We start from the raw sequence: 114,515 nt of genomic DNA on the forward strand, positions 1-114,515 counted from the left end.
TTCCTTCAGACCCCACCGTTGGCCAGTGGCGCCCTTGCCAGTCGGATTGTCTTCCCCTCAGTCGGGGTGACGCCATCTTCTTTCAGATGGCCGGGTTTGCCGGCTTCGCCGGGCAAACAAAAAAGGCGGCCTGGGCCGCCTTAGTAAATATTTTATCAGCAACCAGAAGTATTAGATGATACGGTAGCTGCTGATGATGAAGTTGCCGCTTTATAGACTACTTCACACGCAACACCATCACGTGCGGATGGTCTGATGGTAAGTTCATTTCCTGCAGCATCTGCACCACCTATAGCAGTGAAAGCTTGAGTGCTCACTGAACCGGACGCTGCAACATCAAGATCCTGCAGCATTTCGACAATACCGTTGGTATTAGCAGTAGGAAAACCATAAATAAATTTAACAGTATCCCCATCGATAGTTACGTCTTGTACAGTATTACCTTGATCTTTACCTTCCAGAATGGCTTTAGTGTTACCCAATGTCATAGCAGACTGAATAGAACTCTTCAGGCCATTAATATTTGCTGCATAGGCATCATCCTGCAGGTTGATAAACCTTGGTGCGGCCACAGCACCCAGAATGCCCAGAATTACAATAACAATTACCAGTTCGATCAGGGTAAAACCCGCTGCTCTTTTCATTTTCTTTCCTTGCCTTTTTATGTTGCCAGCCTGTTGTTAAAAGTTGAGTGGTTTACTCAACAAATTCAATGAACTACCGGGTCAAATCTTACCGTCCAAAATAGCTTCAATCCAGCCCTTTTTGTATAAAAATCGGTCATGGTTGCAAAAATTTTGCGTCAGCCGCCTTTTACCACATTTACCATGTCCCACATGGGGGTGAAAATGCCCAGGGCCAGGATCAGCACCATCACCGAAATGGCGACAATCAGGATGGGCTCTATCCGGGCGGTCAGGTTGGCGATGTCGTAGTCCACCTCCTCTTCATAAAACTTGCCCGCCTCCATCACCATTTCGTCGACGCGGCCGGTTTCCTCTCCCACCCGGAACATCTGCAGGATAAGGGGGGTGAACACCCGGCTGTTGGCGGCCACCGCCGACAGGCTGCTGCCCGAAGACAACCCCTCGGCCATGCCGAGGATGGCGCGGGTCAGAAAGGCGTTGTCGGTGGCGCTGCCGGCCAGGGCCAGCACCCGGGTAATGGGCACGCCGGCAGCCAGCATCATGGCAAAACTGCGGCAAAAACGCGCCAGCAGAATGCGTTTTATCAAGGGACCGACAATGGGGATGGACAACTGCAGCCGGTGCCAGCGGTAGCGGCCCGCCTCTGTGGTCACATAGCGCCACAGCACGACCACCAGCCCCCCCAGTACCAGCAGCAGGTGGCCGATGTAGTTGACGAAAAAATGGGAGGTGCCCAGCAAAAAGCGGGTGGTCCAGGGCAGCTCCGTGCCCATGCGGGCGAAAATGCCGCTGAAGGCGGGGATCACATAGAGGTTGAGCACCGTCATGGCGGCGATCATCGCCAGGCTGACGAACAGCGGGTAGCGGATGGCGGCCTTGACCCGGCGCTTGGTATCCAGCTCCAGCTGGTGGTAGTGGGCCAGTTGCAAAAAGGCCTGCTCCAGCTGGCCGGTGCTCTCGCCCACTTCCACCAGGGAGACGAACAGGGAGTTGAAAATATGGGGATGGGCGGCCATGGCGTTGGCCAGGGTCTGGCCCTGGTTCAGGCCCTGGCACACCTCGTCCAGGGCCTCCCTGAGCACCTTGTTGTCGGTGGTGTCGCGCAGCCCTTCGACGATGCGCAAAATGGGAATGCCGGCCCGGGTCAGGGAGGCGAACTGGCGGCTCAGGATCAGCAGCACCTCGGGCTTGAGGCCGCCCTTGAAAAACTGGCGCAGTTGCAGCCAGCCCTTGGTGCCGGCGCGGGCTTCCTTCAGCTCGATGGGGATCAGGCCGGCGTTGCTCAGGCTCTCCCCCGCCGCCTGGGCGGAGGCGGCTTCCAGCCGGCCCTCGTTGAGCTGGCCCTGACGGGTGCGGGCCTTGTAGTGGTAAAAGGGCATCAGTCAACCCACTCCGCCAGGCGCAGCACTTCGGTGGCGGCAATCTCCCCTTGCAGCGCCAGTTGCAGCGCCGACTGGGCCAGGGTGGTAAAACCGGGCAAGGCCGCCACCTGGCGGTTGAAGCCTTCGATGTCGTGCTCGCGCAGGGCGTCGGCCATGTCGTGGCTGATCTCCAGCCATTCATACACCCCCAGCCGGCCCTTGTGGCCCGAGTGGTTGCAGCTGGCGCAACCCGGGGCATGGTAAAACCGGCCGGTCAGCACCTCGGGGCTGAGGTGGTGTAAAAACTGCAGTTCGTTTTCCTCCAGCCGGTGCGCCACCTTGCAGTGTTCGCACAGTTTGCGCACCAGCCGCTGGGCCAGCACCGCCTTGAGGGTGCTGGCCACCAGGTAGCCGGGCACCCCCATGTCCATTAATCGTACTGCGGAGCTGGGGGCGTCGTTGGTGTGCAGGGTAGAGAGCACCAGGTGGCCGGTCAGGGCGCCGCGCATGGCGATTTCGGCGGTTTCCTGGTCGCGCATTTCGCCAATCAGCAGCACATCCGGATCCTGGCGCAGGCTGGTGCGCAGGATGCGGGCAAAGGTGAGGCCGATTTTGGCGTTGACCTGCACCTGGTTCACCCGGGACAGGCGGTATTCCACCGGATCCTCGGCGGTGATGATTTTGCGATCCGGGGTGTTCAGCTCCGACAGGGCACCGTACAGGGTGGTGGTTTTGCCGCTGCCGGTGGGCCCGGTCACCAGAATGATGCCGTTGGGGCTGGCCAGGCGGCGGCGAAAGGCGGCCAGCAGGGCCGGCGGCATGCCCGACTGGGCCAGGCTGCGTATGCCCTCGGACTGATCCAGCAGCCGCAGCACCACGGCCTCGCCGTGCTGCACCGGCATGGTGGCCATGCGCACGTCCACCGGACTGTTTTTTATCCTGAGTTCAAAGCGCCCGTCCTGGGGCAGGCGGCGCTCGGCGATGTCCAGCCCCGCCATCAGCTTGAGCCGCGACACCAGGGCCGGCGCTATGCCCACCTCCTTGAGTTCGGTTTCCTGCAACAGGCCGTCCACCCGCATGCGCAGGCGGATCAGGGTTTTGTCGGGCTCGATATGGATATCGGACGCCCCCACCTGCAGAGCATCCTCAAACAGGGAGTTGAGCAGGCGCGCCACGGTGGCGTCGCTGTCGTCCAGCCCCGAGGCCTCTACCGCCGGCCGGCTGGGGGCGTGCTCCACATGCAGCTGTTCGGCCAGGTTGGCGATGTCGTCGGTGCGCCGGTAGAGCTGGTCGTACAGGTCCAGCAACTGGCTGTGGGGCGCCACCGCCAGGTCGATTTCCCGGGGTGAAAGCAGGTTGGTGATGGCATCCTGGGTGTCGAGGTCGGCGGGATCCGACAACACCACCCGGGCCCGGCTGTCGTCCCCTTCAATCACCAGCGCCCGGTAGCGGCGGGCGTACACCTCGGACAGCAGCTTGACCGCGTTGCGGTCGATATTGACCTTGTTCAGATCCAGCAGCGGCAGGTCGAGCTGGCGCGCCACAAAGCCGAGCAGCGCCATTTCGTCGAGCACGCCCATCTGCACCAGCAGGGTGCCGAGCCGCCCCCCTTCCCGCTGCTGTTGCTGCAGCACGGCGGCCAGCTGGCCGTCGGTGATAACGCCGTGTTCAATCAGCAGTTCGCCCAGGCGTTTAGTCAGTTTGCGCTGTGCCATATTGCTCCAGTTGCTGCTCTACAAAACGTAAGGAAGCGTTGCCCAGATCGGCGCTGGCCAGGGCCTCGCGAAAGGCCGGCGCAAAGTCGAGCCCCAGTTCGCGCTGGCACAGCCCCAGCCCCAGCCACCAGGCACCGGTGCCGGCGGTGTCCAGCAGCCGTTGATAGAGCGGCATGGCCAGGACGCAGTTGCCACTGCGGCGGGCCATTTCCGCCTTCAGGCTGTAGTAGTCGAGGTGGCGGGCCAGCAGCGGGCTCACTTCGTCGAGCACCCGCAGGGCGGCGGCATGGCGCGACTGGCTGGCCAGCAAGCGGGCCAGGGCCAGGCGCATGTCCGCATGCTCGGGCGCCAGGGCCAGGCCCTGTTGCAGCAGGGCGCGGGCATCGTCCAGCGCCCCCCGGCCAAACTGCATGGCGGCCAGCCGCAGCCGGGTATCGTGGGCGTCCGGGTACTCGGCCAGCGCCTGGCCCAGCCGGTACTCGGCCCGGGCCCAGTCGCCGGCGGCCAGGGCGGCGTCCGCCTGCCGGCCCGCCTCCGCCAGCCAGTCGGCCCGGCTCAGGGTCACTTCGGTAATGCTGAGTTCCCCTTCCGGCGCCGGCAGTTCCACCATCAAATCGGCCCAGTCTTCACTGCTCCACTCTTCGGTTTCAGGCCACCGTTCGGCCTTGGCCACATCAGATTCAACCTGCGCGGAGGCCAGGGAGGGTAATAAGGCAAACAACAGGCCGAGCAACCGGGCATGACAGACCATGTCAGTGAGCCCCTCGGCCCGCATTAGCGGCATCGGGCACAAATACCGGTTCTGGCATTGGCGGATACCATTTTTCCAGCAGGTCCCGCGAACGCTGCAGCTCGTTTTGCCAGGTATTTTCAGTCACCACTACGGGACGCAGCATAATCACAAGTTCACTTTTTCTGGTACCTGTTTGCTGATTTTTAAACAACTGACCAATCACAGGAATATCTCCCAACAGTGGAACTCTGGACTCACTGTTAAATTGTTTTTCCTGCATCAAGCCACCAATGATAATCAACTCTCCGGAACGCGCCTCTACTATGGTATCCGACTCCCTGATGGTACTACTTGCCAATGGCAGCGCTACCGCCTGATTTTCACCAAACTGGATGACCTTGGTTACATCCGATACTTCCGTCACCGAAGGATGAATATGCAACAATACCTTGTTGTCATCCGCAATTTGCGGCGTGACATCGAGGGAGATCCCCGAGAAAAAGGGCGTCAGTTCGATATCTGGCGTAGTTTCACTGGTCGCACTGTTGGTGGTGGTGGTAAGCGAAAAGTCGGTAACAAAGTATTCGTCCGTACCCACCTTGATCACCGCCTTCTGGTTATTGCTGGTGGTAACGCGGGGATTGGACAGTGTGTTGACTTCACCCTGAGTCCTCAGCAGTTTAATGACAGAAGTAAAGTCGCCATTACTGAATGTAAACACATTGTCTGCAAAATTCAGCAGCGTTCCACCTGTGGCTACAAGTGAAGCTACGGGATTAAGAAAAGCCGTATCATTTATTGTAGTTACAGAGTTATTCTGAAATCCGGCATTCCTGGTAACCCCAGCGGTTCCACTTATTGTACCAATGGGTAAGCTCCCATCGGATGAACTTGTAACAGTGCCAGAGCCGCTCCCAGAGATATTCAACCCACTGGTTTGGGTATTATTTACTTGTGTCTGAAACGGCCCTCTGGAAAGATTTTGCCACTCTATCCCTTGTTCATAACCGTCGTTAAGCTCCACCTCGATAATGCGCGCCTCCAGGATCACCTGGCGCTTGAGCTGGCGCTCGGCCCGGGCCAGAAAATCCTCCACCAGCGCCAGCTCGTCGGGGGCGGCGCGCACCGTGACCAGCCCGGCCTGGGGATTGGTAACCACGACCCGCCCCTGCTCGCCGCCCACAAGGCGCCCGAGGGCGCTTTCCAGATCGGACCAGAAGTCGTTGGTCGACTCGGTGTTGATGCGGGTGGAACTGCCGTCGCCGCTGCCGTTGTCGCCGCCGGCGGACAGGCTGCTGCCGCTGATGGCGGTCTGGGACTGGCCGGCGCGGGACAGCATCAGGTAGTTGACGTTGAAGGTGCGGGTGCGCACCCCGTTGGGGAACACCTGGTATACCCCGCTGCGGCGCTCTATACCGTAGCCGTACAAGCCGGAAATGGCTTCCAGTATCTCCGGCAGGGTGGCCTGGCGCAGGTTGAGGGTAATGGTGCCGCTGACCTCGGGATGCACCGCTATGCTGACCCCGTGCTGGTTACCCAGGGCGGCGAAAAAGCTCCTCGCCTCGGCCTCGCTGGCGGTAACGTCGAAGCGGCGCAAGCCGTCCCGGGTCGCGGGCAAGGCCGGGGCCCGGCGGGCCCCCAGCAATTCCTGCTCCACCGCCGCCGGCACCGCGTCCGGACGGGCCTGGAGCGCCTCGTCGAGCGCCGCCTTGGGCAAACTGCCGTCCGGCGCATTAACACACCCGGCCAGGGAAGCGCCAAGCAGCGCCACGGTAAAAGGTCGTTTGGTGAATCTCATTGGCTACCCGAATGATCTGAAAGAGGAAACAGGGCCAGTTCCAGGGTTTCGCCCGGCCCCTGCAATACGATGCGCTGGCGTTCGATACGCGCCAGGGTAAAGGGACCTATAGCATCGCCCTGAAAATACAGCCGGCCGTCGACGATGGCGCTGGGCCGGCCGCCGCTGAAAATGGCCTGCAGCCTCGGCTGGCCGCCCAGGGCCACTACGGCGGGCGCGGTGTCGGCCAGGGGGGCCGGCGTCAGCGGCCGGGTCGGATCCTGCACTGCGGAAACGGTGCTGAGCAGGGCGAAAAGCAGGGTGTTAACCACGCAACAGCTCCCTGTGTTGGCTGATGGTAAAGAAATCGAGGCGAATGTCGCCGTCGGGATGGCGGTCCAGCTCAAAGCTCAGGCTCTGCCAGAAAATGCGTCCGCTCAGCCGCTCCAGCCGCTGGACATAGTCAAGCAGGTCGAGGTAACTGCCGCGCAGTTGCAGGCTCAGGCCATGCCGGTAGAGAGTGGCCCCCTCGCCGGTGTCCACCGGCTGGGGCGGCTGGTTGGCCAGTCCCACCAGGGTCAGCCCCTCGCCCTGCTCCAGCACCGACAGCAGCAAAGCGGCCATTTGCTCGGGTCCGACCAGGGTGCGCATACGCTGTTCGACGTTTTCGTTGAGCCGGCTGAGCTGGCGGTTGAGCCGTTCGATCTGCTGGCGGGCATCGTTGGCGTTGAGTTCCTGGATGCGCCGGTTGAGCTGGTCGCTCAGCTCGCCCTGCTCGCCCAGTTCGCGCTGCAGCCGCTGCTGCTCGGCCTGCAGCCCGCGGCCGCCGGCCTGCAGGGTTTGTTCGAACAACAGCAGGCCCAGCCAGGCCAGCAGGGCCCAGACGGCGGCGACCAGCAGCCAGCGCTCGCGCCGGGGGCGCGCCATAAAAGCCTGTTGGAGGCGGGTAACACGGCCGTTCATGGCGCGGCTCCTTCGCTGTTGAGGGTAAAGCGCAGCAAGCCCGGCTCCCGGCGCTGGATGTCGAGCCGATCGAAACTGCGCCGGGCCAGACTTTCCCGTTGTTCAAAACCGAGGATCCAGGCGGGCACCGCCGCCGCGTCGCCGGCCTCGCCGTTCAGCACCATGGCCTGGCCCCGCAGTTGCAGGCCGGTAAGGGAAACCCGGGGCCAGGGGATGCGCGCCAGATCCTCCAGGGTGGCAGCATACGACACCAGGTTATCCTGGCTCAGCACCCCGAGCAGTTGGCGGCGGGCGCGGATGTCCTGCTCCAGCCGCTGGCGCTGGCCGTCGTCCTGGCTGCGGTTGAGCAGCGCCAGGCTTTGCTGCAGTTGCTCCACCCCGCTGCGGGCCAGGGCCAGTTGTTGCGCCAGCTGGCGGTTTTGCTCCGCCAGCCGGTAATTGGACAGTCCCTGCCAGGCAAAGGCCAGGCCCCACAGCAGCAACACCACCACCGCGCCCAGCAGCAGATGGCGGGGGGTGGGATGATCACGCCTCGGGCGCAGCGCGGCCTGGTAAAATTCGATGCGGGTCTTCATGCCTGCTCTTCCCGCAGTATGCCGAGCGCCGGCAGGCTGACCGGAGGCAACCGGGCATGGGTCAGGGATTCGGGCTTGAGGTCGAACACCTGGCCAATGGCGGCCTGGATGGCCGGTGTTACCCGCTCGGGCAGGGCCAGATACCAGCGCCCGGGGGCATTGAGCTTGAGCTGGCCCACGGCGTAGTCGATGCTGCGCTGCAGTTCGAGCAGCAGGTTGTCGAACACGAACTGATCCACCGCCGCCTGCTCATCATCGAGCGCCTGAAAGCCGCGGATGGTACGGGAAAAATGCCATTGCCGCTGGTGGATAAAGGTCATCACCAGCTCCTGGCCCGGCACCTTGTGCAGTATCAGGCCGCGCACCTCGGGCTCCAGCAGGTTGGCCATGGCCAGTTCGTCCACCCCTATGGTGGCCACCTCGCCCAGGACGCCCGCCGCCCGTACCAGTTCGGCCAGCGGCTCGCGCCGGCTGTAATAGACAGCAATACGCGCCTGCCCCTGGGGATTGGGCGGCAGGTCGATATAGTCGAACAACAGGCTGTCGACGGGTTCGTCGACCAACTCGCGCATCAGCCAGGGCAATGCCTGGGCCAGCTCGTCGTCGGGCATGGCGGGCTTTTCGAGCTGGGTCTGCTGATACCATTGCCGGCTCAGAGCCAGGCGCAGTGCCCGCCCCTGCCAGCCCTGTTCGGTCACTAGTGCCTGCAACGCCGCCGGGGCGCTTTCTCCCCGCCCCAGGGGACGTTGCACCACCTGCTGGTCCTCGGCGTCCGCCACGCCGTAAAGGGCGTTCTGGGTCAGGTAGATACCCACCGAAGAGGTTGCCCGGGCGGGCTTGAACCAGTTGAACTTCAAGGCCATGGTCACCGCGTGAAAATAGGAAAAATCCAGTATAAACAGTTAAAAGCCGTTAATGAACAGGCGCTTGTGCCTCGATGAACGAAAAAAGGGACGCGTGCGCGTCCCTTGGTGACAATCTTGATCCAGATCAATGGTCGTGGGCGGCACCGGCGCCTTTGGGGAAGCGGATGCTCTCCACCAGATCCTGCACCTCTTTCGGGGTTTCGGTGGTCAGCTTGGCCACCACCAGCGATACCGCCAGGTTGACCAGCATGCCCAGGGTACCAATGCCCTCGGGGGAGATGCCGAACCACCAGTTGTCCGGGGTGCTGGCCGCCGGGTTGATGAACTTGAAGTAGATGATGTAGGCGGCGGTAAAGGCGATACCGGTCACCATGCCGGCAATGGCGCCTTCCTTGTTCATCTTCTTGTAGAAGATGCCGAGCACGATGGCCGGGAAGAAGGAGGCCGCCGCCAGGCCGAAGGCAAAGGCCACCACCTGGGCCACAAAGCCGGGCGGGTTGATGCCGAGGTAGCCGGCGCCTATTACCGCCACCGCCGCCGCCAGCCGCGCCGCCAGCAGTTCCTGCTTCTCGGTCATGTCGGGCTTGAAGCCCTTCTTGAGCAGGTCGTGGGCGATGGAGGTGGAGATCACCAGCAGCAGGCCGGCCGCGGTAGACAGCGCCGCCGCCAGGCCGCCGGCGGCCAGCAGGGCCACCACCCAGTTGGGCAACTGGCCGATTTCGGGGCTGGCCAGCACGATGATGTCCGGGCTGATGGTCATTTCGTTGCGCTCGTCGCCGGAGTAGAACAGGCGGCCGTCGCCGTTTTTGTCATCCCAGGCCACCAGGCCGGTTTTCTCCCAGTTGCCGACCCAGCTCGGGGCCTGCGCCGCGACCACGCCCTGACCGTCGGTGCCGTTCAGGCCTTCAATCATGTTGGCGCGGGCAAAGGCGGCCACGGCCGGGGCTGTGGTGTAGAGGAAGGAGATGAACAGCAGCGCCCAGCCGGCGGAGATGCGGGCATCGCGCACCTTGGGCACGGTGAAGAAGCGGATGATGACGTGGGGCAGACCGGCGGTACCCACCATCAGGGCGGCGGTGATAAAGAACACATCAACGCCGGACTTGGTGCCCGAGGTGTATTCGGTAAAGCCGAGTTCACGGGACAGGCCGTCCAGTTTTTCCAGCAGATATACGCCGTCCGAGGTCTGGCCGATAAAGCCGAGCTGGGGCAGCGGAGTGCCGGCCACCAGCAGCGACACAAACACGGCCGGCACCAGGAAGGCGAAGATCAGCACGCAGTACTGGGCCACCTGGGTGTAGGTGATGCCCTTCATGCCGCCCATCACGGCGTAGAAGAACACGATGGCCATGCCGATGATGACGCCGAGGTTGATGTCCACCTCGAGGAAGCGGGAGAACACCACGCCCACGCCGCGCATCTGCCCGGCCACATAGGTGAAGGACACGAAGATGGCGCAGAACACCGCCACCATGCGGGCGGTCTGGGAATAATAACGATCCCCGATAAAGTCCGGCACCGTGAACTTGCCGAACTTGCGCAGGTAGGGCGCCAGGCACAGGGCCAGCAGCACATAACCGCCGGTCCAGCCCATCAGGTAGACGCCGCCGTCGTAACCGGCGAAGGAGATAATGCCGGCCATGGAGATGAAGGAGGCCGCCGACATCCAGTCCGCGGCCGTGGCCATGCCGTTGGCCACCGGGTGCACGCCGCCGCCGGCCACGTAGAATTCACCGGTGGTGCCGGCCCGGGCCCAGATGGCGATGCCGATATAGAGGGCGAAACTCAGCCCCACCAGAATAAATGTCCAGGTTTGGATATCCATGTCCTACCCCTTACTCTTCGTCAACGTTGTATTTTTTGTCGAGCACGTTCATTCGCCATACGTAGACGAAGATCAGCACCACGAACACATAAATGGAGCCCTGCTGGGAGAACCAGAAACCCAGTTTGGCGCCGCCGATGGTGAAGGCATTGAGCACATCCACCAGTATGATGCCGAACAGGTAGGACACCGCGAACCAGATGGCCAGCAAGATGGCCATCAACCGCAGGTTTTCGCTCCAGTACGCTTTTGCTTTTTCCTGATTTTCGAACGCCATTCTCTTTCTCCTTGAATAGCCGAATACGGTTCGAAAATAACAGTAGCGCGTTAACGGGGCGTTGAAACTTAGACTTTGGTATTAACCAATAATTAACAAAACAGAAACATTACTCGACAAGGACGATGGTGCCTCTCCCTGGCACCGAGGAGCCGCTGAACGGAGCACCGCCGCGGCCGCTAGCGATCGGCCAGGCGGCCCCGTTATTCAGAGCAGGACCAGGGTCAGATAGACCACCAGCGGAATGGTCAGCACCGACAGGGCATTGCCGAGCAGCACTATGCTGGCCATTTTGTCGGGCTGGCATCCATATTGTTCGCACAACAGGTAGTTGAGCACCGCCGGCGGCAACATCACCGACAGCGCCAGCAGCCGCAGCCAGTCGTTGCCGAGCGGCAGCCACCAGGCCACCAGGGCAAAGCTCAGCGCCCCCGCCAGCAAATAGGCCAGATTGACCCGCAGGGCCAGGCCCAGGTTGCCCATTTCCCCTTCCGCCAGGCGCACGCCCAGGGCGAACAGCATCAGCGGCACCGCTATCTGGCCCAGCAGGTCGGCGCTGGTATAGACAAACTCCGGCAGCAAAGCCCGGTGCTCCGCCAGCAGCAGCCCCGCCAGGGCCGCCCACACATTGGGATTTTGCAGCCACCGCCAGCGGCCCGCCTCCCTCGACAGGATAAAGAGCCCGAGCGAAAAGTGGATCAGGTTGGACAGCACGAACAACAGAATGATGGCGCCCAGTTGATCGGCGCCATAGGCCAGCATCATCAAGGGAATGCCGATGTTGCCGGTGTTGCGGAACATGCCCGCCAGCACCAGAGTACGCCGCTCCAGCCCGTGAAACCGGAACAGGCACAGCAACAGGCCGGGCAGCAGTATGCACAACACACCGGCCAGCAGCAGCAGCCCGCTGTCGGCCAGCGCGAGCGGATTCTGGATCAGGGCCGAAAACACCAGGGCCGGGCAGAACAGAGCCACGTTGGCCTGGTTGACAAAGCCCATGTCCGCCTGGCGCTGACGCCGGCCAAAAACCCAGCCGGCGGCCACCACGGCGAACACCGGCACCACGATATTGAGCAGGGTCAGCAACATAAAAAAGGAGCCAAAAGACGGCATAGTGCGTCTTTTGGCTCCCTGTGTCCAGATGAAGGGGAAACCGCCCGGCGGCTTGCCGCTGGGCGGCAGATGGCAGGCGGGCTGCCCGCGCTCCGGTATCAGCCGTAGCGGCTGAAGGCCAGGCCGTCGTGGTCTATCTCCGGCGCCTTGCCGCTGATCAGGTCGGCAATCAGCTTGCCCGAGCCCGGGCCCATGGTCCAGCCCAGGGTGCCGTGGCCGGTGTTGAGCCACAGGTTCTTGAAGCGGGTGCCGCCGATGATGGGGGTGCCGTCCGGGGTCATGGGCCGGAAACCGGTCCAGAACTCGGCCTGGTCAATCTTGCCGCCTTCCGGGAACAGGCTCTTCACCGAATGGGCGATGGTCTCGCGCCGGGCATTGGGCAGGTCGCCGTTGAAGTCGGCCAGCTCGGCGGTACCGGCGGCACGGATGCGGTTGTCGAAACGGGTAATGGCCACCTTGAAGGTTTCGTCCATCACGGTGGACTGGGGCGCGTCCTCGTCCTTGTTGACCTCTATGGTCAGGGAGTAACCCTTGACCGGGTAGATGGGCAGGCGCAGGCCGAGCGGGTTGAGCAGGAAGGGAGAATAGCTGCCCATGCACACCAGCACCTGATCGGCGTTTTCCAGGCCGGTGGCGGTCTGCACGCCGCTGATCCGATCACCGTCGCGCACCAGTGCCTTGATCTCGGTGTTGAACTTGAACACCACGCCCTTTTCCTGGCATTTCTTCACCAGCGCCTTGGTGAACAGGTTGCAGTCGCCGGTCTGATCGTCCGGGAAGTGCAGGCCGCCCACCAGTTTGTCCTTGACCCGGGCCAGGGCCGGTTCGCGGGCGATACAGTCGTCCACGCTGAGCATGGCATGGTTGACGTTGAATTCCTGCAGCACCTTGATGTCCTTGGCGGCATCGTCCACCTGCTTCTGGGTGCGGAACACCTGCAGCAGGCCCTGCTTGCGGCTTTCAAACGGCAGGCCCAGCTCGTCCTGCAGGGCGTTGATGCACTGGCGGCTGTACTCGGATACCCGCACCATGCGCGACTTGTTGATGCCGTAGGATTTTTCATTGCAATTGGCCAGCATCGACAGCATAAACTTCCACTGAGCCGGATTCAGGCTGGGACGGACCTTGAGGGGAGCATGGGCCTGGAACATCCACTTGACGGCCTTCATGGGAATACCGGGGCCGGCCCAGGGGGAAGACATGCCGAAAGACAGCTGGCCGGCGTTGGCGAAGCTGGTTTCCTCGGCCGCATCGGGCTGGCGGTCGATGACCACCACCTCATGGCCCTGCTGGGCCAGGTACCAGGCACTGGTTACACCGACAACACCACTACCCAACACTAAAACTTTCATAACACTCCCCTATCAAGATGCTTGGACGGCGACAATATCATCTAAAAAAGAAATAAAATCCAGAGCAATAAACAAGGAGAAAAGCGCCGGGGCCGGACGCCGCCAAGGCGCCGGAGGGCGGGGATATATGTTCAACTACAGCAGTTTTTCACAAAAGATGAAAACTCCAATTAATATAAAAATATAAGAACATTAATCTTAACATTTACTTCGTGTGACCAACATCACAAAGCCGGAAAATCGGCCTGCTCCAGCAGCCGGCGCAAGGCGCTCAGCTCCTCCCCGGGCAACGGCTGGCCATGATCGGGCCAGGCACAGGCCGCCCGGGCCCGGGCGGCAAAGACCCCGGCGCCCAGCCGGTCGGCTTCCCGCGCCAGTTGGCGCAGCAGCCGGCCGGCCTCGGCCCAGTCCGCTTCCGCCTCGGCCGCCTGCAACAACCACAATTGTTCGCCGGCCTGCTCGGTAAATTCGGCCGTCAGCCCGCCGGCCGGTGCCGCCACCGCTTCCGCATCCGGCAGGGCCTCGTCGCCGCAGGCCTGCACCAGGGCCTGGTAGAGTTCGCGCCGGCTGACCGGCTTGGTGACATAGCCGTTCATGCCCGAGCCCAGGCTGGTTTCCCGGTCGCCGCGCATGGCGCTGGCGGTCAGGGCAATAATGGGCACCTCGTGGTGGACCCGGAGCTTGCGGATCTGGCGGGTCGCCTCCAGTCCGTCCAGAATTGGCATCTGCAGATCCATCAGGACCGCATCGAAACGGCGCCGGGTCACCTGCTCCACCGCCTGGCGACCGTTGTCGGCCAGGCTGACCACGGCCCCCACCTGGTTGAGGAATTCGACAATCAGCTGCTGGTTGACCCTGTTGTCTTCCGCCAGCAGGATCCGCCGCCCCGCCAGCGCGCGCTTGAAGCGGGCCTCCTGCGGATCCTCCACCGCCAGGGCCGGCTCGGGTCCGGCCGGCTCGCCCAGCAGGCGCTGCAGGCAGGCGCACAGGCGGCCCCAGGTGACCGGCTTGGACAGGTAATGGCGGATGCCCAGGGCCTGCATCTGGGCCGCCGGCCGGTCCCGGCCGAAGGCGCTGGCCACCACTATCTCCACCTGCTCCAGGTGCGGCTGCTGGCGCAGGTAGCGGGCCAGCTCCAGGCCGTTTTCCCGCCCTATACAGCAGTCGATAAAGGCCAGGCGCAGTTCGCCGCCCCAGCGCTGCACCAACTCCCGGGCGCCGGCCAAATCCCGGGCCGTCAGCACCACCAGCCCCGCCTGCTGCAGCATCCGCTCCATCACCTCCAGCGCCAGGGCGTTGTCGTCCACCAGCAGCACCTTTTCGCCCCGCCCCGGCGGCGGTATCGCCTCGCTGGCCGCCGGGGCCGGACGCAGCGGCAGCTCGACCCTGAAAGTCGAGCCTCGCCCCGGTTCGCTGGCCACCGAAATACGGCCATCCATCAGCTCCACCAGGTGATGGCAGATGCTGAGTCCCAGGCCACTGCCGCCGTATTTGCGGGTGGTGCTGGCATCCACCTGGGTAAAGGACTGGAACAGCCGGTCGAGCTGCTCGGGCATAATGCCGATGCCGGTATCCCTGACCTCGAAACACAGGCGGGGCTCGGGCCCGGGCACCACCCTCACCGTCAGCACCACCTCCCCCCGTTCGGTAAACTTGAGGGCGTTGCCGACCAGGTTGACCAGGATCTGTCCCAGGCGCAGGGGATCGCCGCGCAGCCAGTCGGGCACCTCGTCGCCCTTGTCGATGATCACCTCCAGCTGTTTTTGCTCCGACATGTCGGCAAACAACCCCGACAACCGCTCCAGCTGTTCATCGAGGCAGAAGGGAATGTCTTCCAGCTCCAGCTTGCCCGCCTCCACCCTGGTCAGGTCGAGGATGTCGTTGATCAGCAGCAGCAGGTTGTCGGAAGACAACCGGATCTTGCCCAGGTATTCGGCCTGGCGGCTGTCGAGCGGAGTTTGCTGCAACAGGGAGGCAAAGCCGATGATGGCGTTCATGGGGGTACGGATTTCATGGCTCATGTTGGCCAGAAAATCGCTTTTGGCCTGGGCCAGGGCGCGGGCGGCCCGGTTGGCCTGGCGCAGGCGGCGGTTGCTGCGATAGAGCAGGCCGCCACCGGCGCACAGCACCACCAGTACCAGGCTCGCCGCCAGTGCCAGCAGGCGGTTGCGGCTGTGCTCGGTTTGCCGGCGCCATTCGGCAACCCAGTGATAGAAGTCGGCGATGTCGCTTGCGGCGAACCGGTGGCGCAGGCGGATCAGCCGGTCCAGGCTGTCCAGGTAGATGCCGTGCACCAAAAACAGCTCGGCCTGCTGCGGATACCGGTCGGCCAGGGCCGCCGCCTGGCGCTCCAGCTCGCGCACGAACAGGCGGTTGCCAGCATAGAAATAAAGCCGGCTGTGCTGGAGCAGGGGCTGAAAGTCCCGCCGCGGCTGGCCGGACAGGCCGCGCACCGCCTTGCTGAACACCGCCAGGCCGTGGCGGGCATGGATGTCCGCCTCCTGCAGGGTGCGCAGGCTGTCCAGGTAATCGGCCAGGCGGGCATCCACCTCGCCGCCGGTCAGGGCCGCCGGCCCCGGCCGCTGCAGGAAGTCCCTAAACCGCGACAGCATCAGGCTGAGCCGGCGCACCTCCTCGTCCAGCAGCAAGCCGTCCTCGGCGTCCAGCGTCATCACCCCGTGGTGGATATGGTGCAGTTCGTCGGCAATGGGATCGGCGTAGTACAGCAGTTCCCGGCTATCCTGATACTGGCGGTACAGTCCCCGGCCATGCGCCGCCAGCCACCACAGCAAGCCCAGCGCCAGCGCCAGCCAGAGCAGGCCGCGACGGCAAAATAAGGATTTTACAGAAGCGATCATCTGTTGTTTCCACACTGGGGTGATATACTAACAACCCTATACAAAACAATAACATAACGAGAAATAAACATGTCTGATGAAGTTCCGCAGCAAGTCGTTAATATCAAGGCCAAGTGGGGGATACTGCTCGCCAATATCGCCCTGTTCGTGATCCTGCTCACCAGTCTGCCGTTCGAGCCCAGCGTCAACAAAGGGCTCAGCCTGCTCATCTTTATTGCCGTGCTGTGGCTGACCGAGGCCATCCATATTACCATCACCGCCCTGCTGGTGCCGCTGCTCGCCACCCTGCTCGGCATTCTCAACACCAACACCGCCCTGGCCAGCTTTTCCAACTCCATCATCTTCCTCTTCCTCGGCGGCTTCGCCCTGGCGGCGGCGATGCACAGCCAGGGGCTGGATCGGCTGATCGCCAGCCGTATCCTGCAACTGGCCCGGGGCCGGCTGGCCGCCGCCGTGCTGCTGCTGTTCGCCACCGCCGCCTTCCTGTCCATGTGGATCAGCAACACCGCTACCGCCGCCATGATGCTGCCCCTGGCGCTCGGCCTGCTGTCCTGCCTGGATGCCCAAAAGCACCGCAACACCTTTGTGTTCGTGCTGCTGGGCGTGGCCTACAGCGCCAGCATCGGCGGCATCGCCACCCTGGTGGGCAGCCCGCCCAACGCCATTGCCGCCGCCGAGGTGGGCCTGAGCTTCAGCGAATGGATGGCACTCGGCCTGCCGGTCACCCTGATGCTGCTGCCGGTCGCCATCGTTGTGCTCTATCTGCTGTTCCGCCCTCAGCTCAACGAGCGCATCACCCTGGAGCAGGAAACCATCAGCTGGACCGGCAAGCGCAAGCTCACCCTGGCCATCTTCCTGCTCACCGTCTGTCTGTGGATTTTCTCCACCCCGGTGTCCACCGCCCTGGGCGGCCTGGCGGCCTTCGATACCCTGGTGGCACTGCTGGCCATTATTCTGATCGGCGTCAGCCGGGTGGCCGAATGGAAGGACATTGAAAAGCACACCGACTGGGGTGTACTGCTGCTGTTCGGCGGCGGTCTGACCCTGAGCCACATACTGCGCGAAACCGGCACCAGCCTGTTCCTGGCCAACCACCTGGCGGACATGCTAGGCAATGCCAACCCCTTCATCATCCTGCTGGCGATCACCGCCTTTGTGGTGTTCCTGACCGAGCTGGCCTCCAACACCGCCAGCGCCGCCCTGCTGATCCCGGTGTTCGTGGCGGTGGCGGAAGGGCTGGGACTGACGCCGGTCATGGTGGCGTCGGTGATCGCGGTGTCCGCCTCCTGCGCCTTCATGCTGCCGGTGGCCACGCCGCCCAATGCCATCGTGTTCGGCTCCGGCCTTATCCGCCAGGGCGACATGATGAAGGCGGGCTTCTTCCTCAACCTGGCCTGTATCGGTTTGCTGGCGGTCTACTTTTTCCTGCTCGGCTGAGTCCGGAATGCAAAAAAGCCGCTTGCTGAAGCGGCTTTTTTATTGGGCGCATCCTTGCCGGATCGGGCTTACTGCTGCCAGAACGGCTTGCTGGCTTCCTGGTAGCGATCGGCTTCGTTCAGGCCGATATCCTTGAGCAGGTAAGCGGGCAATTCGGACAGCTCGCGGCGGGTGCGGCTGCGCTGCAGCCACAGGGCCAGAGTGGCACGCAGGCCGGCATGACGTTGGGCCGGGCGGGCCAGGGATTGGGAAGACCGGATGGAATGGTTGACTGTGCTCATGATGCGCCTCCTGAATGATGTCGCGCACAGCATAGTGAGCCCCGGGGACCGTCTCAACTCACTTTTCTTTACCCGTAAAATAAATAAAACTAATGGCAAATCACTGACAAACCAGTCGCAAATATCTTATTCATCATTATCTAACAAGTGCGTTACCAGGGCCGGGCCGGGCATAGAACAAGAACACACAGGCCTGACGCTGACTATGCCCGCCGGGTGACTGATTATGCAAAAGCCTGCTTTCACACCGCCATCCCGCCAGGGGCCAGCCCTCTTGTGCCGCATAAATCCCGTTCGGCCCGGCTCACGGCCGGAACAGGTGTCCGCCGGCGATGTGTATCACTGTGCAAAAAACACGGATGCACTGCCGGGCCGCGAAAGCGACAGAAAACAACACCCCATTAACAATGATTTTTAAAAAATTCCTGAGAAATTCCCGGAATTCCCGTGGAAACCCGCATTCAGGAGGCAGCTCGCCAGGCAGGCCCAGTGATTTTACCCCGGCCGCTCCCTGCTCTGCGCCCTGCTTGACTATCCTGAACACACAAGGTCCATTCGAGGAGCCGTGTTATGAAACGAGAACAATGGGGTTCCCGCACCGGATTTATCCTGGCGGCGGTCGGCTCGGCGGTGGGCCTGGGCAACATCTGGCGTTTCCCCTACATGGCCTACGAAAACGGCGGCGGGGCCTTTTTCATCCCCTACCTGTTCGCCATGCTCACCGCCGGCATTCCCTTTATGATCCTGGAGTTCACTCTGGGCCACAGGTACCGCTCGGGCGCCCCCCGCACCCTGGCCACCCTCAATGCCCGCTTCGAGTGGCTGGGCTGGTTCCAGGTGATGATCTCGGCCATCATCGCCTTTTACTATGTGGTGGTGATTGCCTGGGCCATTTCCTACACGGGTTTCGCCGTTACCCAGTCCTGGGGCGAGGACAGCAACGGCTTTTTCTTCGGCGAGTTTCTGGGGCTGACCGGCGACCAGTCCCCTTCCCGCCTGGGCGGGCTGCAGTGGCACCTGCTGCTGCCCCTGGCACTGGCCTGGGCCGCCAGCTACTTCGCCACCTACCGGGGCGTGAAGGGCGGCATTGAAAAAATCAACAAGGTGCTGATGCCGCTGCTGTTCCTGATGGTGCTGCTGCTGATCGCCCGCATTGTTTTCCTGCCCGGGGCGCTGGACGGCATCAACTGGATGTTCGCTCCCGACTTCAGCAAAATCCGCGATCTCAAGGTGTGGTCCGCCGCCTATGGCCAGATTTTCTTCACCCTGAGCGTGGGCTTCGCCATCATGCTGTCCTACGCCAGCTACCTGCCGGAAAAATCCGACATCAACAACAACGCCTTTATGACGGTACTGATGAACTGCGGCTTTTCCATGCTGGCGGGCATCATGATCTTCGGCGCCCTGGGCTACATGGCCGCCGCCCAGGACAAGGCCCTCACCGAGGTGGTGAGCTCCGGCGTGGGCCTGGCCTTTGTCACCCTGCCCACCGCCATCAACCTGCTGCCCGCCCCGGGCATCATGGGGCCGCTGTTTTTCCTGGCACTGGTGTTCGCCGGGGTCAGCTCCCATATTTCCATCGCCGAGGCGGTGACCACGGGGCTGATGGACAAGACCGGCTGGAGCCGGCCGAAAACCGCGACCCTGTTCTGCGCGGCCGGCTTTCTGGCCAGCCTGCTGTTCATCACCCAGGGCGGCCTGCTGTTGCTGGATCTGGTGGACTACTTTATCAACAACATCGCCCTGCTCGGTGCCTGCCTGCTGGAACTGCTGCTGGTGGGCTGGCTGTGCCGGCTGGAGGACTACCGCCAGTACGCCAACCGCCTCTCCGAGTTCAGCGTGGGCGGCTGGTGGCGGCTGTGCATCAAATTCGTCTCGGTGGGTATGCTGGTGGTGATCCTGTTCAACAACATCGCCGGCGCCTTCCGGGAAAACTACGGCGGCTATTCGGATCGGGAAGTGCTGTTCCTCGGCTGGGGCATGATAGCCCTGATGCTGGTGGTGGCGGTGCTGATCAATGCCGGCAGCAAAACGGAGAAGACCCCATGACAACAGGCGCCATCATCATGATGCTGATTGGCCTCGGCATTACCTGGGGCGGCGCGGCCCTGTGCATCCGCCGGGCCATGCGCGGACGCTGAAGCCTACTTCTCCCGGGCCGGCTGGATAAACCGCCGGGAAGGGTCGATCAGCACATCCCTGCCCATGAACTCTCGCCCCAGCAGCACGGGATAGAGCATGCGGGTGCGATCCTTGAGGGTGAATTCCACTTCCTTGATCATGCCGCCCAGCTGCACCGGCAACAGTACCACGGGCCGGCGATCCAGCTGCTTGCTGTTGGCCTGGCGAATTCTCACATAGCGGCTGAGAGGAGCCTCGAGCCGCACCTGGTGATGTTGGTGGCTGAAGCTGAAGCGCACATGGCGCCGCCCGTCCCGCTCGAACTCCTCGATCTCGGTCGCGCTCATGGACGAGGTTTTGGCGCCGGAGTCGATACGGGCCTTGACGTTGTCGCCAAGTGCCGGCAGCCACAGCCATTCGACCCGGCCCAGCAGCCATTGGTCGGCGATTTTGACACCGTCCTCGCTCTTGGCCTGAGCAAATCCGGTCGGGGTTAACATACTCATCATCAGTACCAGTAAACAGATCCGTTTCATCGGCACACTCCTCGGGGCGGCAACGCCAGGGGCGCTATCTTACCCATGGCGGGCATGGGCGCAATGGGCCGGGGAGCAAAATAATCCCAATTATACCCTGATATCGGCGCCGGCTCAGGGTATGCTTTGCGGTTTTATCCTGGCTGGACGACATCTATGGACTGGGATCCCGACTTTACCCATCTCAACCCCATCCTCGGCCAACTGGCGGGGCTGATCGCCCTCGACCTGCCGGCCTGGCCGGACCCCGCCGAGCTGAGCCGCCGGCTGGCACCCTCGGGCCTGCGCTTTATCGACGATACCCGCTTCGCCGCCCTCGGCTGCTATTACGAAGAGGCCGTGGCCCGGGGCGAAGTGCCCACCCGGACGGCCAACTGGCACGATATGTTCGGCGCCGTGATCTGGCATCTGTTCCCCCACACCAAGTCGCTGCTCAACCGGCTGCACATGGCGGACATCGCCCGCCAGGGCGCCCGGCAACGGACCCCGAGGCGGGACAGGATCACCCATTTCGACGAATGCGGCCTGGTGCTGGCCGTACCCGACGCCGCCGAGGCGGAGGCCCTGCTGCACGCGCACGACTGGCACGCGCTTTTTATCGGCCAGCGGGCCCGCTGGGGCCGGGACTGGCAACCCTTTATCTTCGGCCATGCCCTGTACGAGCAGGCCCTGGCGCCCTTCATCGGCCTGACCGCCAAGACGGTGGTGCTGGAAATGCCGGCGGACTTTTTCGCCCTGCCCCGCGCCGGACGTTATCGGGCGCTGGACCGGCAACTGGCGAGCGAGCTCGATGCCCGCGCCCTGTTCGACCGGCCCCGCCCGCTGCGGCCCTTGCCGCTGCTCGGCATACCCGGCTGGTGGCCGGACAACGAGGATCCCGGCTTTTACCACAACCGGGATTATTTCCGCCCCCGGCGGGAAGGATGATTTACCCGCCGTTTTTACTTACACTTGGCGCCCTGCCGACCGAGAGGATGATGTGATGTCCGGGCACGATCCCGTTTATGATCTGAAATTCAAACCCCGCTACCTGCACCCCCGCTACTGGCCCACCTGGCTTGCCATCGCGCTGCTGTGGCTACTGGCCTGGCTGCCGGTACGCCCGCGCGACGCCCTGGCCGGCGCCTTTGCCCCGCTGCTGGTCCGGCTGGCCAAAAAACAGTGTTATATCGCTCGCACCAATCTCAGGCTGTGCTTTCCCGAGCTGGACCAGGATGCGGTCGAACGGATGCTGCTGGCGTCGGTACGGGCCGGGCTGATGGGCTTTTTCGGGTACGGCGAATGGACCGCCCGCAGCAAGGCCTATCTGCAAAACCGTTTCCGGATACAGGGCCGGGAACACCTGGACGCCTGCCTGGCGGCGGGCGACAAGATCATCTTCATGATCCCCCATACCTGGGCCATCGACGCCGGCGGCCTATATCTCAACTCCCTCGGCCTGCCCATGTGCACCATGATGCACAGCGCCAAGAACGAGGTGTTCGACTGGTTCATCAACCGCCAGCGCGCCCGCTTTGGCGGCATCGTCTACGAGCGGGACGCGGGCATCAAGTCGGTGATCAAGACCATCAGGGACGGCAAGCACTTTTTCTACCTGCCGGACCAGGATCACGGCCGCGACGCCAGCCTGTTCGTGCCCTTTTTCGGCGAACTCAAGGCCACCCTGCCGGCCCTGCCCAAACTGGTCAAGCTCACCGGCGCCCGGGTGTTGCCGGTCCTGAGCGTGTACAACACGGCACAACACTGTTACGAACTCATCGTGCGCCCGCCCATGGCCCCCTATCCCACCGGCGATCTGACCGCCGACACCCGGGCCATGAATGCGGAAATAGAAGCCCTGCTGACCGACTGGCCGGAGCAATACATGTGGTTCCTGAAGTATTTCCAGACCCAGGTGGACAGCCGGGAAGGACGCTACGAGGCGGGCATTCGCCGCATCAGGGGGCGGGGATGAACGGCTGGCTTGACTATCTCGGCCTGGTTGCCCTCGGCCTGGTGATCCTCTGGGCCGTGGCCCGTCTTGACGACAGGCTGGCGGCGCGGGAGAAAAAGCCGCCCGCGGGCGGCTGACTCCCCGGGATCAGCCCGGAAACAGCAGGAACTTGGCGCCCACCAGCAGCAGGAATACCGCGAAGGCGCGCTTGAGCGCCACCGCCGACAGCCGGTGTGCCAGGATGGCGCCGAAGCGGGCAAAGGGCATGCTGGCCAGGCTGATGCCGATCAGCGCCGGCAGGTAGACATAGCCCCAGGCTTCGGCGGGCAATCCCTGGTGCTGCAGGCCGTGCACCACATAGCTGAGCGCCCCCACCAGGGCGATGGGAAAGCCGCACACCGCCGACACCGCCACCGCCCGCTGCATGGGCACGGCGCACCAGCTCAGGAAAGGCACCGTCAGCGAGCCGCCCCCGATACCGAAAATGCCCGAGGCCCAGCCGATCACCCCGCCCACCGCCGCCTGCACCGGCTTGCCCGGCAGCCGGCCGCTGCCGCTCGGCATCAGGTTGAACATCATCTGTGCCGCCATCAGCCAGGCGAACAGGCCGATCACCCGCTGCAGTTGCAGGCCCGACATTTTGTCGGCGGTATAGCCGCCAAGCCAGGCCCCCACCACTATGCCCGCCGACAGCATGGCCGCCAGCCGCCAGTCGATGGCCTTGCGGCCATGATGGGTATGAATGGCACTGAGGGAGGTGAACATGATGGTGGCCAGCGAGGTGCCCACCGCCATGTGGGCCACCAGATCGCCCCCTATGCCCTGCAATTTGAAGCTGAAAATCAGCACCGGCACGATAATCAGGCCGCCGCCAACCCCGAACAGGCCGGCAAGGGTGCCGGCAAAGGCGCCAAGCACCAGGTACATCAACCAGGTCATATCCCGTCTCTGAAAATGGCAAAGGCCATAAGCTACCCAAGGCGGCGGCAAAAGCCAACCGCCTTGTGGCGGCGGCTCAGAGCAGCTCTATCTCCAGCAGCACCACTTCCTGGTCGCTGTCGTTGATCACATTGTGCTCATTGCCCTCGGGACGAAAGTAGGTTTGCCCGGGTTGCAGCTCGAAGTGATGCTCCCCTTCCGGGGTTTGCAGGCGCAGCCGGCCGCCGGTCATCTGCACAATGACGTAGTCGTGGGGGTGGCGGTGCCAGCGGGTTTCGCTGTGAGGCGGGAAACGCAGCTCGGTGACCCGAACCCGGGACTCTTCGAGCTGGATCCGGCCGGTTACCTGCTGCAGTTCGGTGTTGCACATGTCATCGTTCCGGCTATGGGTGAAGACGCAGTATAGGAAACCCCGCCACGAAAAACTGCGGCCCGAGCCGCAGTTTCAATCGAAACCGGATTTAGCTTACAGCCGATCCCGGCCCAGGCTGATGACCACCCGGCGGTTGCTGTCGCGCCCTTCCGGGGTGCCATTGTCGGCGATGGGCCGGCGCTCGCCGTGGCCGTACAGGGAAATGCTCTCCGCCGGCAGGCCCAGTTCCATAAAGCGGGCCTTGATCGCCTCGGCCCGGCGCTCCGACAGCTGTTTGTTGTGGTACTCGGTACCGAAACTGTCGGTGTAGGTGTTGATCACCACCTCGTCGATGTCGGGCGCGGCGCGCACATATTCGGCGATCATCGCCAACCGCTGGCGCGAATGGGGGGTCAGCTCGTCGGCATTGTTGACGTAGTTGAGCACGCTGAAGGCAATGTCTTCAAAACCGTAGGGCAGCAGGTTGTGCTGGCAGTCGAGGAAGGCGGCGTAGCGGGCGCGGAAGTTGACCGACGACAAGCCCACGCCGGTGGTCTGATCCCGGCGATACCAGTCGTCGAAATAAAAGGTGGGCCAGCGCCCCTGGCTCAGCTCGTCGAGCATCACCCAGGCCGACTGCTGCTCCACCAGGGCGTCGAACTGCTGATAAAAGGTCACCCGGCTCAGGTCGCGCGCCGCCCGGCCCGGCTGCCAGTGGGGCGACTCGCTTTTGAGCGACGCCGACTGGGTGCGCGGCTGGCCGCGCAGGGACTGGAGTTCGAACACCAGGTTGATGTTCTTGCCGGCGCGGCTGACGAAGGCCCCGGTGCCGAACCCGGGAATAGGGTGCTCCAGCCGGCATTCGACCGCCGAGTCGGCGGTGATCCGCCAAAGGGATTGTTCGATATCCGCGATATAGGTCCGGGGCAGGGCCCAGCTTGCCGAGCTCAGCACCACCCCCGCTACCACAGTAATCATGCGCACGCCAGCTGCCTCCTGTTGACCGTTAGGCTGGTTATCGGCGCGCGCGCGCCGAGCTTTAGCGCTTTATCACGCCACCCCGAAGGCCTGGCCGTGGGCGCGGATATCGCGCACCAGGGCCGCCTTTTCCTCCGGCGACAGCCAGCAGGCCTCGACGCTGTTGAGCGCCATCTGCAGCAGCTCGCCGTCACTGGCACCCAGGCCATCCTGCAAGGCCTGGTAGTTGGCGTTCATGTAGCCGCCGAAATAGGCCGGATCGTCGGAGTTGACGGTCACGCATAGGCCCTCGGCCAGCAGCGTCAGCATGGGGTGATCGGCCATGTCCTGCACCACCCTGAGCCGAAGGTTGGACAGGGGACAAACGGTAAGGGGGATCCGCTCCCGCGCCAGCCGGCGCATCAGCGCCGGATCCTGGGTCGCCGCCACGCCATGATCGATACGCTCCACCCGGAGCAGGTCGAGGGCATCGCTGATGTAGCTGGCCGGCCCTTCCTCCCCCGCGTGGGCCACCAGCCGGTAACCCTGCTCCCGGGCCAGGGCGTACACCCGGCTGAACTTGGCCGGGGGATTGCCCCGCTCCGAGGAGTCCAGGCCGATGCCGGCCAGCAGGTGGCGGAAGGGCTCGGCCTGGCGCAGGGTGTCGAAGGCCGCCTCTTCCGACAAATGACGCAGGAAGGACATGATAAGCCGGCTGGACAGGCCCCATTGCCGCTGCGCCTGCTCCAGCGCCCGGTGGATGCCGCCCACCACCACTGCCAGGGGAATGCCCCTGTCGGTGTGAGCCTGGGGGTCGAAAAAGATTTCGGTGTGGCGCACCCGCTCCCGGTGCACCCGCTCCAGGTAGGCCCAGGTCATGTCGAAATAGTCCTGCTCGGTGCGCAGTACCTGCATGCCGAGGTAGTAAAGATCGAGAAAGGACTGCAGATCGCGAAAATCGTAGGCGGCCCTCAGGGCGCTTTCATCGGCGTAATCCAGGGTGATACCATTGCGCCTGGCCAGGGCAAACACCATTTCCGGCTCCAGGGTGCCTTCGATGTGAAGATGCAGTTCCACCTTGGGCAATTGTTCGATAAATGCGGACATGACCATACTCCTTTGCTGCCGGACCAGTTGATATAGTGTAAAGATAACAAAAATTTAACCACAGCCCGGTTAAAAACATAACCCCCAGGTCAAATTTTTTAACCGTCCGCTCGACACAGGGATCCGATCTTGATGACCGCCTTGCTAACACGCCTGCTCGGCTGGCTGGCCGTGCTGCTGATACTGCTGCCGCTGCTGCTGACCCTGCTGTACCGCTATGTGCCGGTGCCGCTCACGCCGTTGATGGTGATCCGCCTGTTCGAGGGAGAAAGCCTGCACAAGGACTGGCAGCCCGGCCCGCGCATTTCGGCCCAGCTCAAGATGGCGGTGATCGCCGCCGAGGACAACAAGTTCTGCCGCCACCGGGGCTTCGACTGGCAGGCCTTCGCCGACGTGCTCGACGAATTCCGCAGCGAGGGCCGGCTGCGCGGCGGCAGCACCATTACCATGCAGACCGCCAAAAACCTCTATCTCTGGCCGGGGCGCAGCTACACCCGCAAGGCGCTGGAAGCCCTCTATACCCCCATGCTGGAACTGATCCTGCCCAAGGAGCGCATCCTTACCCTGTACCTCAATATCGCCGAATTCGGCCCCGGCATCTACGGCGCCGAGGCGGCGGCCCAGGCATATTTCAATACCTCTGCCGCCGGCCTCAACCGCCAGCAGGCCAGCCTGCTGGCGGCGGTGCTGCCCAACCCGCGCCAGTACAATGCCGCCCGCCCCTCGGCCTATGTGGAACGGCGCGCCGGGGTGATCCGCCAGCGCATCAACCAGCTCGGCCCCTGGCTCGGCTGTATCCGCCCATGACAAAACCCCTCCCCCCTGTCATGAATCTGTCATATGCTGCGCTGACAGTGGGAACCAACGCCGGCACAGGCCAGGCGACAAGGAGAGCCAATGCATAAAAACAACATTATCTGCGACATCGACGGGGTCATACTGCACAACAACGATCTGATCCCCGGTGCCGACCTCTTTATCCGGCGGGTACTGGAGCAGCAAATGAATCTGTTGTTCCTTACCAACTACCCGGCCCAGACCCCGAAGGATTTACAGAACCGTTTCTATTCCGCCGGCATCGAGGTGCCGGAGAGCTGCTTTTACACCTCGGCCATGGCCACCGCCGACTTCCTCAAGCGCCAGAGCGGCGAAAAGGCCTATGTGATCGGCGAAGGGGCCCTGATCCACGAGCTGTACAAGGCCGGCTTTACCATCACCGACATCGATCCGGATTTCGTGGTGGTGGGCGAGACCCGCAACTACAACTGGAGCATGATCCAGATGGCGGCCAAGTTCGTGGCCGGCGGCGCCCGCTTTATCGCCACCAACCCGGATACCCATGGCCCGCACATGCACCCGGCCTGCGGCGCCCTGTGCGCCCCCATCGAGCGGATGACCGGCAAAAAGCCCTTTTATGTGGGCAAACCCAGCGCCTGGATAGTGCGCGCCGCCCTCAACCACATGGACGCCCATTCCGAAAACACCCTGATCGTGGGTGACAACCTGCGCACCGACATCCTCGCCGGCTTTCAGGCCGGGCTGGAAACCATACTGGTCCTGACCGGCGTCAGCCAGGTGGCGGACATCGACAAGATGCCCTTCCGCCCCCAGCACGTGTTCGCCTCCGCCGTCGATATCGACCTGTTCTGAGCCGGCGGTTACACTGGGCAAAGCCATCGGGACCGCCGCTCAGGGCGGTCCCCCGGAACCGGAAACCACGCCGCCATGCTTGAACATACCCTGGTACAACTGCTGCTGTTGCTCGGGCTCACCGTCTTTGTGGTGCTGCTGTTCCAGCGCCTGCGCATTCCTCCCAGCCTCGGCTACCTGCTGGTGGGGGTGCTGCTCGGCGCCCATACCGCCGGCCCCGTGCTGGAAGAAAATTACATCAAGCTTATTGCCGAATTCGGTATCGTCTTTCTGCTGTTCACCATCGGCCTGAGCTTTTCCCTGTCCCAAATCTATGCCCTGCGCCACCTGATCCTCGGCCTGGGCACCGCCCAGGTCGCGCTGACCACGGCGGTGGTCGCCCTGTTGTTGTGGGGGCTGGGGCTGGACGGCATTACCGCCTTTGTCATTGGCGCCGTCTTCGCCCAGTCCTCCACCACCCTCATCAGCAAGCAGCTCGGCGAGCAGGGCGAGGATCAGACCCGCCACGGCAAGCTCGGCACCACGCTGTCGGTGTTCCAGGACATCACGGCGGTGCCCTTCGTCATCATCATCCCCGTGCTCGGCGTGGCCGGCGCCCAGCAGGTGGCGGGCGCGCTCGGCATTGCCCTGGTCAAGGCCCTGGCCGCCTTTGCCCTCGTCTTCCTGGTGGGCCGCTACCTGCTGCGCCGCTTTTTCCACCTGGTATCGGAGCAGCGCTCCGCCGAACTGTTTACCCTGACCGTGCTGTTCGTGTCGCTGATCGCGGCCTGGACCACCATGAGCCTGGGCCTGTCGATGGCGTTCGGCGCCTTCCTAGCCGGCATGATGCTGGGAGAAACCGAGTTCCGCCATCAGGTAGAGTCCACCATCCGGCCCTTTCGCGACGTGCTGCTGGGGCTGTTTTTCGTCAGTATCGGCATGCTGGTCAACCCCGCCCTGCTGCCGGATATCTGGCTGCAGGCGCTGCTCGGCGCCGCCGCCCTGCTGCTGATCAAGCTGGTGCTGGTGACCCTGATCGTGCGCTGGGCGCGGGTCGACCTGCCCACCGCCTTTCGCACCGGCATGGTGCTGGCGGTGGGCGGCGAGTTTGGTTTTGCCCTGCTCGCCATCGCCCTGGAGGCCAGGGTCATCGCCCCCCTGCCGGCCCAGGTCGCCCTGACGGCGGTGCTGTTTTCGATGATACTGGCGCCCTTTCTGATCCGCTTCAACCAGCCCCTGGCCAGCCGGCTGTTCAGCCACCCGGCAGCGCAAAACCTGCCCGAGCCGGGCCAGGAGCTGCCCGGGGGCAACCGGCTGGACCGTCACGTCATCATCTGCGGTTTCGGCCGCATCGGCCAGATAGTGGGTCATTTCCTGGAAAACGAGCATATCCCCTACCTGGCGCTCGACCTCGATTCCCGCCGGGTCAGGGACGCCCGCCTGTCGGGCGAGCCGGTCTTTTTTGCCGACTCGGCGGATCCGGCGGTTCTGGACGCCGCCGGCGCCGAGCGGGCCCGGCTGTTGCTGATCAGCCACGACGATCTCAGCGCCGCCCTCAAGACCCTGTCCTTCGTGCGCCGCTACCACCCCGAGCTGCCGGTGATGGTACGCACCCGCGACGAAACCCACGTGGAGGAGCTGCGCGCCGCCGGCGCCACCGAGGTGATCCCGGAAACCCTGGAAGCAGGCATGATGATGGCCTCCCACGCCATGCTTTCGCTGCGGGTACCGCTGCACAAGGTGGCCGGCTATATCCAGCAGCAGCGCACCAGCCGCTACCAGATGATGAAGCAGCTGTTCCCGGGCTCCTCCGGGGTGCTGGAAGAAAACGCCGATGTGCACGCCGACCGGCTGCAGCCGGTCCGGCTGCCGGCCCACAGCCCGGTGCTCGGCCAACGGCTGGCACAGCTGGAGCTGGCCGGCCAGGGCGTGATGGCCACCGCCCTGGTACGGGACGGCCGCCGCCAGCTGTCCCCGGGCCCGGACACCGAACTGCGCGAGGGCGATGTGCTGGTGCTGTTCGGCAGTCCGGACGAACTGGAGCCGGTCAGGGCCCGCCTGGCGGGAGACGGCGCCGATTGAGGGCGGGCGCCGATTGCCGCCCGCGCATTGACATTGGGGGGATGGAACACCACTATATCGTCTTCTTTACGCCCGCCCGACAACAACAGTAAGCGCATCATGGATCCCGTTTTCATTGCCATTGCCTTCGGCTGCGGCCTCGCCGTTCACCTGGTCAGGCTGCCGCCGCTCATCGGCTTTCTCGCCGCCGGTTTCGTGCTCAATGCCATGGGCTACCAGCCCAACCCCACCCTGGACACCCTGGCCAACCTGGGCGTCACCCTGCTGTTGTTCAGCATCGGCCTCAAGCTCGACCTCAAGACCCTGTTGCGCCGGGAAGTCTGGGGCACCGCCTCGGGACATGTCGTGCTGTCGACCCTGCTGTTTACCGGGGTGCTGCTGGCGGTGAAGGGCCTGGGCTTTGCCCTGGCCCAGGAGCTGGCATGGCAGCAGGCGGTGCTGATGGCCTTTGCCCTCAGTTTTTCCAGCACGGTGTTCGCGGTCAAGGTGCTGGAAGAGCGCAGCGACATGAACACCTTTTACGGCCGGGTCGCCATCGGCGTACTGGTCATGCAGGACTTGTTCGCGGTGGCCTTCCTTTCCGCCTCCGCCGGCAAGCTGCCCAGCCCCTGGGCGCTTGGCCTGCTGGTGCTGCTGCCGCTGTTGCGTCCGCTGTTTTATCGTATCCTGGAGCGGGCCGGCCACGGCGAGCTGCAGACCCTGTTCGCCGTGTTTCTGGCGCTGGTGGTGGGCTACGGCGGCTTCCAGCTGGTCGGACTCAAGGGCGACCTGGGCGCGCTGATTATCGGCATGATGCTGGCCCCCCATTACAGCGCCCCGGCCCTGGCCAAGTCCTTCTTCAACATGAAGGAGCTGTTCCTGGTCGCCTTTTTCCTCAATATCGGCCTCAACGGCATGCCGACCCTAGACAGCCTCTGGGTGTCGGTTGTCCTGCTGCTGGCGCTGCCCCTGAAAAGCCTGCTCTACTACCTGCTGTACAAACACTGCTATCTGCGCCCGCGCACCTCGCTGCTGGCCACCTTCAGTCTCAGCAACTATTCCGAGTTCGGCCTGATAGTGGCCGCGCTGGCGGCCCAGCAGGGCCTGCTCAGCAACGACTGGGTCATCGTCGCATCGCTGGCCCTGGCCCTCTCCTTCGTCGCCTCGGCCCCCCTCAACGCCAACAACGAAAACCTCTATCGCCGGATGATGCATAGGCTCAGGCCACGGGATGCCGCCCGGCTGCACCCGGACGACATGCCCATCCAGCTCGGGGATGCCCGGGTGTTGATCATCGGCATGGGCCGCATCGGCCAGGGTGCCTATATGGAACTGGAAAAACACCGGGGAGCCGGCAAGCTGCTCGGCATCGATTCGGACGAGAAAAAGGTCTCCCTGCTGCGGGAGCTGGACATCAATGCCATCAAGGGCGATGCATCAGACTCGGATTTCTGGGACAAGGCCAATATCGGCAGCCAGCTGGAATATATTTTCCTCGCCATGCCCAATCACGCCGGTAACCTGTATGCCCTGGAGCAAATCCGCCACACCGACTTCCGGGGACGGGTAGCCGCCATCATCCGTTATCCGGAAGAAGGCGCCCAACTGCGCGAGATGGGCGCCGACGACATTTTCAATATCTACGAGGAGGCGGGCAGCGGCTTTGCCCGCCATGTCATCGAAACCGCCGGGTGAGTGTACCGGGATTAGGGATTAGGGATTAGGGATTAGGGATTCTGTACCGAAAACGTTGACCACTAACAGGGCCAAGCCCATCCTGCCGGTCCCCAGTCCCCAGTCCCCAGTCCCCGCGGTTCAGTGTCCGCCCTCGTCCTTGCCGTAGGGATAGCGCACATGGCCAAAGCGGATCACCAGAATCGCCAGGGCCAGCACCAGGGCGGCGCCGGCCACGGTGATCAGCCGCCAGTTGTCCATGCCCTTCATGTCGAGGATCAGGTAACGGGCCAGGGCGACAATGGCGATATAGAGCGGAATGCGAATGGGCAGCTTGCCCGAACGCAGATAGATGGCCACCATGGCCAGCACTTCCAGGTAGATGAACATCAGCAGCAGATCCGCCAGGGTCACCGTCCTGTTCTGCCACATGGTGTTCACCTCTATGCCCACCGCCACCACGGTGGCGATAGCCACGATGATAAGGCCGACATGCTGCAGGGCGTCCAGTACCCGGCTGCCCAGCATTCTGTTGTCACTCATTGCGCTCCGCTCCTTTTTTGATGCACGTTTTTGATGCCGTGGGAGGCGCCTGCCGTCCCCTTCGGTGTTATGCAAACTCCGGGCCGGTATCCGCCCTTGTCCGCGGCCGGCCGGGCTCCTATAATACCCGCTGCCCTTCGGTTAGAGCTTATAAAAAATTATACTTTTATGAAGTTTTTGAATAAAGCGATGACGCCACCCTAGCCTTCAGGCCCTGCTTTTTGCCGCCTCCCGCGGTGTCCCTGCTCGTTCCATGCGAGCGCTTTGTCTTGCCCGAAAACTTGAATCCCGTACCGCTGCGACCGCCCTTGGCGCCGGCCTGGTATGGACTGCATTTACCCACAACCTTGGAACAACAACAATGTTACCCAGTATCAAGCAAACCTGGTTCTCGAACATAAGGGGAGATGTGCTCGCCGGCATCGTGGTCGCCCTGGCCCTGATCCCGGAGGCCGTGGCCTTCTCCATTATCGCCGGGGTCGACCCCAAGGTCGGCCTCTATGCCTCTTTCTGTATCTGTGTGGTCACCGCCTTTATCGGCGGCCGCCCGGGCATGATCTCCGCCGCCACCGGCGCCATGGCCCTGCTGATGGTCACCCTGGTGCGCGACCACGGCCTCGAATACCTGCTGGCCGCCACCCTGCTGTGCGGGGTGCTGCAGATAGTGGCCGGCTACCTGAAGCTGGGCGAACTGATGCGCTTCGTGTCCCGCTCCGTGGTCACCGGCTTCGTCAACGCCCTGGCTATCCTGATCTTCCTGGCCCAATTGCCGGAGCTGACCAACGTGACCTGGCACGTTTACGCCATGACCGCCGCCGGCCTCGGCATCATCTATCTGCTGCCGCTGGTGCCGGTGGTGGGCAAGCTGCTGCCCTCGCCCCTGGTATGTATCGTGGTACTGACCATAGTGGCCATGGTTTACGGCATCGATATCCGCACCGTGGGCGACATGGGCGAGCTGCCGGACAGCCTGCCGGTGTTCCTGTGGCCGGAGGTGCCGCTCAACTTCGAAACCCTGGCCATCATCTTCCCCTACTCCCTGTCGCTGGCGGTAGTGGGCCTGCTGGAGTCGATGATGACCGCCACCATAGTGGATGACCTCACCGACACCAAGAGCGACAAGAACCGCGAATGCAAGGGCCAGGGCGTGGCCAATATCGCCACCGGCCTGCTGGGCGGCATGGCCGGCTGCGCCATGATCGGCCAGTCCATCATCAATATCCAGTCCGGTGGCCGTACCCGGCTGTCCACCCTGGTGGCCGGTGTGGTGCTCCTGGTAATGGTGGTCTTCCTCGGCCCCTGGGTATCACAGATCCCCATGGCCGCCCTGGTGGCGGTGATGATCATGGTGTCCATCGGTACCTTCAGCTGGGGCTCCATCACCAACCTTAAAACCCATCCCAAGAGTACCAGCCTGGTGATGATCGCCACCGTGGTGGTGGTGGTCTTTACCCACAACCTGGCTTACGGCGTGCTGGTGGGCGTGCTGCTCAGCGCCCTGTTTTTCGCCAACAAGGTGGGCCAGATCCTCTATGTGGGCTCGGAAAAAATCGACGACAACAGCCGCGAATACAAGGTGGTGGGCCAGGTGTTCTTTACCTCCGCCGAGCAGTTTATCGCTTCTTTCGATTTCAAGGAGGTGATAGGCCATGTGCGTATCGATCTCAGCCGCGCCCATTTCTGGGACATCACCGCCATCAGCGCCCTGGACAAGGTGGTGATCAAGTTTCGCCGGGAAGGCACCGAAGTGGAAATGATCGGCCTGAATGAGGCCAGCGCCACACTTGTGGACCGTTTCGCTGTTCACAACGATCCGAAAGCAGTAGAAAAGCTGATGGGCCACTAAGAGAGGAATGACCATGACCACCAATGTACTCGCCTGTATCGACGGCTCCAGCCATGCCACCACAGTGTGCGACTGGGCCTGCTGGGCCAGCCTGCGCCTGGCGGCTCCGCTGAGCTTTATCCATGTGCTGGATCGGGAAAACCAGCAACCCAAGGGCAACCTGAGCGGCAGCATTGGCCTCGGCAGCCAGGAGCAGTTGCTGGAAGAGCTGGCGGCGCTGGACGAAAAACGGGGAAAACTGGCCAAGGAGCAGGGCCGTATCATGCTCGACGCGGCCCGCGCCCGCGCCATTGAAGACGGGGTGAGCGAGCCCGCCACCCTGCAGCGCCACGGCGCCCTGGTGGACACCCTGGTGGAGCTCGAGCCCGACACCCGGCTGCTGGTGATTGGCCGCCAGGGCGAAGCCTCGGCCTATGCCCACCTGGGCAGCCATGTGGAACAGGTGATCCGTGCCCTGCACCGCCCCATTCTGGTGACCCTGGGCGAATTCGGGGCCCCACAAAAGATCATGCTGGCCTTTGACGGCAGCGCCACCACCCGCAAGGGCGTGGAAATGCTGGCCCAGAGCCCGCTGTTCAGCGCCCTTGAACTGCACCTGGTGCTGGCCGGCGCCGACACCGACGACAACCGGGCCCAGCTGGAATGGGCGCGGCACCGGCTGGAGCAGGCCGGGATCACCGCCGTGACCGCCATTGTGCCCGGCGAAGTGGACCAGGCCCTGTCCCGATACCAGCAGGACAACGGCATGGATCTGATGGTGATGGGTGCCTATGGCCACTCCCGCGTCCGCCAGTGGCTGGTGGGCAGCACCACCACCGCCATGATCCGCGCGACCCGCGTGCCGCTGCTGGTGCTGCGCTGAGCTCCCGCCCGGCCTGAGCCGGGCGGACTCATTATTCGGGCGCGCACTCGGTCCGGTTACGTCCCGCCGCCTTGGCCCGGTAGAGCGCCTCATCCGAGCGCTTGAGCGCCTGGCGGATCCCGCCGGCGTCGCCCGCCCACCGGGCCAGCCCCAGGGAAATGGTCATCCGGCCCACCACCGGTACCGGCTGCCCGGCCACCTGGCGGCGCAGCCGCTCGGCCACCTCTAACGCCGGCGCCAGTTCGGTATCCGGCAGCAACAGCAAAAATTCCTCGCCGCCACTGCGGCACAGCAGATCCCCCTTCCTCGCCTGGCTTTTCATCAACTGCGCCAACAATCCAATCGCCTGATCGCCCACATCGTGGCCAAAACGGTCGTTGACCTGCTTGAAATGGTCGATGTCGAGGGTGATCAGCGCCACCGGTCGGCCGGCGAGCTGCAGGCTTTCCAGCGCCTGCTCCAGGCCACGCCGGTTGAGCAGGCCGGTGGGGGCGTCCGTGTGGCTGTCGGTATGCAACTGGCTTATCCTGTCGTTCATCAGTCCGGCTCCCTTGAGGATGGCGCGCTTGAGCCGGGATGCCTCGAAATACCAGGAGCGGATGGCGGAAATCCGCCCGAGCGCGCCGGGTTGATCCATCACCCGGGCGCTTTGGGCCAACTGCCACAGGGGCCGGGAAATAAACAGGGCCGACAGCCAGATGGCCGACAGGGTCAGCAGCCCCAGCGGCAGGATGCGCATAAACACCTCCAGCATCAGGCCGTCCAGCCCGGCCAGGGTATCGGCCCGGGGCCGTTGGGCCACCACGCCCCAGCCCGCCCGGGTAACCGGAGCAAACCCCGCCAGCATGTCCACGCCCTTGCTGTTGCGCAGGGTCTCGGCGCCCAGGCGCCCGTCCAGCACCGCCTCGATCACGGGATTGCCGGTGATGTTCTCCCCCACCCGTTCGGCCTCGGGATGGTAGATAAGGGTGCCGTTGCGATCCACGACATAGAGGTGGGAGCCGTCCTGGTGGAAATGGCGCTCGAGTACATTGGCCAGGATATTGCGCTCGCGCAGGTAGATACTGCCGGATATGTAGCCCAGGTAGTTGCCGTCGGCGGTAAACACGGGGTGGGAAATGGCCAGGATATAGTTGCCGGAGGGGGACACGAAGGGATCCGTGACCAGTGGCCGCTTGGCGTTGAGCGACTGCAGGGCGTTGGGCGACGACAGCCGCAGTCCCTTCACCCCCAGGGTGTCCGGCGAAGCGGCGAGGATAACGGCGTTGGCGCCCACCACCACCACAGAATTGAAGCTGTCGGTCTGCTGGTGCAGCCGGCGGGCTTCCGCCATCAGGGCCTGCTCGTCGTCCATCTTGTCCCTGAGCAGGTCCGCACTGTAGGCCAGCTGATCCTGGGCCGCCTTGAGCACAATATCGGTGGTCTCCGCCAGCTTGGCGGCATAGGCCCGGTTGGCCGCCAGGCTGTCGCGGATCAGCAGGGCCCTTTGTACCTCGTAGCTGGCGTAAAAGCCGTTGGCCAGGGTGACCAGCACACTGATCACGGCAAGGAACAGGATCAGGCGGCGCAAATCCAGTTTCAGCAGGCAGGAAAAATTCATCGGAAAGCCAGGACCCTGTGGCAGCGACGGCCGACCGTCGGCCATGATGGGCTGACTCTAATGGAATCGGCAACCGAAAGCAAAACACCGGGCCGCCCGGACGGTCTCGCTTTTGCGCAAACTGTGCTACAGTGCCACACGAATCGGAGCCCCCGCGATTCTTTGTTTAAAATCAGTAACCTGTCAGGATGAATAAAGATGAGCAGCAATGTATTGGCCGGCATCGACGGCTCCGAACACACAGCGGCGGTCTGCGACTATGCCGCCTGGGCCGCCGACCGGCTGTCCGCTTCCCTGGTACTGTTGCACGTGCTGCACCGGCCCGAGCCGATAGTGCTGGTCAACCTCAGTGCCGCCACCAGCCTGGATGCCCAGGAACAGGTGATCGACGAACTGGCCGCCCTCGATGAAAAACGCCTGGAGCTGGTGCGCGAACGCAGCCGCCTGATCCTGGGGCAGGCCACCGCCCGGATCGAGGCCGCCGGCTATCCGGCCCCCCGCGCCGTTCAGCGCGAAGGCCGCCTGGTGCAGGCCCTGGCCCGTTATGACGATTACGCCGAACTGCTGGTGCTGGGTCGTCAGGGCAGCGGCCACGCCGGTTGCGACCACCGGCTGGGCAGCCATGTGGAACAGGTGATCCGCACTACGGAGCGGCCCCTGCTGCTGACCCTGGGCTCGTTCCAGCCGCCCCGGCGGCTGATGCTGGCCTTCGACGGCAGCGCCACCAGCGAGAAGGGCGTGGCCTGGCTGGCCGGCTCGCCGCTGTTCGCCGGGCTGGAATGCCATCTGGTGATGGTGGGCGAGGACGAGCCCGGCCGCCGGGCATCCCTGGCCCGGGCCGCCCGCACCCTGACCGACGCCGGCCGCTCGTGCACCACGGCGCTGCTGCAGGGCAAGGTGGAATCCTGCCTGCTCGACTACCAGCGCCAGCAGGACATCGACCTGATGCTGATGGGCGCTTACAGCCAGTCGCGCCTGCGGGAATGGCTGCTCGGCAGTACCACCCACCATATGCTGGCCCAGACCGGCGTGCCACTGCTGATCCTGCGCTAACTCGGCGCCAGGCCGGGCACAGGGCCCGGCCTGCATGGCCTGACGAGCGGGGCCGGCTGCCCCGCCCGGCGTTTAGACCACGCCCTGGCTGCGCAGGTAATCCTCGTAGCTGCCGCTGAAGTCGCGGATGCCGTTCTCATTCAGCTCCAGGATGCGGGTGGCCAGGGAGGAAACGAACTCCCGGTCATGGGACACGAACACCAGGGTGCCCTGGTACAGTTCCAGCGCCATGTTGAGCGACTCGATGGATTCCATGTCCAGGTGGTTGGTGGGCTCGTCCATCACCAGGATATTGGGCTTTTGCATCATCAGCTTGCCGAACAGCATGCGGCCCTGCTCGCCCCCGGACAACACCCCCACCTTCTTCTTGATGTCGTCCTGGCTGAACAGCAGCCGGCCGAGCACGGAGCGAACCGTCTGCTCGTCGTCCCCTTCCTGCTGCCACTGGCTCATCCATTCGAACACGGTAAGATCGGTGTCGAAATCCACCGCGTGATCCTGGGCATAGTAGCCGATACGCGCATTTTCGGACCACTTCACCAGACCCTGATCGGGCTCCAGCTCACCCACCAGGGTCTTGACCAGGGTGGATTTGCCGATACCGTTGGTACCGAGAATGGCGATGCGTTCGCCCACTTCCACCAGCATGTTCAGGCCCTTGAACAGGGGAGAGTCACCATAGCCCTTGGCCAGGCCTTCCACCTCCAGCACGTTGCGATACAGCTTTTTCTCCTGCTCGAAACGGATAAAGGGGTTTTGCCGGCTGGACGCCTTGACCTCTTCCAGCTTGATTTTTTCAATCTGCTTGGCGCGGGAGGTAGCCTGGCGTGCCTTGGACGCATTGGCGCTGAAGCGGGCCACGAAGGATTGCAGCTCGGCAATTTGCGCCTTTTTCTTGGCGTTGTCCGACAGCAGCCGCTCCCGGGCCTGGGTGGCCGCCAGCATGTAGTCGTCGTAATTGCCCGGATACACCCTCAGCTCACCGTAATCCAGATCCGCCATATGGGTGCAGACGCTGTTCAGGAAGTGGCGATCGTGGGAAATGATGATCATGGTGCTGTCGCGCTGGTTGAGCACCTCTTCCAGCCAGCGGATGGTGTTGATGTCCAGGTTGTTGGTGGGCTCGTCGAGCAGCAGGATATCGGGATTGGAAAACAGCGCCTGGGCCAGCAGCACCCGCAGTTTCCAACCCGGGGCCACCTCGCTCATGGGGCCGTTGTGCTGCTCCAGGGGAATGCCCACGCCCAGCAGCAGTTCGCCGGCCCGGGCCTCGGCGGTGTAGCCGTCGAATTCCGCTACCCGGCCTTCCAGCTCGGCGGCGCGCATGTAATCCTCGTCGCTGGCCTCCAGGTTGGCGTAAATGGCGTCGCGCTCATGAATGGCGGCCCACAGCTCGCTGTGGCCCATCATCACCACATCCAGCACCCGCACCTCTTCGTAGGCGAATTGATCCTGGCGCAGCTTGCCGATGCGCTCGTTCACATCCAGGCTCACGTTGCCGGCGCTGGGCTCCAGGTCACCGCCCAGGATCTTCATGAAGGTGGACTTGCCGCAGCCGTTGGCGCCGATCAGGCCATAACGGTTGCCGTCACCGAACTTGACGGAAATGTTCTCGAACAACGGCTTGGCGCCGAACTGCATGGTGATGTTGTTGGTGGAAATCAAGAAGCGGACTCACTGTTAACGGAATGGAGAAAGGCGCAGGGCCAGGGGCCGCCAAGGATACCGGCGGCCGGCACAAAGTTCAAAAGGATTAATGGTTGGCCAGCACCGGCATCGACAGCAGCGCCGGCGACGGGCTGAGCGCCACGCACCAGAACGGCAGGCCCCGGGCGGTCCAGTGCTCGGCGGCGTCGTTCATGATGTCGAGCAGGGTCAGCCAGCCCGGATGCTCCCGGCAGGCGAAACGCTCGGCCTGGAGCAGGCCGATCACCAGGCCCCGCTCGCCGAGGGACGGCTCGGTCAAGGCGTCGCTCAGGGCATCCCAGTTGTGGCCAAACCAAGCGGGCAGCTCCAGCGCCCGGGCCAGCTCCGCCAGGCAGCCGGCCTTGGAGGAGGCCATCCCCAGATCTGCCAGGTAAAAGGCCAGCCCCAGCCGCTCCGCCGCCAGCTCCAGCGCCAGTTGGGAGCCGGGCGGAACACAACAGGCACGGGCCGGGCCGGTTTTCAGCAACAAGGTCAGTTCGGCGTCATTCATGGCTTCGCTCCAGTTCCACAAAGCTTTGGTAATGATCCTGGGTATAGTAGAACACCTCGGGCGGATCGCCGCCGGTCACCACCCGCCGCGGCCCCCGGTGGCTCAGGCCCGGCGTGTCCACCGTGTATTCCCGGTAGTAACCCCGGGGCCGGGACGGCAGCAACCCTTCCCGGTTGTAAAAGGTGGTGCCGTCCTGGTGATAGGGAAAGGGACCCCCCTGGTCGATCAGGCGCAGGGTTTCGGCAAGCTGGGGATTGTAGCCGGCATCCTGGCCGCCCGGCCACAGGCCCTGAAGCAGCAGCGCCAGTCCCAGCAGCAGGGCACCGCCGAGCAGGCGCAGGTTAAAACTGCGCCGCCGCCCGCGCCGGGGCATGCTAGTCATCCTGCCCCTCCAGCACCTCGGGGTTGGCGATATTCACCGGACGCCCCTCGGCATAGGCCAGGAGGTTGTCGAAAGCCGCCCCGAAATACAGCTCATAGCCGCCCTGCTCCACATACCCCAGGTGAGGCGAGCACAGCACATTGGGCAGGGCCAGCAGTTGTCGCAGTTGTTCGCCGCCGGGCTCCTGCTCGTAGACGTCGACAGCCGCAAAACCGGGCCGGCCGGCCTTCAGCGCCGCCACCAGGGCGCCCGGCTCGACCAGCTCGGCCCGGCTGGTGTTGACCAGCAGGGCATCCGGCTTCATCCGCGCCAGATCGGCCGCCGTCACCCGGTGGCGGGTCGCCTCGTTCAGCCGCAGGTGCAGGCTCAGCACATCGCTGCTCGCAAAAAAACCCGCCTGATCGGGCGCCGCCATCAGGCCATCGGCCATCGCCTGCCGCCGGGACGCTTCGCTGCCCCACACCTGCACCTGCATGTCGAAGGCCTGGCCAAAACGGGCCACACGCTGGCCTATCTTGCCATAACCCCAGATGCCCAGGGTGCGCCCGGCCAGGGCCCGGCCCAGTCCGAGGTCGCCGTTTTGCTGCCAGTGGCCGGCCTTGAGTGCATCGCAGTAGGGCAACAGCTGCCGGCTGGCGGCCATGACCAGGGCCCAGGTCAGCTCCGCCGGCGCCACCGGCGAGCCTACCCCTTCCGCCAGCGCCACCCCGGCCCGGGTACAGTCGGCCAGCCGGATATGGTTGCTGATTTTGCCGGTCTGGCTGATCAGACGCAGCCGCGGCAGGGCGGCCAGCAGCTCGGGGCCGATGTCGGTGCGCTCGCGGATCAGCACCAGGGCGTCGAAGGGAGCCAGCCGCTCCGCCAGGCGCCGGGGCTCCTGGCAGGTGTCGGTAAACACGGTGACATCGTGGCCGGCCAGGCGGGAGAAACAGGCCAGCCGGCGCACTTGATCCTGATAATCATCGAGTATGGCTATTTTCATGGTGCTTCCTTGTGAATGGGCATAAGCCTGATTTTTTTATATCATGGGGTTCTATTCATTCAGTGCACCCCATGGAGAGACCGGTGACCACCGACCCCCTCACACCCGGCCTGCTGGCCGACATCGACTCCCTCGCCCGGGACACCGGCGAGGCCATCATGGCCATTTACCGCCGGGATTTTTCGGTCACGACCAAGGCCGACCAGTCGCCCCTGACCGAGGCCGATGCCGCCGCCCACCGGCTTATCGCCACCCGGCTGGCCGAGCTCACGCCGGAGCTGCCGCTGCTGTCGGAAGAGGATACCGGGCACTTTGGCGGTGCCGATGCCCAGGGACGCTACTGGCTGGTGGACCCCCTCGACGGCACCAAGGAATTCATTAAACGCAACGGTGAATTCACCGTCAATATTGCCCTGATCGAGCGGGGCCGGCCGGTGCTTGGGGTAGTTTACGCCCCGGCGCTGGAAACCGGCTATGTGGCGGCGCGCGGCCAGGGTGCCTGCAAGGTGCTGGCCGACGGCAGCCGCCATCCGATCCGGGTTGCCCGCCACAACGCCGGCACGCCCTGGCGGGTGGTCGGCAGCCGCTCCCACGGCGGCGAGGAACTGCCGCGCCTGCTGGCCCGGCTGGGCGAGCACGAGCTGGTGCCCATGGGCAGTTCCCTCAAGCTGTGCCTGATCGCCGAAGGCCGCGCCGATCTCTACCCCCGGCTTGGCCCCACCTCGTTGTGGGACACCGCCGCCGCCCAGTGCGTGGTGGAACAGGCCGGCGGCCAGGTACTGCGGCTGGACGGTACCCCCCTCGGTTACGACGACACCGGCCACTGGCTCAACCCCTTCTTCCTGGCGGTGGGCCACAGCGACCAGGACTGGCCGGCCCTGTTCGCCGGCTGAGCCGCTACCGGGAAACCAGCACGTCGCAGGGCGGCGCGCTCAAAAAACTCATGGCCACGCTGCCCACCAGCAGCCGGCTGATCCCCTGGCGGCCATGGGTGCCCATCACCAGCAGTTGAGGTTGCAACCGTTCCACCGCCTGCAGCAGGCAGTCACGCACCTCGCCCGCCATGATTTCGGTATGGATGCGGTTTTGGGCGTCGTCGGCCAGGAAATGGGACATTTCCTCTTTGACTTCCCGTTCGATGCGCGCCTTCTGGTGCGCCATCAGGCTGTCGGTATGCAGCGAATCGTGGCGCAAAAAACCGAGCAGGGGCGGCTCGAACACGTGCACCAGGCTCACCTGGGCCTGGGGTGCCAGCCACAGGCCGGCCTGCAGGGCATGGTGGGAGCTGCGGGAAAAATCGGTGGCCGCCAGCAGGCTGCGGTATGGCTCGCCGCCATCCCGGCCGACCATCAGCAACGGCACTTCGCAGTGGCGCAGCAACCGCTCGGCGGTGGTGCCCACAAACAGATCCTGCATGGGATCGATATGATGGCGCCCCACCACAATCAGATCGGCCTTGAGTTCCAGGGCCTTGCGCGCCAGTACGCGATCGGGCTTGCCCAGCAGCACATGCTGCTCGCTGTCGGGCTTGAGCGCACCGGGCAGGCCGTCGAACAGGCCCTGCAGCGCCTGGGTGGCGCCCTGTTGCAGCCGGTGGCGCATGGAAATCTCGACCATGGGTTCGTAGAGGGCAACCGCTTCGTCAATCACGTGGACCAGGTGCAGGGCAGCCTTGAGGCCCACGGCCAGTTCGGCCGCCCGCTTGACCACGGCGGCGGAATCGGGGCCCAAATCGATGGCGGCAAGCAGCGTTTTCATCTCGGTATTCCTTGGCAGACAGGGGCTGGGCGAGGCCGGCGGCGTCACCCGGACATTCTTGAAGCATTCCCGCTTTTACCGGGAAAATCAAATATAACCGTATCCTTTTCAGGTCCTTGGCAACAGTGGCAGGCATTTGATTTTCCAGCCCACCGGCTTTGGTTTACACTATCGCCCCTTCAGGCTTCACTTTTTCGGAAAATCGCGTGTTAACAGCAGAAATCGCCATGCGCTGGCTGATGGCCGGCCATATAGACCACTACATTTGTGAAAACTGTCATGGCATTCACCTCTCGGAGCTGCAGGAGCTGGAGGGGGTGCTGGAAAGCCGGCTGTTCGTCGAGCATGAAGACGCCATCCTCACCACGGAAGTGGAAATCCGCCCCACCGCCTTGCTGATGCTGGTTGCCGACCTGGGCCGGCTGAACATGAACTACCCCAGCCTCAAGGTGTTTGTCGATATCGTCGACGACAACCTGCCCCGGCTGATTGTGGCCGACTACCTGCATACCCAGGCAGGGATGGAGCAACACCAGTTCCAGTGGATAGTGCAGCAGACCATGATGGCCACCCAGCAACTGGTGCAGGAGCTGGCAGAGCTTGGCTACCTGATGCAGGATGAACCCCAGAAATCCCCCTCGGCTGTTCATTAAGCCCCCAAACTGCACACGGAAAAGGCAGTCGCACCCGGGGCGGGGAAAAATCCTTGAACAAGCCCCGGCAAGCCGTTAGATTACGCACCGTTCCCGAGCGGAACCGGTGAAGGTAACACCGATATAAAAAAACACCGCAACAATTTGGTGAGGTGTCCGAGTGGCTGCCAAGAGGCAAAGCCTGGGCAAAAGCACACAGCGTGCTGCGTCAGCCCGAGGACCCCAATCCGAAAACGAAAAGCCGGTGAAGGTAACACCGATATAAAAAAATACCGCAACAAATACCGCAACAATTTGGTGAGGTGTCCGAGTGGCTGAAGGAGCACGCCTGGAAAGTGTGTATACGGCAACGTATCGAGGGTTCGAATCCCTCCCTCACCGCCAGATTGAAACCCCGAGCAGAAATGCCCGGGGTTTTTGCTTTGCGCCATTCCGGCTGTCCCGACAGCGCCGCTTTTCCTGACGTGCAGTTTTTCTTTCTGGCGGCCCGCCGGCAATGGGTGTACATAAGCGCTCCAACTGGAGGGTTTACCACTTGAATACCGAGCTGCAGCTTGAACAGACCTTTGACGAGGTGGTCGACGCCATCGCCGGCCCCGGCATCGGCATTTTTCCCCGCTTTCTCGACACCACCCGCGTGGCCGCCCTGCGCCGGGACTTCGCCGCCCTGACCCCCTGGCAACTGACCCCCGCAGGCATCGGCCGGGATCAGGCCCACCACACCAACGAACGCATCCGCACCGACAAAACCCGCTGGCTCGAGGGCGACAGCCCGGCCCAGCGCGACTACCTGGCACTGATGGCCGCCCTGCAACGGCAGATGAACCGACAGCTGTTTATGGGACTCAAGGACTATGAATGCCACTATGCCCGCTACGACGAGGGCGACTTCTACAAAAAGCACCTGGATGCCTTTCGCGGCCGCGGCAATCGCCGCGTCACCACCGTTGTCTACCTCAATGAGGACTGGCGGGACCACGATGGCGGCGAGCTGCTGGTCTATGCTGAAAAGGGCAAGGAAGTGCTGCACCGGGTGCGCCCCGAGGCCGGCACCCTGGTGTGCTTCCTGTCGGAGCAGTTTCCCCACGAGGTACTGCCCGCCCGTCGGGCACGGCTGAGCATTGCCGGCTGGTTTCGCATCGACGATCCCGTCGCGCCGGCCGTGCTGTTGTAGCGGGCCGGCCGTATCGGACAAGCAAAGCCAACAAAACTTCAAAAAATGCCAGAAAATTAGCCTGAATTTTAGTTTTTTATCAAAAATTCACCTTTATATTATCGATAATAAAGCAAAGGCGCTTTTTCTATGGATTATTCATATTTTGGCTTTGCACGCGGCGCCGACTCTGGCAACCTGAGTTCATTCATGCAGATCAACATGTTAAGGACAGCCCCATGTGCTCCATCTTCGGTATTCTTGAACTCAAATCCGATCCCGCCGCCCTGCGCAGCCGCGCCCTGGAATTATCCAAGCTGTTGCGCCACCGGGGCCCCGACTGGTCGGGTATTTACAGCAACGACAAGGCCATACTGGTGCACGAGCGGCTGGCCATCGTCGGCCTGGACAGCGGCGCCCAGCCGCTGCTGAACCCGGCCAGGACCCAGGCCCTGGCGGTGAACGGCGAGATCTACAACCACAAGGAGCTGGAAGCCACCCTCACCTGTGGTTTCGAGTTCCAGACCCAGTCCGACTGTGAAGTCATCCTCGGCCTCTACCAGGAAAAGGGCCCCGAATTCCTCGACGATCTGAGCGGCATCTTCGCCTTCGTGCTCTATGACCAGGAGAACGACGCCTATCTCATCGGCCGCGATCACATGGGCATCATCCCGCTCTACACCGGTTACGATGAAGCCGGCAACTTCTACGTGGCCTCCGAGATGAAGGCGCTGACCCCGGTGTGCAAGACCATCAGCGAGTTCCCCCCGGGCCACCTGCTGTACAGCAAGGAAGGCCAGCCGCGCCGCTACTACCGGCGCGACTGGGAAAGCTACGACGCGGTCAAGGACAACGTCTCCAGCGTGAGCGCACTGCGCGAGGCGCTGATGGCGGCGGTCAAGCGCCAGCTGATGTGCGACGTGCCCTACGGCGTGCTGCTGTCCGGCGGCCTGGATTCCTCCATCATCTCCGCCGTGGCCAAGCTGTACGCCGACCGCCGGGTCGAGGACGACGGCAACAGCGAGGCCTGGTGGCCGCGCCTGCACTCCTTCGCCGTGGGCCTGGAAGGCGCCCCGGATCTGCTGGCGGCCCGCAAGGTGGCGGACCACCTGGGCACGGTGCACCACGAGCTGCACTACACGGTGCAGGAAGGTCTGGACGCCCTCAAGGAGGTTATTTACCACCTGGAAACCTACGACGTCACCACGGTGCGCGCCTCCACCCCCATGTACCTGATGGCGCGGCGCATCAAGGCCATGGGCATCAAGATGGTGCTCTCCGGCGAAGGCTCCGACGAACTGTTCGGCGGCTACCTCTACTTCCACAAGGCGCCCGACGCCCGGGAGTTCCACGAGGAAACGGTGCGCAAGCTCCAGGCGCTGCACATGTTCGACTGCCTGCGCGCCAACAAGTCCATGGCCGCCTGGGGCGTCGAAGCCCGGGTGCCCTTCCTCGACAAGGAATTCATGGACGTGGCCATGCGCCTGAACCCGGCCGACAAGATGTGCGGCAACGGCAAGATGGAAAAACACATACTGCGCGAGGCCTTCAGCGACCTGCTGCCCCACGAGGTGGCCTGGCGCCAGAAGGAGCAGTTCTCCGACGGCGTGGGTTATTCCTGGATAGACAGCCTCAAGGCCATGGTGGAAGAGCAGGTCACCGATCAGATGATGGCCACGGCGGCGTTCCGCTTCCCGCTGAACACCCCGCTCACCAAGGAGGCCTACTACTACAGGTCCATCTTCGAGGGCCACTTCCCCCAGGACTCCGCCGCCAACTGCGTGCCCTGCGGTCCTTCCGTGGCCTGCTCCACCCCCAAGGCGCTGGAATGGGACGCGCAGTGGAAGAACATGGCCGACCCCTCCGGCCGCGCGGTCAAGGGCGTGCATACCCAGTCCTACTGATCATCAAGGCCCCCGCCCGGGGGCTTTCGACTTGCTGCCCCTCGCCCGCGGGTTTACACTGCCCGCCCGTTCCGCTTTGCCCCAAAATCCATGTCTTGCCATCCCGGCGGCACCCAGGTGCTGCGCCAACAGGGCTTTTTGCCTTTCCTTATTGCCCGCCTGGCGGCGGTGTTCGCCATGCAAATCCAGGCGGTGGTGGTGGCCTGGCAGGTGTACGACCTGACCCGGGATCCCCTGGCCCTGGCCTACGTGGGCCTGGCCCAGTTCATTCCCATGCTGCTGCTGTTGCTGCCGGCGGGCGATCTGGCCGACCGCCACTCCCGCAAGCACCTGCTCGCCGGCAGCTGGCTGGTGCAGGCCCTGTGCAGCGGCCTGCTGCTGATGCTGTCGCTTTCGTCCCAGCCGGACGTCCGCTACTACTACGCCGTGCTGGTGCTCTACGGCAGCGCCCGGGCCTTTACCGGCCCCACCCTGCAAAGCCTGCTGCCGCAAATCGTGCCCCGCGGCCAGCTGGCCCGGGCCATCGCCGTCAACGGCATGATCATGAAGCTCGCCGTTATCGCCGGCCCCCTGGTGGGCGGCCTGCTCTACGCCCTGGGCGGCAGCCTGGCCTACGGCGTTTGCCTGGGCGCCTTTTTGTTGGCCCTGGTACTGCTGGCCCCGGTGCAAACCCGCTACGCCAGCGGCGCCAAACCGCCGGAAGCCACCGCCTGGCACCGCTTCACCGCGGGTATCGGCTATATCCGCTCGCGCCCCGTCATCCTCGGCGCCATCTCGCTCGACCTGTTCGCGGTGCTGCTCGGCGGCGTGGTGGCGCTGTTGCCCATCTACGCCCAGGAGGTGCTGATGGTGGGGCCGGAGGGGCTGGGCGCCCTGCGCAGCGCCATCGCCCTCGGCGCCCTGCTGATGGGAGTGGCGCTCAGCACCTGGTCGCTCAACCGCCATGTGGGGCCGGCCATGTTTATCGCCGTGCTGGTGTTCGGGATGGCCAACCTGGTGTTCGCCTTCTCCACCCTGTTCTGGCTGTCCTTCGCCGCCCTGCTGGTGGCGGGTGCGGCGGACATGATCAGCGTCTATATCCGCTCCACCCTGATCCAGCTGGCCACCCCGGACGAGATGCGCGGCCGGGTCAGCGCCGTGAACATGCTGTTTATCGGCTCATCCAACGAGCTGGGGGAATTCCGCGCCGGCACCAGCGCCGCCTGGTTTGGCACCGTGCCCGCCGCCGTCATCGGCGGGGTGGCCACCCTGGCGGTGGCCGGCACCTGGATGTGGGGTTTCAGATCCCTGCTGCGGGTCGACCGCTTCGGCGATGTGGAGGTGTCCCAGGAGCCGATGGCGCGCCATCGGCACGCCTAGTCGATATACCATTCCCAGCGGATGGCGGAAACCCGTTCCCGCTCCAGGCGAAAGGTCACGTTTTCGGTGGTTTCGCCGGACTGGTAGCGCAGCAAACCGGGCCCTTCCCGGGCCGGACGGCCCAGCTCGGCCACCACCTCGTCCCGGCCGGCGCCAATGTTCATAAAGGCGGGCAGGGTCGGCTGGGCACCGGACACCTCCAGCCAGATGGGCATGCCATCGGGCCGGGAGGCCTGTTCCGACAGGTAGATACTGGCGGCCAGGCCCGGGCAGTACAGGGTTTCCACTTCGTCCACCAGCCCCGGCACATGGGCGTTTTCCACCGGTCGGTAGCTGAGCTCGGGCTCCGCGCAGGGGGTTCTCAGCACCTCCTCGGCAATGTCATTCAGCCGTCGCAGGGCCTGCTCCTGCTGATTGGCGCAGCCGGCCAGGGGCAACAGCCATATCCACCAGATATGAAGTTTCATGCGACACCTCCGGGCTCTCCCCAGAGCATAAGCCGCCTTCGCCGCTTTTCACAGGGTTTGACCCTTTTCACAGGCCTGGACGCAAAGGCTTCTGTACCTCGGGGGGGATATGGTAGTGTTGCCCCCTTCCCTGTCATCCAGGTGCCATGCGGACGTGATATTTCAAGACCCAGTGACCGCCGACCTGCCGGTCGAGCGGCTGATGCAAACCGGGCTGCTCAGTTGCAGCCCCGATACCCCGCTGCACGAGGCGGCCGAACGCATGACCTCCCGCCGCTGCAGTTCCATGCTGATCATGGCCGACGGCAAGGCCCTCGGCATCTGGACCGAGCGCGACAGCCTGCGCCTGGACTTCGGTGATCCCGCCGCCCTGCTGACCCCCATCGGCCGGGTAATGAGCAGCCCGGTCAGCCAGCTGCACCTGAGCACCCCCCTGTCGGAAGTGGCCGAGCGCTTTCGCGACAGCGGCCACCGCCATTTTCTGGTGGTGGACGACGAAAGCAGCCCCAGGGGCATCGTCTCCCAGACCGACATGGCCCTGAAACAGGGGCTCGAGCCCTATCTGGGCCTGCGCGAAGTGCACGAGGCCATGGACCCCGCGCCCCTGATGGTTGCGGGCGACCTGGCCCTGGCCGAGGTCGCCTCGGCCATGCACCGCCACAATCAGGACGCCGCCGTGGTGGCCTGTGCCGATGGCGGCCATGGCATCCTCACCGAGCGGGACATGGTGCGCTTTGTCGCCCGCCACCCGGGCAACACCCCGGTCGAGTCCCTCGCCAGCCGGCCGCTGCTCACGGTGCGCCGCAACGATACCCTGCAGCGCGCCCGGGACCTGCTGATCGATCACCGGGTGCGCCACCTGGCGGTGCTCGATGACGACGCCGTGGTCGGCCTGCTCGGCTTTCGCAATATCCTCGACGGGGTCGAGCATCGCCACCGGCAGGAGCTGCGCCAGGCGCTGGAACAGCGCGACCGGGCGCTCAGCCGTTCCCGGCTCAACCTGCAACTGGCCGAGCGGGTGATCGAGGCTTCCCTCGAAGGCATCATCATCACCGATGCCGAGGGCCGCATCGAGTTCGTCAACCCGGCCTTTTCCCACACCACCGGCTACAGCCCGGAAGAAGTGCTGGGGCGGACCCCGGCGGTGCTGTCTTCCGGCCGCCACGACGGCGCCTTTTACGCCAACATGTGGCAAACCCTGCGGGAAAAGGGCTACTGGCGCGGCGAGATCTGGAACCGGCGCAAAAGCGGCCAGCTCTACCTGGAGCTGCTCACTATCACCGCCATCCGCGACGGCGAGGGCAACATCGGCAACTATGCCGCCCTGTTCACCGACATTACCCATATCCGAGAAAACGAAGACCAGATCCGCCGGCTGGCCTACTACGATCCCCTCACCCGCCTGCCCAACCGCCGCCTGCTGGAGGACCGGCTGGAGCTGGCCATCCGCCACGCCCACCGGCAGCGGCGGCGGCTGGCGGTGCTGTTCATCGATCTGGATCACTTCAAGCAGGTCAACGACAGCCTGGGCCACGCCGCCGGCGACGAGCTGCTGCTGGAAGTGTCCCGCCGCCTCGGCGACCGGCTGCGGGAAGACGACACCCTGGCCCGGCTGGGGGGCGACGAGTTCATCGTGTTGCTGCCCGATCTGGAAGATGCCGACGAGGTGACCCGCATTGCCCGCCGCCTGCTCGACGCCATTGCCGAGCCTTTCCGCCTCGGCCCGCAGACCGTGCGGGTCGGCTGCAGCCTCGGCATCAGCCTCTACCCGGACGACGCCCTCAGCGCCGAGGATCTGATCCAGCATGCGGACGCCGCCATGTACCGGGCCAAGCAGGAGGGACGCAACGGTTTTCGGCTGTTCCGCCGGGACATGAACCAGCAGGAACATCGCTGGTTGCAGATGGAAACCGCGCTGCGGGAAGCCCTGGAAACCGGCGAGGGCCTGAGCCTGCACTACCAGCCCCAGGTCGATCCGACCAGCCGGCGCGTCCGCTCCGCCGAAGCCCTGGCACGCTGGCAGCATCCGGAGCTGGGCCCGGTGTCGCCGGCCGACTTTATCCCCCTGGCCGAACGGGCCGGCCTTATGGTGCCCCTGGGCCGGCGGCTGATGCGCCTGGCCGCCGGCCAGCTGCGCGGCTGGCTGGACCAGGGCCGCGAACCGGTGCCGGTGTCGGTCAACCTGTCGGCCCAGCAATTCTGGCAGCAGGATCTGCTGGCCGAGGTACGCGGCCTGCTCACCGACTACCGCCTGCCCGCCGGCCTGTTTGGCCTGGAGCTGACCGAAAGCCTGCTGCTCGACAAACAGCAGCAGGCGGCCCTGCTGTTGCAGGCGCTGCGGGATCTCGGCTGTCCGCTGGCCATTGACGACTTCGGCACCGGTTATTCCTCGCTCAGCTACCTGCACGCCCTGCCGGTGACCAGCCTGAAAATCGACAGATCCTTTGTCAGCCAGATTGGCGAATGCCGCAGCAGCAGCGCCGTGCTGGCGGCGGTGACCGGGCTGGCCCGGGAGCTGGATTTGCAGGTGGTGGCGGAAGGGGTGGAAACCCGCGCCCAGCTCAAGGCCCTCGGCCGCTATCACCTGACCCTGGTGCAGGGCTGGCTGACCGGCCGGCCGATGCCGGCGGCGGAGTTCGCCGAGCGCTGCCTGGCCCCGGCGGGCCGGGTACCGGCCTCCTGATCCTGCCTACAGTTCACCGTCCGCCTGCGACAGGCGCCGACCCGGCGGTGCTTTCGCCGGCCCCGTGCCGCCGCTATACTGCAGGCCCGTTTCCCCAAAAATCAAGAGGATAGCCGTATCATGTCCCGTCCGTCTCTTTACTCCCTCACCGCCCTGCTGCCGCTGCTGGCCGCCCCGGCCATGGCCCAGCAACAGTGGAGCGGCAGCGTTGGCGCCGCCGCCCTGCTGATGCCCGACTACCTGGGCAGCGACGACTACGACAGCCGGCTGCTGCCGGATGTGAACCTCAGGTACGGGGATCTGTTCTACCTCAACTGGCGCGAAGGCCTGGGCTGGAACCTGATCCAGCAGCCCAACTGGAGCCTGTCGCCCTATATCGGCTATCTGCCTGGGCGGGACAATACCGGCGATCTGCGCCGCTTCGACAAGGTCGACGAAAGCCTGAGCGCCGGCCTGCGCGCCAGCTACCGCCAGGGCCCCTGGCGCTATGTGCTGGAAGCGGAAACCCCCTTCAGCGGCGATGTGGACGGCTACCAGATAAGCTTTCGCGCCAGCTGGTATGAGAACATAGCGCCCGACTGGCGCGCCGGCTTCGGTCCCAGCCTGACCTACAGCAGCGCCGACTGGACCCGCAGCCTGTTTGGCGTGTCCGCCAGCGATGCAGCCCGCAGCGGCCTGGACCGCTACCGCCCCGACGACGGTTACTGGCGCCTGGGGCTGAGCGGCAGCGTCAATTACCGTTTTGCCCCGGACTGGTCGGTCACCGGCCTGGCGGGCGTGACCCGGCTGACCGGCGACGCCAGCGACAGCCCCATTGTTGCCGAGCTGGGCGATGCCACCCAGGCGATTGGCGGCGTGGTCCTCAGCTACCACTTCTGAGGCAGACCCATCCGACCAGCGGCGAATACCATCGTCGCCGGTGCCGACAAGGGCCTTGCCAGCCCCCTCGCCGCCATACTAAAGTCCTAACTCAACAATAAAAATCATCCAGCACCCGAGGATAAGGACACCCTTGAACCCGCCACGCCGTCCCGGTTTTGTCCGGCTGTTGACCCTGCTCGGCTGCTGGCTGTTCGCCGGCCCGGCCGAGTCCCAGCCGCTGCGCGTCGGCGTCTACCACAATCCCCCCAAGATCCTGGCCGGTGCCCAGGGCCGCCCCAGCGGCATGTTCGGCGATCTGCTCGTCGCCCTGGCCCGGGAAGAAGGCTGGCAGCTGGAGCCGGTGCCCTGCCAGTGGAGCCAGTGCCTGGCCATGCTGGAGCAGGGCGAGATCGATCTGATGCCGGATGTGGCCCTCACCGACGAGCGCGACCGGCGTTTCCTTTTCCACCAGACCCCGGCCCTGCTCAGCTGGTCCCAGCTCTACACCGCCCCCGGCCGACGGCTCGACAGCCTGCTCGAGCTCGACGGTCGCCGCCTGGCCGTGCTGCGGGACTCGGTGCAGCAACACTACCTGACCCAGTTGGCCGACAGTTTCGGACTCATTATCCACTGGCTGCCGGTAGAGACCCTGGAAGAGGCCTTTGCCCTGCTCGACATGGGCCGGGCCGACGTGGTCGCCGCCAACCACTTCATCGGCGATCTCAAGGCGCGGGAAGGCAGCCTCAACACCTCCCCCATTATGTTCCTGCCGAGCAAGCTCTACTTTGCCCTGGCACCGGGCCGGGATCCGGCCCTGGCCGCCGCCATCGACGGCCATCTGCAGGCCTGGAAGCAGGACGGCGACTCCGTCTATTACCGGGTGCTGGAGCAGTGGAGCGGCCTGCCCGACACCGCCCTGCCCCGGGGCCTGCGCTGGGCCATCCTGGCCCTGCTCGGCCTGCTGGCCCTGGCCCTGGCCTTTACCCTGCTGCTGCGGCGCAAAGTGGCCGAGCGCACCCTGGCGCTGCAGGCCAGCGAGCAGCGGCTCAACACCATCCTCGACAGTGTCGAGGCCTGCATCTACATCAAGGACGAACAACTGCGCTACCAGTACGCCAACCGCAAGGTGTGCGAACTGTTCGGGGTGGCGCGCGACCAGCTGATTGGCCGGGACGACAGCCTCTTTTTCGACACCGCCACCCGGGCCCGGCTGCGGGAAAACGATCTCCGGGTGCTGGAGCAGGGCGAACGGGTGGCACGGGAGGAACTCAACATGCTGGCCCGGGGCGAGCAGCGCAGCTTTATCTCGGTCAAGCTGCCCCTGCGCCGGCCCGACGGCCGGGTGTACGCCCTGTGCGGCATTTCCACCGACATTACCGAATATCGCCAGTTGCAGCAGGATCTGCACCAGCTGGCCTTTTTCGATCCCCTGACCGGGCTGGCCAACCGCCGCCTGCTGCTCGACCAGCTGCGCCGGGCCCTGGTCGCCAGCCGGGCCACCGGCTACCAGGGTGCGCTGTTGCTCATCGACCTCGACCACTTCAAGAACATCAACGACACCCAGGGCCACGACTGCGGCGACGAACTGCTGCGCCAGGTGGCGGGCCGGCTGCGGGCCGCGCTGTCGGACACCGACACCGCCGGGCGACTGGGCTCGGACGAATTCGTGCTGATCCGGGAAGATTTGAGCACCGATCCGGCGGACGCCCTGCTGCGGCTGCGCCGGGAAACCGGCGACCTGCTGGCGCGGCTGTCCGAGCCCTACCATATCGGCAGCCACAGCTACAACTGCGGCGCCAGCATCGGCATCGCCCTGTTTTCCGATGCCAACGGCGACATGGACGCCCTGCTCAAGGCCGCCGATCTGGCCATGTTCTCGGCCAAGGCGGACGGGCGCGGCACCCTGGGATTTTTCAACCAGCAGATGCAGCAAGAGGTCAACCGCCGCATCCTGCTCGAAACCGAACTGCGCGGTGCCGCGGATCGCCAGCAACTGGCCCTGTTCCTGCAGCCCCAGGTAGACGCCGCCGGCCGGATCACCGGCATGGAGGGACTGCTGCGCTGGCAGCATCCCGCACTTGGCCGGGTGTCGCCCGCCGACTTCATTCCCCTGGCCGAACACAGCGGCCTTATCGTGCCCATCGGCCACTGGGTGCTGCAACAGGCCTGTGACCTGCTCGCCGGCTGGGCCCACCACCCCGCCCTGGCCGGCCTGGGGTTGTCGGTCAATATCAGTGCGCGCCAGTTCCGCCACCCGGGGTTCGTCGAGGATCTCGGCCGGCTGCTGGCACAAAGCGGCGCCAATCCGGCCCGGCTGGAGCTCGAGATCACCGAAAGCCTGCTGATCGACGACATCGAGCAGACCATCAGCCGGATGGAGGCCCTGGGCCGGCTCGGCGTGCGCTTTTCCCTGGACGACTTCGGCACCGGCTACGCCTCCCTCGGCTACCTCAAGCGGTTGCCGCTCAGCCAGCTCAAGATTGACCAGTCCTTTGTGCGCGACCTGCTCACGGATCCCAACGACGAAGCCATCGTCCGCACCATCATCGCCCTGGGCCGCAGCCTGGACCTGCAGGTGATCGCCGAGGGGGTGGAAACCGCCGAGCAGGCCGAACGGCTGCGCACCCTGGGCTGCAACGCCTTTCAGGGGTATCACTTCGGCCGCCCCGAGCCCGCCGCCCACTGGCGGGCAAGGCTGACCGGCAAATCATAGCGCCGGCCTTTGCCGGTGTTTTTTGCGCGCCCGTGAATGCCCGCTCCCCCACGCGCGGTCTGATTGGCAAAATAAAATGGGGTCGGAGTCAATATTGCAAGTTGCGAAATTGACTCCGACCCCTTTTTCATTGCTGCAGGCTTTCGAGCAGGCCGCTCTGGCGCTCCACCCGGCGGGCGATGGCCTGCTCGAATACCCCGGGACGCGGCTCCAGCAGGGTGAACCAGTGCCGGGCGCGGGTGATGGCGGTGTAGAGCAGCTCCTTGGTGAGCACGGGATTGAGGCTTTCCGGCAGCATCAGGGCGGTGTGGGCGAACTCGGAGCCCTGGGACTTGTGCACCGTCATGGCGAACACCGTCTCCACCGCCCCCAGCCGGCTCGGCAGGATAAAGCGCAGGCCGCCGCTGCCGTCGTTGCGGGGAAAGGCCACCCGTAGCACCGGCCTGCCGTCCTGCTCCGGCAGGCGCAGGGCGATGCCGATGTCGCCGTTCATCAGGCCGAGGCCGTAGTCGTTACGGGTCACCAGCACCGGCCGCCCCTCGTACCAGCCCTGATCCGCCTCGAGCAGGCCCTGGCGGTGCAGCAGGGCGGCGATGCGCTGGTTGAGCCCCTCCACTCCCCAGGGTCCCCGGCGCACCGCGCACAACAGGCGGAACTGGTCGAAGGCGGCCAGCACCCCGGCCGCCCAGCCGGTCCAGGCCGGGTCGGCGAAGGGGGTCTCGGGCGCCGGCCGCGTGGCCTGCATCCGCTCGAGATAATGGCCGTAGCCCAGGGCCCGGCCCCGGCCCTGGCGCAGCAGCCGGTCGAGGGCCCTGTCCTGCTCGCCCCTGAGGCGCAGGCCGGCCACCTCGTCGCCGCCGCCGAGCACCGCCCGGGCGGCCCCGGCCCGCTGCTCGTTCACTGCCCGGGCCAACTGGCCGATGCCGGAGCCGCCGGCGAAGCGGCGGGAATGGCGCAGCATCAGGATGCGCTGGGCCAGGGGATGGCGACCCTCGGCACCGGGCACCAGCGCCGGGTGGGCCAGCCGCTCGCCGCTGACCCGCTCGAGCCAGCGCACCCGTTCGGGCTGGTAATGGCCCTGCTCCGCGTGGCGGCACAGATCGCCCAGCAGGGCCCCCGCCTCCACCGAGGCCAGCTGATCCTTGTCCCCCAGCAGCAGCAGCCGGGCATGGGCCGGCAGCGCCGACAACAGGCAGGCCATCATTTCGAGATCGATCATCGAGGCCTCGTCCACCACCAGCACATCCAGGGGCAGCGGATTGCCGGCGTGATGGCGGAAGTGGCGGCTGTCGGGCAGGCTGCCCAGCAGCCGGTGCAGGGTGCCGACCTCGGTGGGGATGCGGCGGCGCACCGCCTCGTCCACCGGCAGCGAGGCCACCTGGGCGCCGATCGACTCGGTCAGCCGGGCCGCCGCCTTGCCGGTGGGCGCCGCCAGGCGGATGCGCAGGGGCTGCTCCGCCGTGGCCTGCAGCAGGGCCAGCAGCCGCACCACGGTAGTGGTCTTGCCGGTGCCGGGACCGCCGGTGATCAGGGTGAAGCCGCTCGCCGCCGCCAGGGCGCAGGCCAGCTTCTGCCAGTCGGTCTGGCGCTCGCCGTCCAGCACCAGGGGCTCGGGAAAGAGCCGCGCCAGCCAGGCGGACAGATCCTGAGGCACCGGCCTGTCGTCGCGGATGCGCGCGGCAAGCGAGCGCGCCACCGCCTGCTCGTAGTTCCAGTAGCGACGCAGGTAGAGGCGTCCGCCGTGCAGCACCAGGGGCCGCTCGGCCTCGCCCTCGGGGCCAGCCACCAGGGGGCTGGCCGCCAGGGCCGAGCGCCAGTCGTCCAGGGTGAGGCCGGCGAGCAGGCGCGAGGGCAGCCAGGCGTCGGCCAGGCCTTCCTCCCCTTCCGGCGGCAGCGACAGGGCGAAGTCGGGCTCGGCCAGGGTGGCCGCCAGATCCAGGCAGACGTGGCCGTGGCCGAGCTGGTGGCTGGCGAGCGCCGCCGCCAGCAGCACCCTGGCCTCGGCGTGCGGGTCCAGCCCGGCGAAAAAGCCCGCCAGGGCCCGGTCCAGGGGCCGCAGCCAGCCCAGATCGAGCCAGCGCTCGAGCAGCGCCAGCAGTTCCCGCTGGCCGGCCAGGGGCGTGATGGTAGCCGTCATGACGCTGTCTCCTCGGGCTGTTGATGGCGGAACAGGGCGTCCAGGCCTTCGATCAGCGCCTTCGGCGGCCGGTCGAACCAGGCCGCGCCGGGGCGGCGCACGAACAGGTAGAGGGCCCCGCCCATGTGGCGGTCGTAGTCGTAATCGGGCAGGCGCAGCCGCAGCTGGCGGTGCAGGGCCAGCAGGTAGAGCAGGTACTGCAGATCGTAGCGGTGCCTGAGCACCTGGCCGGCCATGGCCTCCCGGGTGTAGTGTTCGTCCTCCGGGCCCAGCCAGTTGGACTTGTAGTCCACCAGGTAGTAGCGCCCCTCATGCTCGAACACCAGATCGACAAAGCCCTTGAGCATGCCGTTCAAGGTATCGGGGGCCAGTTCGGGCCGCTCCCGGCCCGGCAGCACCGCCTGTTGCGCCAGCCGGTCCAGGCGCTGCACCGGCACCCGGCTCACCTCCAGCCAGAACTCCATCTCGGGCTGGTAGTGGGCTAGGCCGGCCAGGGTCGGCCCGTCCTCGAACAGGGGCGTGTCCAGCAGGCCCAGCAGCCAGTCCGCCAGGGGATCCGTCCAGTCGGCGAGCCCGCGCAACTGGCAGCGCCGGGCGATCTGGTCCCGGAGCGCCCCGGGGTTATCGGCCAGCCGCTCCCTGAGCGCCAGCTCCAGCAAGCCGTGCAGGAAGGTGCCCGCCGCCGGGCCGCGGGCGAAGCGGTGCAGGCTGGGCCGCTCGCCGGGGCGCAGGGGCACGAAGGCCAGCTCCAGCTCGTCGTCGCCGGCCTTGCCCGCCTCGGGCCGCTCGGGCGAGGCGTCGTCGAAACGCCGGCCCGTCGCCTCCCGGGTGCGCAGGGCGCTGTAGGAGGCGATCCACCAGTGCTCGGCGGCCGGCCGGGCCGGCACCGCCCACACCGGGGGAGCCTCGTCGCCCGCGGCGTCGATCCAGCGTTCGTCGCCCGGCTCGGGCGCCGGGCACAGCCGGGTGTGGGCGCACGCCAAAGGGGCGAGCCAGTCGGCCAGGGGGCCGGCAAGCGGGCTGCCGCCGCCCAGCACCCGGCCCATGGCCGAGTCGTGCAGGCGAGAGCTCTTGCCGTTGCCGACCCCGATGTCGGCCAGCCCCAGCCAGCAGGCGTGGCGGGCCCGGGTGAGGGCCACGTACAGCAGGCGCAGATCCTCCCCCAGCCGCTCCCGCTCGGCCAGGGCCTTTTCCTCCTCGCTGGGGCTCAGCACCAGCCGCTTGCGCCGGCCGTCGTAAAGCTGCACCGGGCCGCCCTTGCCGCCGCTTTCCCGGAAGGAGCAGATAAAGGGCAGAAACACCAGGGGGTACTCCAGGCCCTTGGACTTGTGGATGGTCACCACCCGCACCAGATCCGCGTCGCTCTCGAGCCTAAGCACCTGCTCATCGGCGGCCTCGGCGCCCGCCTCCCGGGCCTCGGCCAGGTGGCGGATCAGCGCCTGCTCGCCGTCCAGGCCGGCGGCGGCCTGCTGCAGCAGCTCGGCCAGGTGCAGCAGGTTGGTCAGGCGGCGCTCGCCCTCGGCGCCCGCCATCAGCCGGGCCGGCAGGCCGAAGTCGTGCAGCAGCCGGTGCACCATGGGCAGCACCCCCTGGCGCTGCCAGCAGCGGCGGTAGTCCCTAAACTGCAGTACCCGCCGCTCCCAGTGGCGCTCGTCCTGGTTGAGCCGCTCAAGCTCGGCCAGGCCGAGCCCCAGGGTGGCGGTGGCCAGCGCCGCCCGCAGGCGGACGTCCTGCTCGGGCTCGGCGCAGGCGCGCAGCCAGAACAGCAGGTCCAGCGCCTCCGGGCTCTGGTAGACCGAGTCCTTGTCCGACAGGTAGACGCTCTTTACCCCGAGTTCCGCCAGCGCCCGGCGGATGGCCTGGGCCTCGCGGAAACCGCGCACCAGCACGGCGATGTCGCGGGAGCGCACCGGCGCGAACCCGTCCGCCCCGGCGAAGCCCGCCTGGCCCCGGCGACCCAGGTTCAGCAGCCGCACTATCTCGCCGGCGCAGCGCCCCGCCATCTGCGCCACATAGGCGCCGCCGGAAAAGGGCTTGCCGTCGGCGCCGTCGAGCTGCCACAGGGTCAGGGCAGGCTGGACCTCGCCGCCGCACTGCCAGCGCTCCTGCCGGCCCCGGGCCGCGACCGGCACGAAGGGCAGCGGGTTTTGCCCGCCCCGGCGGAACAGGAAGGCGCCCTCAGGATGCTGCTCGGCCCGTTCGAACAGCCGGTTGACCGCGTCCACCATGGCCTCGGAGGAGCGGAAGTTGGTGTCCAGGCTGTAGTGCCGGCCCTCGGTGGCGGCGCGCGCCGCCAGGTAGGTATGGATGTCGGCGCCGCGAAAGGCGTAGATGGCCTGCTTGGGATCGCCGATCATGAACAGGCCCCGGTCGGCGCCGTTGTCGGCCACCCGGTAGATGGCGTCGAAGATGCGGTACTGGAGCGGGTCCGTGTCCTGGAATTCGTCGATCAGCGCCACCGGAAACTGGCGGCGGATCACCTCGGCCAGGCGCGGGCCGTTCTCCCCCGCCAGGGCCTGATCCAGCCGGGTCAGCATGTCGTCGAAGCCCATCTCGGCCCGGCGGCGCTTTTCCGCCTCGAAGCGGCGGCGCACCCAGGCGGCGGCATGGCGCAGGGCCGGCTCGGCGGGACCGGGCAGGCCGGCCAGGGCCACCGCCAGCCCGGCCATGGCCGCCAGGCCCGGGTGGTCGGGCGGCGAGCCCTGCTTCCAGGCCTCGGCCAGGCCGTCCGGGGTGAGGCGGGTGAAGCCGGTGCCCAGCTCAAGGGCGGCCTCGCCCGAGCCGGCCCAGGCCCTGAGCTTGTCAAGCCAGGGCTTGTAGTAGCGGGCCTGCAGCTTGCGCCCGTCCACCGCCTTGTCGGCTACCGCCTTGTCCAGCAGCAACTCCAGCTCATCGGCCCAGACCGGCCAGGGCGCCTTGAGTTCGGCCAGCGCCCGCTCGCGTTCGCTTAAGGCGCCTTCCAGTAGGGCGCCCAGCTCGCCGCCGGCCTCATCCTGCTCCCCCAGCAGGGGGCGCAGCTGGCGCAGCAGCCGGTCCGGGGTCTGCCAGTTCGCCATCACCCAGTCGAGGGCGTCGCCGTCCAGGGGGTAGCACTGGCGGCGCCAGTAATCCCGCGCCACCTCGGCCAGCAGCTCGCCGTGATCCGTTTCCAGGGTCTGGGTAAAGGGGCTGCCGCTGTCGAAGGCGTGCTCGCGCAGCATGCGCTGGCACCAGCCGTGAATGGTGGACACCGCCGCCTCGTCCATCCACTGGGCGGCGATGTCGAGCCGGTGGGCGCAGGCGGTCCAGCGATCGGGTGCGAAGTCGGCCTTCAGGGTGTCGAGCAGGGCGTCGCCCTCGCGCTCGCCGCGGAACACCGCCGCCGCCTCCACCAGGCGGGCGCGGATGCGATCCTTGAGCTCCTTGGTGGCGGCGTCGGTGAAGGTCACCACCAGGATCTCCGGCGGCAGCAGCTCGCGGGCAAAGCCCAGCTCGCCGCCATGGCCCAGCACCAGCCGCAGGTACAGGGCCGAGATGGTAAAGGTCTTGCCGGTGCCGGCGCTGGCTTCGATCAGCCGGCTGCCGTGCAGCGGAAAGGTCAGCGCCAGGGGGCGCGGTGCCGTCATGATGAGGCCTCCTGCGGTTCCGGTTGCGGGCCATGCTCGAGCAATGGCCGGTAGAGCCGCTCGCACCAGGCGGCGAAATGGCCGTCGGTGGTGAGGGCGTCGAAGTCGGGATACTGGCGGGCCAGGGCGCCGCTCTCGGCGCGCTCGCCACCGGGGCCGAAGCCGTCGCCCTCGTAGGCCTTGCGGGCGGCCTGTGCGGCCTTGCCCTCGTCCTCCTGGCCGAGCCAGGCCATGGCAGTCTTGAGCGCCACCGGCAGGGGCGCCGTCATGCCCGCCTGCAGCGCCTCCAGCCAGCCTTGCACCAGCTGCCGCGCGGTGTCCCGCGCAAGGGGCGCGCCGTGCAGGGTGGCGTCCTCCCCCACCAGGTAGAGCCAGAGCTCGATGCCGCAGGCGCAGGCCACCGCCTGGGCGACAAAGGCGCGCAGGGTGCGATGCCATTTGGGCCCGCTCTTGCCGAGCAGCTCCCCGGGCTGCAGTTCGATCAGCGCCAGCCTGTCGCCCTGCCGGCGCAGGCCGCCGAGCCAGCCTTCCAGTTGCAGGCCGCCGTGCTCAAGGGCCAGCGGCAGGGGGGAGTTCAGCGGTTCGGGCCAGGCATGACACAAGGCCCGATGGCGGGCCAGCTGATCCGGCAGCGCCGCCTCCACCTCGGCGCGCAGCCGCTCGCCAAAGCCCGCCAGCGGCAGCCGGCCCTGCCCCTGCAGCCGGGCCGCGGCCCGGGCCAGGGCCGGCTGTGCCTCGTCGGCGCCGGCGGCGGCCTCAAGCAGCTCGCGCTTGATCACATAGCGCTCCAGGCCGTCCAGGGCGAAGGGCTCCTCGTCCAGCCGGACGGCGGCGATGTCATCCAGCACCACCTTGAGCCGGCGGGAAAAAAAGCTCGCCACCGGCTGGCGCAAAAACTGCTGCAACTGCTCCGGGGAGACCGGCTCCTCGGGTTGCCAGGGCGGCAGGGGGCCCTCGGCTTCGGGGGCCCTGTCCCGGGCGGCCCACTCCCGGGCGTAGCTGACCAGCCCCTCGCCACTGAAATAGCGCCGGCTGAAGGGCTGCAGCGGGTGCTCGGTGGTGATGGCGGAGAGCAGCTCGCCGCCGTCGGCCAGCCGCCACTGGCCCAGCAGATCCCTAAGCTGGCCCACCAGCACCGAGGGCGGGCGCTCGCCGTTGTCGCGGATGCTGCGCCCCACCCAGCTGATATAGAGCCGGTCCCGGGCCGAGAGCAGCGCCTCCAGCATCAGGTAGCGGTCGTCCTCCCGCCGGGAGCGGTCGCCGGGCCGGTAGTCCCCGGCCATCAGATCGAAGTCCAGCGGGGTGACGCTGCGCGGGTAGTCGCCGTCGTTCATGCCGAGCAGGCACACCTGGCGGAAGGGAATGGCGCGCATCGGCATCAGGGTGCAGAAGTTCACCGCCCCGGCCAGGAAGCGCTGGCTGAGCCGGCCCTGCTCCAGGGCCCCCAGCCAGGCCTCGCGCACCACGGTGAGCGGCAGCGGCTCGGCCAGCGCCACCTCGGCGCACAGCGCCTGCCACTGCTCCAGGGACTCGGTGAGCCCGTTCAGCAGCGCCTGCTCCTGCTCGCCCTCGGCCAGGAAGAAGCGCGCCAGCAGCCCCTGCAGCCGCGCCGTCCAGTCGTCGGCCGGCACGCTCTCGGCCAGTTGGTCGTGCAGGGCGTCGATGGCGTCGAGCAGGCCCGCCAAGGGGCCGATGACGGCCGCGTCCAGGCCGCCGATTTCGTCGTAGGGCTCGATCTCGGCCCAGGGCTCCCCCGCCCCCACGGCGTAGCCCAGCAGCATGCGGCGCAGGCCGAAGCGCCAGCTGTTCTGCTCCAGCGCCGGCAGGCCCAGGGCGGCCCGGCGGCGGGCGTCCAGCCCCCAGCGGATGCCCGCCCCCTCTATCCAGCGGTGCAGCACCGGCAGATCCGCCTCCTCGATGCCGAAGCGCCGGCGCAGGGCGGCCACGTCCAGCAGGTCCAGCACCTCGCTCACCGGCAGCCGGCTCTCGGGCAGGCACAGCAGGTGCTCCAGGGCGATCAGCAGCGGCTCCCGGCCCCGGCTGCCCTGATCCGCCAGGGTGAAGGGGATGAAGCGGTCATCGTCCCGGCCGTACTGGCCGAACACCGCCTGGATATGGGGCGCATACAGGTTGATGTCGGGCACCATGACGATGATGTCCCGCGGGCGCAGGGTCTCGTTCTCGGCAAAGCGCGCCAGCAGCTGGTCGTGCAGTATCTCCAGCTCCCGCTGGGCGCTGTGGGCGATGTGGAAGTGCACGCTCAGCTGGTGGCGTTCGAGCGGCGGCCAGTGGTCGCGGCTTTCCGCCGGCGGGCGCAGGTTGAGGATGTCGTCCTGCAACTGGCCCAGCAGGTGATCGCTGTCGCCCGGGCTGAACAGGTCGATGCGCTCGCCCAGGGCGTCGAAACGCGCCTGGTACTGGCCGGGATCGTCCAGGCTGTCGAGCAGGTTGATGTAGTCCCGCCCCTGCTTGCCCCAGGCCGCCAGCAGCGGATGGGCGTGCTGGTGCAGCTCGGCCTGGTCCAGGCCCGGGGCCAGGCCGCCCTTGCGGGCGTGGCGGCGGTACTGGTGGCGCAGCAAATCCTGGTCCGGCACTATGTCGCCCCAGTGGTGCTGGCAGGGGTTGTGCACGCACAGCAGCACCTGGCTGAAGCGGGCCATGGCGGCCAGGGCCTCCAGGGTCTGGGCCGGCAGCGAGGAGATGCCGAACACCACCACCCGGCGCGGCAGCCCGGCCGGACGGCGCCCGGCGGCGCGCAGCTCGGCCACGAAGCGCGGATGCACCCCGGCCCGGCTGCCGGCCAGTTCCCGCTCGCCCACGTCCGCGAGCAGCGCCCGCCACAGGGCCGGCTGCCAGCGCACCGCCGGATCCAGGGCCACCCGGCCCCGGCGCAGGCTGACTATCTCGTCCCGCCCCTCGGCCCAGGCGGCCAGCCAGTCGGCCCGGTAGACCTGGTACTGATCGAACAGGTCCGCCAGCCGCTCGGCCAGCTGGTAGCGCTTGCGGTCGTCGGCGTCGTCTTGCAAAAAGCGGTGCAGGGGCGCGAACTCGGCCTCGGCCAAGAGCCCCGGCAACAGCCGCATCAGCCGCCAGGTGAGCGGCGCCTTGTCCAGCGGCGACTGGCGGGGAATGCTGTCGCTGCCGAGCACGGCCCGGTAGCTCGTCCACAAAAAGCGCGCCGGCAGCTCCACCTGCACGGCGGCGGCGATGCCGCCGCTGCGGTGCTCGGCCAGGGCCAGCTTGAGCCACTGGGCGATGCCGTTGCTCTGCACCAGGATCACCTCGTTCTCGAGCGGCGCCAGCGGATGGCGCCGCATCCAGGTCACCGCCAGCTCGCGCAATGCCTCCAGCTGGTTGCCGTGCACCACCATCAGGCCGGGGGCGAGGTTGTCGTTGTTATGCATGTGAATTCCTTGTGTCCCTGCTCGGGCCCATGATAGTGCCGAATGGGGGCGACGATAAGGGTCGCCTGCCCTGTTGGCGAAAAAGCCGCCAGGCCCAAGGCTCAGCCCGCCGGACCGGCGCCGTCGCTCATGGCCTCCACCTTGGCAAAGGCCACCGGCAGCGCCAGCAGCGCCGCCTTGCCCCGGGCGGTGAGATCGGACACAAACTGGAATTGCTGGCGCGGATCCACCGGATAGGCCTTGATCCGGTAATGGGTGCCCCAGGGGTGCTCGTCGAGCACCACGCTGACCGGCCGGGCCAGCTTGAGATAGGGGCTGGACAGGGCCACGTCCTCCAGCAGCCGGCGCACCCGCTGGGCATCGTGCTCGGGCGCCAGGTAAAAGCTCACCACGCACATCAGGCTGGCGCCGCCGTTGTTGGCATTGTGGATAAGCCCGCTCCACAGCTTGAGGTGGGGGATCACCACCACGGTATCGTCGGGAGTGACGATGCTCACCGCCCGCAATCCGATGTGGCGCACCTCGCCGTAGCTGCCGTCCACCGTTATCCAGTCGCCGGGCCGGTAGGGCAGTTCGTAGGCCGCCACCACCCCTGCCAGCAGGCTGCTGACGTAATCCTTGAGGGCAAAGCCGATGGCCAGGCCCGCCGCCCCCAGGATGGCGATCATATTGCGCAGGGAGGGTTCGATCACCAGCGGCACCAGCCAGGCCAGGGCGGCGGCCATGATCAGGATGCGCAGGGTCGGGATCAGCGCCAGCACAAAGAGGCGCCGGCTGCTGTGCAGCCGTCCGGCAAGCCAGGGCAGCAGCCGCTGCACCAGCCAGGCCAGCAGGGCTGCGGCCAGGATAACCGCCGCCGCCTCGGCCAGCACCAGGGGAGTGATGGTCCGGAACAGGCCGACGAGGTTTTCCGTATCCATGCGTCCTCCTCAGTCCGAATCCAGGCACATGTCGCGCGCGGCCAGAAACTCCCGCACCGCCGGATAGGCGAACACCCTCACCCGCCAGCGCCCCTGGCGTTGCTGCACCAGGCCGCCCTGCTCCAGGCGCAACAGGCAGCAGGCCAGCCGCTCGCCGGCAAAGCCCGGCAGCACCTGCCGTACCTCATCCGGCAACAAGCCCCGGTGCAGCAACAGGGCGTGCAGCACAAAGGCGGTAAGATCGTCGGCATTGGCGGGCGGCTCGGGCAGGCTCTGTTCGCTGTCCTGCTCCGCCGCCTGAATGGCCAGAGCCAGGCCCACATTGCCCCGGGCGCGGGCGGCGAGCCGGGCCAGCGCCCTGTCGTCGCCGCGAATGCCGAGCTGGCGCAGCAGCCCGGGGGTTGCCGGGGCAAAACGGCACAGCCGGGGCGGCGCCAGTCCCAGGCCATGGTCGATAAAGCCGAGCAGCCAGCTGTCGCACACCACCAGGCCGGGACCATGATCTTTTGCCTGCAGCAGCCAGACCATCAAGGCGCGTAAAAAACCCATGCCCCCTGTGGTGCGCAACAGGTAACGGGCCAGGTCGTCCACCAGCCAGGGGCCGGACACCCCCTGGCGGCGCCACCAGCCGGGCAGATCGGCCGCCTCCAGCTCCGTCGCCAAGGGCGGCGACAGCCGCGCCCAGCCCCGTTGGCGGGCCCAGTCCCGGGCAATGGCGGCGCTGCCGCTGTAGGGCGGGTCGAGCAAAAACCATACCGAGCCGTCGCCGGGTTCGGGCCAGTCGTCGAAAAAGCGGTCCATGGCCGCCACCGCCGGGGCCCGGTCGAACCCCCGGTAATCGGGCAGTGGATCCTGGCGCTCGGGAGGCGCTTCCTCCCCCAGCCCCAGCAGCCGGAGCAAGCGGTGCCAGCCCTGCCGCAAACGGGTGCTGGCGGGAGGCGCGGGGCAGCAAAACTGCTGGTGCGGGATCAATTGCCAGTGGGAATGATTCAATGCGTTACCTTCCTGAACGGCCCGGGGAATGCTCCCAGTGTAGCCAACCGCTAGGTGGCGGCCGGATAAAAACGCACCCAGGCCAGCAGCAGCAGGGCCGCGCACAGCAGCCAGACAAGGGTGGCGAAGCCCAGGGTGGCCACCAGCCCGAAGCGGTAACTCAGCCAGTACACCGCCAGCAGGTAGGCGGCATAGGGCAGCAGCGAATAGAGCCCGAACAGGGCGGTAACCCGGAGATCGGCCAGGGTACGCTCGGTGCCGACCATGTAGTGGGCAATCAGCGCAAAGGTGGGAAACAGCGGCACCAGGCCGGAGATGAAAAAACTCCTGCTTTTGGACAGCAGCGCAATCAGCAACACCGCCAGGGCGCCGAGCAGGCATTTAAAAAACAGCGACAACATGGGTACTCAACCGATAGCAAGAAAACCGGGCATGGCACGCCCGGCCTAAAACAGCGGCACTAGCGCCGGCCGCGCAGGCGGTCCAGACTCCAGCTGCCGCCACCGGCGAACACAAAGTAGAAGAAGGTGAAGCAGAACATAATGGCCAGCTCGCCGCCGTTGTTCAGCGGCCAGAAATCCCGCGGGGCGTGGGCGATAAAGTAGGCGAAGGCCATCAGCCCCGAGAGCACGAAGGCCACCGGCCGGGTGAACAGGCCCACCAGCAGCAGGGCGCCGCCGAACAGCTCCAGCACCCCGGCCACGCCGGAAAGCGAGAACAGATCAAACTCACCCCGCTGGGCGGCGGGAAAGCCGAACAGCTTCTGCCCACCGTGCTGCATAAACAGAAAGGCGGATACCGCCCGCACCAGGCTCAGCACCCGGGGACGCCATGCACTAAGGAATTTCTCCATCTTTATTCTCCGTGTTGTTATCAATATCTAATTTGTTATGTGCGTACTAATTGGTGGCGCATTTCTATTAGTTGATGCTCTCCAGCCATCTTCTAACAAGGGCATGTTCTGCAGCATGGATCTAAGCCGTCAAAATCCAGCTCATTCGGAATATTTTGCTCTACTGTGGATACCTGATAGCGAATAGCCTGATCCCTTTCTATGATCTCAGCAGACTGTCCAATTATTACTTCCATGCCAATTTCCCGGCAACACATAACGCCGTGCTCACCGGTAAATTGCGAGCGCAGCGAGTAATTTATCCGTGGGCAGCACTTTGTTATGCGCTTTTTATGCTATTAATTCTTCGGCATGCAGAAAATCAAAGAATCTGTCTAGGATTTTCCTATTGCGCTCAATTATCTGTTGTTCTCCAAATTCGTTGTAAGCAATGAGGTCAGCTATTTCGGCAACTTTGCTAGGCTCTTTGTAATTACCGCGTCTCTGCTCCCCACTATAGATTCTCTTCTTATCATCAAATCGGTAGTCTGATGCTTTAATGTTGATGGCGCTTTCTAGTAGTATTTTGTTGCCAAGCGAGTCGATATTGCCCTCAACCTTAAGACCGCCTTCCATTTCTTGGCGCTTTTTGGGGTAAATGTGCTCTAAATGGAATACTTCATTCAATCCGAGAAGCGTCTGTTCTGAAAAAGTGTAGGCGTACCAAGTAATCATGGAGCGAGTTGCATTCCTTTGGTTTGTGAACACATAATTCTCAAAAGATGTTCGTGCTTGCTTATTGTTGAATTTGTATTTCGAGAATTTAACCTCACCACCACTTACAAGGTTAACCATCTCGTCGTATACGGGCGTGCGCAAAGCGTTTACACCAGGATTCGTAATGGCATAGGCGAAAATAAAAGCAGTTATTCTATCGAGAAACTTACAGAACTCTGCATCACTTAGTATTCCATCATTAGTTTTGTGTTGCAAAAAATAGACTGATGTTATGTGTTGCCACATGCCATTGGGCGCATAATTTAAGACAAAAAGTTTTTTAAGAGCACCTTCAGAGAATCGGGTTTTGTCTTGATCTGATACGCTCTCCCAAAACAAGGCGAGAGACTTTAGTTCTTCGATTGTATTAGGGCGTTTTAGATACTGATACTTGTTGCGCTCATAAAATTTACGTAGAGCTTCTGTTGTTGAGCTCTTGTTCCCTTCTTTCGCACGCAAAAAGTACATGTAGCGAGCGAATAATTCATCCATTGGAGTGCCGCTGATTGGATTGAATACAGAGCTGGTTATCTCTTCAAGTTTTTTCCATTCGGCAATGAACTCATCTTTATTTCCAGATGAGCCGTAGTATTTGTAGAATTGTGCTTTGAATATATCCGCGTCTGACAATGGCAAACCACGGTCATTTAACGTCGAAAAAATACGTAGCGCGGTATCTTGAGATTCCGCTTCAATAGGCAGAAGGATGCAGTTGCTTAAAATTCGCGCTGGTAAGTACGGAAAAAAGCTAGGGAATTCCTGTAGGAATTCATCGATTTTTTTCTGGAAAAATTGATAATTAAGGACATATTGACTCTTACTACCTTGCTTAACTATTCCAGTGCGCAATAGCTCAAGAAATTCATCTTTGTCATTGTCCGTGGCAACTTCTGAATCAATTTTAAGAGTATTTTTATCTGCTGTTCCGAAGGTATCCGTTTTCCAGATACATTTCTCAATACGATCACGAGTGAGTATTGAGTTCTTGTCCTTCATGTTCTCGAACTTGTCATAGAAGGCTCGCAAAATAAGCATTAGCGTGGTCAATCTTTGCTGGCCGTCAATGACTTCTGATTTCCCAGATTCATTTTTATAAGTAACGATTGATCCGAGGAAATATTCTTCATTGTCGTCGAAAGCTTCGTAGTTATTATCGGGGAATGAAAATAAAAATATATCATCCCACAGCGTTTGGCATTGCTCTTCGTTCCAGGCATAAGGCCGTTGATAGTCTGGAATAAGGAAATCAGCTTTCTTGTCTGAAAGCAGGTCGATGATGGCCTTCTGATCTACATTAAGTTTTGACATTGGTATTCCTGGTTCTTAAGAGCATAACGCCAAGCTTTGCGGCAATTTTGGAGCCGCGAAGCGGTGGAAAATTGTCCGACAACAGCTATTGGTTAGGAGCCATTGGTCAACTCATATCTGAAGGCTGCATGAATCCCATAGAAGAAATCGCAAAGATCATACAGCGCACTTTGGACCTTACCTAAAGTGTCGGCATCTAAGTCGTATGACTCTATTAAATTGTCGTTATTATCAAGCATAACGACCAGTCTTGCAGGTTTATCAGGGTTGGCGAACGCTTTGTCTAAGTCGGTTTTTTGAATCTTCGTTTTCTTTTTATCTTGTTGTTCACTGCCAGATTTTGGGTATCTGAAAAAAGTGCTCTTAGGATCAGTTCCGCTGACCAAGTTGATCTTTTGCTTTATATCTCCTGGCAGATCCCACCTCGTTGTTGAAGGTAGAAGCTCCCTGCACTGATCAAAAAGCGCTTCAAAGTACACATAAAGATCCGATAAATTATGAGTATTCTCCATAGCTACCCATCGATCGCGCACCTTTATTCCAGGTCGATCAAGGGAGAATTCACCCCCGAACTCGATTGCGTATTTTTTATGCAGTATAAAAGTTACAGATTTTAGAAAAAGCTCCACGGTATGACGATAGAGGTAACAGAGAGGTAGCACGTCATCTAGAGACGAACTATGTTCCTTCAAAGTTTCCGCAGCATTTTTGAAGTTGCAGGCTGTAATACCTATACCGCCATCAAAATGAGACGAAGGCGGTGTGATTAAAAAGTTCACGTGTTCGGTAACTCCTAACGTCGCCATAAAAGGCCAGCAACTTGTTGCGAGTCCAGCGATGAAAGCGCGATTTTTGATGGCCTTGTTAGCGCACTTTAATCGTAACGAAGAAAGTACTGTGAATTTGGTACAACAAATATTTTTCCTTCTATTTCTAATACGCTGCTAGTGCCAAACCCGTTAAACAATACTTTTGCTTCATAAAGGTTTCTGTCTTTTATGTCTAAGGATGACTCAACAAAGGACTTATAGTCTTTTTGAAACTGTACCACCGCATTATCAGTTCTTACCCCTATAAGTCGCATAGTTTGGTCTAGAACATTACCTTGAAATCGACCGACCACTAAGGGAATAAGGTAAATTGAAAATATGAATGCTAACTTTACTTTTTTCTTTGCTTTTTTCTGGACCTCAGTATCTTCCTTTTTTACAGATACAGAATTTAGCAATAAGTAGCAAAAAGCCATCAATGCGACAGATGAGGCCAGACCAATAAATAGCTCAAAGTCTTTAAAGAAGCTCATTAGAATAAACACCACACCAATAATGCCTATTATAGCTACACCAAGCTGTTCTGACGTCAAAGGTGGAAACTTCAAATTTTCTGCTTCACCAGATCGCTTGTTGATTTTTAACCATAATTTATGTGCATGGACAATAATCACCTGCAACACTCTCCAGAAAGGAGTCAGAACTATTGCGGTACAAAATAGAAAGAACACAACAATTGAGTAAGAAAACCCAAAGCTTAATGCAACGGCAACGAAAAGAATACCATCTCCGACGGTTAGTCCTGATGGGTAATAACCTACCCCACCACAATATATAAGAATGATTAGAGCACCAATCCCTATGCCAAATTGCAACGCAATTTTCAGAATCTTCGGGATCAGTTCTAGCTGTTTTTCAATGTATTCAAATTGCACTGAGAAAGGCTCCTTGTAGTGCTAACGTTTGGTTAAGGGGCGGGCTTTAGCCCGTCCCAGTGAGCGAAGCGAACGGTTTGAACCAGTTGTTATATACGATACTGCTCAATATTAAGTTTTTCACCGCTACGCTCTATTTCTCTTAATGCGGCCGCATCGAGTGCACCTGCTTGCATGAAGTGAATTAAAAAATGAACCCATGCGTCTTGATATACATAGTCGTTATGTGTTTCGTCATAAAGACAAAACTCTGCATTAGTGTCGAATGGGTCTTCAGCGCCGTTTGGTGGTCTGATTTGGAATATTTTGTATAACGTAGCATGCAGGTTCTGCGTTATTCTTCTGCCGGCTAAACCTTCGTTTACCTTCTTCACAACCTCTGATGGCTTTAGCCTTCCTACGTTTGCTGCTTCAATTCTAACGGTTTTATCTTTTATTATTACGGTTAGCTGCTCATATGCCGCTTTGTCTTCATCGTTTAGAGCGTCCCACCTTACGAACTCTACCGCTGCATCTGCTCTATTGGTGTTTGTTATTTTTGGTATCTGGATTAACTTTATGCTGTATTCTGGCGAGTTGTAAGTGTCATCATTTAATGTGTTTCGGTACTTTTCCACAAAAGAAACTATGTCGGCTAGATCCTTTGACAGGGCAGAGCGGTTTGCTTTGTCTTGCTGCCTTGTTCGAATTTGCGAGAATTGAAGACTGTACACAAGCGCCTCGTTTATCGAGTAAGAGTCTCCAAAGAAATCTATCAATTGGCTTTCGTAGTTGAATAATAGTGACTGGCACTCGCCGAAGATTAGAGTGTCAACTTCTCTTTTCTCAATGTGCCGATGTTCAATTTTATTTCTAAGCTTGATAAAGAAGTTTAGATTTGACTCTACCCCGGACGAAAGCTTTCCATATTCCTTTATACAAGTTGATAGCTCCCATGCCTTTTTCTCGCCGTCAACAATTTCATAGCGTTTGTTTTTCTTCTTGTAGTAATAGCGGTCGCCAATTGTTGAGTTGAAATGAGCATGGAATAGCCGTGTCCATGCCATTATCATCATGGTGATAAAGCCTTCACTACGAAAAGTAGTTCTTGGCTTGTTATATATTTCAACAGCTAAAAGCGCAGAGTCTATCGAGGCATCAAGAATTGATTTTGTTTTTCCCTTGCGTAATTTCAACTCTGTTCCCTCGCGAGTATATAACGCTTGGCTTTGCGGCGCGCCGGAGCGCAGCGTAGGTGCGTCCGCCAACAGCCACTTGTTAGATTTTCACTCCTCGCGCCCACGGATATACTCATGAGAGGGCACGAATAGTGGTAAAGAAACACCGTCTCTCTCCCCGGAGAGCCGTCTTTCTCTAATTAGGACCATTTGCACGAAATAAACCACCCCAGCCCTAGCCAGCTTGAGAGTTTGGAGAGACTCGCGTGCAAACTCTTGAAAACGGTAGTGTTCAACACAACCTGTCTCGCCATTCTCATGTGGCAACCCCATGTCGTGGAGCACTGTAAATCGATGTGTTGAGGAATTTCTCGAGCTCTGTTTTATTGCCAAAAAACCCTGTTCATTCGATAAATCTCTAGAAATTTCAGTCATTGCCAGAAGTGCGGTATTGCCTTTCTCAACCTCTTCTTCAATCACTGGAGCCAACTCTCTCGATTTTTGGCCCTTCTTAACTTTCTTAAACCAGGCAGTCTTCATCGATGCGCCCTTGGCGCCATCGATCCCCAAGTAAGACAGTGAAGCCACCGCGATTTTATCAAGGATGTCCAAAGCACTACGTTGGGCCAAAGCCAAAGCTGACTGATTTACTCCGTAGCAAGCATAATCGAGAGTGTCATTATAATTACCAGTTTCTTTGAAGCGCTCGTGGCATGCGTCGAAGAGTAATTGCCTTGCCAGGATGTACTCAGATTTTAGGACGTTGACCATCGCAAAAATCTCAGGAACGCTCCCGCCTGATCCTGTAGTCGATACTACCGACGCTATATTAATATTATCCCAGTATTGAGAACCATGTGCGTGGGAGTGAATGGTCGGCGAGAGCGTCAGATTGTTTTTTACGACGAAGCCCTCATAGCTATCAATATGAGCGACTTGCTCTGTTTTTTGGACTGGACGAATATCAGTTATTTCGCCGGTGATCCCGTTTACCCCATACTCACCAGAGTATGAATATATTGTTTCGATATTCTGTTTAACATGATCTGCAAGGTGTTCAATTTCTGACTTCACCAATCCGGGATCGCCCAAGCCTTGATTCAATGCATATCTGAGCATTTTTAAGGCGCCAGAGCTTGCGACCCCGTTTTCTGGGTTTTCCTCTAAGGCTTGAGAATAAAAGTCATATGCTTCTACCCAGCGATAGGAGGACCAAAGAAGATTACCCAAATTAGTAAAGGACTGAGACCGAGTGTCATGAGTTGCTTCCGAATCAATCGCTGCTTTGTAGTAGAGCTGGCGTGCCTCTAATCGATACTTTTCAGTTATTCCATACCAGCTATACCCTTCGTACCTCGTAGACAAGGCAAGAGCGTGCAGGCCATTCGCCAAGTTATAACTGAGTTCCGAGTTTTCTTTACACTTGCCGACAACAAGCCGAAAAATTTCAACTCCTTTAAAGACTGAATCAAAGTCCTTCAGTAACCCTCCAGCGTCCACCAGAATGGCTGCTTTCAACATATCAATGTTGATACTCCCGGAGAGCTCCAGCGCTTGACGAATAGCTTCCTGCGGGCTCTCATCCACCAAGCGATTCAGCTTTTCCGCTTGTTCAGCTAATTCCACTCAGCCTCCTGAAAATCTAACGTTGCGTTCACCTGCGGATTGTAAGTAGCGCGTTGCGATAAACTTCGCGCAGCGATATTGCAAAAGCGCTACTTACAATTCGTCAGGTGCAATGCCTTGTTAAAAATTAATTACGACTATAGACATTAATAAAATGCTTTTTTCTACCTAGGCACGCGCACCAGATGCATAAAGATGTTGAATGCAATAGGCGCTAGTTTTTACTTGCATATTTGAGCAACCAACATGCAGGCATCTCGATGTACCTAAACCACCACGATTTTCAATCATTTTTTCCTTTATTTGGGAGCTATAGTCAAAACTTTCCCAATTCAACTCGCTGCCAATTTTTACAGCGTGGATAGACTGATACTTATCCCACTCCTCAACAACCCATAGCTGGCTGCACTTGGAGCATTTCATTAATTTTACCCAGTTACCATATGAAATTGGCTCCAAGTTATTTGTGAACTCACTATAAGAGTTCGAGATTTCAACTAAGATGCCAAAACTTTCACATTTGCACATAGGTAACTACTTTGCCTTTTTAACGCTTGAGTTAAGCCGCGCCGCGAAGCGGCGTCGGCTTGAACGAATTGTTAGACATTATTTGCCGACTACCTTGGTGATCTCGCCTTTCACGTAGTGAACAAATTTTTCCAACTGATCTGCGCGCGAGGCCAAGCGATCTTCTTCTTGTCCAAGATAAGCCTGTCTAGCTTCAAGTATGACGGGCTGATACTGGGCCGGCAGGCGCTCCATTGCCCAGTCGGCAGCGACATCCTTCGGCGCGATTTTGCCGGTTACTGCGCTGTACCAAATGCGGGACAACGTAAGCACTACATTTCGCTCATCGCCAGCCCAGTCGGGCGGCGAGTTCCATAGCGTTAAGGTTTCATTTAGCGCCTCAAATAGATCCTGTTCAGGAACCGGATCAAAGAGTTCCTCCGCCGCTGGACCTACCAAGGCAACGCTATGTTCTCTTGCTTTTGTCAGCAAGATAGCCAGATCAATGTCGATCGTGGCTGGCTCGAAGATACCTGCAAGAATGTCATTGCGCTGCCATTCTCCAAATTGCAGTTCGCGCTTAGCTGGATAACGCCACGGAATGATGTCGTCGTGCACAACAATGGTGACTTCTACAGCGCGGAGAATCTCGCTCTCTCCAGGGGAAGCCGAAGTTTCCAAAAGGTCGTTGATCAAAGCTCGCCGCGTTGTTTCATCAAGCCTTACGGTCACCGTAACCAGCAAATCAATATCACTGTGTGGCTTCAGGCCGCCATCCACTGCGGAGCCGTACAAATGTACGGCCAGCAACGTCGGTTCGAGATGGCGCTCGATGACGCCAACTACCTCTGATAGTTGAGTCGATACTTCGGCGATCACCGCTTCCCTCATGATGTTTAACAATTGTATATTGCCCTGGCTTGATAACCTGCATTCACACAGATCAAAAAGCGATGATAACATTCTAATTTCACTAAAACTTTCCCAAAATCACGTTTTTCTTGAAAGTGTAGAACACGCATTCTCGATAACCGCCTACTTCGGGCACGGATGTTTTTGAGAGTTGTTCGTAACTTATTGAATAATAAAAAATCATATCTCTACTCCTACTGCCAACCGAGAGATCCGATGAGTGAAGGTGTGCCAGAACAGCCGTTGCCGTCTATTATAACTGTATATACATACAGCAAAGAGGTTCATATGGCACAGTCTCCTTTTATTGAGCAGATCCGTCAAGAGCTCAGATTGCGGCAATACAGCCTGCGTACCGAGAAAAGCTATCTCTACTGGATAAAGGGCTACATACTTTTCCATCGCAAACAGCATCCCGACAACATGGGAGTGGCAGAAGTCAAAAGCTTTCTGTCATGGTTGGCCAATGATCGCCATGTTGCCGTTAACACCCAGAAGCAAGCGCTCTGCGCTTTGGTGTTCCTATATCAACAGATTTTGCATAAGCCGCTGGGTGAACTGGATTTTGTTCGTACCTCGCGTCAGCGTTATCTACCCACGGTTCTGACCAGGGAGGAAGTTCAACGAGTCCTTCAACATGTGCAGGGTAAAACTGCGTTGATCATTAAGCTGCTTTACGGCTGTGGGCTGAGGATCAGCGAGTGCCTGCGGCTCAGGGTAAAAGACATCAATCTCAGCCATCTTTCAGTTACCATCCATGATGGCAAGGGCAAAAAAGACAGGGTTACCTTGCTGAGCCGCTCATTGGCCGCTCCATTGCAGCAGGAAATTGGCAAAGCCTTGGCGATTCAGCGTGAAGATAACTCCCAAGGCATAGGGCCGTCGTTGCCCGGGGCTTTGCACAAAAAATACCCCAATGCCTACCGCCAGCCGGGCTGGATGTTTATCTTTCCTTCCTCCGGCATCTGTCGCCACCCCTTTCATGGTTATTGGTGCAGGCACCATCTCCACGACAGTGCCATCCGCAAGACGCTTAAACAGGCCGTTGTGGCTGCCGGTATCGGAAAGCCGGTAAGTTGCCATACCTTTCGCCATTCCTTTACCACTCACCTGTTGGAGCAGGGCGCGGATATCCGCACAGTACAGGAGCTGCTTGGGCATAACGATGTCCGCACCACACAAATCTACACCCATGTGCTTGGCCAGCACTATGCGGGCACCTTGAGCCCGCTGGACACGCTACCGCCCTGATGTTACAGGCCATCATCCCCTGCCGACACGGTTTCCATATGCGACTATTCTGGACGGGGTGGCGGAGGCTGGCAATTGCAAAAAGGTGAAGTAAGGATGCAAAAAGCGCCGACTGGCGATTATTTAAACAAACAGCGACCCGGCGGCAACAACGCCGCCCGGTGCGTGCCTTAGGTTTCTTCGGGCGAAGGATGGTCCGGGGCAAGGCGGTCCGCAGGCTCGCCCCGGTCGCATTTTTTGCAGTTCAGCATCATCCCCAGCATGGCCTGCCGCCCGGCGGCGGAGGTCACCCAGGGCCGGTTGATAAAGGGCGGCTGGTGGCGCACGTGCTGAAAATGGCCGCAGCGCAGCTCGGCCACCCAGTGCCCTTCTTCATCCCGGTGGTAGCCCGCAATGGCCTGCTCCATGCCGGCGTTAAAACCGCTCGAGCAGGCGCGGATGGTAGTCGTCCGCGTGCAGCACCAGGCCGTGCCGCCCGGCCAGCTGGTCGAGCTCGGCCTGCTTGGCCGACAGCTCGTCCATCACAATGGTGTTGTCGTCCAGCTGCCACAGCTGGCGCGAGCCGGCATAGCAGAACTGCAGCGCCAGCATGGCGTCGCGATCGCCCTGCCGGGCGGCGGCTTCAATGCGGCGCAGCTTGCGGCTGATCTTGTTGAGCTGTTGTTTCAGCTCCCACACATAGAGTACTTCGGTCAGAAAGGGATGGTGGCGCAACCGGCTCAGGCCGCCCCCCAGGATAAGGGCACCAAACACCACGCCCAGCAGGTTCCAGTGGAAGTGGCTGCCGTCGGGGCTGGGAAAAACGCGGATAAGCAGCTGGGAAATGGCCAGGCTAAGGGCCGCCAGCGTCAGGGAACAGCCCACAAACACCCGGTTGAGGTGGCGGCGGTAACGGGTTTTGTCGATCGGGATAAGTTTCATAACAGCCTAAATTAACAATGAAAATGGCCGCATTATACGCCCGGAAAGTCGCTCTCCCCAACCCGGCGGCATCAGCGGCGGTATTCCACACCGTCGAACACCAGCAGGGTGCCATCGTAGCGACAGGAAACGGTGCCCGAGGGCACGCTCAGGCGCTGCAATACCTGGCCACTGGACGCCAGCCGGTACATTCCCTGGCCGTAACTGACCGAGATGCTGTCGGCGGTAGTGGTAAAGCTGAAGTCGATCTCAAAGCGGTATTGCTCCGCCCCTTCCATCGACAGGCTGACCAGGCGGCCCTGCCCTTCGCCGGGCGAATCCAGCTCCAGCCGGTTGTTGCCGGTGCTGTCGCGGAACGTGCCGCTGGCCGCGCGGCAACCGGCTGGCTCTGCCACCGGCGCGGCAGGCGGCCCGCTCTGCGCCTCGCGCCGGCGGTCGGCGGCCAGCTGGCGATCGCGCTCCATCAGGCCGGCCAGGGCTTCGGCGCCGGCGAGTTTTTTACCGCCGTAGTAATAGCATTCGCCCGCCGGCACCGTTTCGCCGCCGCAGCTGAAGGTACCGGTCTGGTGGGGAAAGGCCGCCCCGTCGGGCAGGTCCATCCAGCCGCCTTGCCACCAGGTCAGGCGCCCCTGGCCGGCCGGTTTGCGCTCGCTGACCGGCCCCCGCCAGACGTTGCCGTCGGTCATGCGCAATTCGCCCTGCTGCGGCTCAAAGGCCCGGTAGCGGCCGGCAAAGCGGGTGCCGTCGGGCCAGGTGGTGGTGCTGCCCGGCTCAATCTGGTGGCTGTGGATGAGGTAGTCGCCATCCACCTCGCGGCCATCGGCGTAGCGGGTTTTGCCGGTGATCCTGTCGCCGGCCACCATGGCTTGGGCGATCTCGGCAAAGGGTTGCCCGTGCCGGCGGATCTGGACCCGGCCGGCGCCGACCCGCTCGCCGTTGTTTTGCGGGCCGCTATAGTCGGCCCGGTAGCCGTTGTGGGCAAAGAGCACTGCGGGGCCATAGCTGGCCGAGACGGGGGTTCGCCAGGCGCGGGTGTCCGACTCCGGGCTGGCCCGGGCCGGATCGGGCTCCCGGCTGATCAGGATATCGTCGAACAACAGGCCGTAATCCGCATACACCTGGGTGACTTCGCCCGGCACCACCTCGACCCAGTCGCTGAATTCCAGCTCGCCCAGGCGATACACCTTTACCGCATAGCGGTCCGGCCACAGCGCATATTCCTTGCTCGCCCCGGCGGAAAGCGGCTCGGTAATAAAGGGGTTGAATCCCTGGTTGCGCGCGGCCTTTGTTACCTGCATCTGCCAGCCGTAATAGGCCCCGACGCCCGACGGGTTGACCCTGAACCGGATAACGCCCGGATCGGACGCTTTATCGGCGGCAAGCCGGTGTGGCGAGGCAGCGGGCGGGGCCGGCTGTGCGCTGCTGGCGCTGTTGCCGCCCTGGCACGCCGCCAGGCCGAGCCCGACCAGGCCAATCAGGCCGGCCCGCGCCGCCGTGGCCATCTTCAAGTTCAAAAGGGTATTGGGCATCCTGTTTCCTTATCTATGTAAGAGACGGCACCGTTCAGATGTGCATCCCGTGTTCCACCATGGGCGCCCGGACAGCTCAGAAGTAGCCGACGAGGCGCCCCAGGGTCAGGGCCGTCAGCCAGGCGGCCAGCGAAATGCCCCCACCTGCCCCACGCCGAGCTGCTCCGCGCTCGGCCCCGCTCGTTCATCCCGCCACGGCTGCCCCACTTCGACGACCCAGCGCTCACCGCCCACCTCCAGCGTGACCTCGCCGTGGAGGTTGCCCAGCCGCACCTCGATAATGGTGCCCGTCAGCTCGAACTGCTCGTCGGTCGCCCAGCCCCAGCCGTGGTGCGCCCATGCGCCTTGCACCAGGAAAAGGCACGCCACCAGCGCAAACAGCACGATCACTCCCCGTCGTTCGAAAAACCTTTCCATTGCCCATCCTCCGTGTCGATGATCAGTTTAATCTTGGAAGCTTAACCCGGTAACGTCCATGCAAGCTGCCCGGGCGGCAGCCGGCCATCACACTGATCGAAATCCGGCTTCATAAAAAGGCCTTGGCTACAAGCTGTTAATATGGAAAGGATAACCATGGACAGGAGAACTTTCCAAATTAGCTTAAAAAATATCACATCTCCTTATTACATTCTTTTAGCTTTAAACCACGATTCATCACCATCATGAATATAAAGCATGCCATATAAATCATTGTTTTCTTCCAGCACCGCCCAGCCACGTCCACTTACGGGATCATATTCACTACTTCCGTCCCACGAGAACTCCACTTTAGGTGGCAAGTCTTTTGAGTACCTGTAGTCGATGGTCCCATTGACTGTGCCGAATACAAAACCTCCCGAATAATCTTTATCAAACCGGATAAAACCAGGCTCTTCAAGATCAACGTAATCTTGATCCCACTGCTCCATTTCAATTATTTCCCACTTTCCCAAGAATTCATTCATAGGATTAACCTGCTTGATTTTCGCCCAACTGAATTATATTGGTCATGACGTAGAAATCATGAGTAGGCTTTAAACTTGCTTGCTTTTTGGCATATATGGGATCAGCCCGGCTTTTACAGCCTCCTCCTGAAGCTCAACTGGTAAATCACGAACATCAACAATTAAACCATTGACGCTAACCATCCATACCATTGGGCTGTCATCAATTCTACTTGTAAGCATCCATTCAACTGACCAATGTCCCATTTTAAGAGTTTCCCTGATCTGTTTTGATTTCCCCTGAACAGTACTTTCACCAACACCGAAATACCCCCATATATCTGACGGCTTACAATGTGGCTTCTGAGTTTTATCAAAAAGAAAATTGACCATACCAAGAGCATGAATTACACCGGCAGCCCATACTTCATGTTTTCCCTTCAAAAGCGGTGATGGCCTTTTTCTACATAATGCAGAAATCGCTTTATGGATCAGGAAAGTATATTCAGGATTCAAGTGTTTTTCAGAGAAGGCACCTGCTTTCTCTGAAATGCTTTCGAATACGGGCTTCATCGCCTCAGGGACTTTGTGTTTCGTTTTTTCCATAATTCTCTGCACAAATTAAAGATCGAAATTGTGAGCCTAGTGCTTTGATTTTACCGAAAACTCCCTAAAGATCACGTTTTTCTTGAAGGTATAAAAACAACCTCCTTGATAACCGCCGAATCCAGGAGTGAATGTTTTTGAGAGTTAATATTGTTGTGTTCGCCCGAGCCGGCTATTTGGGGTCTGATATCCTGGTGGGCAGGCGGGCCGCCCGCACCCAGTATGAGCCCTGCCGGCAGGCGCCCATAAAAAAACCGCCTTGCAGCGGTTTTTTTATGGGCTTGTTGCGATTAAACGCGAACAAAGTCCAGGTGAGCCAGCTTGGGCTTGAAGGGGTGACGCTGAACGTCTTGCAGCTTCACTTTCACTTCCTGGCCGTTGATCACCAGGGTCAGCACGTCGCTGTAGAAAGCGTCGTTTTGCTGGGCGATGATGGCTTTTTTGTGGTCCAGGGCGATGGCTACCGGCTCCTGGCTGCCGCCGTAAACGATGGCGGGCACTTTGTCTTCATGACGCAGGCGGCGGCTCGCACCTTTCCCCAGGTCTGAACGGACTTCGGCTTCAAATACGAATGACATAATTTTCTCTCTTGAGGTTAATGGCGAAAGCTGCGACCGGCCTTCGCCTTGTAAAAAGCGCGCGGATGGTAACACGCGCCGGAGGTGGGGGCAAGGAAAGCGGGGATGATTCAGAAGCCTGGGGTAACCTGTTTAACGGGCCCCGCTGCGCGGGGCCATGCAGGCGGGCCGCCTGCGCTCCAGTCACAACCCTTCTATCTGTTGCAGTACCCGCTTGTCCGATACCGGATAGGGCGTGCCCAGGGTCTGGGCGAAGTAGGACACCCGCAGCTCTTCTATCATCCAGCGTATTTCCTTCACCTCGGGGGCCAGGGGCTTGCCCCTGGGCTGCTTGTTCAGCAGCGCCTGGTAGGCGGTTTGCACATTCTGGATCTTCAGCAGGTGGGCCCGGTCCCGGTGCGGGTCTATAGCCAGCTTGTCCAGACGCCGGCTCAGGGCCTCCAGGTAGCGGCTCAGATCTTTCAGCCGCTCGGCGCCGGTGTCGGTGACAAAGCCGCGGAAGATCAGGCCGTCGAGCTGGGCCTGGATGTCCGACATCGCCATGGCCATGGCGAGATCGATCTTGCCCTTCAGCCGCTTCTTGATGGCCTGGGCCCGGCTCAGCACCTCTTCCACCTGCAGGGCGATGGCCGCCACCGTGGGGTTGAGCTCGCCGGCCACCTTGTCCTTGAGCGCGGCGAACTCCTCCGGCGTCCAGGCCGGGGCCCCGTACTGGCGCATCAGCTGGTGGATGCCGGCGCGGATGCAGTCGTCCACCAGATCCAGCACCTTGCCGTAGGGGTTGAAATACAGGCCGAGCTTGGCCTTGTTGGGCAGCTTGTCCTGCAGGTACTTGATGGGCGACGGCAGTTGCAGCTGCAGCAGCTTGCACTGGCCGTCCCACATGGTGCGGGCCTGGCTGGTTTCATCCTCGCACAGCTGCAGCGCCACGCTGTCGCCCTGATCACTCAGCGCCGGATAGGCCTTCACCTCAAAGCCAGCGCGTTTGGCGGCAAAGGTCTGCGGAATGGCCCGGGCCGGAAAGGCGGTCAGCCCCTCCTGCTCGAAGCGGTCGTCGTCCACCGCCTGGGTCAGGGCGGTCTGCACCTGGCCCTGCAGGGCGAGCTTTATCCGCTCCAGATCCCGGCCGGCGGCCAATTCCTTGCCGTCCGCGTCCAGCACCGCAAAGCGCATGATAAGGTGGGGCGGCAGCGCGCTCCAGTCCCAGTCCTCGCGCGGCACCGTCACCCCGGTCATGCGGCGCAGGTGTTTTTCCATCTGGTCGAGCAGCCGGCCCTCGAAGGGAGTCATGGCCGCCAGCAGCGCCTCGGCGAAGTTGGGCGCCGGCACAAAGTGCTTGCGCATTGGCTTGGGCAGGGACTTGATAAGCCCTACCAGCAGCTCCCGGCGCAGGCCCGGCACCTGCCACTCGAAGGGCTCGGCCGCCACCTGGTTGAGCAGCGGCAGCGGAATGCGCACCGTCACCCCGTCTTCGTCCTTGCCCGGCTCGAACTGGTACTCCAGGGCCAGGTTCAGGCCGTCGTGCTGCCAGGCGTCCGGGTAATCGCGGGTGGTGACCGCCCCTGCCCGCTCGTTCAGCAGCATCTCTTCGGTAAAGTGCAGCCGCTCGGGGTTGTCCTTGCGCGCCTGCTGCCACCACTTGTCGAAGTGGCGGATGGAGACGATGTCCGCCGGCAGCCGCTCGTCGTAAAAGCGGAACAGGGTCTCGTCGTCGATCACCAGGTCCCGGCGGCGGGACTTGTGCTCCAGGGTCTCGGCCTGCTCCAGCAGGGCCCGGTTGTGGTGGAAGAACTCATGGCGGGTGGCCAGTTCCCCCTCCACTAGCGCCTGGCGGATAAAGAGCTCGCGGCACAGTTTGGGGTCCACATGGGAATAGTTCACCCGCCGGCGCACCACCACCGGCAGGCCGAACAGGCTCTGGCTCACATAGCCCATCACCGCGCCCTGTTTCTTGGACCAGTGCGGCTCGCTGTAGCTGGACTTGAGCAAATGGGCGCCGGCCTCCTCCAGCCACTGCTGATCGATGCGGGCGGCGATGCGGCCGTAGAGGCGCTGGGTTTCGGTCAGTTCGGCCACCATCAGCCAGCGCGGCGGCTTCTTGGCCAATGCCGAGCCGGGCACCAGCACAAAGCGGGCGTTGCGCGCGCCCAGGATTTCCTTCTTGTCGCCGTCGCGCATGCCCACCTGGCTCAGCATGCCGGTGAGCAGCGCCCGGTGCAGGCTGTTGTAGTCGGCGGGCTCGCTGTTCAGCGCAAAGCCCAGCTCGCGCACCACCAGCCGCAGCTGGCTGTAGATGTCCTGCCACTCGCGCACCCGCAGGTAGTTCAAGAATTCCTTGATGCACTGTTTGCGGAACTGGTTGCCGCTCAGCAGTTTCTGCTGCTCCCTGAGGTAGTTCCACAGGTTCAGGTAGGCGACAAAGTCGGAATCGCCGTCGGCGAAGCGGCGGTGCATTTCGGCGGCGGCCTGCTGCTTGTCGAGCGGGCGCTCGCGCGGGTCCTGGATGCTGAGCGCGGCGGTGATCACCATTACCTCGGTCACGCAGCCGTAATCGCGGGCCGCCAGCACCATGCGGCCCAGGCGCGGGTCCACCGGCAGCCGGGCCAGATCCTGGCCCAGTGGGGTGAGCTTGAGGTCGCCCTGCTCGCCGGTGACCGCGCCCAGCTCTTCCAGCAGCCGGATGCCGTCGGAGATGTGCTTCTTGTCCGGCGCCTCCACAAAGGGGAAGGCGGAAATATCGCCCAGCCCCAGGGAAAGCATCTGCAAAATCACCGAGGCCAGGTTGGTGCGCAGGATCTCCGGGTCGGTAAACTCGGGCCGGTTTAAAAAGTCGTCCTCGCCGTAGAGGCGGATGCAGATGCCCGCCTCCACCCGGCCGCAGCGGCCCATGCGCTGGTTGGCGCTGGCCTGGGACACGGGCTCGATGGGCAGGCGCTGCACCTTGGTGCGGTGGGAATAGCGGCTGATGCGCGCCGTGCCCGGATCGATCACGTAGCGGATGCCGGGTACGGTGAGCGAGGTTTCCGCCACGTTGGTGGCGAGCACGATGCGCCGGCCCGTGTGGGATTCGAAAATACGGTTCTGCTCGGCGTTGGACAGGCGTGAGTAGAGCGGCACGATTTCGGTGTGGCGCAGCTCGAGCTTGTTCAGGGCGTCGGCGGTATCGCGAATTTCCCGCTCGCCGTTCATAAAGATGAGGATGTCGCCAGGGCCTTCGCGGGTCAGCTCGGTCACCGCATCGAAAATGCCCTGCAGCTGGTCGCGCTCGCTGTCGTCTTCCACCAGCGGGCGGTAGCGCAGCTCCACCGGGTAGGTGCGGCCGGACACCGAAATGATGGGCGCGCCCTCGAAGTGGTTGGAAAACCGCTCCGGATCTATGGTGGCCGAGGTGATGATCAGCTTGAGATCAGGTCTTTTGGGCAGCAGCTGCTTCAGGTAGCCCAGGATAAAGTCGATGTTGAGGCTGCGCTCGTGGGCCTCGTCGATGATGATGGTGTCGTACTGGCGAAGCCAACGGTCCTGCTGGATCTCGGCCAGCAGGATGCCGTCGGTCATCAGTTTTACCTGGGTCTCATTGCTCACCTGGTCGTTGAAGCGCACCTTGTAGCCGACCCGCTCGCCCAGCTCGCAGCCCAGCTCCTGGGCCAGGCGGCTCGCCACGCTGCGGGCCGCCAGCCGCCGGGGCTGGGTGTGGCCTATGGTGCCCTCGATGCCAAGGCCGAGCTCCAGGCACATCTTGGGGATCTGGGTGGTTTTGCCCGAGCCGGTTTCGCCGGCGATGATCACCACCTGGTGATCGCGAATGGCGGCCTTGATGGTATCGCGCTTGTCGCTTACCGGCAGTTGCGGCGGATACGGGATGGGGCTTTGCAGCAACTGTTGCCTGCGGGCCCGCTCGGCCATGGAGGTGGCCATCTCCAGGGCGATGCCCTCCAGTATTTTCTGTCGTTTGGCCTCGGGCAGCTTTTCCAGCCCCTGCAAGCGGCGGCGCAAGCGCCCCCGCTGTGCGCCCCGGCATTCCTTCAACCTTGCCTGCAACTGTTCAACCGACTGCGCCAAACCCAACCCCAATGTGCTGCTGTTAAAACTGGCGCGCAGTCTAGCAGAAAGCGGGGCGGGAATGGAGCCAGGCCTTGCCCCGGCGAAGGCCCCGTTGCACAAGCCTATATACAGGGAGATCATTCCACCGGTCTATACCGGGGAGCCGTCAGGAGCCAAGCATTAACGGTTAATCAATTGATTAATAAAGAAAATTAAAATACAAAATCACAATTCATCATGCCGCAAGAGCGACCAAAAGCGGAACCGAAGAGTTATAAACTGACAAAAACAGACGTTACAGTCAGCTTCTACCCAAAACACGCAAAAAACTTCAAAATAGCGATTGAAAAGCAAACCGCATACTCGTATATTGTGTTCACAGCACACTGTTAAGGAAGGTAAACAATGAAAGAGTTAGTCATAACCGTCATTTTTACAGTCTGCGCGGCTCTGGTCGCCGTTTCTGCACCTTCCTTGGCACAATTCTAAACTGAGCCCGGGAAGACAGGACTGTAAACCACTAAGAAATAACAATATTTCCTGTGAAAAGAAAAAGGCGCCTTGCGGCGCCTTTTTTAATTTTCATCCTTTGGCTCAGTAGGGCGCAACGCTCATGTTGCTGCCGGAGCCGACCAGCCTGACCCGCTGGCCCGATTGCCAGGTGCGATCGGCTTTTTGTACCACCACCAGGTTCTCGCCCATGTCGGTGCGGATTTCCAGCTCCACCGCCGCGACCTGGTTGAGCTTGTCCTCGGCCCGGGAGCCCACCATGGCACCGGCAATGGCGCCCGCCGCCGTGGCCAGGGAGCGGCCGGTGCCGCCTCCTATGGTGCTGCCGGCAATGCCGCCGAGCACACCACCGCCAACGGTGCCGATCAGGTTGGGGTTTTCATCCCCGGCCTGGATGGTCACCGGGCGTACCGACACCACGGTGCCGTAGGTCACGCTCTGGGATTGCTTGGCGGCGCTGCCGCTGTAGACGTCGCCGGAATACAGGTCGGTATTGGCACAGCCGGCCAGGCCCAGGACGCCCACCAGGGTCAGTGCGGAAAGAGATGTCAGCTTCATGGGTTCCCCCTGTTGAAAAATACAAAACAATGGAAGGGCCGGCGGCGATGCCGGCGTGGTCGGGATCCGGGTTGTCCAGAGTATAGACCAGGCCCGGGGGCAAAGGGTTTCACTTGCTGCCGGCCACTCAGGAGCCGAACAGGATCTGCCACCAGCTGGTGCGCCGCTCCCGGTGATATTGCTTGCGCAACTCATCCACCTGCCGCAGGTGACGGCGGGCCAGTTCGTCGTCATTGGCCATGGCCGCCGCCTCGGCCTGGCTGATCAGGGTTTGCACCTCGTCCAGGCCCTGGCGGAACCGCTCGGCCTTGTCGGCGGCAAACCCGGCCCGGCGGGCGGTGGCGGTCAGCTCCGCCAGCTCGCCCAGATGACGCAGCATGGTGTCGCTGTCCTCGGCCCGGTAGGCCTGCTTGTAGGCCAGGGCCATGTTTTTCATGGTCAGTTCCAGGTCGACCGAGCCACTGGCCTGGGTCACCGGCGCGGCGGCGGCCAGCAGGGCGCCCGCCAGCAGCCAGGAAGGAGAAAAGGAAGGAAGATAACGCATCGGCTTGCCTGTATCGCAAAAACAGGCAGCCACTATACCCCATCCGGCCGCCGGGATGAACGCCGGGGCCACGGACTGGGTCAGGCCGCGTCGCCCAGGGGTTTGTCGAGCACCAGCCGCACCAGCAGCAGCCACAGGGCCCAGCCGGCCACCAGCAGGATAATGAACAGGAACAGACCGGCCTGGAATCGTTCCAGCATCATGCCCGCTATCATGGGCCCGGTGAGCGAGCCGATGCTGTAGGCGAACATCAGCTTCTGGGTCATCTTCACCAGGGCCCGGCCGTGCATTTTGCCGCAGGCGTAGGACATGGTGGTGGGATAGAGGGTGAAGGCCCCGGCGCCGAGCAGGGCAAAGGCCATCAGCAGGGCGCCGTTGCCGGCGAATTCCCACAACAGCAGGCAGCCGGCGCCGACCATCAGGGTCTGCACCGCCATCATGGCGCGCTTGCCCAGCCGGTCGGCCAGGCTGCCGTTGGGCAGCTGGAAAGCCATGCCGCAGAGGATAAGCCAGGCCATGTACAACCCCACTTCCTCTCCCCGGGCCAGCTGCTGCAGCTGTACCGGCATCAGCGCGTAAAGGGCGCCCAGCAGCATGCCCGCCACCAGGCAGCCGGCCAGGCCCAGGGCGCGATCGGCCCGGGGCGGCTTGCCGCTGTTGGCATTGGCGCCGGCTTCGGCGCTCAGATCGGGCTTTTTGGCCCACAGCAGCGGCAGCATCGCCAGGGCGCACAGGCCGGTGGCCAGCCAGAAGGCGGCGGGATGGGCGGCCGGGATCCAGTCGATAAACAGCTGGCTGATGCCGTAGCTGAAGTAATAGATGAGCATGTAGCGGGCCATGGCGCTGGAGCGCCGGTGCAGCGGCGCCACCCCCAGCACCCAGCTTTCCACCGCCACAAAGCTGACCGCCGCCGCCGCGCCGGCCAACATCCGCAGGGCCAGCCACAGGGGCAGCAGGCTGGTCCAGGTGAGCGCCACCGCCGCCAAAGACAGGGTCAGGCTGCACAGCACCAGGGCATTGACATGGCCAAGCCGCTGGATCAGTTTGTCGGCAAAAAAGCTGGCGCCCAGCATACCCAGATAGAAGGCCGAGCCCACCAGGCCAATCTGGGCCGCGGCCGCCCCCTGGCCATTGAGGTACACGGCTACCAGGGTGACCAGGAAGGCATTGCCCAGGGTCAGCAGGATCAGGTGAGTATAAAGGGGAAACAAGTGCATGGCGCCTCCGGATTTCGAGGCGCGCATTCTAGGGGGCGCAAAATGGCAAGTACAACGAGAAAAATTTGTGAGTTATCGCAAATTTTTGATGTTTAACTAATGTTACCGGCCATATGCCAGATCATACCCTGTCCCAGGGTCAGGGCGCCCAACATTAACAGGGCTGCAACCGCAATCACCGGTGGTTTGGTCTGCTCCTTGCGCAACAACGGCAGCCACCACACCAGGGCGCCGGCCAGCACCGCCACGCTCACCTGCACAAAGGGCAGGACAAGGGGTTGCAACTGGGTCTCGTCCACGCCCAGGGCCCGCACCAGCAGCGCCAGCAGCCAGAGCACGCCGAACAGGGTGCCGGACAGGGGCAGCAGCAGGTTGAAGGCCTGCAGGCGATGGCGGGCACGCACCATGATCAGGTGGGCGAACACGCAACCGCCGCAGCCTGCCGCCAGCAGCGCCCAGCCGGGACCGGTGAGCCCGCCCAGCCAAAGTCCGTACAGCAGCGCCAGGCCCAGGGCCGGATAGTGCCAGCTCAGGCCCAGGCTGCGCTTGCCCTGCAGCCGGGCCTGAAACAGCACCGCCCCCAGCCCCGCCACCAGGGCCAGGCCGCCCAGCCATAGCAGCGGCCGGGGCGCGCCCGCTTCCACTCCCAGCATCAGCGCCAGGCCGAATACCGCCCAGGTGGACATCAGGCCGTCGCTGATCCGCCGCCGCTGGCCTGGGCAGAGATCGCCGTTGCGCAACACCCAGATCAGCAGGGCCAGGGCCGCCACGGCGGTCAGCGCCAGGGGCGCGTACAGCCGCGCCGGCAACAATTCGGTCATTTTAATGGTCTCCGTCTGTGATCCGGCGGGCATTTTACCGTTGTCGGCGGGCAATCGCGACTACGCGGGCGAACATCCGCCGCAATTCCGCCGGCACCCGCTGCGGCCCCTGCAATTCAATCGCCTCCACCACCGCCAGCGCCATGCCCGGTTTGCTGCGCCGGCTGAGGGCCCGCTCTATGATGCGGGTGGGCGGGGTGTGTTTGTCGTTGATTTGCGCCTCCTGGCGGAAAATCTGCTCCAGGCCGTTGTAAAACAGGTAATGCTCGATGTCGGAGCGGGGCAGTACCGTCAGGTGATCGCTTTCCCGTTCGCCGCGCAACATGCTGCGCACGCCCTGGGCGTATTTCTGGCCGGCCTCGTCGCCGTCGGTCAGCAGGTGCCAGCCAATGCCGAAATCCCGCGCCACCTTGATCAGCGGGCTGTGGCCGCACTGGGCGAATTCGATAATGCGGATGCCCTCGGCGGGCAGCACATAGCCGCAGATCCGCGCCAGCTCCGACAGCAGCCAGATTTCGGTTTCCCCCTCCACCAGCAGCCAGTAGCGGGCAAACAGCGACATGGGCCGGTTGATGCGCACATGAAAGGCGATACGGCGCATGTCCTCGGCACTGTAGCGTTCGTTGCCGATACGCAGGCAGCGGGTCTGGTGCTCAGTCCGCACCAGCCGGCGCAGGTGGTGCAGCGGAAAGGCCGACAGCAGGTCGCCGGAATTGGTGGTCACCAGCTTCTGCCCGGGAAAGCGCTCGAGGATGCCCCAGGTGGCCGCCAGCATGGTGGGATGCAGCCGGCTTTCCGGATCTTCAATCAACAGCAGCGGCCGGGCGCCGGGCTCGATGGGCCGCCCACCCCTGGCCTGCAATATGGTGCGGGCCAGGGCCGACAGCGCCAGGGACAGGCCGCTCTCCTCCCCCAGCGGCTGCCAGTCGTTGAGCCGGCCCAGCTGGCTCAGGGTCACCGGGTGCACGGCGATGTCGCGCGCCCGGCGCGGCGCCCGGCTGGTGGCCCCCTGGGGGGTAAAATAGTGTTCGAACAACTGGCGCACCGCGTCCAGCCCGGCCTTGATGTCGTCGCGGCTCAGTTCGTCCTCTTCTGCCAGTTGCTCGCTCAGCCGGGTCAGCAGTTGCTCGTAGTCGCCGTTGAGGCTGACGATGGGCAGATCCTGGGGCGCCCCGCGGGAGTCGCGCAGGCGGAACACCGGGTTCATTTCAATCAGTTGGTGCACCAGGGCCGAGGGCTGCTCCAGCGCCAGCGGCACCCCGCCGGCGTCGAGAAAGTCGTGGCTCGACACCACCCCCTTCGCCTCGCGCCGGGCCCGGGCCCGGTAGTGGATGCGGTGGTAGTGGTCCTTGTGGGCCATCCATGCCGGCGCCAGCCGGGCCAGGCGGGCAGAGTGCTGGCTGATGCCGGGCCTGTGCTCCCGGTAACTGAGCACAATCTGCAGCTCGTCCACCGCCTCGCCCTGCTCGTTCCGGTAGAAGTCGTCTTCCACGAACTGGTAGCAGCAGGCCCCCTGCCCCAGCAGCCGCCACAGGGCGCGGAACAGGCTGGTTTTGCCCCAGGCGTTTTCCCCCATCAGGGCGGTGCTCTGGTCGAGCGCCAGCGACAGCTGGTTGATGCCCATAAAATTGCGGATCTGAACGTGCTCGAGGTACATGTGCGATATCCGTATGCAGGGAAGCGGTCAGTTGCGGTAAAGCACCTTGAGCAGATGATAACCGAAGCGGGTTTTCACCGGTCCCTGCACCGTGAGCAGGGGGCCGCTAAACACCGCCTTGTCGAAGGGACCGACCATGTCGCCCTTGCTGAACTCGCCCAGGTCGCCGCCGCGCTTGCCGGAGGGGCAAATGGAGTGCTTTTTGGCCAGCTTGCCGAAATCGGCGCCCCGGTCGAGCTGCTGTTTGAGGGCCAGGCATTCGGCCTCGGTTTTGACCAGGATATGTAGCGCGCAGGCACGTTTTGCCATCAGGGGATCCGCATGGAGAAGAACACAGGGGGCCAGTGTGCCAAAAACGGGCGGTACAGGGAAGGCGGGTGAAGCGCAAGGCGGTGGGGCGCGGGCGGCTCGCCCGCATAAAGCAACACCTTTGGGCAAGGACGATCATCCCCGGCCCGCGGCGTCACTTTTGGGGATAGCAGGTTCCCGCTGCGCGGGAAGGCAGGCGGGCCGCCTGCGCTCCAGGGTGCGCCCTCCCCTTCACGCCTCCCGCCTTACCCCTCACGCCATATCAGGCCACCGCCAGCGCAACCGTGTCGGCGTGGGTCTGCACCAGCTCATCGTGCAGGGACACCACCGCCTGCTCATAGAACTCGTCGTCCACGATAAACTGCATTTCTACCGCCCGCAGCGACTGGTGCACCGCGCGCACCGGCACCCGGGCCTGGTTGAGCGCACCCACCGAGCGGGCCAGCAGGCCGGGAATGCTCATGTCGCTGCCCACCGCCGACACCAGCGACACCTTGTGGGTGTTGACCTCGGCGTTGGCGAAGCGGCGCTGCAGCGCCCCCACCAGGCGCTGCACCTGCTTGCGGTTGCCGGCCAGGTAGTAGGTCAGGGTGTTGGCGTTCATGTCCTTGGCCACCAGGTTGAGGTGCATCTTGTCCAGCTCGTCGGTAAAGCCCTCGGCGTAATGGGACACCCGCCCCACCATGTCCTGATCGAACAGCTCCACCGCGAACAGGTTGCGCCGGCCCGCCACCATCTCCACGCAGGGCGAGGGGCTGCGGTAGTCGGTGGTGATCAGGGTGCCTTCATGATCCGGCTCAAAGGTATTGCGCACCCGCAGCGGTATGCCCTGCTGGCGCAGGCCCTTGGCGGCCTGGGGGTGGATGGCTTCCATCCCCAGGTTGGACAACTGGTCGGTGACGTCATAGTTGGTGCGCCCGATGGGAATCACGCTGTCTTCCCCCGCCAGGCGCGGATCGGCGCTGCTCAGGTGGTATTCCTTGTGGATGATGGCCTCGCGCGCCCCGCTCAGCACCGCCAGCCGGCTGAAGGTCATTTCGCTGTAGCCCCGGTCGAAGCTGCTCATCAGCCCCTCCCGGCAATGGGCATAGCCGGTGACCACCGGCAGCTGGCTGGCCAGGTCGACCCGGGCCAGGGCCTGGCCGAGCACCTCGTCCAGGGGCAGGGCCTCGTCGGTACGCCAGCCGGTCAAATCCATCAGCACGGCGTTGACCCCGCTCTGGCGCAGGTAGAGCACCATATTATGGGCACTGTGGGCCTCGCCCATGGCGGCCAGCAGCTCGCGGATGGTCTGCAGCTGCTCATCCAGCTGGAACTGGCCGAAGGCGCAAACCTGGCGCAGGTGGTGCAGGCAGTCGCGGATGCCGGCGATGCGCTCGTCGAGGAAGGCATCGGCCAGGGCCCGCTCGGGGGTGGCGCCGAACATGTCGGCATTGATCCGGGCCATGCGCTGGCTGACGTTGTCCAGCGCCTGCTCCCAGGCGCCGTCGTCCTCGGCATCGGCATAGGTGGCGTACACCCCGGGCGCGCCGGTGCGCTTGCATTCCAGCAGGCCGTCGGTGATGCCGCCAAAGGCCGACACCACCAGCATGCGCCGGTAATAGTCGCCCGGTTTGCGGTTGTGCAGCACTATGTTGTCCCGCACCGCCCGGTACTGGCTCATGGAGGTGCCGCCGATTTTTTCTACTGTATGTGACACTCTGTGGTTCTCCCGTTCCCTGATGTGAATGTTTGATATTTTTGAGCGCACATTTTCAATGGGCCTGGATCTGACAACCCTGCCCAGTGAAAAGGTGCGAAATATAGCGCATTTGCAAAGCACCGCCGGGGTTGCACTCCGCCGACACGCTTCAAGCCCATCCATGGGACGCTCGGCAAATGCATCTGACCGCCAGGGATGGCGGAAATGCCGAAAATGCAGGAGCAACTTTTCGGCCCTGACATTTGACGGTCGGCTACGGCAATCCCCGCCGTTGCTTTGCGTGGCTAATTTAACTCAGCCTTCCGCCGCTTCCGTTTCCAGCGGATAGACGCCGTCGGCGTCGTGCACTTCCTTGCCGGTGAGCGGCGGGTTGAACACGCAGGCCAGCTTCATGTCCTCGCTGCCGCCGCGCAGCAGGTGCTCGTCGTGCTGGTCGAGCACATAGAGGGTGCCGGGGCGGATTTGATACACCTTGTTGTCGTCCAGGGTCTGAATTTCCCCGTCGCCGCTGATGCAATACACCGCCTCCAGGTGATTCTGGTAGTGGATATGGGTCTCGGTATTGGCATAGATGGTGGTGATATGGAACGAAAAGCCCATCTTGTCGTCCTTGAGCAGCATGCGGGTGCTGTCCCAAGTGCCGGTTTCGGACTCGACCCGGCGTTCGGTTTTTTCACAGTCGGCAAGCGTACGTACGATCATGGTATTTCCTTTGTTGTTCGGGTTGGCGCCATGGCCGGTGGCCATGGCGTTGACTTGTTCCGGATTCAGGAGGCCTTTTTCAGGCGCTTGGCGGCCACGTCCACAATGGCCTGCTCCAGCCAGTCCAGCCCCTGGGTCAGTTCGGCCTCGGTAATGATCAGCGGGCACAGGCACTTGACCACTTCGTCCTCGGGACCGGCGGTTTCAATCACCAGCCCCAGCTCAAAGGCGCGGGAGGTGATCTCGCCGGCAATGTCGCCGTTGACGCAGGCAATGCCCTGCATCATGCCGCGACCCTTTACCCTGTCGAACAGCTGGGGGTGCTTGTCGGCCATGGCCTGCAGCCGGCGGCCGAGCAGTTCGCCCTTGGCGCGCACGCCGGCGGCAAACTCGTCATCCTGCCAGAAGGTTTCCAGCGCCTTGCGGGCGGTAATAAAGGCATGGTTGTTGCCGCGGAAGGTACCGTTATGCTCGCCCGGCTCCCACTGATCCAGCTCCGGACGCAGCAGCACCAGCGCAAAGGGCAGGCCCATGCCGCTCAGGGACTTGGACAGGGTGATGATGTCGGGCTTGATGCCGGCGGGCTCGAAGCTGAAGAAGGTGCCGGTACGGCCACAGCCGGCCTGGATGTCGTCGGCAATCAGCAGGATATCGTGCTTGCGGCAGATGTTCTCCAGGCGCTGCAGCCAGGCCACGGAGGCGGCATTGAGCCCGCCCTCGCCCTGCACCACTTCAAACAGCACGGCGGCGGGCTTGTCCAGGCCGCTGGAGTTGTCGTTGAGCATGGTTTCAAACAACACCAGGCTGTCCGCCCCGGTGCCCGCGTAACCGTCGTAGGGCAGACGGGTGACGTTGGCCAGCACGGTGCCGGCGCCGCCGCGATGGTGCTGATTGCCGGTGGCCGCCAGGGCCCCCAGGCTGACGCCATGGAAGCCGTTGGTAAAGGCCACGATGTTCTCCCGGCCGGTGACCTTGCGCGCCAGCTTCATCGCCGCTTCCACCGCATTGGTGCCGGTGGGGCCGGTAAACTGGGCCACGTGGTCCATCTCCCGGGGCTTGAGGATGATGTCCTGCAGGGCGGTGAGGAAGGCTGCCTTGGCCGAGGTGTGCATATCCAGACCGTGGGCGATGCCGTCGCTCTGGATATACTCAATCAGGGCCTCCTTCAGTACCGGGTGGTTGTGGCCGTAGTTGAGGGTGCCGGCCCCGGCGAGGAAGTCCAGGTAGCGCTTGCCGCTCTTGTCGTGCAGCCACACGCCGCGCGCCTGGTTGAACACCACGGGAAAAGAACGGGCATAGGTTTGTACACTGGATTCCATTACATCAAAAATACTCATCACGACTCCTTAAAGTCTGATTTAAAAACGGAAAATTCAAAAAAATTCGGAACGGGCGGCCGCTTCAGCCGAGCGGGATGCGATAGAGGATCTCGCTTTTGCTGTCACCGTCGAAATGGCGCTCCTGGTCGAACAGCACATGGCGCACGCCCAGGCCGTCGCCCCGGTCGCGGGCCACGCTTTCAAACAGGCCCCAGGAGGCGGCGTTGTCGGCGGTGATGGTGGTTTCAATACGGGTGACGCCCCGGCAGGCCTCGGACTCCAGCAGGGTGTCGAGCAGCCGGCGGGCCAGGCCCTCGCCACGGGCGCGTTTATCTATGGCTACCTGCCAGACAAACAGGGTGTCCGGCTCCTTGGGCTTGCGGTAGGCAGAGATAAACCCCAGCAGCGTGCCGTCGTCCTCGTCTTCGGCCAGCATGCAGGTGTCGGCGAAGTGCAGGCACTGCAGCAGGTTGCAGTAGGTCGAGTTGGTGTCCAGGGGCTTGCAGCGGGCAATCAGCCGATTGACCTCATGACCGTCCGTGGAGCGGGGATGTCGTAGCAGTAGTTGCAGATCAACAGTGGTATCCATAGTTTATGGCTCTAATTAGTTTTGGTTAGTGAGCGAAGTAAAAATTGCTTTATTAACCTAACAAACCATTGATAAATTGCAAGCTTCCGTCTGTGAATTTAATTTGAACCGCATAGAATTTGCACATCGGGTTCTGGCCAAAAAATCCGATCCAGGCTTCTCCATTTGGCGCCGGATGCCCCGCCCCGCCTGACCTGCAACAAAATCCGCCACCGCCACTACCGCTTTGATCGCCACCTGCTACTATCAATCCAGTGGCGATGCTTTTGTCGCCACCCAGCCAGACCAGAACGGAAGACATTATGAGTACAAAAGAAACAGGAACCGTAAAATGGTTCAACGAGGAAAAAGGCTTCGGCTTCATCTCCCGCTCCTCGGGCAATGATGTGTTTGTGCATTTTTCCTCCATCCAGGGCGGTGGTTTTAAAACCCTGAAGGAAGGCCAGGCGGTCAGCTTCGTGGTCACCCAGGGCAAAAAAGGGCCCCAGGCGGAAGAAGTGGAACTGATTTGACCCCTAAGCAGGCGGCATCCCAATGCCGCCAATCCATTGATTTGAAATCTAAGTATCATGGGGTTATCCTTTCGCCGGTTTATCGCGCTTCATTCATCAGCCTAAACCGGTATTTCCATGCTCAGACTGCTCGCCTCCCTGTTGTTCCTGTTCGCCCTGCCCCTGGCCGCCACCCCCCAGCAAGACGCCGGCACCACCGAAGACGTGCGTACCCGGCTGACTCCTTTTATGGAACGCTACATGCTCGACGAACTAAAGGCGCTGCGCAGCGAAATGGCCCAGTTCCAGGTCAATGTGAAGGAAGAGGTGGTGCAAAAGGAGCTGGGCGTGGCCGACAAGGCCATGAGTTACGCCAACGTCACCGTGACCTACTTCTTCTACCTGCTGGCGGGGGCGGCCTCGGTGCTGGCCATCGTCGGCTGGCAGTCCCTGCGCGAGCTGAAAAAGAACGCCCGGGAATACGCCGAAACCCAGATGCGCCAGATCACCGACACCTATGAGCGCAAGCTCAAGCAAATCGAGCGGGAATTGCAGCGCAAGACCAAGGTGATTGCGGAAAACTACCGGGAAATCGAACGCTTCCAGGAAATCCACGCGCTCTGGCTGCGGGCCAGCCAGGAGCAGAGCCCCCAGGCCAAGATGGACATCTACGACCAGATCCTGCGCATCAAGCCCGGCGATCTGGACGCCCTCACCCACAAGGCCGACGCCGCCCTGATGATGAACGAACGCCAGTGGGCCCTGAGCCTGTGCAACCGGGTGATGCAGGTAGACCCGCAAAACGCCCACGCCCTGTACCAGCGGGCCTGCGCCCACGCCGGCGTCGGTCACGACGAGCAGGCGCTGGCGGATCTGGAGCTGGCGATACAGCGCAACGTGCACCTGCGCAGCGTGGCGGCCGACGACGAGGAATTCGAGCCCCTGCGCCAGCATCCGCGTTTTCTCGAACTGACCCACGACGGCAGCGACCACGGCCAGGGCGACGGCAACACCGATAACAAAAAATCTTCATGAAATATCATTTCATGACACGTTAAAAAAATTGATTTTGCGTACAAGGCTGCAGTGCCATACTTTCCGCGATCTACAACGCCACGTTAGAGTGAGAGTGCATATGAGCTTTGAGTCACCCAAGCCTTTTCAGGACTTCGCCCACTTCCCCCGCGGGTTGCGTCGTTGTGGCGAGTTCACGGTGGCGGAAGCCCAGCTGCTTGAGCAATGCGGCCACGCCATGCTGGGTTTGTATACCGGACAACGGACCCCCGCCACGGACGAAGAGCAGCGCTTCATCGAGCAGGTGCAGCAGGGCGCCGTCGCCGACAGCCGCTACGCCAAGGTCTGGCTGAAATACCTCAAGGTCATCGGGCCCAAGCGCGTCCACCGCCTCTGTACCCCCATGGCCTCGGGCAGCGGCGACGAGGACTTCGAGCCCGTCGAGGACGTGGCCGAATAACCCCACCCAGGCCGGCTCCGCTCCGGCCTTTTTGTTGCCCCGCCGCCGCCTTTGCCGGCGCGCTCACCCTTGTGTTACCCCTTTGGCGCCCCGCCCTGCCCCAAGCCCGCACCGGGGTGTTATACTCCACCGCTCGGGCAGCCCCGGCACCATTCACCGATAAAGACACCACAACACCATGAGCGACCAAGCAACAGAGCCCACTTTTTTATTTCACGACTACGAAACGGCGGGGATCAGTCCCGCCCGGGACCGGCCGGTGCAGTTCGCCGCCATCCGCACCGACGCGAACTTCAATGAAGTGGGCGAGCCGCTGATGCTCTACTGCCGGCTGCCGGCCGATTACCTGCCCTCGCCCGAAGCGACCCTGATCACCGGCATCACGCCCCAGAAAGCCAACCAGGAAGGGCTGTGCGAAGCCGACTTTATCGCCCGCATACACGGCGAGTTCAGCACACCCAACACCTGCATTCTGGGCTACAACAACATTCGTTTCGACGACGAATTCACCCGCTACACCCTGTATCGCAACTTTCACGATCCTTACGCCTACAGCTGGCAGCAGGGCAACTCCCGCTGGGATCTGCTGGACGTGGTGCGCGCCTTCTACGCCCTGCGCCCGGACGGCATCCACTGGCCGGAAGACGAGGACGGCAAGCCGAGCTTCCGGCTGGAAATGCTCACCGCGGCCAACGGCATCGAACACGGCAACGCCCACGACGCCCTGGCCGACGTGCGCGCCACCATCGCCCTGGCCCGGCTGTTGCGCCAGGCCCAGCCCCGGCTGTTCGACTATCTGTTCGAACTGCGCTCCAAGCACAAGGTGAAGGCGCTGATCGATGTGATCAACGGCAAACCGCTGGTGCATGTGTCCGGCATGTTCTCCGCCTGGCAGGGCTGCGCCAGCTGGATTGCCCCCCTGGCCTGGCATCCGGACAACGCCAACGCGGTGATCTGCGTCAACCTGGCGATGGATCTCAGCCCCCTGGTGGAGCTGGACCCGGAACAATTGCGCGAGCGGCTCTACACCCGGCGGGAAGATCTGGGCGAGCTGGCCCCGGTGCCGGTCAAGCTGGTGCACATCAACAAATGCCCGGTGCTGGCCAAGGCGGCGGCGCTGACCGAGCAGCGGGCCGACGAGCTGGGCATCGACCGCGCCCGCTGCCGCCAGAGCCTGGACCTGCTGCGCCGCCACCCGGAGATCCGTGCCAAGCTGGTGGAGCTGTATCAGCAGGCACCGCCCCCGCCTGCGGCCGACGACGTGGACGCCGCCCTCTACCAGGGCTTTTTCGACGACGCCGACAAGGCCGCCATGGCGCTGGTGCGCGCCGCCCCCCCCGAGCACCTGGCGGCCATGCCGCTGCACTTCAAGGATCCGCGCCTGCCCGAGCTGCTGTTCCGCTACCGGGCGCGCAACTATCCCCACACCCTGGACGAGCAGGAATGGCAACGCTGGCGCCTGCACTGCCAGGACCGGCTGTCGGCCCAGGCCGACGGCTACCTGCACCGGCTGGAGCAACTGGTGCTGAACCATCAGGACGATGACAACAAGCTGGCCCTGCTGCAGGCGGTGGCCCGTTACGTGCAATCCCTGTAGGAATCCGGACATGAAACTGATCCGCGACTTTATTATCCTCCTGGCCTGCCTGCTGGCCGGCAAGGGCATCGCCGCCCTGCTGCCCTTCGCCTTTCCCGGCAGCATCATCGGCCTGTTGCTGTTGTTCCTGCTGCTGAATTTCCAGCTCATCCCATTGCCCTGGGTACACGACGGCGGCCTGCTGATCCTGCGCCACATGGCACTGCTGTTCATTCCCGTCGCCGCCGGCCTGCTCGGCTACGTGGACGTGCTGAGCCAAGGGCTGGGCCTGATCATCGGGGCCGCCTTCAGCGGCCTGGTGCTGATCCTGCTGGTGGTCGGCCGGCTCTACCAGAGGATGCAACCATGATATTCTGGCTCGCCATCCCGCTCACCGTCCTGCTGTACCTGCTGGTGAAAAAGCTGGCCCGGCGGCTGAAAAGCCCGCTGGTCAACCCCATACTGTTGCCGGCGCTGATGATCATCGCCCTGCTGCTGCTTACCGGCCAGGATCCGGCCGACTACCAGGCCGGCATGCGCCCGCTCAGCCTGCTGCTGGAGCTGGCGGTCGTCGCCTTTGCCCTGCCCCTGTACCAGCAGGCGGCCAAAATCCGCCGCCAACTGCTGCCCATCATGCTGTGCTGCAGCCTGTCGGTGCTGATTTCGGTGGGCACCACCCTGCTCATCGGCGGCCTGGTCCATGCCAGCCCCGAGCTGCTCGCCTCCATCGCCACCAAATCCATCACCACCCCGCTGGCCATGAGCGTCAGCGAGGCCATGGGCGGTATTCCGGCCATTGCCGCCGGCCTGGTGATCATCGTCGGCATGATGGGCGCCATCGCCGGCTTTCCGCTGATGCGCCTGGCCGGCATCCACCATCCCGAGGCCCAGGGGCTGGCGATGGGGGCCGGGGCCCATGCCATCGGCACCGGTGCCGCCGCCGAAGTGGGCAACACCCAGGGGGCCTTCGCTTCCCTGGCCATGGTGGTGTGCGGAATCGTCACCGCCATCCTGGCCCCGCCGCTGTTCCATCTGTATCTTTGGCTCATGCACTGACAGGAGGCACCATGCCCCAGACCCTGGAAAACGCACTGCACCAACTGCAACTGAGCCGGGCCTGCCGTTTCAGCCCGGCCCAGCTTGCCGAACTGTCCCGCCATTGCGGGCTGGCCGGCGACGCCCTGGCACTCGCCCTGCTGGAGCAGGCCCGCCGCCTGGCCCGGGTGCCGGTCTCCGACTTTCGGGTCGGCGCCCTGGCCGTGGCCGGTTCGGGCCACTGGTATCTGGGCGCCAACCTGGAGTTCGCCGGCCTGCCCCTCAACCATTCCCTGCACGCCGAGCAGTCCGCCATCGGCCATGCCGCCCTGTGCGGCGAAACCCTCATTGCCCGGGTCGTGGTCACCGCCAGCCCCTGTGGCCATTGCCGTCAGTTCATGCACGAGCTGAACCAGCCGGAACTGACCATAGTCCTGCCCGAACGCAGCCAGCGGCTGGAGGAGCTGCTGCCCAACGCCTTTGGCCCGCGCGATTTGGGCATGAGCGAAGGCATGCTTACCCCGGCCCCGGCCGGGCTCGACTGCGACAGCCAGGATCCCCTGGTGCGGGCGGCGCTGGCCGAGGCCAACGCCAGCTATGCTCCCTACAGCCACAACCGGGCCGGGGTGGCGCTGCTGCTCAACGACGGCCGCGTCTGCCGGGGCCGCTACCTGGAAAACGCCGCCTTCAATCCCAGCCTGAGCCCGATGCAACTGGCCCTCAGCCAGCTATTGCTGCAGGGGGCGACGCCGGCGGACATTTGCCGGGCGGTGATGGTGGAGTCGGCGGCCGGCATCAGCCAGCATGCCACCGCCGCCCAAACCCTGGCCAGCCTGAGCCCGGTGCCCCTCTACAGCCTGGTTATCTAGGGAGCGGGCCGTAGGGGCTCAGGCACGGCTCCTGGGCAGGCGGCCGCGCCTGCGACCTTTGGCTAATGGCCGGGCCACGGCGAGCCCGGCTAGAATTGCAACATCATGGCAACAAAGTGGCCGCTGGCCCTCAAGGAAGCACATGCACTGGTTGAAACTCGTTGAAATCCTGCTGCTGCTGGCGGGGATTGTCCTGGTGGCAGTGGGCGTACTGGCCTATGGCCGGCGCCGCAAGGACTGGCTGGCCCTGCCCAGGATCCTGTTTAACCGGGCCCGGGATCTGACCCTGAAGGAATACCAGTGGCTGCGCTTTGGCGGCATACTGCTGTTCGCCGGCGTGGTGGTGCGTATCCTCAACCTGACCTTTTATCCCGCCTGACACAAAATGGGGTCGGAGTCATTTTCGCATTTTGCTAAATGACACAAAATGGGGTCGGAGTCATTTTCGCACTTTGCTAAATTGACTCCGACCCCTTTTTAGTCGGCGAAGGCCTTGCGGCCCATCAGGGAGTGGCTGAGGGTATTGCCGTCAACCAGCTCCAGCTCGCCGCCGATGGGCACCCCGTGGGCGATGCGGCTGACCCGGATGCCGTGTTGGCGGGCAATATCGGCAATAAAGTAGGCGGTGGCTTCTCCTTCCACCGTGGGATTGGTGGCCAGGATCAGCTCTTCGAAGGGCTCGGCCGCCAGCCAGTCGGCCAGCCGGTCCAACCCCAGCTCTTCCGGCCCCACCCCGTCCAGGGGCGACAAATGCCCCATCAGCACGAAATAGCGGCCCTGGAACTGGCCCGTTTGCTCTATGGCCACCACATCGGCCGGACTTTCCACCACACACAGCTGGCCGCTGGCCGCGCGTTTGGCGCTGGCGCACAGGGGGCAGATGTCTTCCTCGGTAAAGGTCCGGCACTGGCGGCAGTGACCGATGCGATCCAAAGACTGCTCCAGCACATGGGCCAGTTTGCGTCCGCCGGCGCGCTGGCGCTCCAGCAGGGCAAAGGCCATCCGCTGGGCCGACTTGGGCCCCACCCCGGGCAATATTTGCAGGCTTTTGATTAACTCATCCAGTAAGGGACTGAAACGCATGAAGAACTCTTTGGAAGCTGGAAGCGGGAAGCTGGAGCTGGGAAGTTCTGACCCCCATGTGACTCCCGGAGAAACAGGGGCCGGGTAAACCCCTGTCTGGAAAAGCAAAAAGGCTTAAAACGGCATCTTGAAGCCCGGGGGTAATTGCATGCCGCCGGTCAGTTCGCCCATGCGGGCCTTGTTCTGCTCTTCGATACGGCGTACGGCGTCGTTAACGGCGGCGGCCAGCAGATCCTCGAGCAGTTCCTTGTCGTCCTGCAGCAGGCTGTCGTCAAGCTCTACCCGGCGTACCGCGTGGCTGCCGGTCATGGTGACCTTCACCAGGCCGGCACCGGCCTCACCCACCACTTCCATCTGGGCCAGCTCTTCCTGCAGCTTCTGCATTTTTTCCTGCATCTGCTGGGCCTGTTTCATGATATTGCCAAGTCCACCTTTACCAAACATAGGTTGTCACTCTTTTTGATGGGTTAATACAGTCGGCGCCTGTTGCGCCATCGGCTCTATGCTGTCGATATCAAGCTCGGCGGCAAAGCGCGAGATAAAAAATTGTACCGCATCATCGGCCTCGATTTCATCCCTGGCCTGTGCCCTGGCCGCCTGATACAACAGCTGTTCAATTTCAAAGGGGGTTTGCCCGCGCTCGCCCAGCGCCACCTCAAGCTGCACCGGCTGTTCCAGGTGGGCCGCCATCGCCGCCTCCAGCTCCTGGCGGGTCTTGTCGTTCAGCAGGTGGCGATGATCGCTCTTAAGCCACAGCCGCCAGCAGGTTCCGTCCCGCTCCAGGCTGCTGTGCATGGCCAGCTGGCGCAGCAGGCCGCCCAGGGGCAGCTCGGCCACCAGCCGGGCCCAGGGATCTTCGGCCCGGGGCAACAGCTCGGCCGGGCGCAAGAGCGCCGGGCCGTCCGGTGCCGCCTGCCGTTCGGCCGGGAACGAAGGACTTTGCGCCACTGGCTCGGCCGGTGTCCGGGTCACTGGCGCGGCCTGCCGCCGTGCCGGCACGGCGGCGGGGGCAGCCCTGGCGGCGGGCGGCGGCTCCGGCTGCCAGGGCGGGCTGTCGTCGTCCCAGGGCAGATCGTCATAGGCATCCAGGGGCGGCAAGTCGTCATTGCCGACGGCCGGCGGCCGCGGTACCGCGCCGGCAGGACCCGCCGGCGCCCCGGCGCTCGAACTCGAAGAGGTTGTCCGCGGCGCGGCCGGCTCGGGCCTGGCCCGCGCCACCGGCTCCCGCGTGGAAGCGGGAGCCGCCTTGCCCTGCTCCTGGCCCAGCAGCCGGTTGCGGGTTTGCAGCAGCCGGCGGATGCGCGCGGCCTGCTCGGCGGCCTCGTCCACCACGGGCTCACTCCCGGTATCGGGCGACATCTCCGTAAGAGGCGGCTCGGACTCCGGCTCGACCGGCCCTGCCCTGTGCGCCGGCATGGGTGCGGCCACCGGCTCGGGTTCTCTCGCCGGGCCGGGCACCACTACCGCCTCGGGCTCTGCCGCCGGGCCGGGCATCACTACCGCCTCGGGCTCTGCCGCCGGGCCGGGCACCGCCACAACCTCGGGCTTTGCCGGCACCGGCTCCGCCATGGGAGCCGCTTGCCCGGCGGCGCCCATGCGTGCCGCCTCCTGCAGGATCTCCGCCTGCTCCAGGGCCAGCCGCGCGGACATAGTGTCGTCTTCGGCGGCCGGCTCAGGCTTTTTTGGCGCGGCCATCTCCTTTGTTGCCGTTCCGGGGGCAAAGGCCAATGCGCGCAGCAGGGTCATTTCCAGCGCCGAACGGCCGTCCGGCGCATAGGGCAAGTCCTTACGCCCCTGCAGGCAAATCTGGTAATAAAGCTGGATTTGCTCCGCCGGCACCAGCGGCGCCAGCCGGTTCAGCTCGTTCGCATAGGGCAGGTCACGCGCCGGCACCACCTGAGCCAACGCCAAATGGTGCCAAAACCCGATCAGCTCCCGGTGCACCTGGTCATAATCCGGCCCCAGGCTCGCCAGCTCGGCCACCCTGGCCATCAGGGCGGCGCCGTCACCGGCCAGCATCGCCTCCACCAGCGCCAGCAGCTGGCGGCAGTTGAGGTTGCCGAGCATCGACTCCACCTGGGCCAGGCGCAGGGCACCGTTGCCGAAGGCCAGCGCCTGGTCGGTCAGGCTGAGCGCATCCCGCAGGCTGCCGTCCGCCGCCCGGGCCAGGGCCGCGGTGGCCTCGGGTTCGAACGCCAGTTGCTCCCGCTCCAGGATATGGCGCAGCTGGCCGTCAATCTGGCGCGGGTCCAGGCTTTTGAGATGAAACTGCAGGCAGCGCGACAAAATGGTGATCGGCAGCTTTTGCGGATCCGTGGTAGCCAGCAAAAACTTCACATGGGGCGGCGGCTCTTCCAGGGTTTTGAGCAGGGCATTAAAGCTGTGCCGCGAGAGCATGTGCACTTCGTCAATCAGATACACCTTGAACCGGCCCCGGGCGGGCTGGTACTGGACGTTGTCGAGCAACTCCCGGGTATCCTCCACCTTGGTGCGGCTGGCGGCGTCGATTTCCAGCAGGTCGACAAAACGCCCCTGTTCGATTTCGAGGCAACTGCCGCACTGGCCGCAGGGCTCGGCGGTGATCCCGCCGTCGCAGTTGAGCGCCTTGGCCAGCAGCCGGGCAATGGAGGTCTTGCCCACCCCGCGGGTGCCGCTGAACAAATAGGCATGGTGCAACCGTCCCTGGGTCAGGGCATTGACCAGGGCGGTCAGCACATGCTGCTGCCCCACCACTTCGCTGAAGCGGCGCGGCCGCCACTTGCGGGCAAGAACCTGGTAACTCATGGCATCAATGGCCGTCGAACTCGACCAGGCTGGTCACCTTGACCCCCAGCCGGCTCAGCTTCTGGGCGCCGCCCAGGGCCGGCAGGGAGATCACGAAGGCGGCGTCCTGCACCTCGCCGCCGCAGCGGCGCACCAGCTTGACCGCCGCCTCCACGGTGCCGCCGGTGGCCAGCAGATCGTCGATGATCAGCACCTTCTCGCCCGGGGCAATGGCGTCCACGTGGATCTGCAGCCGGTCCTGGCCGTATTCCAGATCGTAGGGCACCTCTATCACTTCCCGGGGCAGCTTGCCCGGCTTGCGCGCCGGCACAAACCCCACGCCCAGCGCCGCCGCCACCGGGGCGCCAAAAATAAAACCCCGGGCTTCGGTGCCCAGCACCTTGCTGATGCCCGAATGCCGGTACAGCTCCACCAGGGTGTCTATGGTCAGGCGAAAGGCCTCGGCATTTTCCACCAGGCTGGTGATGTCGCGAAACAAAATGCCCGGCTTGGGATAATCGGGAATGGTGACGATGCTGTCGGCAATCAGCTTGAGGGTTTGTTGTTTCATTGAATAAGGCAGCCTCGTTGGGCCCGGCGCAGGCACGGGCATGGCGGACAATCCGATGGATTCGATAAGCGAAATTGGTCGCTAGCTTAGGGCCTCGTCTGTTTCATTGCAACCGCCGCCCCCTCGGGCACCAGCGGCAGGCGCAAAAACCAGACCACCAATGCCAAAAATGTGAGCAATAACAGGATTTTCACCCACCACAGCGGCACCACATAGATGGAAAAGGCAAAACTCGCGGCCATCAGCCACAGGGCCCGGCGGCGTACGGGGGCGCGCAGGCCGCGGTGGGTTTGCCAGTCGTGGATCATGCCGCCAAACCAGGGATGGCCGAGCAGCCAGGCATGCACCCGGGGCGACGACTTGCCGAACAAAAAAGCCGACAGCAGCACAAAGGGCGTGGTCGGCAGCACCGGCAAAAAGGCGCCCAGCACCCCAAGCCCCAGGGACAGGCCGCCAAGCAGGGCAAACAGAATGCGCATAGGCCCCTCCTTTTGTTGTTACCCCGAGCATAGCAAACAATGGCCCGCGCCAGAACCGCGGCGCGCTTCCCGCCGCCGGTCCAAGAAGGTACACTGCCGGCTTTTGCACGACGGACTGCCATGCGCCTGATCCTGGCCCCGATGGAAGGGGTGCTCGACCATCTGATGCGGGACCTGCTGACCCGCCTCAATCCTTTTGACCTCTGCGTGACCGAATTTGTGCGGGTGGTGGACATGCGCCTGCCGCCCCGGGTGTTTTACCGCCTGTGTCCCGAGCTGCACCAGGGCTGCCGAACTCCGGCGGGCACCCCGGTGCGCATCCAGCTGCTGGGCCAGGACCCGGACTGGCTGGCGGAAAACGCCGCCCAGGCCTGCCGGCTCGGCGCCGGGGGCATCGACCTCAACTTCGGCTGCCCGGCCAAAACCGTCAACAAACACCGGGGCGGCGCCGCCCTGCTGGGCGACAGCGAACAGCTTTACCGCATTGCCCGGGCGGTGCGCGCCGCCGTGCCCGCCGAATTGCCGGTCAGCGCCAAAATCCGCCTGGGCCAGGACGAGCGCGACAGCTACCTGCAAAACAGCCTGGCCCTGGCCGAGGGCGGCATTACCGAGCTGGCGGTACACGCCCGCAGCAAACGGGACGGCTACCGGCCCCCCGCCTACTGGTCGCTGGTGCGCGACATCCGCCGGGCACTGACCATTCCCGTGGTGGTGAACGGCGAAATCTGGAACGCCGGCCAGGCCGCCCAGGCGCGCGAAGACAGCGGCTGCGCCGACCTCATGCTGGGCCGGGGCGCCCTGGCGCTGCCCAACCTCGGCGCCACCCTGGTGCGGGACGAAGCCCCCATGGCCTGGCCCCAGGTGGTGGCCCTGCTGCTGGCCTATTCCGACATGGAAATCGCCGGCGACAAGGGGCTGTATTACCCCAACCGCATCAAGCAATGGCTGAGCTACCTGCGGCTGCACTATGCCGAGGCCCAGGCGCTGTTTGCCCGCATCCGCACTCTGGGGCAAACCGCCGACATCCGCCGCCGGCTGGCGGAGCCCGCCTGACCGGGGCCGGATGGCCCGGCTTTGATTTACGTCATGTTGCTCCGGACGGGGCCCTTTTATACTGGGGGCCAAGATCCGCATTCTGGAAGAGACCATGAACTCCATCAGCACCGACAGCGAGCTGGAACACCGACTGCAGCAAGAGGCAGAAAACCGGCGACAGGCGTTCTGGCATACCCTGCTGGCACTGGACGCCGCCATGGCCGCCGAGCTGTATCGGCTGCCCCCCGACGAATGGGCGGACTACGCCCCCCTGGCCGGCTGGCCGCAACTGCAACCCCTGCTCAAGCAACTGCGCCAGGTGGATGCCGCCCTGTGCCAGTGGCAACTGGGCCTGTATGGCCTGTGCAGCGACTGCGAGGCCGAGCTGACCCGGGCACAACTGCTGGCCGACCCCTGCCGCCAGCGCTGCGATCCCTGCGAGCAAAAATACCGCAAGGCCCAGCACGGCGCCTGGGAGCTGTAGCAAAACGGGACTGGGGACTGGGGACTGGGGACTGGGGACTGGGGACTGGGGACTGGGGACTGGCAGTATTAACGCGCATCGATAAGTTCAATAATAAAAAAAGCCGGCTTGCGCCGGCTTTTTTGAACTTCTTAATTAAGCGAAAGCTATATTAGAAGTTGTATTGCAGACCCAGGGCGTACTGATCTTCGCCGTCTTTGGCTTCGTCAATAACGTACTCGGCATACATTTTGGTCTTGGCGTTGAAGGCATACTGGGCACCCAGTACATATTCTTCAACCAATACGCGAGGACCAACGATGTTGGCATCGGCTTTCTTGAAGTTAAACGCAGCGCGAACAGTCCAGGCGTCTACATTGTAAGAGCCGTAGGCTTCCCAGAAGTCGGCATCAACGGTATTGCTTTGCTCGGACTGACCGTAAACAACGGCGCCGTAGAAGCCATCCAGAGCGTAGTTAACACCCAGGCCCCACTTGTCCAGCTCTTGATCTTTTACGTTCAGAGCAGGGTTGCCATCAAAGTTTACGCGCTCGTAGGCGGCAACCACACCGGCATCACCGGGGCCGGCGGCAAAGTTATAGCCTGCAGACAGGGCATATTGGTTCTTTTGTTTCAGGTCAGCTGCGCCATCAACAACAACCGGTACAGTCAGGCCATCGAGGTCCGGGTCAAATTCGCCCAGGTCAACGTCAACAGTACGGCTGCCAAAGCTATCATTGCGATTGGCGTCACCAAAAGCATAACCAGCACGCAGGTCAAAACCATTGGCGGCATAGGCTACACGGATCTGGTCATCGGGACGCCAGTTGTGGTCATAAGCGGCGGCGCCAAAGGCGTTGAACTGGTCGGTATAGTCGGACAGCTGGGCGAACGGAGTTTCGCTCTTACCGAAGGTCAGTTCGGTGGTGTCCTGGAAACGGAAGCCCAGGTAGGCGTAACGCGCGTCGATGCTGTCGGAACCGGTGGCGTTGTCGCTTTCGGCAGTCACCTGCCACTCCAGCTTACCGATCAGGTCCACGTCCTGGTTCAGGTTGTACTTGGCGTTGATACCCAGACGGGCTTCGCCTTCACCACCGAACTTTTCGTCGGACTTGCGGATTTCACCAGCTTCGTACTGGATACGGCCGTATACGTCTACAGCGGAGCTGTCGTCGGAATATACGGTCACGGCGCTGGCAGAAGTTGCAAACAGCGCAGGGATGGTCAGTGCAAGAATAGTCTTTTTCATGATTTTAGATGCCTACTGTAATTAAACACTAAGTCCTTGTTATTCCCTGTGTTAGCAACGCTTAACGTTACTATGGGCAGCAGCCTATCACCGGTTTTTTGAGCTTGCAACAAAATAGCGGGAACTTTTTGTGACAGTGACGTTCATAGTTGGCGCAAATGTGACTTTGCCCGCCTTTCTTCCTCCTGGGCCTTGCGCCTGACACAAAATCGGCTAGCGGTTATACTTCCCGCCGGATTTTATCGCGAGCGGCCCGCTATATGACCTCCCCTTCTTCTGTTTACGGCGATCAGGTACGCGCCAACTACCGTCGCCTGAGCCAGGCCATTCCCGGTTTTCGGCCCCGGCGGGAGCAAAACTTTTTGGTGGCCGAAATCGGCAAGGTGCTGCTCGGGCGCCATGATCCCGGCCGCCGTATCCTGGTGGCGGAAGCGGGCACCGGCATCGGCAAATCCCTGGCCTACCTGCAGGCCGCCATTCCCTGGGCCCGGCTCAACCACAAAACCCTGGTTATTTCCACCGCCACCCTGGCCCTGCAGGAACAGCTGGTGGGCAAGGATCTGCCCCTGTTCCAGCCCCATTGCCAGCCGCCCTTTCACTTTGTGCTGGCCAAGGGCCGGGCCCGCTATTGCTGTGCCCACCGGCTGCAGGCGCTGGCCGAAGGCCAGGGGCAACTGGGCCTGTTCGAGGCCGCCGGCGAACTGACCCCGGCACAACAGGCCCAGGTGGCCGAACTGTGGCAGGCCCTGGCCGGCCAGCGCTGGGCCGGCGACCGGGACAGCTGGCCCGCCCCCATCGACGACGGCCTCTGGCAGCAGCTGCAAACCGAGCGGCACAGCTGCCAGCCCCAGCTCGGCCATGGCCATTGTCCTTTTCACCGGGCCCGGGCCGAGCTGGAGCGGGCCGACGTGATCGTGGCCAACCACGCCCTGCTGCTGGCCGACCTGGCCATGGGCGGCGGCGTGATTTTGCCGGAGCCGGAACAGTGCCTCTATGTGCTGGACGAAGCCCACCACCTGCCCCACATCGCCCGGGACCAGGGCTCGGCCCGGCTGGCGCTCGGCCAGGGCCGGCGCGCCCTGGAGCAGTTCAACAAGCAATTGCCCGCTCTGGCTGCCCTGCTGGACGAAGAAGGCCGCCGCGCCCTCGATCTGCTGCAGCAGGCCCTGCAGCAGCTGATTCCCTCCCTCAACCGGCTTTACCAGGCACTGCAGGGCGAAGTGCGCCAGGGCCGGCTGACGCCCGACGAACAGGGCTGCCTGCGCTTTGCCGCCGGTGAACTGCCCCCGCTGCTGGAGCAGGGGCTGGGCACAATAAAAGAAGAACAAAAAACCCTGCGCCGGGCCCTGGATCGGCTGCAGGGACAACTGGCGGAAGGGCTCAAGCGCCAGCCCGGCAACGGCGCCCTGGCCAGCGCCATGGCGGCGGTGGGCTTGCAGCAGTTGCACGGCGAACAGGCCGCCGCCCTGTGCGAGCTGATGCAAAAACCCGCCGGCCCCCGGCACACCCCGCCGGCGCGCTGGCTGGAATGCCAGCGCCAGGACATCATCCTGTGCGCCACCCCGCTGGCGGTGGGGCATTTGCTGGAACAATGGTGCTGGTCGCGGGCGGCGGCGGTGATCATGGTGTCGGCCACCTTTACCGCCCTTAACGACTTTGGCTACTTTCGCCGGGCGGTGGGGTTGCGGGCGGATGACGGCAGCCACTACCTGCGGCTGAACTCCCCCTTCGACTATGGCCGCTCGCACCTGATTATCCCGCCCCTGGCCGGCGAGCCCACGGATCCCGGTTTTGATGATCTGCTGGCCGAAGAAATTCCCCGCTGGCTCGAGGGACAGGCCGCCAGCCTGGTGCTGTTTTCGTCCTACCGGCAAATGAACCAGGTGGCCGAGGCCCTGCGCCGCCGGGGGCTGTCACTGCTGGTGCAGGGAGAAGCCGGCCGCCAGGCGCTGCTGACACTGCACCGGATGAAGTGCGACGGCGGCCAGCCCAGTGTCTTGTTCGGCACCGGCAGCTTTGCCGAAGGGCTGGATTTGCCCGGCCACTACCTCACCAACCTGATTATCACCAAGCTGCCCTTCGCGGTGCCCACCTCGCCGGTGGAAGAAGCCATGGCCGAATGGATAACCTTGTGCGGCGGCAACCCCTTTATGCAGCTGACGGTGCCGGAAGCCTCGCGCAAACTGGTGCAGGCCTGCGGCCGGCTGCTGCGCACCGAAACCGACCAGGGCCGCATTGTCCTGCTCGATCGCCGGCTGCTCACCCGCCGCTACGGCCGGGCGCTGCTCGACGCCCTGCCGCCGTTTCACCGGCAAACCGGCCGGCCCGGCTAGCCGGGCCGGCCAGGGCCCGTGGCGATTGCGCTTGGCGCCAATAATTGCCACAATCCTGCGGTTAACTTGGCATTGGCCTCAATTACTTAGCAGCCCGTTTCGGGAAATAACCATGGCTCAGGAGCCCTCTATGAAAATGCGTGTTACCCTCGCCGCCCTGGCAGTGGCCGGTTTGTCCTTTGGCGCCGGCGCCGCCACCTTTGAAGCCCAGCAGCCTTACCAAATTTTACTGGTCGACGGTGAGAAAACCGATCACAGTGTCATGCGTTCCGTTCATGCCGTCGATATCAGCGGAGGCAAGCACCAATTCGCGCTGAGCTTTAGCAAGGATTTTTCAACCAAAAACCAAATCCGTGTTATGCACGGTGACCCTGTGATTATCGAAGTCGATGCGCCGGCCGATGCCGACCTGACCATCAGCTACAAAGAGCCGATCAACCATCAGGCCGCTCGCCAGTTTCTACAAAACCAGGCAGAAGAAATTACCGTCATCGACAAGCGGACCGGCCAGCCGGTTGAAGCCAATATCTTCACTGTCTATCGTCCGGCTGGAGTCGATACCGCCCGCGGCATCCAGGAACACCTGAAGGAAACCCGCCAGGCCTTTAACGGCCGCACCGAAGCCGCCGTGGCCGCCGCCCAGGCCAAGTTTGGCGATGCCGCCGTCAACGCCGACAGCCTGGAAATGCTGCAACACTGGTGGAACGAAGCCGACGCCGACACCCGCCGCGCCTTCCAAATCTGGATGATCCAACAGCAATAACCCACCCACCTAAAAAGGGGTCGGAGTCAATTTTAAATTGACTCCGACCCCTTTTTGTTGGCTCAGAAGCGGGAGCCGGGCTCGGTCAGAAAACCTAGCTCTTCCTCGGTTGATTCACGGCCCAGAATGGCGTTGCGGTGCGGATAACGCCCAAAACGCGCGATGATCTCCCGGTGGCGAATTTCATAATCCAGGTTATCCGCCAGCCCGAGGTTTTGAAACAGGGCCAGCGCGGTGTCGTGGATTTTCAACGACTCGCTGTGCATAAAAGGCATATATAAGAAGAGTTTTTCCTCCCGGTTGAGATCCCGTTCGGCGCCGCTGCTAATGGCCTCCTGTGCCAGTGCCAGCGCCATGCCGTCGTGGGCGAAGGCGGCGGGCGTATCCCGGTAGAGGTTGCGGGAAAACTGATCGAGCAAAATAATTTCGGCCAGCCGCCCGCGGGCCCTAACCCGCCATTCGAACAGCTCGCCCAGGCAGGCGCGGCGATGCCAGTCGCCAAAGCGCCGGGCAATGGTGTCGTCCAGCGCCGGATCCTTGGCCCACCACTGGGCCGGCCTGAGTTCCTCAAACCAAAACTTCAACACAGACTGATACATCGCCTCTCCTTATAAAATGGGGTCGGAGTCATTTTTTCGGTTTTGCCGGCCTGCCCTGGTGCAAATGCCCCAGGGGAAGGTGCGCGTTTTCTTGGAGATCCTGGCGAAATTGCGGGCTTCCCACCGGATAATTGTGGTTCAGGCCCATCCTGAAATCCGCCAGTTGTTCTTCCGGCACCGGCTGCTCGAACAACGACCGGTAGGCCTGCTGCCGGGCGGCCGGCGTGTTGCCCAGCCTGAGGTAAACCTCGTGGGGAGTGAGGCAGGCCACGGGCTTGCCCCGGGCGTTGGCCTGATAACTCGACCAATGGTACTGCCCCGGCTGCTCGGCCATGCCCGCCCGCACCGGATTAAGCTCTATATAGCGCTGGCAATTAAGCAGATAGGGCTCGGTGTCTATCAGGCTGGCCTTGTGCCGTCCTTCCCACAAGGTTCCGGTCCGGCGATAACGCTGGTTAACGTAGCCCACATAGCTTCGCCCCAGGCACTGCATAACCCGCGATATCCCCTGCTCGCTGGCGGGCGTCATCAGCAAATGGACATGGTTGGTCATCAGAACGTAGGCATGCAGGGCCACCTCGAAGCGTTCCAGCGCTTCGCCCAGCACCTTGATATAGAAACCGCGATCCTCATCGCAAAAGAAGCACGGCTGGCGATTATTGCCCCGCTGCACCACATGGCTGGGCACACCGGCAAGGTAACAGCGTTTTCTTCTCGGCATGCCAACCCCCTTTGCCGCACACACTAATCACCTTAGCAGCCGGCACCCAAAAGAGGCAAAAAAGGGGTCGGAGTCAATTAATAATTGACTCCGACCCCTTTTTAGGGGGGTTAGAATACCAGGTGGGCGATGAGGGCGATTACCGGCAGGGTGACCAGGGTCCGCAACAGGAAAATCACAAACAGCTCAACGATGTTGACCGGTATTTTGCTGCCCAAGAGCAGGGCGCCCACTTCCGACATATAAATCAGCTGGGTCACCGACAGGGCGGCAATCACGAAACGGGTCAGGTCGCTTTCGATGGAGGTGGCCAGGATCGCCGGAATGAACATGTCGGCAAAGCCCACCACTATGGTCTCGGAGGCGGCGGCGGCTTCCGGGATTTGCAGCAGCTCCAGCAGCGGCACGAAAGGCAGGCCAAGCCAGGTGAACAGCGGCGTGGTTTCGGCAATCACCAGCGCCAGGGTACCAAAGGCCATTACCACCGGCAGCACGCCAAACAGCATGTCCAGGGCATTGTGCACACCGGTTCTGGCCACCTGGCCCAGCCCCTGCACCTTGCCGGCCCGGGCCAGCGCCAGTTCAAAACCGTGGCCCAGGCGGGAATAGCCCGCGGGCGTGGTTTCGTCGTTGGCCGGACGCGGCTCGCCGTTGATAAAGGTGTCCTTTTTCCAGCACAGGGGCGGCAGGCGCGGCACCACTATGGCAGCCACTATGCCGGCCAGGCACACCGCCAGGTAGAACTGCACAAACATGTGTTCCAGCTTGACCTGGGCCAGCACCACCAGGCTGAAGGTGATGGACACCGCCGAAAAGGTGGTGCCAATCACCGCCGCCTCGCGCTGGGTGTAGTAATGCCCTTCGTACTGCTTGCTGGTCAGCAATATGCCCACGCTGCCATCGCCCAGCCAGGAGGCCATGCAGTCCACCGCCGAGCGCCCCGGCAGGCGGAACACGGGCCGCATCAGGCCGGTGAGCAGGGTGCCCACAAACTCCAGCAGGCCAAAGTCCAGCAGCAGCGGCAACAGCAGGCCGGCGAAGATGAACACGGCAAACAGCACCGGCAGCAGGTCGTTCAGCACCAGGCCGCCGGTGTCGCCGCTATAGAGGATATCGGGGCCGCTTTGGGTGAATACCATCAGCACAAAGGCCGCACCCAGCACCCGGCTCAGCAGCCAGACCGGGCGCACATTGAACAGGGTGTTCAAAAAGGGGCTGCGCATAATGGCGGCCGGGCGGAACAGACTCACCAGCAGGGAGATCAACGCCGAGGCGGTGATCAGCACCGTCACTATGGTGGTCAGCCAGCCTTCCAGGGCGGCCTGCAGTGCCTTGGCCAGCACCGCAATCAGTATGGTGAGGTCGCCGTTGTAACTGACCGGGGTCATAAACAGCAAAATACCCGCCAGCGAGGGCAGCAGGAACATCAGCAGGTTTCGCTTGCTTGCCGCAGCCTGCCCCGTCAACGTCTTTTCCATGGTTACTCCTTCCTTACCGGGCAAGCGCACCCGACTCGGCTAAAAAACAACGATTACTGCAAAATTATGCATGCCAGGCCGAAACACCAACATAAAACGCACCCCTGGGTGCATAACACACCGGTAAAACCAGGCCCTTGTGAATAGTTATTTTATAGCCAAATATATTTAATAAAAAGAAATAATCAAAACATAACCCCACAAAAAATATCTTTGTTAGATATTTGTTCTGATTTGTTAACATCGAGCGGGAGTATAAGGATTTTATGCCCCGCTGAAAACCGGCAGAGCGCACAAAACGAAAAAAGGCTGCCGGGGCAGCCTTCGAAGAACAAGATAAAGCGGAAAACGCCGCCCAATCAGCGGCGCCTGAGCGCAAAGCAGAGCTCGTTAAAAAAGGTACGCTCGCCGGACGCCACCCTGGGGTTGCCCTGCCCTTCCTCCAGCCGCCCGAGCAGGCGGACACTGAACTGCTCGCCAAACAGCCGGTGCACTTCCTCCTCGGGCACCGCGAACGGCGGCGACTGCTGCTGTATTGGCGCATAGTCCACCGTGACCAGCAGCATCATCGCCCCCGGATTGAGCAGGCGCGCCAGCAAGGCCGCATAGAGCGGGCGCATCGGCGCCGGCAGGGCAATCAGCGCCGCCCTGTCGTAGGCGGCGTCAAAACGCCGGCCCAGGGTGTCGGCGGCAAAAAAATCCCCTTCATACAGGCTGAAACCGCCGTGCTGCCAGCACTGGTAATGGGTCAGCCGGCGGGGCTCGGGCACTATCTCCGCCTCCTCAAAAAAGCTGCGCACCGCCAGCGGCGACAGCTCAAAGCCGGCAATGGCGTGGCCCTGCTCCGCCAGCCAGTGCATGTCCCTGCTTTTGCCGCACAGGGGCACCAGCACCTCGGTGCGCTCGTTTACTCCCAGGGTATGCCAAAACTGGCGCAGGTGGCCGTTAACACTCGGCTGATGAAACCCGATGCGGGACGATTGCCAGCGCTGATGCCAGAATTCCGCTTCCATAATCACTCCCAAAACCAGCTAACGGGGCTCGATTGTAGCGGGCCCCGGGCGGTATGTCAGGCGGCTTTGAACTGGTTGCTGTGGGGGTCGTAACGGTAGCCGATTTGCGCCAGCCGCGCGCCCAGCCAGCCGCCGTCCAGCTCATACAGGGCCAGCAGGGCCTCCAGGCTGTCGCATTCCAGGCGCAGCTTTTCGTTTACGATGCTCAGCACCATATGGCTGTCCATCCGTTCAAGTTGGGTCTTGTTCATGGTTCTCTCCTGCGGGGTTTTTGCTCAGTATAGTTGGTGCCATGCGGAACACACAGGCACAAATACTGTAATTTTAAACAGTATTTTTCTTGACCCTTGGCCACCTTGGAGACTACTGTATTTATAAACAGTAAACGAACAACAAGGACTGCATATGGCGACCATCCTGTTTACTCGCGAACCGGTTTTTCCCTCTGCCGGCCGGGCACCGGCCTCCCTTGCCGCCGCGCCTGCCGGCCTTACGCCCGCCGGCTCGGGCAGTAGCCAGCAGGCCAGCCTGCTGGCCAGGCTGGCCGATATCAGCCGCAGCGATACGGGATGGATTCTGTTTGCCAACGCCCCCGCCCCCCTCTCCCGCCGGGCGCTGGTGGCCGCGGGCATCAATCCGGCGCGGGTCATGAACGCCGGCAAGGCCTCTCCCCGCCTGCTTGAGCAAGCCCTGGCCTCGCCCGCCATAGCGGCGCTGGTGTATTGGCCCGGGCACCCGCCCGCCGCCGGCCGGCA

General features: G+C 62.9%; 105 protein-coding genes and 1 tRNA gene (1 of these 106 running past the window's edge). 35 read left to right on the plus strand and 71 right to left on the minus strand.

Annotated elements, in window-relative coordinates; genetic code table 11:
• Nucleotides 1-155: 155 nt before the first annotated feature.
• The 14 genes from C7I36_RS17825 to C7I36_RS00070 all read right to left on the minus strand — a co-directional run bounded on the left by C7I36_RS17825 (nt 156) and on the right by C7I36_RS00070 (nt 16,062).
• Nucleotides 156-644, minus strand: a complete 489-nt coding sequence (locus C7I36_RS17825) for a type II secretion system protein (RefSeq protein ID WP_106451703.1) — start codon at nt 642-644, stop codon at nt 156-158.
• A gap of 158 nt (nt 645-802) precedes the next feature.
• Nucleotides 803-2,026: a type II secretion system F family protein gene (locus C7I36_RS00010; RefSeq protein WP_106451704.1), complete on the minus strand. Its 1,224-nt coding sequence runs from the start codon at nt 2,024-2,026 to the stop codon at nt 803-805.
• Nucleotides 2,026-3,723 carry a GspE/PulE family protein gene (locus tag C7I36_RS00015; protein WP_106451705.1) on the minus strand — a complete coding sequence of 566 codons (1,698 nt, stop codon included), beginning with the start codon at nt 3,721-3,723 and terminating at the stop codon, nt 2,026-2,028. Before C7I36_RS00015 ends, C7I36_RS00010 begins: the two co-directional genes overlap by 1 nt.
• Nucleotides 3,701-4,474 carry a tetratricopeptide repeat protein gene (locus C7I36_RS00020; RefSeq protein ID WP_106451945.1) on the minus strand — a complete coding sequence of 258 codons (774 nt, stop codon included), beginning with the start codon at nt 4,472-4,474 and terminating at the stop codon, nt 3,701-3,703. Before C7I36_RS00020 ends, C7I36_RS00015 begins: the two co-directional genes overlap by 23 nt.
• 1 nt (nt 4,475) lies before the next feature.
• Nucleotides 4,476-6,254 carry a pilus (MSHA type) biogenesis protein MshL gene (mshL, locus tag C7I36_RS00025; RefSeq protein ID WP_106451706.1) on the minus strand — a complete coding sequence of 593 codons (1,779 nt, stop codon included), beginning with the start codon at nt 6,252-6,254 and terminating at the stop codon, nt 4,476-4,478.
• Nucleotides 6,251-6,565, minus strand: a complete 315-nt coding sequence (locus tag C7I36_RS00030; RefSeq protein ID WP_106451707.1) for a hypothetical protein — start codon at nt 6,563-6,565, stop codon at nt 6,251-6,253. Before C7I36_RS00030 ends, mshL begins: the two co-directional genes overlap by 4 nt.
• Entirely contained in the window at nt 6,558-7,196 is a 639-nt protein-coding gene (locus C7I36_RS00035; protein ID WP_106451708.1) for a type 4a pilus biogenesis protein PilO, read from the minus strand. Before C7I36_RS00035 ends, C7I36_RS00030 begins: the two co-directional genes overlap by 8 nt.
• Nucleotides 7,193-7,771 carry a fimbrial assembly protein gene (locus tag C7I36_RS00040; RefSeq protein WP_106451709.1) on the minus strand — a complete coding sequence of 193 codons (579 nt, stop codon included), beginning with the start codon at nt 7,769-7,771 and terminating at the stop codon, nt 7,193-7,195. Before C7I36_RS00040 ends, C7I36_RS00035 begins: the two co-directional genes overlap by 4 nt.
• Nucleotides 7,768-8,634, minus strand: a complete 867-nt coding sequence (locus C7I36_RS00045) for an MSHA biogenesis protein MshI (RefSeq protein ID WP_106451710.1) — start codon at nt 8,632-8,634, stop codon at nt 7,768-7,770. Before C7I36_RS00045 ends, C7I36_RS00040 begins: the two co-directional genes overlap by 4 nt.
• Before the next feature lie 127 nt (nt 8,635-8,761).
• On the minus strand, nt 8,762-10,462 hold the full coding sequence (locus C7I36_RS00050; RefSeq protein ID WP_106451711.1) for a sodium:solute symporter family protein: 1,701 nt from the start codon (nt 10,460-10,462) through the stop codon (nt 8,762-8,764).
• 10 nt (nt 10,463-10,472) lie between these two features.
• Nucleotides 10,473-10,739 carry a DUF4212 domain-containing protein gene (locus tag C7I36_RS00055; protein ID WP_106451712.1) on the minus strand — a complete coding sequence of 89 codons (267 nt, stop codon included), beginning with the start codon at nt 10,737-10,739 and terminating at the stop codon, nt 10,473-10,475.
• Between the two features lie 207 nt (nt 10,740-10,946).
• Entirely contained in the window at nt 10,947-11,828 is an 882-nt protein-coding gene (locus C7I36_RS00060) for an AEC family transporter (RefSeq protein WP_106451946.1), read from the minus strand.
• A 122-nt stretch (nt 11,829-11,950) separates the two neighbouring features.
• Nucleotides 11,951-13,204, minus strand: a complete 1,254-nt coding sequence (locus tag C7I36_RS00065) for a D-amino acid dehydrogenase (RefSeq protein ID WP_106451713.1) — start codon at nt 13,202-13,204, stop codon at nt 11,951-11,953.
• Between the two features lie 224 nt (nt 13,205-13,428).
• The gene (locus C7I36_RS00070; protein WP_106451714.1) at nt 13,429-16,062 is read right to left on the minus strand and encodes a response regulator; all 2,634 of its coding nucleotides are present in this window, start codon (nt 16,060-16,062) and stop codon (nt 13,429-13,431) included.
• A gap of 69 nt (nt 16,063-16,131) precedes the next feature.
• Here C7I36_RS00070 and C7I36_RS00075 point away from each other — a divergent pair, with 69 nt between their 5' ends.
• Nucleotides 16,132-17,499 (plus strand): SLC13 family permease, encoded by a 1,368-nt coding sequence (locus C7I36_RS00075; protein WP_106451715.1) that lies wholly within the window; start codon nt 16,132-16,134, stop codon nt 17,497-17,499.
• 68 nt (nt 17,500-17,567) lie between these two features.
• Here the strand turns inward: C7I36_RS00075 and C7I36_RS00080 are convergent, their stop codons facing one another.
• Nucleotides 17,568-17,780: a DUF1127 domain-containing protein gene (locus tag C7I36_RS00080; protein ID WP_106451716.1), complete on the minus strand. Its 213-nt coding sequence runs from the start codon at nt 17,778-17,780 to the stop codon at nt 17,568-17,570.
• Nucleotides 17,781-18,350: 570 nt separating this feature from the next.
• Here C7I36_RS00080 and C7I36_RS00085 point away from each other — a divergent pair.
• A complete protein-coding gene (locus C7I36_RS00085; protein ID WP_106451717.1) occupies nt 18,351-19,829 on the plus strand; it encodes a sodium-dependent transporter in 1,479 nt (492 codons plus the stop codon).
• Complete coding sequence (locus tag C7I36_RS00090) at nt 19,826-19,921, plus strand: MetS family NSS transporter small subunit (RefSeq protein WP_106451718.1); 96 nt, start codon at nt 19,826-19,828, stop codon at nt 19,919-19,921. The genes C7I36_RS00085 and C7I36_RS00090 overlap by 4 nt, the downstream gene beginning before the upstream one ends.
• Nucleotides 19,922-19,924: 3 nt before the next feature.
• Here C7I36_RS00090 and C7I36_RS00095 read toward each other — a convergent pair whose 3' ends face one another.
• A complete protein-coding gene (locus tag C7I36_RS00095; RefSeq protein WP_245879981.1) occupies nt 19,925-20,437 on the minus strand; it encodes an ATP-dependent zinc protease family protein in 513 nt (170 codons plus the stop codon).
• Nucleotides 20,438-20,593: 156 nt separating this feature from the next.
• On the opposite strand from C7I36_RS00095, the gene C7I36_RS00100 reads away from it, so the two are divergent.
• Nucleotides 20,594-21,364 carry a DUF3025 domain-containing protein gene (locus tag C7I36_RS00100; RefSeq protein ID WP_106451719.1) on the plus strand — a complete coding sequence of 257 codons (771 nt, stop codon included), beginning with the start codon at nt 20,594-20,596 and terminating at the stop codon, nt 21,362-21,364.
• Between the two features lie 55 nt (nt 21,365-21,419).
• Nucleotides 21,420-22,391, plus strand: a complete 972-nt coding sequence (gene lpxM, locus C7I36_RS00105) for a lauroyl-Kdo(2)-lipid IV(A) myristoyltransferase (protein ID WP_106451720.1) — start codon at nt 21,420-21,422, stop codon at nt 22,389-22,391.
• Nucleotides 22,392-22,517: 126 nt separating this feature from the next.
• Here the strand turns inward: lpxM and C7I36_RS00110 are convergent, their stop codons facing one another.
• From C7I36_RS00110 to C7I36_RS00125, 4 genes are all read right to left on the minus strand, one after another.
• Nucleotides 22,518-23,309 carry a sulfite exporter TauE/SafE family protein gene (locus C7I36_RS00110; RefSeq protein ID WP_106451721.1) on the minus strand — a complete coding sequence of 264 codons (792 nt, stop codon included), beginning with the start codon at nt 23,307-23,309 and terminating at the stop codon, nt 22,518-22,520.
• Nucleotides 23,310-23,385: 76 nt separating this feature from the next.
• Entirely contained in the window at nt 23,386-23,679 is a 294-nt protein-coding gene (locus tag C7I36_RS00115; protein ID WP_106451722.1) for a cupin domain-containing protein, read from the minus strand.
• A gap of 96 nt (nt 23,680-23,775) precedes the next feature.
• Nucleotides 23,776-24,639 (minus strand): flagellar protein MotY, encoded by an 864-nt coding sequence (locus C7I36_RS00120; RefSeq protein ID WP_245879988.1) that lies wholly within the window; start codon nt 24,637-24,639, stop codon nt 23,776-23,778.
• Between the two features lie 72 nt (nt 24,640-24,711).
• Entirely contained in the window at nt 24,712-25,725 is a 1,014-nt protein-coding gene (locus tag C7I36_RS00125; RefSeq protein ID WP_106451724.1) for an adenosine deaminase, read from the minus strand.
• Nucleotides 25,726-25,857: 132 nt separating this feature from the next.
• Here C7I36_RS00125 and mtgA point away from each other — a divergent pair, with 132 nt between their 5' ends.
• From mtgA to C7I36_RS00145, 4 genes are all read left to right on the plus strand, one after another.
• A complete protein-coding gene (gene mtgA, locus C7I36_RS00130; protein WP_106451725.1) occupies nt 25,858-26,532 on the plus strand; it encodes a monofunctional biosynthetic peptidoglycan transglycosylase in 675 nt (224 codons plus the stop codon).
• Nucleotides 26,533-26,622: 90 nt separating this feature from the next.
• A complete protein-coding gene (locus tag C7I36_RS00135) occupies nt 26,623-27,375 on the plus strand; it encodes an HAD-IIA family hydrolase (protein ID WP_106451726.1) in 753 nt (250 codons plus the stop codon).
• Between the two features lie 75 nt (nt 27,376-27,450).
• Nucleotides 27,451-29,436 (plus strand): cation:proton antiporter domain-containing protein, encoded by a 1,986-nt coding sequence (locus C7I36_RS00140; protein ID WP_106451727.1) that lies wholly within the window; start codon nt 27,451-27,453, stop codon nt 29,434-29,436.
• Nucleotides 29,437-29,535: 99 nt separating this feature from the next.
• A complete protein-coding gene (locus C7I36_RS00145) occupies nt 29,536-31,110 on the plus strand; it encodes a cation:proton antiporter family protein (RefSeq protein ID WP_106451728.1) in 1,575 nt (524 codons plus the stop codon).
• A 120-nt stretch (nt 31,111-31,230) separates the two neighbouring features.
• On the opposite strand, the gene C7I36_RS00150 is transcribed toward C7I36_RS00145, so the two are convergent.
• The gene (locus C7I36_RS00150) at nt 31,231-31,632 is read right to left on the minus strand and encodes a phosphate-starvation-inducible protein PsiE (protein ID WP_106451729.1); all 402 of its coding nucleotides are present in this window, start codon (nt 31,630-31,632) and stop codon (nt 31,231-31,233) included.
• A gap of 361 nt (nt 31,633-31,993) precedes the next feature.
• Here C7I36_RS00150 and C7I36_RS00155 point away from each other — a divergent pair, with 361 nt between their 5' ends.
• Complete coding sequence (locus tag C7I36_RS00155; RefSeq protein WP_106451730.1) at nt 31,994-33,478, plus strand: SulP family inorganic anion transporter; 1,485 nt, start codon at nt 31,994-31,996, stop codon at nt 33,476-33,478.
• A gap of 13 nt (nt 33,479-33,491) precedes the next feature.
• Nucleotides 33,492-34,340: a universal stress protein gene (locus tag C7I36_RS00160; protein ID WP_106451731.1), complete on the plus strand. Its 849-nt coding sequence runs from the start codon at nt 33,492-33,494 to the stop codon at nt 34,338-34,340.
• A gap of 31 nt (nt 34,341-34,371) precedes the next feature.
• Here the strand turns inward: C7I36_RS00160 and C7I36_RS00165 are convergent, their stop codons facing one another.
• Entirely contained in the window at nt 34,372-35,940 is a 1,569-nt protein-coding gene (locus tag C7I36_RS00165) for a sensor domain-containing diguanylate cyclase (RefSeq protein WP_106451732.1), read from the minus strand.
• Nucleotides 35,941-36,138: 198 nt separating this feature from the next.
• Between C7I36_RS00165 and C7I36_RS00170 the strand changes: the two genes are divergently transcribed.
• Entirely contained in the window at nt 36,139-36,993 is an 855-nt protein-coding gene (locus C7I36_RS00170) for a universal stress protein (protein ID WP_106451733.1), read from the plus strand.
• A 72-nt stretch (nt 36,994-37,065) separates the two neighbouring features.
• Here C7I36_RS00170 and C7I36_RS00175 read toward each other — a convergent pair whose 3' ends face one another.
• The 4 genes from C7I36_RS00175 to C7I36_RS00190 form a co-directional block, all read right to left on the minus strand.
• Nucleotides 37,066-38,658: an ABC-F family ATPase gene (locus C7I36_RS00175; RefSeq protein WP_106451734.1), complete on the minus strand. Its 1,593-nt coding sequence runs from the start codon at nt 38,656-38,658 to the stop codon at nt 37,066-37,068.
• A gap of 88 nt (nt 38,659-38,746) precedes the next feature.
• Nucleotides 38,747-39,190 (minus strand): barstar family protein, encoded by a 444-nt coding sequence (locus C7I36_RS00180; RefSeq protein WP_219899568.1) that lies wholly within the window; start codon nt 39,188-39,190, stop codon nt 38,747-38,749.
• A complete protein-coding gene (locus tag C7I36_RS00185) occupies nt 39,183-39,572 on the minus strand; it encodes a guanyl-specific ribonuclease (protein WP_106451735.1) in 390 nt (129 codons plus the stop codon). The genes C7I36_RS00180 and C7I36_RS00185 overlap by 8 nt, the downstream gene beginning before the upstream one ends.
• A complete protein-coding gene (locus tag C7I36_RS00190; protein ID WP_106451736.1) occupies nt 39,565-40,554 on the minus strand; it encodes a D-2-hydroxyacid dehydrogenase family protein in 990 nt (329 codons plus the stop codon). The genes C7I36_RS00185 and C7I36_RS00190 overlap by 8 nt, the downstream gene beginning before the upstream one ends.
• 83 nt (nt 40,555-40,637) lie before the next feature.
• Between C7I36_RS00190 and cysQ the strand changes: the two genes are divergently transcribed.
• Nucleotides 40,638-41,447 (plus strand): 3'(2'),5'-bisphosphate nucleotidase CysQ, encoded by an 810-nt coding sequence (cysQ, locus tag C7I36_RS00195; protein ID WP_281258103.1) that lies wholly within the window; start codon nt 40,638-40,640, stop codon nt 41,445-41,447.
• A gap of 4 nt (nt 41,448-41,451) precedes the next feature.
• On the opposite strand, the gene C7I36_RS00200 is transcribed toward cysQ, so the two are convergent.
• Nucleotides 41,452-42,312, minus strand: a complete 861-nt coding sequence (locus tag C7I36_RS00200; protein ID WP_106451738.1) for a universal stress protein — start codon at nt 42,310-42,312, stop codon at nt 41,452-41,454.
• Between the two features lie 227 nt (nt 42,313-42,539).
• Between C7I36_RS00200 and C7I36_RS00205 the strand changes: the two genes are divergently transcribed.
• The 5 genes from C7I36_RS00205 (at nt 42,540) to C7I36_RS00225 (ending at nt 47,381) form a co-directional block, all read left to right on the plus strand.
• Nucleotides 42,540-42,965, plus strand: a complete 426-nt coding sequence (locus C7I36_RS00205) for a YbjN domain-containing protein (protein WP_106451739.1) — start codon at nt 42,540-42,542, stop codon at nt 42,963-42,965.
• 296 nt (nt 42,966-43,261) lie between these two features.
• A tRNA-Ser gene (locus C7I36_RS00210) sits at nt 43,262-43,349 on the plus strand.
• 151 nt (nt 43,350-43,500) lie between these two features.
• A complete protein-coding gene (locus tag C7I36_RS00215) occupies nt 43,501-44,139 on the plus strand; it encodes a 2OG-Fe(II) oxygenase (RefSeq protein ID WP_245879982.1) in 639 nt (212 codons plus the stop codon).
• A 218-nt stretch (nt 44,140-44,357) separates the two neighbouring features.
• The gene (gene asnB, locus C7I36_RS00220; protein WP_106451741.1) at nt 44,358-46,022 is read left to right on the plus strand and encodes an asparagine synthase B; all 1,665 of its coding nucleotides are present in this window, start codon (nt 44,358-44,360) and stop codon (nt 46,020-46,022) included.
• Between the two features lie 90 nt (nt 46,023-46,112).
• A complete protein-coding gene (locus C7I36_RS00225; protein ID WP_106451742.1) occupies nt 46,113-47,381 on the plus strand; it encodes an MFS transporter in 1,269 nt (422 codons plus the stop codon).
• On the opposite strand, the gene C7I36_RS00230 is transcribed toward C7I36_RS00225, so the two are convergent.
• Entirely contained in the window at nt 47,378-47,848 is a 471-nt protein-coding gene (locus tag C7I36_RS00230) for a hypothetical protein (protein ID WP_106451743.1), read from the minus strand. The two genes, C7I36_RS00225 and C7I36_RS00230, sit on opposite strands and share 4 nt — an antisense overlap.
• Before the next feature lie 154 nt (nt 47,849-48,002).
• On the opposite strand from C7I36_RS00230, the gene C7I36_RS00235 reads away from it, so the two are divergent.
• From C7I36_RS00235 to C7I36_RS00245, 3 genes are all read left to right on the plus strand, one after another.
• Nucleotides 48,003-50,531 (plus strand): EAL domain-containing protein, encoded by a 2,529-nt coding sequence (locus tag C7I36_RS00235; protein ID WP_245879983.1) that lies wholly within the window; start codon nt 48,003-48,005, stop codon nt 50,529-50,531.
• A gap of 120 nt (nt 50,532-50,651) precedes the next feature.
• Complete coding sequence (locus C7I36_RS00240) at nt 50,652-51,410, plus strand: MipA/OmpV family protein (RefSeq protein WP_106451744.1); 759 nt, start codon at nt 50,652-50,654, stop codon at nt 51,408-51,410.
• Nucleotides 51,411-51,543: 133 nt separating this feature from the next.
• Nucleotides 51,544-54,105, plus strand: coding sequence for an EAL domain-containing protein (locus C7I36_RS00245; protein ID WP_219899569.1), 2,562 nt, complete (start codon nt 51,544-51,546; stop codon nt 54,103-54,105).
• Nucleotides 54,106-54,232: 127 nt separating this feature from the next.
• Here the strand turns inward: C7I36_RS00245 and recD are convergent, their stop codons facing one another.
• The 13 genes from recD to aadA1 form a co-directional block, all read right to left on the minus strand.
• Complete coding sequence (gene recD, locus C7I36_RS00250; RefSeq protein WP_106451745.1) at nt 54,233-56,242, minus strand: exodeoxyribonuclease V subunit alpha; 2,010 nt, start codon at nt 56,240-56,242, stop codon at nt 54,233-54,235.
• Nucleotides 56,239-59,847 carry an exodeoxyribonuclease V subunit beta gene (gene recB, locus C7I36_RS00255; RefSeq protein ID WP_106451746.1) on the minus strand — a complete coding sequence of 1,203 codons (3,609 nt, stop codon included), beginning with the start codon at nt 59,845-59,847 and terminating at the stop codon, nt 56,239-56,241. Before recB ends, recD begins: the two co-directional genes overlap by 4 nt.
• Nucleotides 59,844-63,251, minus strand: a complete 3,408-nt coding sequence (gene recC / locus C7I36_RS00260) for an exodeoxyribonuclease V subunit gamma (RefSeq protein ID WP_106451747.1) — start codon at nt 63,249-63,251, stop codon at nt 59,844-59,846. The genes recB and recC overlap by 4 nt, the downstream gene beginning before the upstream one ends.
• Before the next feature lie 101 nt (nt 63,252-63,352).
• Entirely contained in the window at nt 63,353-64,171 is an 819-nt protein-coding gene (locus C7I36_RS00265) for a mechanosensitive ion channel family protein (protein WP_106451748.1), read from the minus strand.
• Nucleotides 64,172-64,180: 9 nt separating this feature from the next.
• Entirely contained in the window at nt 64,181-65,164 is a 984-nt protein-coding gene (locus C7I36_RS00270) for a hypothetical protein (protein ID WP_106451749.1), read from the minus strand.
• Between the two features lie 50 nt (nt 65,165-65,214).
• The gene (locus C7I36_RS00275; RefSeq protein ID WP_106451750.1) at nt 65,215-65,565 is read right to left on the minus strand and encodes a GlpM family protein; all 351 of its coding nucleotides are present in this window, start codon (nt 65,563-65,565) and stop codon (nt 65,215-65,217) included.
• Between the two features lie 59 nt (nt 65,566-65,624).
• Nucleotides 65,625-66,017: a DoxX family protein gene (locus C7I36_RS00280; RefSeq protein WP_106451751.1), complete on the minus strand. Its 393-nt coding sequence runs from the start codon at nt 66,015-66,017 to the stop codon at nt 65,625-65,627.
• A gap of 330 nt (nt 66,018-66,347) precedes the next feature.
• Nucleotides 66,348-68,081: a DUF262 domain-containing protein gene (locus tag C7I36_RS00290; protein ID WP_106451752.1), complete on the minus strand. Its 1,734-nt coding sequence runs from the start codon at nt 68,079-68,081 to the stop codon at nt 66,348-66,350.
• A 92-nt stretch (nt 68,082-68,173) separates the two neighbouring features.
• Nucleotides 68,174-68,860, minus strand: a complete 687-nt coding sequence (locus C7I36_RS17160) for a hypothetical protein (RefSeq protein ID WP_146137282.1) — start codon at nt 68,858-68,860, stop codon at nt 68,174-68,176.
• 95 nt (nt 68,861-68,955) lie between these two features.
• Entirely contained in the window at nt 68,956-69,786 is an 831-nt protein-coding gene (locus C7I36_RS00300) for a hypothetical protein (RefSeq protein ID WP_106451754.1), read from the minus strand.
• 89 nt (nt 69,787-69,875) lie between these two features.
• A complete protein-coding gene (locus tag C7I36_RS00305) occupies nt 69,876-70,961 on the minus strand; it encodes a DUF3644 domain-containing protein (protein ID WP_106451755.1) in 1,086 nt (361 codons plus the stop codon).
• Nucleotides 70,962-71,051: 90 nt separating this feature from the next.
• Nucleotides 71,052-72,569 carry an LA2681 family HEPN domain-containing protein gene (locus tag C7I36_RS00310; RefSeq protein WP_106451756.1) on the minus strand — a complete coding sequence of 506 codons (1,518 nt, stop codon included), beginning with the start codon at nt 72,567-72,569 and terminating at the stop codon, nt 71,052-71,054.
• 606 nt (nt 72,570-73,175) lie between these two features.
• Nucleotides 73,176-73,967: an ANT(3'')-Ia family aminoglycoside nucleotidyltransferase AadA1 gene (gene aadA1 / locus C7I36_RS00320; RefSeq protein ID WP_106451758.1), complete on the minus strand. Its 792-nt coding sequence runs from the start codon at nt 73,965-73,967 to the stop codon at nt 73,176-73,178.
• Between the two features lie 309 nt (nt 73,968-74,276).
• On the opposite strand from aadA1, the gene C7I36_RS00325 reads away from it, so the two are divergent.
• Complete coding sequence (locus C7I36_RS00325) at nt 74,277-75,239, plus strand: integron integrase (protein WP_106451759.1); 963 nt, start codon at nt 74,277-74,279, stop codon at nt 75,237-75,239.
• Nucleotides 75,240-75,409: 170 nt separating this feature from the next.
• On the opposite strand, the gene C7I36_RS00330 is transcribed toward C7I36_RS00325, so the two are convergent.
• The 19 genes from C7I36_RS00330 to C7I36_RS17170 all read right to left on the minus strand — a co-directional run bounded on the left by C7I36_RS00330 (nt 75,410) and on the right by C7I36_RS17170 (nt 94,066).
• Nucleotides 75,410-75,646, minus strand: a complete 237-nt coding sequence (locus tag C7I36_RS00330) for a DUF3565 domain-containing protein (RefSeq protein ID WP_106451760.1) — start codon at nt 75,644-75,646, stop codon at nt 75,410-75,412.
• Nucleotides 75,647-75,653: 7 nt separating this feature from the next.
• Nucleotides 75,654-76,160, minus strand: coding sequence for a DUF3087 domain-containing protein (locus tag C7I36_RS00335; RefSeq protein ID WP_106451761.1), 507 nt, complete (start codon nt 76,158-76,160; stop codon nt 75,654-75,656).
• A gap of 71 nt (nt 76,161-76,231) precedes the next feature.
• Nucleotides 76,232-77,689, minus strand: a complete 1,458-nt coding sequence (locus C7I36_RS00340) for an MORN repeat-containing protein (RefSeq protein ID WP_106451762.1) — start codon at nt 77,687-77,689, stop codon at nt 76,232-76,234.
• Nucleotides 77,690-77,803: 114 nt separating this feature from the next.
• Nucleotides 77,804-78,106, minus strand: coding sequence for a hypothetical protein (locus C7I36_RS00345; protein ID WP_106451763.1), 303 nt, complete (start codon nt 78,104-78,106; stop codon nt 77,804-77,806).
• 206 nt (nt 78,107-78,312) lie between these two features.
• Nucleotides 78,313-78,633: a hypothetical protein gene (locus tag C7I36_RS00350; RefSeq protein ID WP_106451764.1), complete on the minus strand. Its 321-nt coding sequence runs from the start codon at nt 78,631-78,633 to the stop codon at nt 78,313-78,315.
• Between the two features lie 69 nt (nt 78,634-78,702).
• Nucleotides 78,703-79,218, minus strand: coding sequence for a DUF6398 domain-containing protein (locus C7I36_RS17165; RefSeq protein WP_146137283.1), 516 nt, complete (start codon nt 79,216-79,218; stop codon nt 78,703-78,705).
• 290 nt (nt 79,219-79,508) lie between these two features.
• A complete protein-coding gene (rplY, locus tag C7I36_RS00355) occupies nt 79,509-79,796 on the minus strand; it encodes a 50S ribosomal protein L25 (RefSeq protein ID WP_094039655.1) in 288 nt (95 codons plus the stop codon).
• A 183-nt stretch (nt 79,797-79,979) separates the two neighbouring features.
• Nucleotides 79,980-83,855: an ATP-dependent RNA helicase HrpA gene (gene hrpA, locus C7I36_RS00360; protein WP_106451950.1), complete on the minus strand. Its 3,876-nt coding sequence runs from the start codon at nt 83,853-83,855 to the stop codon at nt 79,980-79,982.
• A gap of 576 nt (nt 83,856-84,431) precedes the next feature.
• Nucleotides 84,432-84,905, minus strand: a complete 474-nt coding sequence (locus C7I36_RS00365) for an outer membrane lipoprotein (RefSeq protein ID WP_106451765.1) — start codon at nt 84,903-84,905, stop codon at nt 84,432-84,434.
• Nucleotides 84,906-85,032: 127 nt separating this feature from the next.
• The gene (locus C7I36_RS00370) at nt 85,033-85,449 is read right to left on the minus strand and encodes a cytochrome b562 (protein WP_106451766.1); all 417 of its coding nucleotides are present in this window, start codon (nt 85,447-85,449) and stop codon (nt 85,033-85,035) included.
• Between the two features lie 80 nt (nt 85,450-85,529).
• The gene (locus C7I36_RS00375) at nt 85,530-86,666 is read right to left on the minus strand and encodes an MFS transporter (protein WP_106451767.1); all 1,137 of its coding nucleotides are present in this window, start codon (nt 86,664-86,666) and stop codon (nt 85,530-85,532) included.
• Nucleotides 86,667-86,758: 92 nt separating this feature from the next.
• Entirely contained in the window at nt 86,759-87,487 is a 729-nt protein-coding gene (locus C7I36_RS00380) for a hypothetical protein (protein ID WP_106451768.1), read from the minus strand.
• Nucleotides 87,488-87,521: 34 nt separating this feature from the next.
• Nucleotides 87,522-89,144, minus strand: a complete 1,623-nt coding sequence (locus tag C7I36_RS00385) for a DUF2813 domain-containing protein (protein WP_106451769.1) — start codon at nt 89,142-89,144, stop codon at nt 87,522-87,524.
• 27 nt (nt 89,145-89,171) lie between these two features.
• Complete coding sequence (gene ppiC / locus C7I36_RS00390; RefSeq protein WP_106451770.1) at nt 89,172-89,453, minus strand: peptidylprolyl isomerase PpiC; 282 nt, start codon at nt 89,451-89,453, stop codon at nt 89,172-89,174.
• A 262-nt stretch (nt 89,454-89,715) separates the two neighbouring features.
• Complete coding sequence (locus C7I36_RS00395) at nt 89,716-91,152, minus strand: aspartate kinase (protein ID WP_181256258.1); 1,437 nt, start codon at nt 91,150-91,152, stop codon at nt 89,716-89,718.
• A 297-nt stretch (nt 91,153-91,449) separates the two neighbouring features.
• Entirely contained in the window at nt 91,450-91,857 is a 408-nt protein-coding gene (locus C7I36_RS00400) for an ectoine synthase (RefSeq protein WP_106451952.1), read from the minus strand.
• A gap of 65 nt (nt 91,858-91,922) precedes the next feature.
• Nucleotides 91,923-93,194 carry a diaminobutyrate--2-oxoglutarate transaminase gene (gene ectB / locus C7I36_RS00405; protein WP_106451771.1) on the minus strand — a complete coding sequence of 424 codons (1,272 nt, stop codon included), beginning with the start codon at nt 93,192-93,194 and terminating at the stop codon, nt 91,923-91,925.
• 64 nt (nt 93,195-93,258) lie between these two features.
• Complete coding sequence (ectA, locus tag C7I36_RS00410; protein WP_106451772.1) at nt 93,259-93,765, minus strand: diaminobutyrate acetyltransferase; 507 nt, start codon at nt 93,763-93,765, stop codon at nt 93,259-93,261.
• A 52-nt stretch (nt 93,766-93,817) separates the two neighbouring features.
• A complete protein-coding gene (locus C7I36_RS17170) occupies nt 93,818-94,066 on the minus strand; it encodes a hypothetical protein (RefSeq protein WP_146137284.1) in 249 nt (82 codons plus the stop codon).
• 1 nt (nt 94,067) lies between these two features.
• Here C7I36_RS17170 and C7I36_RS00415 point away from each other — a divergent pair, with 1 nt between their 5' ends.
• From C7I36_RS00415 to C7I36_RS00450, 8 genes are all read left to right on the plus strand, one after another.
• Nucleotides 94,068-94,277, plus strand: a complete 210-nt coding sequence (locus tag C7I36_RS00415; RefSeq protein WP_106451773.1) for a cold-shock protein — start codon at nt 94,068-94,070, stop codon at nt 94,275-94,277.
• A gap of 117 nt (nt 94,278-94,394) precedes the next feature.
• Nucleotides 94,395-95,291 carry a TPR end-of-group domain-containing protein gene (locus C7I36_RS00420; protein WP_106451774.1) on the plus strand — a complete coding sequence of 299 codons (897 nt, stop codon included), beginning with the start codon at nt 94,395-94,397 and terminating at the stop codon, nt 95,289-95,291.
• Between the two features lie 100 nt (nt 95,292-95,391).
• Nucleotides 95,392-95,730, plus strand: coding sequence for a MaoP family protein (locus tag C7I36_RS00425; protein ID WP_106451775.1), 339 nt, complete (start codon nt 95,392-95,394; stop codon nt 95,728-95,730).
• Between the two features lie 178 nt (nt 95,731-95,908).
• On the plus strand, nt 95,909-97,327 hold the full coding sequence (gene sbcB / locus C7I36_RS00430; RefSeq protein ID WP_106451776.1) for an exodeoxyribonuclease I: 1,419 nt from the start codon (nt 95,909-95,911) through the stop codon (nt 97,325-97,327).
• A gap of 10 nt (nt 97,328-97,337) precedes the next feature.
• On the plus strand, nt 97,338-97,676 hold the full coding sequence (locus C7I36_RS00435; protein WP_106451777.1) for a CidA/LrgA family protein: 339 nt from the start codon (nt 97,338-97,340) through the stop codon (nt 97,674-97,676).
• Nucleotides 97,673-98,362, plus strand: coding sequence for an LrgB family protein (locus C7I36_RS00440; protein WP_106451778.1), 690 nt, complete (start codon nt 97,673-97,675; stop codon nt 98,360-98,362). The genes C7I36_RS00435 and C7I36_RS00440 overlap by 4 nt, the downstream gene beginning before the upstream one ends.
• A gap of 11 nt (nt 98,363-98,373) precedes the next feature.
• Nucleotides 98,374-99,210, plus strand: coding sequence for a cytidine deaminase (gene cdd, locus C7I36_RS00445; RefSeq protein ID WP_106451779.1), 837 nt, complete (start codon nt 98,374-98,376; stop codon nt 99,208-99,210).
• 142 nt (nt 99,211-99,352) lie between these two features.
• The gene (locus C7I36_RS00450) at nt 99,353-99,589 is read left to right on the plus strand and encodes an LPXTG cell wall anchor domain-containing protein (RefSeq protein WP_106451780.1); all 237 of its coding nucleotides are present in this window, start codon (nt 99,353-99,355) and stop codon (nt 99,587-99,589) included.
• Nucleotides 99,590-99,687: 98 nt separating this feature from the next.
• Here C7I36_RS00450 and recR read toward each other — a convergent pair whose 3' ends face one another.
• The 5 genes from recR to C7I36_RS00475 all read right to left on the minus strand — a co-directional run bounded on the left by recR (nt 99,688) and on the right by C7I36_RS00475 (nt 104,106).
• Entirely contained in the window at nt 99,688-100,293 is a 606-nt protein-coding gene (gene recR / locus C7I36_RS00455) for a recombination mediator RecR (protein WP_106451781.1), read from the minus strand.
• A gap of 114 nt (nt 100,294-100,407) precedes the next feature.
• Entirely contained in the window at nt 100,408-100,737 is a 330-nt protein-coding gene (locus C7I36_RS00460; RefSeq protein WP_106451782.1) for a YbaB/EbfC family nucleoid-associated protein, read from the minus strand.
• A gap of 6 nt (nt 100,738-100,743) precedes the next feature.
• Entirely contained in the window at nt 100,744-103,077 is a 2,334-nt protein-coding gene (dnaX, locus tag C7I36_RS00465) for a DNA polymerase III subunit gamma/tau (protein ID WP_106451783.1), read from the minus strand.
• Nucleotides 103,078-103,081: 4 nt separating this feature from the next.
• Nucleotides 103,082-103,627 carry an adenine phosphoribosyltransferase gene (apt, locus tag C7I36_RS00470; protein ID WP_106451784.1) on the minus strand — a complete coding sequence of 182 codons (546 nt, stop codon included), beginning with the start codon at nt 103,625-103,627 and terminating at the stop codon, nt 103,082-103,084.
• A gap of 86 nt (nt 103,628-103,713) precedes the next feature.
• Nucleotides 103,714-104,106 (minus strand): YbaN family protein, encoded by a 393-nt coding sequence (locus C7I36_RS00475; RefSeq protein ID WP_106451785.1) that lies wholly within the window; start codon nt 104,104-104,106, stop codon nt 103,714-103,716.
• Nucleotides 104,107-104,226: 120 nt separating this feature from the next.
• Between C7I36_RS00475 and C7I36_RS00480 the strand changes: the two genes are divergently transcribed.
• Together C7I36_RS00480 and C7I36_RS00485 are read left to right on the plus strand one after the other, a co-directional pair.
• The gene (locus tag C7I36_RS00480) at nt 104,227-105,159 is read left to right on the plus strand and encodes a tRNA-dihydrouridine synthase (protein ID WP_106451786.1); all 933 of its coding nucleotides are present in this window, start codon (nt 104,227-104,229) and stop codon (nt 105,157-105,159) included.
• A gap of 94 nt (nt 105,160-105,253) precedes the next feature.
• Nucleotides 105,254-105,625: a transcriptional regulator, TraR/DksA family protein gene (locus C7I36_RS00485; protein ID WP_106451787.1), complete on the plus strand. Its 372-nt coding sequence runs from the start codon at nt 105,254-105,256 to the stop codon at nt 105,623-105,625.
• Between the two features lie 151 nt (nt 105,626-105,776).
• On the opposite strand, the gene C7I36_RS00490 is transcribed toward C7I36_RS00485, so the two are convergent.
• Nucleotides 105,777-106,853, minus strand: a complete 1,077-nt coding sequence (locus tag C7I36_RS00490; protein ID WP_106451788.1) for a porin — start codon at nt 106,851-106,853, stop codon at nt 105,777-105,779.
• Nucleotides 106,854-107,113: 260 nt separating this feature from the next.
• Here C7I36_RS00490 and dinG point away from each other — a divergent pair, with 260 nt between their 5' ends.
• Both dinG and C7I36_RS00500 read left to right on the plus strand, forming a co-directional pair.
• Nucleotides 107,114-109,186, plus strand: coding sequence for an ATP-dependent DNA helicase DinG (dinG, locus tag C7I36_RS00495; protein WP_106451789.1), 2,073 nt, complete (start codon nt 107,114-107,116; stop codon nt 109,184-109,186).
• A 130-nt stretch (nt 109,187-109,316) separates the two neighbouring features.
• Complete coding sequence (locus tag C7I36_RS00500) at nt 109,317-109,949, plus strand: YccT family protein (protein ID WP_106451790.1); 633 nt, start codon at nt 109,317-109,319, stop codon at nt 109,947-109,949.
• Between the two features lie 62 nt (nt 109,950-110,011).
• Here C7I36_RS00500 and C7I36_RS00505 read toward each other — a convergent pair whose 3' ends face one another.
• The 5 genes from C7I36_RS00505 to C7I36_RS00525 form a co-directional block, all read right to left on the minus strand.
• On the minus strand, nt 110,012-110,548 hold the full coding sequence (locus C7I36_RS00505) for a DUF924 family protein (RefSeq protein ID WP_106451791.1): 537 nt from the start codon (nt 110,546-110,548) through the stop codon (nt 110,012-110,014).
• A gap of 28 nt (nt 110,549-110,576) precedes the next feature.
• Nucleotides 110,577-111,269: a transposase gene (locus tag C7I36_RS00510; protein WP_106451792.1), complete on the minus strand. Its 693-nt coding sequence runs from the start codon at nt 111,267-111,269 to the stop codon at nt 110,577-110,579.
• Nucleotides 111,270-111,379: 110 nt separating this feature from the next.
• The gene (locus C7I36_RS00515) at nt 111,380-112,747 is read right to left on the minus strand and encodes a YjiH family protein (RefSeq protein ID WP_106451793.1); all 1,368 of its coding nucleotides are present in this window, start codon (nt 112,745-112,747) and stop codon (nt 111,380-111,382) included.
• A 359-nt stretch (nt 112,748-113,106) separates the two neighbouring features.
• Entirely contained in the window at nt 113,107-113,760 is a 654-nt protein-coding gene (locus C7I36_RS00520) for a thiopurine S-methyltransferase (protein ID WP_106451794.1), read from the minus strand.
• Nucleotides 113,761-113,816: 56 nt separating this feature from the next.
• Entirely contained in the window at nt 113,817-114,011 is a 195-nt protein-coding gene (locus C7I36_RS00525; RefSeq protein WP_106451795.1) for a DUF4250 domain-containing protein, read from the minus strand.
• A 154-nt stretch (nt 114,012-114,165) separates the two neighbouring features.
• Between C7I36_RS00525 and C7I36_RS00530 the strand changes: the two genes are divergently transcribed.
• Nucleotides 114,166-114,515 carry the 5' portion of a hypothetical protein gene (locus C7I36_RS00530; RefSeq protein ID WP_106451796.1) on the plus strand. It continues 64 nt past the right edge of the window, so 350 of the gene's 414 nt are visible here — the first part of the coding sequence; the start codon lies at nt 114,166-114,168; its stop codon lies beyond the right edge, outside the window.

This window comes from Zobellella taiwanensis (assembly GCF_003012795.1).
Classification (GTDB): Bacteria; Pseudomonadota; Gammaproteobacteria; order Enterobacterales; family Aeromonadaceae; genus Oceanimonas; species Oceanimonas taiwanensis.

Coding starts and splice junctions, on each gene's coding strand:
- C7I36_RS17825 (WP_106451703.1), bottom strand. CDS start 644: ATGAAAAGAGCAGCGGGTTTTACCCTGATCGAACTGGTAATTGTTATT.
- C7I36_RS00010 (WP_106451704.1), bottom strand. CDS start 2,026: ATGCCCTTTTACCACTACAAGGCCCGCACCCGTCAGGGCCAGCTCAAC.
- C7I36_RS00015 (WP_106451705.1), bottom strand. CDS start 3,723: ATGGCACAGCGCAAACTGACTAAACGCCTGGGCGAACTGCTGATTGAA.
- C7I36_RS00020 (WP_106451945.1), bottom strand. CDS start 4,474: ATGGTCTGTCATGCCCGGTTGCTCGGCCTGTTGTTTGCCTTATTACCC.
- mshL (WP_106451706.1), bottom strand. CDS start 6,254: ATGAGATTCACCAAACGACCTTTTACCGTGGCGCTGCTTGGCGCTTCC.
- C7I36_RS00035 (WP_106451708.1), bottom strand. CDS start 7,196: ATGAACGGCCGTGTTACCCGCCTCCAACAGGCTTTTATGGCGCGCCCC.
- C7I36_RS00040 (WP_106451709.1), bottom strand. CDS start 7,771: ATGAAGACCCGCATCGAATTTTACCAGGCCGCGCTGCGCCCGAGGCGT.
- C7I36_RS00045 (WP_106451710.1), bottom strand. CDS start 8,634: ATGGCCTTGAAGTTCAACTGGTTCAAGCCCGCCCGGGCAACCTCTTCG.
- C7I36_RS00050 (WP_106451711.1), bottom strand. CDS start 10,462: ATGGATATCCAAACCTGGACATTTATTCTGGTGGGGCTGAGTTTCGCC.
- C7I36_RS00055 (WP_106451712.1), bottom strand. CDS start 10,739: ATGGCGTTCGAAAATCAGGAAAAAGCAAAAGCGTACTGGAGCGAAAAC.
- C7I36_RS00060 (WP_106451946.1), bottom strand. CDS start 11,828: ATGTTGCTGACCCTGCTCAATATCGTGGTGCCGGTGTTCGCCGTGGTG.
- C7I36_RS00065 (WP_106451713.1), bottom strand. CDS start 13,204: ATGAAAGTTTTAGTGTTGGGTAGTGGTGTTGTCGGTGTAACCAGTGCC.
- C7I36_RS00070 (WP_106451714.1), bottom strand. CDS start 16,062: ATGATCGCTTCTGTAAAATCCTTATTTTGCCGTCGCGGCCTGCTCTGG.
- C7I36_RS00075 (WP_106451715.1), top strand. CDS start 16,132: ATGTCTGATGAAGTTCCGCAGCAAGTCGTTAATATCAAGGCCAAGTGG.
- C7I36_RS00080 (WP_106451716.1), bottom strand. CDS start 17,780: ATGAGCACAGTCAACCATTCCATCCGGTCTTCCCAATCCCTGGCCCGC.
- C7I36_RS00085 (WP_106451717.1), top strand. CDS start 18,351: ATGAAACGAGAACAATGGGGTTCCCGCACCGGATTTATCCTGGCGGCG.
- C7I36_RS00090 (WP_106451718.1), top strand. CDS start 19,826: ATGACAACAGGCGCCATCATCATGATGCTGATTGGCCTCGGCATTACC.
- C7I36_RS00095 (WP_245879981.1), bottom strand. CDS start 20,437: ATGAAACGGATCTGTTTACTGGTACTGATGATGAGTATGTTAACCCCG.
- C7I36_RS00100 (WP_106451719.1), top strand. CDS start 20,594: ATGGACTGGGATCCCGACTTTACCCATCTCAACCCCATCCTCGGCCAA.
- lpxM (WP_106451720.1), top strand. CDS start 21,420: ATGTCCGGGCACGATCCCGTTTATGATCTGAAATTCAAACCCCGCTAC.
- C7I36_RS00110 (WP_106451721.1), bottom strand. CDS start 23,309: ATGACCTGGTTGATGTACCTGGTGCTTGGCGCCTTTGCCGGCACCCTT.
- C7I36_RS00115 (WP_106451722.1), bottom strand. CDS start 23,679: ATGTGCAACACCGAACTGCAGCAGGTAACCGGCCGGATCCAGCTCGAA.
- C7I36_RS00120 (WP_245879988.1), bottom strand. CDS start 24,639: ATGATTACTGTGGTAGCGGGGGTGGTGCTGAGCTCGGCAAGCTGGGCC.
- C7I36_RS00125 (WP_106451724.1), bottom strand. CDS start 25,725: ATGTCCGCATTTATCGAACAATTGCCCAAGGTGGAACTGCATCTTCAC.
- mtgA (WP_106451725.1), top strand. CDS start 25,858: ATGACCGCCTTGCTAACACGCCTGCTCGGCTGGCTGGCCGTGCTGCTG.
- C7I36_RS00135 (WP_106451726.1), top strand. CDS start 26,623: ATGCATAAAAACAACATTATCTGCGACATCGACGGGGTCATACTGCAC.
- C7I36_RS00140 (WP_106451727.1), top strand. CDS start 27,451: ATGCTTGAACATACCCTGGTACAACTGCTGCTGTTGCTCGGGCTCACC.
- C7I36_RS00145 (WP_106451728.1), top strand. CDS start 29,536: ATGGATCCCGTTTTCATTGCCATTGCCTTCGGCTGCGGCCTCGCCGTT.
- C7I36_RS00150 (WP_106451729.1), bottom strand. CDS start 31,632: ATGAGTGACAACAGAATGCTGGGCAGCCGGGTACTGGACGCCCTGCAG.
- C7I36_RS00155 (WP_106451730.1), top strand. CDS start 31,994: ATGTTACCCAGTATCAAGCAAACCTGGTTCTCGAACATAAGGGGAGAT.
- C7I36_RS00160 (WP_106451731.1), top strand. CDS start 33,492: ATGACCACCAATGTACTCGCCTGTATCGACGGCTCCAGCCATGCCACC.
- C7I36_RS00165 (WP_106451732.1), bottom strand. CDS start 35,940: ATGAATTTTTCCTGCCTGCTGAAACTGGATTTGCGCCGCCTGATCCTG.
- C7I36_RS00170 (WP_106451733.1), top strand. CDS start 36,139: ATGAGCAGCAATGTATTGGCCGGCATCGACGGCTCCGAACACACAGCG.
- C7I36_RS00180 (WP_219899568.1), bottom strand. CDS start 39,190: ATGAATGACGCCGAACTGACCTTGTTGCTGAAAACCGGCCCGGCCCGT.
- C7I36_RS00185 (WP_106451735.1), bottom strand. CDS start 39,572: ATGACTAGCATGCCCCGGCGCGGGCGGCGGCGCAGTTTTAACCTGCGC.
- C7I36_RS00190 (WP_106451736.1), bottom strand. CDS start 40,554: ATGAAAATAGCCATACTCGATGATTATCAGGATCAAGTGCGCCGGCTG.
- C7I36_RS00200 (WP_106451738.1), bottom strand. CDS start 42,312: ATGAAAACGCTGCTTGCCGCCATCGATTTGGGCCCCGATTCCGCCGCC.
- C7I36_RS00205 (WP_106451739.1), top strand. CDS start 42,540: ATGCGCTGGCTGATGGCCGGCCATATAGACCACTACATTTGTGAAAAC.
- asnB (WP_106451741.1), top strand. CDS start 44,358: ATGTGCTCCATCTTCGGTATTCTTGAACTCAAATCCGATCCCGCCGCC.
- C7I36_RS00225 (WP_106451742.1), top strand. CDS start 46,113: ATGTCTTGCCATCCCGGCGGCACCCAGGTGCTGCGCCAACAGGGCTTT.
- C7I36_RS00230 (WP_106451743.1), bottom strand. CDS start 47,848: ATGAAACTTCATATCTGGTGGATATGGCTGTTGCCCCTGGCCGGCTGC.
- C7I36_RS00240 (WP_106451744.1), top strand. CDS start 50,652: ATGTCCCGTCCGTCTCTTTACTCCCTCACCGCCCTGCTGCCGCTGCTG.
- recD (WP_106451745.1), bottom strand. CDS start 56,242: ATGACGGCTACCATCACGCCCCTGGCCGGCCAGCGGGAACTGCTGGCG.
- recB (WP_106451746.1), bottom strand. CDS start 59,847: ATGACGGCACCGCGCCCCCTGGCGCTGACCTTTCCGCTGCACGGCAGC.
- recC (WP_106451747.1), bottom strand. CDS start 63,251: ATGCATAACAACGACAACCTCGCCCCCGGCCTGATGGTGGTGCACGGC.
- C7I36_RS00265 (WP_106451748.1), bottom strand. CDS start 64,171: ATGGATACGGAAAACCTCGTCGGCCTGTTCCGGACCATCACTCCCCTG.
- C7I36_RS00275 (WP_106451750.1), bottom strand. CDS start 65,565: ATGTTGTCGCTGTTTTTTAAATGCCTGCTCGGCGCCCTGGCGGTGTTG.
- C7I36_RS00280 (WP_106451751.1), bottom strand. CDS start 66,017: ATGGAGAAATTCCTTAGTGCATGGCGTCCCCGGGTGCTGAGCCTGGTG.
- C7I36_RS00290 (WP_106451752.1), bottom strand. CDS start 68,081: ATGTCAAAACTTAATGTAGATCAGAAGGCCATCATCGACCTGCTTTCA.
- aadA1 (WP_106451758.1), bottom strand. CDS start 73,967: ATGAGGGAAGCGGTGATCGCCGAAGTATCGACTCAACTATCAGAGGTA.
- C7I36_RS00325 (WP_106451759.1), top strand. CDS start 74,277: ATGGCACAGTCTCCTTTTATTGAGCAGATCCGTCAAGAGCTCAGATTG.
- C7I36_RS00330 (WP_106451760.1), bottom strand. CDS start 75,646: ATGGAGCAGGCCATTGCGGGCTACCACCGGGATGAAGAAGGGCACTGG.
- C7I36_RS00335 (WP_106451761.1), bottom strand. CDS start 76,160: ATGAAACTTATCCCGATCGACAAAACCCGTTACCGCCGCCACCTCAAC.
- C7I36_RS00340 (WP_106451762.1), bottom strand. CDS start 77,689: ATGCCCAATACCCTTTTGAACTTGAAGATGGCCACGGCGGCGCGGGCC.
- C7I36_RS00345 (WP_106451763.1), bottom strand. CDS start 78,106: ATGGAAAGGTTTTTCGAACGACGGGGAGTGATCGTGCTGTTTGCGCTG.
- C7I36_RS00350 (WP_106451764.1), bottom strand. CDS start 78,633: ATGAATGAATTCTTGGGAAAGTGGGAAATAATTGAAATGGAGCAGTGG.
- C7I36_RS17165 (WP_146137283.1), bottom strand. CDS start 79,218: ATGGAAAAAACGAAACACAAAGTCCCTGAGGCGATGAAGCCCGTATTC.
- rplY (WP_094039655.1), bottom strand. CDS start 79,796: ATGTCATTCGTATTTGAAGCCGAAGTCCGTTCAGACCTGGGGAAAGGT.
- C7I36_RS00365 (WP_106451765.1), bottom strand. CDS start 84,905: ATGAAGCTGACATCTCTTTCCGCACTGACCCTGGTGGGCGTCCTGGGC.
- C7I36_RS00370 (WP_106451766.1), bottom strand. CDS start 85,449: ATGCGTTATCTTCCTTCCTTTTCTCCTTCCTGGCTGCTGGCGGGCGCC.
- C7I36_RS00375 (WP_106451767.1), bottom strand. CDS start 86,666: ATGCACTTGTTTCCCCTTTATACTCACCTGATCCTGCTGACCCTGGGC.
- C7I36_RS00380 (WP_106451768.1), bottom strand. CDS start 87,487: ATGACCGAATTGTTGCCGGCGCGGCTGTACGCGCCCCTGGCGCTGACC.
- C7I36_RS00385 (WP_106451769.1), bottom strand. CDS start 89,144: ATGTACCTCGAGCACGTTCAGATCCGCAATTTTATGGGCATCAACCAG.
- ppiC (WP_106451770.1), bottom strand. CDS start 89,453: ATGGCAAAACGTGCCTGCGCGCTACATATCCTGGTCAAAACCGAGGCC.
- C7I36_RS00400 (WP_106451952.1), bottom strand. CDS start 91,857: ATGATCGTACGTACGCTTGCCGACTGTGAAAAAACCGAACGCCGGGTC.
- ectB (WP_106451771.1), bottom strand. CDS start 93,194: ATGAGTATTTTTGATGTAATGGAATCCAGTGTACAAACCTATGCCCGT.
- ectA (WP_106451772.1), bottom strand. CDS start 93,765: ATGGATACCACTGTTGATCTGCAACTACTGCTACGACATCCCCGCTCC.
- C7I36_RS17170 (WP_146137284.1), bottom strand. CDS start 94,066: ATGTCTTCCGTTCTGGTCTGGCTGGGTGGCGACAAAAGCATCGCCACT.
- C7I36_RS00415 (WP_106451773.1), top strand. CDS start 94,068: ATGAGTACAAAAGAAACAGGAACCGTAAAATGGTTCAACGAGGAAAAA.
- C7I36_RS00420 (WP_106451774.1), top strand. CDS start 94,395: ATGCTCAGACTGCTCGCCTCCCTGTTGTTCCTGTTCGCCCTGCCCCTG.
- C7I36_RS00425 (WP_106451775.1), top strand. CDS start 95,392: ATGAGCTTTGAGTCACCCAAGCCTTTTCAGGACTTCGCCCACTTCCCC.
- sbcB (WP_106451776.1), top strand. CDS start 95,909: ATGAGCGACCAAGCAACAGAGCCCACTTTTTTATTTCACGACTACGAA.
- C7I36_RS00435 (WP_106451777.1), top strand. CDS start 97,338: ATGAAACTGATCCGCGACTTTATTATCCTCCTGGCCTGCCTGCTGGCC.
- C7I36_RS00440 (WP_106451778.1), top strand. CDS start 97,673: ATGATATTCTGGCTCGCCATCCCGCTCACCGTCCTGCTGTACCTGCTG.
- cdd (WP_106451779.1), top strand. CDS start 98,374: ATGCCCCAGACCCTGGAAAACGCACTGCACCAACTGCAACTGAGCCGG.
- C7I36_RS00450 (WP_106451780.1), top strand. CDS start 99,353: ATGCACTGGTTGAAACTCGTTGAAATCCTGCTGCTGCTGGCGGGGATT.
- recR (WP_106451781.1), bottom strand. CDS start 100,293: ATGCGTTTCAGTCCCTTACTGGATGAGTTAATCAAAAGCCTGCAAATA.
- C7I36_RS00460 (WP_106451782.1), bottom strand. CDS start 100,737: ATGTTTGGTAAAGGTGGACTTGGCAATATCATGAAACAGGCCCAGCAG.
- dnaX (WP_106451783.1), bottom strand. CDS start 103,077: ATGAGTTACCAGGTTCTTGCCCGCAAGTGGCGGCCGCGCCGCTTCAGC.
- apt (WP_106451784.1), bottom strand. CDS start 103,627: ATGAAACAACAAACCCTCAAGCTGATTGCCGACAGCATCGTCACCATT.
- C7I36_RS00475 (WP_106451785.1), bottom strand. CDS start 104,106: ATGCGCATTCTGTTTGCCCTGCTTGGCGGCCTGTCCCTGGGGCTTGGG.
- C7I36_RS00480 (WP_106451786.1), top strand. CDS start 104,227: ATGCGCCTGATCCTGGCCCCGATGGAAGGGGTGCTCGACCATCTGATG.
- C7I36_RS00485 (WP_106451787.1), top strand. CDS start 105,254: ATGAACTCCATCAGCACCGACAGCGAGCTGGAACACCGACTGCAGCAA.
- C7I36_RS00490 (WP_106451788.1), bottom strand. CDS start 106,853: ATGAAAAAGACTATTCTTGCACTGACCATCCCTGCGCTGTTTGCAACT.
- dinG (WP_106451789.1), top strand. CDS start 107,114: ATGACCTCCCCTTCTTCTGTTTACGGCGATCAGGTACGCGCCAACTAC.
- C7I36_RS00500 (WP_106451790.1), top strand. CDS start 109,317: ATGAAAATGCGTGTTACCCTCGCCGCCCTGGCAGTGGCCGGTTTGTCC.
- C7I36_RS00505 (WP_106451791.1), bottom strand. CDS start 110,548: ATGTATCAGTCTGTGTTGAAGTTTTGGTTTGAGGAACTCAGGCCGGCC.
- C7I36_RS00510 (WP_106451792.1), bottom strand. CDS start 111,269: ATGCCGAGAAGAAAACGCTGTTACCTTGCCGGTGTGCCCAGCCATGTG.
- C7I36_RS00515 (WP_106451793.1), bottom strand. CDS start 112,747: ATGGAAAAGACGTTGACGGGGCAGGCTGCGGCAAGCAAGCGAAACCTG.
- C7I36_RS00520 (WP_106451794.1), bottom strand. CDS start 113,760: ATGGAAGCGGAATTCTGGCATCAGCGCTGGCAATCGTCCCGCATCGGG.
- C7I36_RS00525 (WP_106451795.1), bottom strand. CDS start 114,011: ATGAACAAGACCCAACTTGAACGGATGGACAGCCATATGGTGCTGAGC.